Genomic DNA, 112,989 nt, shown 5'->3' with positions numbered 1-112,989 from the left:
GAGGACAAGCCGCGCTACCTGATGGGCGTGGGCAAGCCCGCCGACATCGTGGGCGCGGTGGCGCGCGGCATCGACATGTTCGATTGCGTGCTGCCGACGCGGTCCGGGCGCACGGCCCAGGCCTTCACCCGGCGCGGCACGGTGAACCTGCGCAACGCCCGCCACGCCGAGGACCCGCGCCCGCTGGACGCCGACTGCGCCTGCGCGGCCTGCCGCCAGTATTCCCGCGCCTACCTGCACCACCTGATCCGCTGCGACGAGATCCTGGGGCTCATGCTGCTGACGGGCCACAACCTGCAATACTACCAGGACCTCATGCGGTCCTTGAGGGGCGCCATCGGCGACGGGCGCCTGGGCGACTTCATCGCCCGGTTCGAGGAAGACCAGGCACGTGGCGACATCGCGCCGCTGGAAGACTAGGGCCGCAAGCCCCACCTGAGTCGTGGACGACAACGGACCCGCTTCATGGACGCCCGCCAGGCCATCACCCACAAGGCCCACGAGTTGGGCTTCGACGCGGTGCGCTTCACGCGCGCCGCGCTGCCGGCGCGCGTCCGCGACCACCTGAACCGTTTCGTCGCGGAAGGCCGCCATGCCGACATGGGCTGGATGGCCGACACCGCCGAGCGCCGGGGCGATCCGCAAAGCCTCTGGCCCCAGGCGGTGACGGCCGTCAGCCTGGGCGTCAACTACGGCCCCGGCCATGATCCTCGGGTGCTGCAGGACCATCCGGGCCGCGGGCATATCTCGGTCTACGCCCGCAACCGCGACTATCACGACTGGGTCAAGGGCCGCATGAAGACGCTGGGCCAGTGGATGGCCTCGCGCTTCGGCGGCGATCTGAAGGTGTTCGTCGACACCGCGCCCGTCATGGAAAAGCCCCTGGCCGAGCAGGCGGGGCTCGGCTGGCAGGGCAAGCACACCAACCTGGTGTCGCGCGACTTCGGGTCGTGGCTGTTCCTGGGAGAAATCCTGACGACCCTGGAAGTCGAGCCCGACGCTGCGGAAAGCGACCATTGCGGCAGTTGCACCCGCTGCATCACCGCCTGCCCCACCGACGCCATCACGGCCGCCGGCGAGATCGATGCGCGGTTGTGCATCAGCTACCTGACCATCGAGAACAAGGGTCCGATCCCGCGCCGCCTGCGTCCGATGATGGGCAACCGCATCTACGGCTGCGACGACTGCCTGGCCGTATGCCCCTGGAATCGTTTCTCTCTCCCGACACGCCACGACGCCTTCAAGCCGCGGGCCGAACTGGCCGCGCCACGCCTGGGCGACCTGGCGGAACTGGATGATGCGGCGTTCCGCACCCTGTTCAGTGCTTCGCCAATAAAGCGCATTGGCCGCGACCGATTTATGCGGAATGTGTTCATCGCCATCGGGAACAGTCAGGATGAAAAACTGATTCCGCGCGTCAGGAAGGCGGCAACCGACGATCCTTCGCCTTTAGTACGCGGGACGGCCGTGTGGGCTCTCTCTAGACTTGAGGGGCCGGAAGGATATATTTCTATCTATACGGATCATCGTGATCGGGAGAATGATCCGATCGTTCAGGAGGAATGGGATGCTGGCTATCCCTCAGCACAGGCCCCGGAACCGCCGGGCCATGGCATTCTGACGACGGCACATCATTCGCAGGAGACCGAGGGGAGAGGCTGAAGCATGCCCGACGACAAGGTGCCCGAAACCACGGACGAGGCCCCCGAGGCCGCGGAGGCGCAGACCTCCCGGCGGGGCCGGCGCCGCAAGGTGACGGTGGTCGGCATCGCGGCCTCGGCCGGCGGGCTGGAGGCGCTGGGTCATCTGGTGACCCACCTGCCGGCGGACAGCACCATGGCCTATGTGGTGGTTCAGCACATGGCGCCGCAGCACCCCAGCATGCTCGCCCAGCTTCTGGCGCGGCAGACCGACCTGAAGGTGGTGGAAATCACCGACGGGATGCGGGTCGAGCCCAACGTCATCCACATCACCCCGCCCAATACCGACCTCGACATCGAGGACGGCACGCTGTCCCTGCGCGAGCCGCACGCCGCCATCGGCCCCAAGCCGTCGGCCGACTATTTCTTCGCCAGCCTCGCCGAGGACCAGGGCGAAAACGCCATCGGCATCATCCTGTCGGGCACCGGCTCGGACGGGGCGCATGGCGTGCGCGCGGTGAAGGCCGCCGGCGGCATCACCATGGCCCAGGACGAGGACAGCGCCCGCTACGCCGGGATGCCGCGCGCGGCGGTGGAGACCGGCTGCGTCGACTTCATCATGACGCCCGAGCGCATGGGCGAGGAACTGGTGGAACTGCTGGTCAACCCCAAGCGCGCGCAACTGGTGGCAGAGGACGAAAACTCCGATGCCGTCCAGAAGCTGCTGCTGATGGTCAAGAACCGCCTGGGCGTGGACTTCACCGGCTACAAGAAGACCACCATTCTGCGCCGCATCAAGCGCCGCATGGCCGCCTGCCGGTCCGAGACGCTGGACGACTACCTGGCCTACATCAACGAGGTGCCCCAGGAACTGGAGGCCCTGCGCAACGACATCCTGATTTCGGTCACCAGCTTCTTCCGCGACCAGGAGGCCTACGACGCGCTGGAGAAGGTGATCCCCGATCTGGTGCGCGACAAGAAGCCGGGCGACACCATCCGCGTCTGGGTGCCCGCCTGCGCCAGCGGCGAGGAGGCCTATTCGCTGGCCATTCTGCTGGCCGAGGAACTGGGCGACCAGCTCGCCAACTACCAGGTGCAGATCTTCGCCACCGACGTGGACGCCGACGCCCTGGCGCGCGCCCGCAAGGCGCTCTATCCCGACGCGGCGCTCAAGACCATGAGCCGCGAGATGCTGTCGCGCTACTTCCTGGCGCGCGGCGGCTATTATCAGGTGGTCAAGTCGGTGCGCGACATGATCGTCTTCGCCAAGCACGACCTGATCCAGGACCCGCCGTTCCTGCGCATCGACCTGATCAGCTGCCGCAACCTGCTGATCTACTTCAACGCCGCCCTTCAGCAGAAGGTCATCAACATCTTCCACTACGCCCTGAATCCGGGGAAGTACCTGCTGCTGGGCAAGTCGGAGACCGTGGGGTCGGCCACCAGCCGGTTCCACACGGTCAACAAGAAGTGGAAGCTGTTCCGCCGCCTGGGCGAAGGCCGCACGCAGCCGCGCGAGCAGGTGACCAGCTTCCAGCCCCGCGGCACCGGAACCGAAATGGGCGGCCCGTCGCGTCAGCGGCGCGAAAAGGACGTGTCGCTCAACGACATCGCCATGGCGGCGCTGATCTCCACCTATGCCCCGCCGACGGCGCTGGTCGATCGCGACGGCCGCATCCTGCACGTTCACGGCGACATGCAGGGGTTCCTGCAGCTCGGCCAGGGCGCCCCGGACCTGAACATCTTTTCCATGGTGCGCAAGGAGTTGCGGGCCGATGCGCGGTCGCTGTTCTCCCGCGCGCAGCAGAAGCGCACCGAACTGTCGGGCCCGACCTCCAGCTTCATGCGCGACGGCGAGGAGAACCACGTCCGCCTCTCGGTGCGGCCGCTGGCCCTGTCCATGGACGAGCTTTACATGATCTCGTTCGAGCCGGTGCAGCCGGCCGTGACCGCCCCGCCGGGCGACAGCGCCGGCACGGGCGACGGCGATCCGCGCATGCAGGAGCTGGAGCAGGAACTGGTCGCCACGCGCGAGAACCTGCAGACGGTGGTGGAGGAACTGGAGACCGCCAACGAGGAACTCCAGTCCCTGAACGAGGAACTGCAGGCCTCCAACGAGGAACTGCAAAGCTCCAACGAGGAACTGGAGACCTCCAACGAGGAGCTGCAGTCCACCAACGAGGAACTGACCACCGTCAACGAGGAACTCCAGATCAAGTCCGCCGAACTGGCCTCGGCCAACGCCGACCTGGAGAACATCCTGCGTTCCGTCGGCTTTCCGCTGATCGCCATCGACCGCAGCATGCGGGTGACCCGTTTCAATCAGCCGGCGAAGCGGATTTTCGACCTGCACCCGACGGACATCGGCCAGACCATCACCTCGGTGACCTGCAAGGTGGACCTGCCCGGCCTGCGCGACATGCTGGCCGACGTGGTCGAGAAGGGCGAGACCCGCCACGACACGGTGCGGTCGGGCGACGTGAGCTACGAGGCGCAGTTCCGGCCCTTCCACGACGACATGGGCTCGCCCACCGGCGCCGTCCTCACCTTTGTGGAGGGCACCGCGGTAAAACAGCCGACGGATGCCTCGTGACGCGGCTGTGGCTTGCCGTAATCGCAGTGCTGACGGCCGGGGCGTCCGCCGCCCTGGCCGCCGAGCCCTTCCGCGACTGCCCCGCCTGCCCGGAGATGATCGCGCTGCCCGGCGGCAGCTTTTCCGCCGGCGACGACCGCGTGCGCAACGGGGCGCCGCCGCCGGGCGATGCCGTGCGCCACGTCGGTCCCTTCGCCATCGCCCGCACGGAAACCACCTTCGACCAGTGGCAGGCCTGCGTCGATTCCGGCGCTTGCGAGGGCGGCCAGGACGATCACGGCTGGGGGCGCGGTGACCGGCCGGTCATCAACGTGACGGCGGACGACGCCCGCGCCTATGCCGCCTGGCTCTCGCGCCGCACCGGCCACGCCTACCGCCTGCCGACGGAAGCGGAGTGGGAATATGCCGCCCGTGCCGGATCACGCACGCTCTACCCGTGGGGCGACGCCATGCGCGAGGGCCGGGCCAATTGCCGGGGCTGCGACGGTCCGGTGGTGGAGCACGCCGGCACCACGCCCGTCGCCAGCTATCCGCCCAACGCCTTCGGGCTGCACGACATGAACGGCAACCTGTGGGAGTTGACGGCCGACTGCTGGACGCCCGGTGCCATGCCCGCGACGGCGTCCGCGCCCGGCGGACCGGCTGAATGCAAGGCGCATGTGATGCGCGGCGGCGCCTGGTATTACCATCCCAAGGTGGCGGCCTCGGCCTCGCGCGGGCGCAATGCCGCCGGCGTGTGGTCCTATGTGGTGGGCTTCCGGGTGGCGCGCGACCTTGCGGACGGCGGCGGAGAGGCGGCGCGATGAGCTGGCTGTTGCGCAAGCTCGACAGCCTGGGCGGCGCCGTGGTGGCCGGGGCGCTGGCCGGCGCCGCGTCGCAGGGGCAGGCGTTCACCAATGCCTACCTGCAGCGCCTCGGCGGCCGGCTGGACGAGGCGCAGGAGATGCTCGCGCGGGCGCGGACCGGCGACCTTCTGCCCGAGGCCGCACCGGACGTGCGGGCCGACCTGGTGGCCGACCTGGAGGGGCGGGTGGCGGCCCTGACCGCGCGGATCGACTCGCTGACCGCCGCCGACCCGCTGTGGCGCCCCTTCCGGCTGGCGACCGACTTCGATCCGGCGGTGGCGGCGGCGACGCTGGACGCCTTCGTTCCCGCCCTGCCGCTGACGGTCGCGACAGGCGTGCACGTGGCCGTCGGACTTCTGCTCGGGCTTCTGGTGTGGGAGGGCTGCAAGTCGCCCGCCATTCCCGTCCGCCTGTGGCGCCGCCGGCGGCTGCGCCGGCGCAGGGCGGCTGCCCGTCAGGCCCAGGCGGCGCGGCGGCGGACATCGCCCCGGCGGGAGCCGACGCTCGGCCCCGAAGAGGCGCCGCCGGGGCGCGCGGACGCGAATCCCAGGCCCCGCTGACGACTATCGCGCGACCGCAACGGCATCCCCACTGTTGCGGGGCAGCACGCCTTTGCCTATATACGTCGCGTTCCGCCCCCGCGTGATCGAGGGCGGGACGCTTATGTTGGACCCCATGGGGGCTTCGCCGGCGCCAAAGGAACGAGGGCCGCGAAGACCTGCCGCAGAAAGAGGTGACACAATGAGCAAGGTGATCGGCATCGACCTTGGCACCACGAACTCGTGCATTGCCGTGATGGAGGGCAAGGACCCCCGCGTTATCGAGAACGCGGAAGGCGCCCGCACCACCCCGTCGATGGTTGCCTTTACCGAATCGGGCGAACGTCTTGTCGGCCAGCCTGCCAAGCGCCAGGCCGTGACGAACCCGGAAAACACGCTGTTCGCCATCAAGCGCCTGATCGGCCGTCGCTACAGCGACCCGACCGCGCAGAAGGACAAGGACCTCGTCCCCTACAAGATCGTCGAGGGCGACAACGGCGATGCGTGGGTCGAGGCCCAGGGCGAGAAGTACGCCCCCAGCCAGGTGTCGGCCTTCATCCTGCAGAAGATGAAGGAGACCGCCGAGTCCTTCACCGGCGAGACCATCACTCAGGCCGTGATCACGGTTCCGGCCTACTTCAACGATTCCCAGCGCCAGGCCACCAAGGACGCCGGCAAGATCGCCGGCCTGGAAGTGCTGCGCATCATCAACGAGCCGACGGCCGCGGCGCTCGCCTACGGCCTGGACAAGAAGCAGTCGGGCACCATCGCCGTCTACGACCTGGGCGGCGGCACCTTCGACGTGTCCATCCTGGAAATCGGCGACGGCGTCTTCGAGGTGAAGGCCACCAACGGCGACACCTTCCTGGGCGGCGAGGACTTCGACCAGAAGATCATCGATTACCTGGCCGACGAGTTCAAGAAGGAGCAGGGCATCGACCTGCGCGGCGACCGCCTGGCCCTTCAGCGCCTGAAGGAAGCCGCCGAGAAGGCCAAGATCGAGCTGTCCAGCACCATGCAGACCGAGGTGAACCTGCCGTTCATCACGGCCGACCAGTCGGGTCCGAAGCACCTCAACATCAAGCTGACCCGCGCCAAGCTGGAAGCCCTGGTCGAGGACCTCATCAAGCGCACCGTCGGCCCCTGCGACAAGGCGCTCAAGGACGCCGGCATGAAGGCCAGCGAGATCGACGAGGTGATCCTGGTCGGCGGCATGACCCGCATGCCCAAGGTCAAGGAGTCGGTGAAAAACTTCTTCGGCCGCGACCCGCACACCGGCGTCAACCCCGACGAGGTGGTCGCCATGGGCGCCGCCATCCAGGGCGGTGTGCTGAAGGGCGACGTCAAGGACGTGCTGCTGCTCGACGTCACCCCGCTGAGCCTCGGCATCGAGACGCTGGGCGGCGTGTTCACGCGCCTGATCGACCGCAACACCACCATCCCGACCCGCAAGTCGCAGACCTTCTCCACCGCCGAGGACGGCCAGACGGCGGTGACCATCCGCGTCTTCCAGGGCGAGCGCGAGATGGCGGCCGACAACAAGCTGCTGGGTCAGTTCGACCTGGTGGGCATTCCGGCCGCCCCGCGCGGCGTGCCGCAGATCGAGGTCACCTTCGACATCGACGCCAACGGCATCGTCAACGTCTCGGCCAAGGACAAGGCCACCGGCAAGGAGCAGGCCATCCGCATCCAGGCGTCCGGCGGTCTGAACGACGAAGACATCGAGCGCATGGTCAAGGAAGGCGAGGCCAACGCCGAGGCCGACAAGAAGCGTCGCGAGGCGGTCGAGGCTCGCAACCAGGCCGACACCCTGATCCACCAGACCGAGAAGAACCTGTCGGAATACGGCGACAAGATCTCGGCCTCCGACAAGGACGCGGTGGAGAAGGACGTGCAGGCGCTCAAGGACGTCCTGGACAGTGGCGACGCCGAGGCCATCAAGGAAAAGACCAACACCCTGATGCAGTCGTCCATGAAGCTGGGCGAGGCCGTCTACAAGGCGCAGCAGGGCGCCGAGGGCGAGGCCGGCGGTGCCGAGGGCGCCGAGGGTCAGGCGGGTGGCGGTTCCTCCTCCGACGAGACGGTGGTCGACGCCGACTTCGAGGAGGTCGACGACAAGAAGGACCAGAAGTAATCCTTCGCGTCACCACGGACGGGCCGACCTCCTCCCGAGGCGGCCCGTTCGTCCTTTCGCCTCAGACAGAAATGATTGACGAACGGCGATGAGCAAGCGGGATTACTACGAGGTTCTTGGCGTCTCCAAGGGCGCCGGTGCCGACGAGTTGAAGAAGGCCTACCGCAAGCAGGCCATGAAGTATCACCCGGACCGCAATCCGGGCGATGCCGAGGCGGAAGCCCGCTTCAAGGAACTCAACGAGGCCTACGACGTCCTCAAGGACGACCAGAAGCGCGCGGCCTACGACCGCTTCGGCCATGGCGCCTTCGAGGGCGGCATGGGCGGCGCGGGCGCGGGCGCCGGCGGGTTCTCCGACTTCTCCTCGGCCTTTGGCGGCGGCTTCGCCGACATCTTCGACGAGATGTTCGGCGGCGGCATGCGCGGCGGCGGTCGCGGACGCGGCGGCCCGGCGCGCGGCCACGACCTGCGCTACAACATGGACATCACGCTGGAGGAAGCCTTCCACGGCAAGAAGGCCACCATCCAGGTGCCGACCGGCGTGCAGTGCGAGGCCTGCGACGGCTCGGGCGCCAAGAGCGGCTCGGGGGTGAGCAACTGCGGCACCTGCGGCGGCATCGGCCGCGTGCGGGCGCAGCAGGGCTTCTTCACCATCGAGCGCACCTGCCCCACCTGCGGGGGCGAGGGCCAGGTCATCAAGGACCCCTGCGGCGAATGCGGCGGCACCGGGCGCCAGCACAAGGAAAAGACGCTGGAGGTCACGGTGCCGGCGGGTGTCGAGGACGGCACCCGCATCCGGCTCGCCGGCGAGGGCGAGGCGGGAATGCGCGGGGCGCCGCCGGGCGACCTGTACATCTTCCTGACCATCAAGCCGCACCGCATCTTCCAGCGCGACGGCGCCAACATCATGTGCCGCGTGCCCATTCCCATGACCACGGCGGCGCTGGGCGGCTCCATCGAGGTGCCGGCGATCGACGGCACCAAGGCGCGCGTGACCATCCCGGCCGGCACCCAGACCGGCCAGCAGTTCCGCCTGAAGGGCAAGGGCATGAGCGTCCTGCGCAGCCCGCTGCGCGGCGACATGTTCATCGAAGCGGCCGTCGAGACGCCGGTGAACCTGACCAAGCGCCAGAAGGAGCTGCTGGAGGAATTTGCCGAGGCCGGCGGGGAGAAGGACCAGAGCCCCGAAAGCTCCGGCTTCTTCAAGCGGGTCAAGGAACTGTGGGACGACCTGACCGACTGACGGTCAGGTCCGCCCCGCCGGGGAACCATCCGCCGAATACGCCGGGCTGGCCGCCGCGCCAGCCCGGCGTTTTTTTCATCCCTGCGGCACCGCCGCATCCTCGGGCGGAACGTCGGGCAGGTGGACCGTGAAGGTGGTGCCCACACCCACCTCCGACTCCACGTCAATGGCGCCGCCGTGGCGCTCCGCCACCCGCTGGCAGATGGCCAGCCCGACGCCGGTGCCGGGATACTCGCGCTGGCTGTGCAGGCGCTGGAACAGCTGGAAGATGCGGTCGAAGAAGCGCGCCTCGATTCCGATACCGTTGTCGGCCACCGCGATGGCCCAACCCGCCGTCTCCCGCCGCGCCGCCAGGACCACCCGCGGCGTGTGCCCCTCGGCCTGCGGCTGGTAGCGCAAGGCGTTGGATACCAGGTTCTGGAACAGCTGCACCATCTGCGCGGCATCGGCGGTGACCGTCGGCAGCGGCGTCTCGCACACCACCTCGGCGCCGCATTCGTGAATGACGCGGGCCAGGTTGTTGCGGACCGTCGCCATCACGCCGTCCAGGTCCACCGGCTCGAAGGGTGCGGCGCGGCTTTGCAGGCGGGAATAGGCCAGCAGGTCGTCGACCACCGCCGACATGCGGTGCGCTCCGGTCTCCAGGTAGTCGAACAGTTCCGCCATGTCGCCCGTCAACTGGCCGGCGGTCGTCAGCCGCCGGCGCAGAAGCTGGGCGTAGCTGGTCACCGTGCGGATGGGCTCGCGCAGGTCGTGGGCGGCGATGTAGGCGTAGCGCTCCAACTCGGCGTTGGAGCGCGTCAGTTCGTCGACGCTGCGGCGCAATTCCTCCTGCGCGCGCACCGTCGGCGTCAGGTCGGTCAGCACCGAGATGGCGGTGGGCGGGGCGTCCGGCTCGACGGGCGGCTGGATGCTCCAGTCCACGCGCACGCGGATGATCGAGCCGTCCTTGCGCGTCATGTCCGCCTCGTACCCGCCGGCGCGGGGGCCTGTGGCGGGGTCGAAGGTGTCGATCATCTGCTGAAGCTCGGCGGCCTTATCGCGGTCGGCCAGCAGGTCGAGCGTCCGACGCCCCACCAGGTCGCCCGGCGCGTAGCCGAACAGGTCGGCGTGCGCCGGGTTCTCCAGCAGGATGACGCCGCGCATGTCGATCTCGCGGATGCCGTGGGGAATGTGGGCCAGAAGGGTCCGCAGCCGCGTCTCGCTCGCCTCGGCGCGCTGGCGGGCCTGGATGATGTCTTCCACATCCTGGGTGACGGCGAAGATGTGCGGCTCGCCGTTGGCCTGAAACAGGCTGCCCGACATGTGGCCGTGGAACACCTCGCCGGAGCGGCGGCGGAAGCGGCAGAGCATGTTGCGCACCCGCCCCTCGCGCTGTAGCGCCCGGACGAAACGCTCCCGCTCGGCGGCGTCGTACCAGATGTCTTGCTCGAAGGCGGTGTGGCCCAGGACCTCGTCGACGGCCCAGCCCGACATCTCGGCGAAGCCCTGGTTGACCTCCAGGTACAGCCCGTCGCGCAGGCGGCTGATGGTGATGGCGCCCGAGCTTGTCGCGAAGGCAAGCGACAGAAGCTCGGCGTTGGCGGCGCCCGGCAGGGACATCGGGAAAGCAACTCCAGCAGGTCACTGGCGAAAAGCTTACGCCAGCCGCCGCCGAACACAAGGGAGTAGAAGTACAGGGCGGCGCTACGCCCAAGGAAGCACACGACTTGTGTGACTCGGTCACAGACCCCGCGACGGGACCGGCGCATGATCGCACCATCACCTGACACCATTGGGGCTGGAGGTTACCAACATGACCAAGAACATGGGCACCATCGACCGCGGCCTGCGCGCCGTCCTCGGCATCGTGCTGATCGCGCTGGCCGCCACCGGCACCGTCGGCTGGTGGGGCTACATCGGCGTCGTGCCGCTGCTGACCGCCTTCGTCGGCATCTGCCCGGCCTACCTGCCGTTCGGCATCAAGACCTGCAAGAGCGGCGGCGCCAAGCACGCCTGATCGCGCTGCTTCGCCGGACAGAAAAAGGCCCGCGCCGGACACTCCGGTGCGGGCCTTTCGCTGTTCAGACTGCCGGGATCACTCGGCGGTCATGGTCACCGGGAAGGGGGTTTCCGCCGTGCGGTCGGGCAGCTGCGGCACCTCGACCTCGGGGAATTCGCCGGTGGTGGCTTCCAGGAACGCGACGATGTCGTCGACCTGGGCGTCGGTCAGTTCCGCACCAAGCTGCGACACGCCCATGATGGCCACCGCCTGGCGCAGATCCCAGACCTGGCCGGAGTGGAAGTAGGGCGCCGTCAGCGCGACGTTGCGCAGCGGCACGGCGCGGAAGACGTATTCGTCCGTCGCCGTCTGGGTCACGGCGAAGCGGCCCTTGTCGTCCGGCGGCAGGACGTCGGCACCCGGCTTCTCGACGACGCCGAACGGATAGTAGTCCTGGCCGCCCAGGTTGACGCCGGCGTGGCACGAGGCGCAGCCCGTGTCGATGAAGGTCTGCAGGCCGCGCTTCTCCTGCTCGGTCAGCGCGTTCGGGTTGCCTTCGATATACTGGTCGAAAGGCGACGCCGGGGTGATGAGCGTGGCCTCGAACGCCTCGATCGCGCGGGCAACGTTGTCGAAGGTGACGGGGTCGTCGATGTTGGGGAAGGCACGCTCGAAGTGCGCCACGTACTCGGGCATGGACTTCAGCGTCTCGACCACCACGTTGGGCTTGTTGTTCATCTCCACGCCCGCCTGGATCGGCCCCTTGGCCTGCTCCTTCAGGTCGGCGGCGCGGCCGTCCCAGAACTGGGCGGCGTTCAGCACGGCGTTGTAGACCGTCGGCGAGTTGCGCGGACCGGCCTGCCAGCCGTGGCCGATGGAGGTCTCCAGGTTGTCGTCGCCGCCCATGGCGAGGTTGTGACAGGTGTTGCACGACAGCACCTGGCTGGCCGACAGGCGCGGATCGTGGAACAGCATGCGGCCCAGGTCGATCTTTTCGCCGGTCACCGCGTTGTCGCGCACGGCGGGAATGGTGCGCGGGATGGGCTCGAACAGGCCGTTGGCCTGCTCCATCAGCGCCTTGTCGTCAATCTCCTGCGCCTGCGCGCCGGTGGTAGCGACCGCAAGAAGCGGCAGCGCCGCGGCGGCGGCGAGCATGGACGTCTTGAACATTCGGGGCCCTCCTGTCTTATGGCCGAACGGCGCCCCTTCGCGCCGGCCCGGCTGGGTCTCGCGAAGGTCGGTGCGGGCGAACCCGCCGCCCCTCACGGCTGGCTCAAGGATAACCACATAAAATTCATGGATGTCCAGTACCCTGGAATTTTTCCAGTGAGAAACCAAGCCTGACGGGAAAACGCTCTCACAGCAAGTTCAGTTGTGCGCCGGGCCGCAGATGACAAGGGATTGGCGCGCCGACCGCGTGGATTGCAGCGGCGACGATGCTCCGATGGCACATGTCGGGATTGCGTTCCATGCATAACAGCGCGATATCGCGATGCGCGCATTCTTCGGCAATACGCGCGACGGAAGCAACGCCGGTGGCCGAGGCCAGGCGTGCGGCCATGATCGCCCGATAGGCTTGCATGTCGCCGGCCTTGGCGGCCTCGCGCCCGGCCTTTGGGTTGCCGAGCGCCTTGTCGTGACGATAGGCGACGCCGCGTGCCGCCAGCGCCTCTTCCAGGCGTCGACGGCAGAACTCGGGCCGGCGGGACCAGGGGTGGTCGCGCACGTCGACCACCAGCGTCACGCCGGCGCGCCCCAGTTCATCCAGAAATGCATCCAGGGAAGCCCCCTCGTAGCCGATTGTGAACAGCCCGGCCACGCGGCGCCCTCCCCTTGCGCCCCTACTCCCCCGCCGGCACGCCGGTGGTGGTGGAGTGCTCGAAGTGCAGGGCCTCGCCGGGGTGGACGTAGCCGAAGGCGGCATGGGCGGCCTGGGCGGCTTCCGCGAAGCCGGTCAGGATCAGCTTCAGCTTGTGCGGATAGCTGGCGATGTCGCCCACCGCGAAAATGCCCTTCTGGTTGGTTTCCGAAGTGGTCTGGTCGATGGCGATGGTGTTCTTCGCCCCCATCTCCAAGCCCCATTCGGCGATGGGCCCCAGGTTGGTGGACAGACCGAAGAAGGGCAACAGCGTGTCGGCCTCAAGCCGGCGCTCATTGCCGTCCAGGTCGCGGACGATGACGGCCGACAGCGTCGTGCCGTCACCCTCCAGCCGGTCGAGCTGGTAGGGCGTCACCAGTTCCACCTCGCCGGCTCCGTCCAGCGCCTTCAGCTTGTCGAAGCTGTCCGGCGCGCAGCGGAACTTGGCCCGCCGGTGAACCACCTTCACGCTCGCCGCCACTTCGGACAGCGAGATCGCCCAGTCCACCGCGCTGTCGCCGCCGCCGGCGATGACGATGTGCCTGTCGCGGAAGCTCTCGCGCCTGCCGACCATATAGAAGACGGACGTGCCCTCGTACTGCTCCAGGCCCTCCATGGGCGGGCGGTTCGGGCCGAAGGCGCCGACGCCGGCGGCGATGATGACCACCGGCGCGTCGATGACGGTGCCCTTGGACGTGGTCGCGCGCCACTTGCCCTCGGCCTCCAGGCGCTCCAGCCCCACGACCTGCTGGCCCAGGTGGAAGACGGGCTTGAAGGGCTCGGCCTGCTCGTGCAGCAGCTCGATCAGCTTGCCGGCGTCGACGCGCGGGAAGCCGGGGACGTCGTAGATGGGCTTTTCCGGGTAGAGCGCGGTGCACTGTCCGCCGATCTCGTCGAGCACGTCCACCACGTGACAGCCGATGCGGACCATGCCGCACTGGAACACGGTGAACAGGCCCACGGGCCCGGCGCCGATCACGATCGCATCGGTCTCGAAGGTCGTCTGCATGAGCGGGATGCCTGAAGCAATTCTGTAAGGGATACGGTCGCGCCCGACAATGGCCGCTGCGGGGCGGAATATCAAGCCCCGGCGGCGCAGGATCGGCCGTTGCACCCCGCCGCGGCCGGGACTAAAACGGGGGACCATGACTGATGACGCCGGCCCCGCCCTGTCCCTGATCTTGCCCGACGAGGCCGCCACCGCGCGCCTGGCCGAAGCGCTGGCCGCCGCGGCGCAGCCCGGCGACGTCATCGCCCTGCGTGGCGACCTGGGTGCCGGCAAGACCGCGCTGGCCCGCGCCTTCGTCCGCGCGCGCCTCCAGGACCTGACGGAAGAGGTGCCGTCACCCACCTTCACCCTGGTGCAGACCTACGAGGACCCGGAGACCGACGCGCTGGTCTGGCACTTCGATCTCTACCGCCTGGACAAGCCGGACGACGCCCTGGAACTGGACCTGGAAGACGCCTTCGCGGACGGCATCTGCCTGATCGAGTGGCCGGACCGCCTGGGCGGCTACCTGCCGCGCGGGCGCCTGGACCTGACGCTGACCATTTCCTCCGAGGCCGGCGGGCGCACCGCCGTGCTTTCCGGCCCGCCGCACCTGCTGGACGCCGCCAAGAATGCCTGACACGCTGCCCCCCGACCGCGCGCCCCTGGTGGCGGAGTTCCTGAACCGCCTGGGACGGGGAGACGCCGCCATCACGCTGCTGGCGGGCGATGCGTCCTTCCGCAAGTACTACCGCGTCGCCACGCCCGCGCACGGGGTGGAGGTGCTGATGGACGCGCCGCCGCCGCAGGAGGATATCCGCCCCTTCGTCCGCATCGCCCGGTTCCTGGAAGGCCACGGCTTTTCGGCCCCGCGCATCCTGGGGGAGGACGCGGAAAACGGCCTGCTGCTGCTGGAAGACCTGGGCGACGACACCTACACCCGCCTTCTGGCCAAGGGCGACCCGGCGGAGGAAGACCTGTATGCGCTCGCCGTCGATGCGCTGGCGGCCCTGCACAAGGTCGCCCCGCCCGCCGACGTGCCGCGCTACGACCTGGACAAGCTGCTGACGGAAGCCTCGCTGCTGACCGACTGGTTCATGCCGGCGGTGGGGCTGGAGCCGGACTTCACCGCCCGCGCCGCCTACCTGGCCGCCTGGCGGGATGCGCTTCAGGGCGCGTTCGCCGCTCCGCAGGACCTGGTGCTGGTGCTGCGCGACTACCACGTGGACAACCTGTTGCTGCTGCCCGAGCGCGAGGGTGCCGCCGCCTGCGGGCTGCTGGACTTCCAGGATGCCGTCATCGGACCGGCCGCCTACGACGTCGTGTCGCTGGTGGAGGACGCCCGGCGCGACATTGATGAAGACATGGCCGGGCGCATGGTGGCGCGCTACCTGTCCGCCTTCCCGCATGTGGACGAGGCCGCCTTCCGCACTGCCTTCACGGTGCTGGGCGCGCAGCGGCACGCCAAGGTGATCGGCATCTTCACCCGCCTGTGCGTGCGCGACGGCAAGCCGCAGTACCTTCGCCACATCCCCCGCGTCTGGGGCCTGCTGCACCGTGCGCTCGACCGCGAACCGGCGCTCGCCCCCGTGCGGGCCTGGCTCGACACCCACCTGCCGCCGGAAAAGAGGATCGCGCCCGCATGTCCGTGACCGTCCCCGCCCCCGCCGTTCCCGCCAAGGCCATGGTTCTCGCGGCGGGGCTCGGCACCCGCATGCGGCCCATCACCAACAGCATTCCCAAATGCCTGGTGAGCGTCGGCGGCCGGACGCTGCTCGACCGTGCGCTGGACCGGGTGGCCGAGGCCGGCGTGCCGACGGCCGTCGTCAACGTTCACCACCTTGCCGACCAGGTCCGGGCGCACCTGGAAAGCCGCAGCGAGCCGGCCATCAGCCTTTCCGACGAAAGCGGCGAATTGCTGGAAACGGGCGGCGGCATCGTCAAGGCGCTGCCGCTGCTGGGCGATGATCCGTTCTTCGTGCTGAACTCCGACTGCATTGTCCTGAACGGCGTGCGGCCGGCCCTTCTGAACCTTGCCGACGCCTGGAATGCAGAGCGCATGGACGCCCTGCTGCTGCTGGCGCGCTCCGTCACCGCCCACGGCTACGACGGGCTCGGCGACTTCTTCATGGACATCGAGGGCCGCATCCGCCGCCGCGAGGAAAACGAGGTCGCGCCCTACATCTACTCCGGCGTCATGCTGGTGCACCCCCGGCTGTTCCAGGATGCGCCGGAGGGCGCCTTCTCGCTGAACGTCCTGTTCAACCGCGCCATCGAGGCCGGGCGCCTGTTCGGCCTCTCCCACGACGGCGAGTGGTACCACGTCGGCACGCCCCAGGCGATCGAGGACACCGAGCGGCAACTGTTGCTGGGGGAAGACAGCACGGCCAGCGATCAGTAAGCTGTTCCCATCATTTCGGTTTTCGGGGGAACCTCGGTGACGTCCGTCCTGACCATCAGCCCGCACCGCCCCTTCCTGGACGTGCTGGCCGCCGGCATCCTGGAGGAGACGGGCGGCGACCCGCTGGCGCTGTCGGAGGGCATCATCCTGCTGCCGACGCGCCGCGCCTGCCGGTCCTTGCGCGAGTCCTTCCTGCGCCGGGCCGAGGGGCGGCCGATGCTGCTGCCGCGCCTCATGGCCTTCGGCGACCTGGACGAGGACGAAACCCTGTTCGCCGGCTTCCAGGGCGACGGGCTGGCCGCCGAACTGGACCTGCCCCCGGCCATCGAGCCCATGCACCGGCTGCTGGCGCTCACCCGCCTCGTCATGGCCATGCCGCTGGCGGGGACGGAGGAAAAGACCCCGCCGGAACAGGCCGCGCGGCTGGCGGTGGAGCTGGGCCGGCTGCTCGATCAGGTGCAGACCGAACAGGTCAGCTTCGACGGCCTGAAGGACCTCGTGCCCGAGGACTACGCCGAGCACTGGCAGATCACCCTGCGCTTCCTGACCATCCTGACGGAAGCCTGGCCCGCTTACCTTCAGGACCAGGGCCGGCTGGACGTGGTGGAGCACCGCAACCGGCTGCTGCAGGCGCAGACCGCCGCCTGGGCCGCCGCGCCGCCGAAAGGCTGGGTGATCGCGGCCGGCTCCACCGGCTCCGTCCCCGCTGCCGCCGGGCTGCTGAAGGCGGTGGCCGAGATGCCGCGCGGACGCGTGGTGCTGCCGGGGCTGGACACGCTGATCGATGACGGCGCCTGGGCGGAGCTGGAGCAGAGCCACCCGCAATACGGCATGAAGGGCCTGCTGGAGACCTTCGGCCTGACCCGCGCCGACGTGCCCGAGTGGTTCCCCGGCATCGGCGCCTCCGCCACCGCACGCTCCGACGGCCGCCCGGCCATTCATGCGGACCGCATGAGATTGATCTCGGAGGCCATGCGCCCCGCCCGCACCACCGATGCCTGGCGCGCCATGCCGCCCCTCGACCCCGCCGCGCTGGAGGGGGTGGAGCGGCTCGACTGCCCGACCCAGCGGGAAGAGGCCACCGCCATCGCGCTCATGATGCGCGACGCATTGGAAAGCCCCGGCCGCACGGTCATGCTGGTCACGCCCGACCGCGACATCGGCCGCCGCGTCGCCGCCGAACTGAAGCGCTGGGGCGTGGAGATGGACGACTCCGCCGGCCAGCCGCTCTCGGGCACGCCGCCGGGGGTGTTCCTGCGGCTGCTGGGCGATGCCGTCGCCGCCGATCTGGCGCCGCTGCCGCTGCTGGCGCTGCTCAAGCATCCGCTGGCCGGCGGCGGCGAGGCGCTGCGCACCTTCCGCGACAAGGTCCGCTGGCTGGAACGCCTCGCCCTGCGCGGCCCGCGGCCCGATCGCGGCATCGCGGGCCTGCAGGACGCACTCCGCCGCCACGCGAAGGAGCAGCGCAACGGCCGCACGAAGGAACAGGCGCTGGCGCTGATCCCCTGGCTGGACCGCGTCGGGGCGATGCTGGAGCCGCTGATGGCGGTGATGGCGCGCGAGGAGGCCACCGTGCCCGACCTCGCCGACGCCCACATGCGCGCGGCCGAGGCGCTGGCCGCCACCGACGAGCACGCCGGCCCGTCCCGCCTGTGGCTCGGCCCCGCCGGCGAGGCGGCGGCGAACCTGGCCGTGGACCTGGCAAACCACGGCGCCATCCTGCCCGCCCTCAGCCCCCGCACCTGGCCGGCGCTGCTGGATGCGCTGATGTCCGGCAAGCAGGTGCGGCCCGACTACAACCTGCACCCGCGCCTGTCCATCCTCGGCCCCATCGAGGCCCGCCTGATCCAGGCCGACCTTGTCATCCTGGCCGGGCTGAACGAGGGCACATGGCCGCAGGACCCCGGCCACGACCCGTGGATGAGCCGCCCCATGCGCGATGCGTTCGGCCTGCCCCGACCAGAGCGGCGCATCGGCCTGTCCTCCCACGATTTCGCCCAGGCCTTCTGCGCGCCGGAGGTGGTCGTCACCCGCGCCGACCGGGTGGAGGGCGCGCCGACGGTGCCCTCGCGCTGGCTGTTGCGCATCGAGACGGTGCTGCGCGCCGGCGGCCTGCACGCCGGCGACGGCCCGAGCCCCTGGCGCATGGCGCCGCTGCACTGGCTCGACTGGGCGGAGACGCTGGACCGCCCCGACGCCATCGCCGCCGCGCCGCGCCCGGCGCCGAAACCGCCGGTCGACGCCCGCCCGCGCCGCCTGTCGGTGACGGAAATCGAGACCTGGATGCGCGACCCCTACGGCATCTACGCCAAGCACGTGCTGCGCCTTCGCGCGCTGGACCCGCTGGACGCCGACCCCGGCGCGGCGGACTACGGGTCGCTGGTACACGACGCCCTGGAGCAGTTCATCCGCGCCCACCCCGACGACCTGCCGGCGGACCCTTACAGCCGCCTCATCGAGATCGGGCAGGAGGTGTTCAAGGAGCATCTGGCCCAGCCCGGAGTCTGGGCCTTCTGGTGGCCGCGCTTCCAACGCATCGCCGCGTGGTTCGTCAAGCAGGAGGCCGCCCGCCGCCCGCGCGTGCAGGAAATGCACGTGGAGGTGTCGGGCCAGACGGAACTGTCCGGCCCCGGCGGGCCGTTCGTCCTGCGCGCCAAGGCGGACCGCATCGACCTTCTGCGCGACGGCTCCCTCGCCATCCTGGACTACAAGACCGGCGCCCCGCCGACCGCCAAGGAGGTCGCCGCCGGCTACGCCCCGCAGCTTCCGCTAGAGGCCGTCATCGCGCAACGCGGCGGCTTTCCCGGCATCGCCGCCGGCAAGGCGGTGTCGGAGCTTCTGTACTGGCGCCTGAAGGGTGGCGACGCGGGCGGCGAGGAACGGGCGGCGCACAAGGACTCCGCCCCCGACCAGCTCGCCGCCGAGGCCCTGGAGGGGCTGGAGGGCCTGATCCGCGTGTTCGACAATCCCGAAACGCCCTACGAGGCGCGCCCGCACCCCGAGCACGCGCCCAAATATTCCGACTACCTGCATCTCGCCCGCGTGAAGGAATGGAGCGCGGGCGGGGAGGACGGCGCATGACCCACCACGACGCCAATCCCCCGGCCTTCAACCCGGAAGTTCCCCAGCGCCGCGCCGCCCGCGCCGACGCCAGCGTGTGGGTGGGCGCCTCCGCCGGCACGGGCAAGACCAAGGTGCTCACCGACCGGGTGCTGACGCTCTTGCTGGCGGGCACGCCGCCGGAAAAGATCCTCTGCCTGACGTTCACCAAGGCGGCGGCGGCGGAAATGTCCAACCGGCTGGCCGACAAGCTGGCGGTGTGGTCGACCATGCCCGACGCGGACCTGTTCAAGACGCTGGAAAAGCTGCTGGGCGAGGCCCCGCGCGACGATCAGGTGGCGCTCGCCCGCCGGCTGTTTGCCCGCGTGCTGGACGTGCCCGGCGGCATGAAGATCCAGACCATCCACAGCTTCTGCCAGGCGCTTCTGCGCCGCTTCCCCCTGGAAGCCGGAATCGCGCCGCACTTCGAGGTCATGGACGACCGCGACGCCGCCGAGGCCATGGCGGAGGCCCGCGACGACGTGCTGTCCCGCGCGCGATCGGGCACCGACCCGGAGCTGGCGGATGCCCTGTCGACGATCACCGCCATGGTGCACGAGGTGAAGTTTCCCGAGTTGCTGGTGGCCCTGTCCTCCCAGCGCGGGCGCATCCGCCGGATGCTCGACGCCCACGGCGGACTGGATGGCGCCGTCGCCGCCATCTGCGGTCTGCTGGAGGTGCCCGTGGGCGCACGGCCGTCGGACCTGCTGGCCGCCGCCTGTGCCGACGCCGCGCTGGACAGCGACGGCCTGCGCCTGTGCTGCACCGCCCTCGCCGGCGGCAGCGCCAAGGATGTGGAGAAGGGCGACGCGGTGGCGGCCTTCCTCAACGCCGCCGAGGGGCCGGCGCGGCTGGCGCTGTTCGATGCCTACAAGGCCGCCTTCCTGACTGCCAAGGACGAGCCGCGCAAGACGCTGGCGACCAAGAAGGTGCTGACGGCCCAGCCTCTGGCCGGCGACATTCTGCTGAAGGAGGCCGAGCGCCTGTGCGCCCTGTGCGCGCAGCTGAAGTCCGCCACCGTCGCCGCCGCCACCACCGCCCTTCTGCGCATCGCCGACGGTGTCCTCGGCAGGTACGAGGGCTGGAAGCGGGCGCGGGCGCGCATGGACTACGACGACCTGATCCAGACCGCCCGCCGCCTGCTGGAGACCGACGGACAGGCCGCCTGGGTGCTGTTCAAGCTGGACGCCGGCCTCGACCACCTTCTGATCGACGAGGCGCAGGACACCAACCCCGACCAGTGGGCCGTCGTGCGCGGCATCACCAAGGAGTTCTTCGCCGGGGCCGGCGCGCGGGACGAAACGACGCGCACCGTCTTCGCGGTCGGCGATCGCAAGCAGTCCATCTACAGCTTCCAGGGTGCCGACCCCGACGCCTTCGAGGCCATGCGCGGCCTGTTCGCCGACCATGTGCCGGCCTCCGGCGCCACCTGGGACGAAGTGCCGCTGGAGTTCTCCTTCCGCTCCACGCCGGCGGTGCTGGAGGCGGTCGACGCGGTGTTCAGCACCACGGGCTCGGCGGCGCAGGATGGTGTCGTGCTGCCCGGCGAGAACGTCCGCCACATCCCCTTCCGCCGGGGCCAGGCGGGGCTGGTGGAGGTGTGGCCGCCGGTCGTGCCCGCCGCCGCCGAGGAACCGGACCCCTGGAAGCCGCCCATCGAGCGCCTGCGCGCCGACTCCGCGCAGACCCGCCTCGCCCGGCTGGTGGCGAAGCGCATCCACCGCATGGTGACGGACAAGGAGCGGCTGGAGAGCGCCAACCGCCCCATCCGCCCCGGCGACATCATGGTGCTGGTGCGCCGGCGCGGGCCGTTCGTCGAAGACCTCGTCCGTGCGCTGAAGGAACTGGACGTGGAGGTGGCCGGCGTCGACCGCATGGTGCTGACCGAGCAGATGGCCGTCATGGACCTGATGGCGCTGGGCCAGTTCCTGCTGCTGCCGGAAGACGACCTGACGCTCGCCTGCGTGCTGAAAAGCCCGCTCATCGGGTTGAACGAGGACCAACTGTTCGACCTGGCCCACAACCGTGGCCCCTTGAGCCTGTGGGACGCCCTTGCCAAGCGCCAGGGCCGGGCGGATGCGTTCGGCGAGGCCTATGCGGTGCTGTCGGACCTGCTGGGCCGGGCCGACTTCCTGCGCCCGCATGAGCTGTACGCGCATGTGCTGTCCGGGCCGCTCCAGGGCCGCCGCCGGCTGCTGTCGCGCCTGGGATGGGAGGCCGAGGACCCCATCGACGAGTTCCTGTCCATGACGCTCGCCTACGAGCGCGGCCATGCCCCCAGCCTGCAAGGCTTCCTGCACTGGTTCGAGACCGGGGCCACCGAGATCAAGCGCGACCTGGAAAGCGGCGACCGCGATGCCGTGCGGGTGATGACCGTCCACGGCTCCAAGGGCTTGCAGGCGCCGGTGGTCTTCCTGCCCGACACCATGCAGGTGCCCACCGCGGGCCCGACGCTGCTGTGGCACGGAACAGACGATGCCGACCGGCTCATGCTCTGGCCGCCGGGCGCCGACCACACCGACGCCGTCTGCCAGGAGTTGAAGGACGCCGCCAAGGCCGCGCGCGAGCGGGAATACCGCCGCCTCCTCTACGTCGCCATGACGCGGGCCGAGGACCGGCTGATCGTCTGCGGCTGGGAAACCCGCAAGAGCCGCCCCGACGGCTGCTGGTACGACCTGATCCGCAGCGCCCTGGACCCGCTGGCCGCCACCGCCGACGACCCGTTCCTGGCCGCCGAAGGCGAGACCGAGGGGGCCGAGGTGCTGCGCCTGACCTCCGACCAGACCGCCGAGCCCGACCGCGCCCGCGAGGCCCGCGCGGAAACCGACCACCGCCGCGCCCCGCCGGACTGGCTGCGCCGGGCGCCCGACGCCGAGCCCCGGCCGCCGCGCCCGCTCACCCCCTCTGCCCCGACCGTGGAGGACCCGCCGGTGCGCTCGCCGGTCGGGCAGGACGCGACGGCGGAGCGCGTGCGCTTCCAGCGCGGCCGCCTGATCCACCGCCTGCTGCAAAGCCTGCCGGACATCCCCGACGGGGCGGCGCGGGCCGAGGCGGCGCGGCGCTACCTGGCGCGGCCCGCATGGCAGCTTCCCACTGCGGAGCAGGAGCAGATCGCCGCCGAGACGCTGGCCGTCATCGCCGAACCCGCCTTCGCCGCCCTGTTCGGACCGGGCAGCCGGGCGGAGGTGCCGGTGGTCGGGCTGGTGGGCCGGCATGTGGTCTCGGGCCAGGTGGACCGGCTGGTGGTAACGGACGACGAGGTGCTGGTGGTCGACTACAAGACCAACCGTCCGCCGCCGGAAAAGGTCGACGACGTCTCGGAAGGTTACCTGCGGCAGATGGCCGCCTACCGCGGCGCGTTAGCGGACCTGTACCCGGGCCGCCCCGTGCGCTGTGCTCTGTTGTGGACGGATGGACCGCGCCTCATGGAGTTGCCACCCGGCCGCCTGGATGACCTGATCGAGGACATGGCGAGATGACCCGCCGCGCCACCGCTTCCGCCTCTCCCTCGGCCGTCCGGCCGGAGCCGCTGATCCAGGTCCGCGATGCCGAGCCCTTCGACGAACCGGGATGGCGGGCGTTGTGGCGCGACTACGTGCGGTTCTACGAGGCCGACGTGCCCGAGCGCATCACCGCCCACACCTGGGCGCGCATTCTGGACCCCGCCTCTCCGGTGGACTGCCTTGTGGCGGTCGCGCCGGGCGGGGAGCGGGTGGTGGGCTTCGCCGTCACCATCCTGCACGAGGGCACCTGGACGGATCGGCCGGTGTGCTACCTTGAAGACCTCTATGTCGTCCCCGACATGCGGGGAAAGGGCGTCGGCCGCCGCCTGATCGAGACGCTGGCCTGCCGCGGGCGGTCGCGGGGCTGGCACAGGCTGTACTGGCAGACGCACCACGACAACACCGAGGCCCGGGCGCTGTACGACCAGTTGGCACGCCTGACGCGCTTCGTTCGTTACGACCTTGATCTTTAGAGTTCGGACCGGCCGCTATCGCCCCCGGGTTGACGCGGGTGTGGCGGCTTTCTAGAGTCCATGCGAGAATTGAGCGGTTCACGGTCCGCTTCACGGATTGCGAAAGGAACGGTTTACATGAAGCAAGTCACCGACGATTCGTTCGACGCCGACGTCCTGCAGTCGACGACTCCCGTCCTTGTCGACTTCTGGGCGGAATGGTGCGGTCCGTGTCGCCAGATCGCCCCGGCGCTGGAGGAAATCTCCACCGAGATGGCGGACCGCCTGACCGTCGCCAAGGTCAACATCGACAACAACCCCATGACTCCCAGCAAGTACGGCGTGCGCGGCATTCCCACGCTGATGCTGTTCAAGGACGGACAGGTCGCCGCCACCAAGATCGGCGCCCTGCCCAAGAGCAAGCTGGTGGAATGGGTGGAGCAGTCGCTCTAACCCACTCAGGCCAAAGGCGGAAATTCCTCCGCCGGGCTATATCTTAAGGCAGCCCGTCGCCCCCGCGCGACGGGCTTTCTTTTGCTCACGGAACGGAATAAGATCGCTCACACCGTTGTCACAGAACATCTGTTTCCCTGGGAAAAGGCACCAGTCACGGCGAGTCACAGCCGCTTGTGCGCAGTGCTCCCAACGCAACCGACCGCAGTAATCGGCGTTCGGCTAGCGTCGGGACCGTCGGGTCGAATGGCTCGCGTGGCTCGGTATCTTGCACTGTTCTGTAATCACGTCGACAACGGACATGACCACATACATCCCGCGTCTTCTCGGCGGCATCAGCCGCCGTGCCCTTCTGTCTGGCCTGGCCGCGACCGCCCTGGCGCCGTCGGCGCTTGCCGCCGCGACCCCCGCCCCGCGCATGGACGCCGCCGCGGCGCCGTCCGCCAAGGTGACGCCGCCCGCGCCGCCGGCCGGTCCGTTCTCCTATGACTGGCTGGTGGGCGAGGCCCGGCGCCTGGCCGCCGCGGCCCACCAGCCCCACGACGGCGACATCCCCGACGTGCTGGCGGACCTTGGGTACGACCAGCACCGCGACATCCGCTACCGCCCCGACCGGGCCCTGTGGCGCGGCGCCAGCCCCTACGAGGTGCAGTTCTTCCACCTGGGGTCCTATTTCGACCGGCCGGTGCACGTCTACGACGTGACCGCGGGCACGGCGGAGCCGGTGGCCTACGACTCGGGCGCGTTCGACCTGGGCCGCAACCGCTTCGACAAGCCCCTGCCCGAGGGCCTGGGCTTTGCCGGCCTGCGGGTGCACTACCCGCTCAACGATCCCGAGGTGCTCGACGAGCTGCTGACCTTCCTCGGCGCCAGCTATTTCCGGGCGCTGGGCCGCGGCAACCGATACGGCCTGTCGGCGCGCGGCGTGGCGATCGACACCGCCCTGCCCGAGGGCGAGGAATTCCCCGCCTTCACGCGCTTCTACGTCGCCCGCCCGACCGAGCGCGGCAAGCCCCTGATGATCCACGCGCTGCTGGACGGGCCGAGCCTCACCGGCGCCTTCCGCTTCGAGGTGCGACCGGGCACGGCGACCACCATGGAGGTCACCGCCCGCCTGTTCCTGCGCGAGGACATCAAGCGCCTGGGCCTGGCGCCCCTGACCAGCATGTTCGAGCACGGCCCGGGCGACCCCAAGGATGGCACCGACTACCGTCCGCGCGTGCACGACAGCCAGGGGCTGCTCATGCACACCGGCAGCGGGGAATGGGTCTGGCGCCCCCTGCGCAACCCCAGCACGCTGGCGCTGTCGGCCTTCCAGGACGGGACGCCCAAGGGCTTCGGCCTGATGCAGCGCGTGCGCCGATTCGACGACTACGAGGACCTGGAGGCGCGCTACGACCTGCGTCCGTCGCTGTGGGTGGAGCCCAAGGGGGACTGGGGCAAGGGCGCCGTGACGCTCATCGAGATTCCCACGCCCGACGAGACGCACGACAACATCGTCGCCTTCTGGACGCCGGAGAAACCCGCCAGGGCCGGCGAGGAAGTCACGCTGCGCTACGTCCTGCACTGGGGGCTGGAGGGGCCCAACCCGCCACTGGCCACCGTGCGCGAGACCCGCGTCGGCGCCGGCGGCGTGCCGGGCCAGCGGGGCGAAGCCGACAGCCGAAAGATCGTGCTGGATTTCGTCGACGGTCCGCTCGCCGAACTTCCGCCAGAATCTCAGGTGACTGTGGTGCTCGAGGCATCGGGGGTGGAAACCACCCGGCCCGTCATCCAGCACAATCCGGTGACCGGGGGACGCCGCGTGTTCTTCGATCTTCCCGCCGCCGGCGACAGGCCGGCGGAACTGCGCTGCCGGCTGACCGACGCCGACGGCACGGTCCTTAGCGAAACATGGAGTTTCCAATGGTCCCGGCTCTGACATCGGCTCCCGGTGAGCCGCATCCGCACGAACAGGTGGATCGGTTCTGGCGCGGCATTGCCGAAGGCACCGCCGCCTACCTGCGCACCGGCCACGCGCTGTCGGCCCTGGAGGCCGGCAGCCGCGCCGCCGCCGCCGTCACCGCCATCCGCGCGGGCTGCGGCGGCCTGCCCGACCGCGAGCACGCCATGGCCGAAGCGCTGGAACTGGCCCTCGACGACCTGACGGGGCCGGAAGCGCCGCTGTCGACAGGAGCGGGACCGCGCCACCGGCCGCGCCCGCCCGCCCTGCCTGCCCGCGGACTCACCATGGAAAAGCAGCCGCTGCGCCCGGTCATCCTGGCGCCCTCGCCGCGCGACCAGGCGATGCGGCTGTGGAGCATGGTCGCCGTCACGCTGCTGGTCCCCGGGCTGGCGGCGGCGCTTGCGCTCATCTGACCGTCGCGCACCTCGGAACAAGGCGCACACGCCATGACCCGCCGCACTATTCTCGTGCTGGGCATCCTGGGTACGGCCGCCGCGCTGGTGGCGGCCTACGCCCGCATCCTCTACGTCGACGGCCTGAGCTGGCTGGACCTGGCCCTGATCGCCGTGTTCATCCCGCTGGCGTTGTGGCTGGCGCAGTCCTTCTGGACCCTGGCCGCCGGCTTCGGCGTGCTCTGGTGGCGCGGCCCGGCGCCCGCCGAGCCGCCGCTGCCGCGCCCCGAGCCCAGGGGTCCGACGGCCGTTCTGGTGCCCGTCTACAACGAGGACGTGACCCGCGTCTTCGCCGGGATCGAGGCCATGCGCCGCGACCTGGCCGCCAAGGACCTGGGGCACCTGTTTCACATCCATGTGCTGTCGGACAGCACCCGCCCCGGCGCCTGGCTGGCCGAGGTCGACGCCTGGCGCCGCCTGTGCGACGAGGGCGACGCCGCGGGAACCGGCCTGCCGCCCGTCTACTACCGCCGCCGGCTGCAGAACCGCGAGCGCAAGTCGGGCAACATCGCCGACTTCATCGGCCGCCACGGGGCCCTCTACGACTACATGATCGTCCTGGACGCCGACAGCATCCTGACGGCCTCCAGCATGGCGCGCCTGCTGGACCGCATGGAGGCCGACCCCGACGCCGGGCTGATCCAGGCGCCGCCGCGCCTGACCAAGGGCGAGACCCTGTTCGCCCGCGTGCTGCAGTTCGCCGGCGCCGTCTACGGGCCGCTGTCGGCCAGCGGCATCGCCTTCTGGGCCGCCGGTGAAGGCAACTACTGGGGCCACAACGCCATCATCCGCGTGCGCGCCTTTTCGGACTGCTGCGGCCTGCCGGAACTTCCCGGCAAGGCGCCGCTGGGCGGCGAGATCCTCAGCCACGACTTCGTCGAGGCGGCGCTGCTGCGGCGCGGCGGCTGGCGGGTGCTGATCGCCGACGACATCACCGACACCTACGAGGAACCGCCCCCGACGGTGGGCGACTTCGCCACCCGCGACCGCCGCTGGTGCCAGGGGAACCTGCAGCACGGCCGCCTGCTGGCCGCCCGCGGCCTGCACTGGGTCAGCCGCCTGCACTTCAGCATCGGGCTCATGTCCTATGTCTCGTCGGCGCTGTGGCTGGTGTTCCTGGTGCTGTCGGCGTTGCAGGCCTTCACGCTCACGCGCACCCCGGTGCGCTACTTCGCGGAAGGCAAGCCCTTTCCCCAGTGGCCGCTGGACGTCCAGGGCGCGGCGCTGACGCTGCTGGCGGTGGCGCTGGGGCTGCTGCTGGTGCCCAAGCTGTTCGGCCTGGCGCTGGCCCTGCGCGACCGGAACCTTCGCCGCGCCCAGGGCGGCGCGCTGCGGCTGACGGCCGGGGTGCTGATCGAGACGGTCTACACGGCCCTGCTCGCGCCCATCATGATGCTGCTGCACGCGCTGGCGGTGTTTTCCACCATGCTCGGCAAGGCCGTCACATGGTCGCCGCAGAACCGCAAGGCCGCCCACGGCGCCTTCGCCGAGGCGCTGGAGCGCTGGCTGCCGTTCACCGCCGTCGGTCTGCTGGCCACGGTCGGCGCTTATGTCGCCTCGCCGTCGCTGGCGCTGTGGCTGGCGCCGGTGGAAGCGGGGCTGGTTCTGGCGCCGCTGGTGGTGTGGATCGGCGACAGCGTCAACGCCGGCCAGGCGCTGAAGCGCTGGGGCCTGCTGCTGACGCCGGAGGAAACGCGGCCGCCGGCGGTGCTGACCGAACTGGACGCGGTGATGGAAGAGACCACCGCCGCCCGTCCCGCACCCGAGGACCTGCTCGCCCGGACGGTCCTGGAACCCGACCGCCTGCGCGACCACCTCGCCCTTTTGCCGCTCGCCGGCCAGGAGAGCCGGGCGACGCCGCAGGAGGCCGCGCTCGCCGCCCGCAAGCTGCGCTTCCTCGGCCCCAAGGCGCTGACGGACAAGGAGGTGCTGGCCGTGCTGGAAAGCGAGACGGAGATGGAGGCGGCCCACGTCGCCTGCTGGACCCGGTGGCTTGCCGGCGACTGGCCCGACGCACCGCCCCTGCCCGAGGGCGTGATTTCGACGATGCCGCCGAGGGCCGTGGCGGAGTGACAGGATGCGAGGGGACCGACGCGGTCCCCTCGCGCTCCCCGCGATCCGTCAGCTTGCCGTGGCCGTCTCGGCGAGCTTACGGCGGAAGGCTCTGTCCCGCTTGAGGTGCCATTCGCGGCTCATGGCCTGGGGGCGGGTCTGGAATTCCTCCACATGCACAACACGCCACCGCCGGCCCTTGGTGAACTTGGCCCCGGTGCCGCCGTTGTGCGCGGCCAGCCGCGCGTCGACATCCGTCGTCCAGCCCACATAGGTGCGCGGGCGGGTGCCGGGTGGGGTCTCTTCGAGGAGGACGTAGACGTAGGTGGCGGAGGGCATGGGGAGGATTGAGCGAGATCCGAAAATGAGGCGTCATGTATGCCTCGATCCGCACGCGGGATAAAGGAGGGACCGTCATGGTGGAGCCGTACGCCGCAGACGATGCGCGGAAGAATGACTCGAAGCCGGGCCCGTGGGATGACTTCTTCGACGCCCCACGCTGTCCCGACTTTCCCGATCGCGAACAGCCGCCGCCAGAGAAGCGGGAGCCCTTGTGAGAGCCCTGGCCGGCAAGCGGCCGGGCAGCGGACACCGGAGGTATCGCAAGGGCGGCTGGCGGAACGTGTGGGTCCCTGCTTTCGCAGGGACGACGTTTTTTAAATTCTTGTTTTAGAATACGAAATTATCCGTCATTCCTGCGAAAGCAGGAATCCACCGCCGGCACCGATTACCCTACCGCGCGCCCTCGGGGGGGGGGACATTCGGTTTCGTCCGCCCCCACGCCAGCCAGACCGTCAGCGCGTTTACTCGTAACTCCGCTCGTCGCTGATGACCTTGCCGTCGTTGGGCAGGCTGGCGGGATCGACAAGCTCCACCGCGCCCTTCAGCTTCAACACCTCGCGCACCGTTTCGGCGACCTTGTCGGCGAAGGCCGGTTCCGTGGTGCTGCTTTCGGCCTTCAGCGTCATCTGGTCGACGTTGTCGGCGCTGGTGACCACGAGGCGGGCCTTGGTGATCTCGGGGTGGCGCTTGACGACGTCGGCCACCTGCTCGGGGTGGACGAACATGCCCTTGACCTTGGTGGTCTGGTCGGCGCGGCCCATCCAGCCCTTGATGCGCATGTTGGTGCGCCCGCAGGGCGAAACGCCCGGCAGCACCGCGCTCATGTCGCCGGTGGCGAAGCGGATGAGGGGGTATTCGCGGGTGAACACCGTCACCACCACCTCGCCGACCTCACCCTCGGGCACCGGGTCGCCGGTGCCGGGGCGGACGATCTCCACGATCGCGTCCTCGGAGCAGATCATGCCCTCCAGCGCCTCGGACTCATAGGCGATGACGCCCAGGTCGGCGGTGGCGTAGCACTGGTAGGTGGTCACGCCCAGCTCGTCCTGAATCTGCTTGCGCAGCGACGGCGGCAGGGCCTCGCCCGAGACCAGCGCCTTCTTCATGCTGGACGTCTCCAGCCCCAGCTCGCGCGCCTTCTCCAGGATGATGCGCAGGAAGGACGGCGTGCCGGTGTAGCCATTGGGTTTCATGGCCGCGACCGCCTGGGCCTGAAGCTCCGTCTGGCCGACGCCGGCGGGGAAGACCCGGCAGCCCAGCGCACGCGCGCCGTTGTCGAGAATCCAGCCGCCCGGCGTGAAGTGGTAGCTGAAGGTGTTGTGCACCAGATCGCCGTCGCGGAAGCCGGCGGCGAACAGGGCGCGGGCGGCGCGGAAGTAGTCGGCGCCGACGCCCTCGACCTCGTGGATGGGGCCGGGGCTCTGGAAGACGCGGCCGACGGGCATGCTCTCGGCCACGAGACCGCCGAAGGGCGGGTTTTTCTTCTGCAGCTCGATCAGGTCGTGCTTGCGGGTCACCGGCAATTTGGCGAGCGCCGCCCGGTCGGTCACAGAGGCCGGGTCCACGTCCTTGAGCAGGTCCGCGAAGTACGGCGCATTGGCCTTGGCGTGCGCGATGGTGTCGCGCAGGGCCGCCATGAGGTCGCGCTCGCGCACCTCCGGCTCGCGGGTCTCCAGGGCGTCGAAATGCTCGGACATGGGACGGCTCCCCTAACGGTCTGATTCGTCTGCGGAAAAGACTACTCAAGAAACAGGGCCGCGCAACAGTCACGCGGCCCTGCAAAAACGGACTGACGGCTTACAGCCAGCGCTTGCGGCGGCGGTAGTGCTTGACGTCGCGGAAGCTCTTGCGGTCGCCGCCGGCGATGCCGAGGTAGAACTCCTGCACGTCGTCGTTCTCGCGCAGCTTCGCGGCGTCGCCTTCCATCACCACGCGGCCGTTCTCCAGGATGTAGCCGAACTTGGCGTAGCGCAGCGCCACGTTGGTGTTCTGCTCGGCCAGGATGAACGACACGTTTTCCTGTTCGTTCAGCTGCCGGACGATCTCGAAGATCTCCTCGACCAGCTGCGGCGCCAGACCCATGGACGGCTCGTCCAGCAGGATGACCTTGGGGCGCGCCAGCATGGCGCGGCCGATGGCGACCATCTGCTGCTCGCCGCCCGAGGTGTAGCCGGCCTGGCTGCCGCGGCGCTCCTTCAGGCGCGGAAAGTAGTGGTAGACGCGCTCCAGGTCTTCCTTGATCTTGGCGCTGCCGTCGCGGCGGGTGTAGGCGCCGGTCAGCAGGTTTTCCTCGACGGTCAGGTGCTCGAAGCAGTGGCGGCCTTCCATGACCTGGATGACGCCGCGCTTGACGAGATCCGACGGCGTCATGCTGTCGACCTGCTCGCCCATGTATTCGATGCTGCCCTTGGTCACCTCGCCGCGCTCGGCGCGCAGCAGGTTGGAGATGGCCTTGAGCGTGGTCGTCTTGCCGGCGCCGTTGGCGCCCAGGAGGGCGGTGATGCCGCCTTCATGCAACTGGAGCGACACGCCCTTCAGCACCAGGATGACGTGGTCGTAGATGACCTCGATGTTGTTGACGGAGAGGATCGGCGTCGCGGCCTGCGCCTCCGGCGCCTCGCCCACGACCTTGACGGCGGGTTCGCTCACGGCATGACCTCGTGGCTATAGGGAACTGGGTCCTTCGGGGGAATGGAGGCCGGCGCGGCGGCCGGCCTCCGTCCCGGGGTATGCGGCCTTACGACTCCTTGGAGCAGTCGCGCGGCTCGATGCCCTTTTCCGCGGCGTAGTCCGCGGCGGACTTTTCGTACATGTCGCGCAGGTACTCGTCGCGGGCCGGCGAAATCCAGTCGGAGACCGGCTTCCAGTTCTCGCCGTCCCACTGCTGGATGATGACCGAGCCGCCGCCCTCGTGGTCGGCGCAGGACAGCTTCACCGGGTCCAGCAGGCCGGTCAGGCCCAGCTCTTCCAGGCGGGCTTCATCGAGGTTGATGTTCTCGATGCCCCAGCGGATCTGCTCGCCGGTCAGCGGCTTCTGGCCGTACTTCTCCTGCGCCTTGGCGATGCCCTCGGCGGTGAAGACGGCGGAGATCAGGCCGCGGTTGTAGAGGATGTCACCGACTTCCTCGTCCGGACCCGCGTTCAGGTCCTTCTCGACCAGGTGCTTCTTGACGTCGTCCAGGACCTTGAAGTCCTCGCCGGCGCCGTGGAACTGGGCCGACAGGTAACCCTTGGAGACACCGCCGGCGGCCTTGACGTCCACCTCGGACCCGGCCCACCAGTTGCCGATGAAGCGGTCCATGGGGTAGCCCACGGCGGCGGCTTCCTTGATGGCGGTCGAGTTCATGACGCCCCAGCCCCACATGATGGTCCAGTCCGGGCGGATCTGGCGGCCGATCTTCAGCCAGGTGGCCTTCTGCTCAAGACCCGGGTGGGCCACCGGGAACAGCTCCAGCTTGAAGCCGTGCTTTTCCGCCAGGTACTCCAGGGTGTTGATCGGCTCCTTGCCGTAGGCGCTGTCGTGGTAGACCAGGGCGATGGTCTTGCCGTCCAGGCTGCCTTCTTCCTGCTGGTCGATGTACTGCACGATGGCGTCGGCACCGGCCCAGTAGGTCACGGGCAGGGTGAAGACCCAGGGGAACACCGTGCCGTCGGAGGCGTCGGCGCGGCCCAGGCCCGAGGTGATCATCGGGATCTCGTCAGCCTTGACGCGGTCGATGAGGGCGTAGGTGATGCCCGTCGACAGCGGCTGGAAGACCGAGGCGCCCGTCGGGCCCTGGTTCTTCATCTTTTCATAGCACTCCACGCCCTTGTCGTTGCTGTAGGCCGTGTCGCACTCTTCGTAGATGATGGGCACGCCGCCGATGCCGCCGTCGCGCTCGTTCAGCAGCTTGAAGTAGTCGGCGTAGCCGTTCGCCCAGGGAATGCCGCCCGGAGCATAGGGGCCGGAGCGGTAGACGGTGCCCGGCACGTACTGGCCGGCGTCCTGCGCCTTGGCCTGCTCGGCGAGAAGGGTGCCCGAAACGCCGACGGCCAGGGCGATGGCGGCGGCGGAAATCTTCATGTTGAAGGTCATGTCCAGAAGTCCTCCCTTGGACCTTTCCGAGTGTTTCTTTTGTGTTGCGGCTGCCCGGTTCGCGGACGGGCCGGAGCCCGGGCTCTTCGCGGGGGTGCGGCTTCTGACGGCGCTTGATCCCCGCGAAGGAATGGGTGCGGCGTGCCCGTCAGTGCGGGAAGGGCCACAGGCGCAGCTTTTCCTTCAGGATCTGCCACAGACGGGCCAGCCCGTGCGGCTCCACGATCAGGAAGAAGATGATCAGCGCGCCGAAGATCATGTACTCAACGTGCGAGATCACGTCGACCGGAATGTTCAGGCCCAGCAGGTGCGGCGCGTTGGTCAGCAGGATCGGAAGGGCGATGATGAACCCGGCCCCCAGGAACGACCCCAGGATGGACCCCAGGCCGCCGATGATGATCATGAACAGCACCTGGAAGGAGCGGTTGATGTCGAACGCCAGCGGTTCCACCGACCCGGTGTAGAGGAACGCCCACATGGCGCCGGCGACGCCGCAGTAGAAGGAGCTGATGGCAAAGGCCGACAGCTTGGTCTGCAGCGGCTTGATGCCGATGATCTCGGCCGCGATGTCCATGTCGCGGATGGCCATCCAGCGCCGGCCGATGGAGCTGCGCACCAGGTTCTTGGCCGCCAGCGCCAGGATCGCCACCAGGGTCAGGGCGAACAGGTACTTGGCCGTCACCGAGGCCTCGGGGCCCGTCACGTAGATGTCGGTGAACAGGATGGTGCGCGGCGGGGCCGAGATGACGCCCGAGGTCGAGTAGTTGGTGAACCAGCCCACCTTGTTGAACAGCCACAGCAGGAAGAACTGCGCGGCCAGCGTCGCCACGGCAAGGTAGAAGCCCTTGATTCGCAGGGACGGGATGCCGAACAGGATGCCGACGAAGGCCGCCACCACGCCCGACAAAAGGAACACGGCCTCGATCGGCATGCCGGGGAACATGGTCGACAGCTTGTAGGCGGCAAACGCGCCGGTGGCCATGAAGCCGCCCGTACCCAGCGAGAGCTGGCCGGCGTAGCCCGTCAGAAGGTTGAGGCCGATGGCCGCCATGCTCATGACCAGGAACGGCATGAGGATGGTCGCCAGGAAATACTCGCTCGACAACACCGGAATGGCGATGAAGGCGATTGCCAGGAACCCGAGGACCACGATGCGGTCCTGCGCGATGGGGAAGATGGCCCAGTCCTTGGCGTAACTGGTCTTGAACTGTCCTGCCTCGCGGTAAAGCATCTTTCTCTATCTCCCCGGGCTCACACGCGTTCGATGATCTTTTCGCCGAACAGGCCCTGGGGCCGGAACAGCAGGAAGACGAGCGCCAGCATGTAGGCGAACCAGTCCTCGATGGCGCCGCCGAACGCGCCGCCCCAGAACACTTCGGCCACCTTTTCGCCGACGCCGATGATCAGGCCGCCGACAATGGCGCCCGGGATGGAAGTGAAACCGCCGAGGATCAGCACCGGCAGGGCCTTCAGGGCGACCAGGGCAAGGCTGAACTGCACGCCCAGCTTCGCGCCCCACATGGCGCCGGCGACCAGGCCGACCAGGCCGGCGACGGTCCACACGATGGCCCAGATGGTCTTCAGCGGAATGCCCACCGACAGCGCGGCCTGGTGATCGTCGGCCACGGCGCGGAGCGCACGGCCGATGCGGGTCTTCTGGAAGAAGATCGCCAGCACCAGCACCAGGCCACCGGCCACGGCGGCGGCGAACAGGTCGAACTGGTTGATGAAGATGCCGCCGACATCGATGGGCGTCTGCGGAATGCCCAGGTCCAGCACCTTGACGTCCGAGCCCCAGAGGGTCTGCCCGAAGCCGTCCAGGAAGTAGGTGATGCCGATGGTCGCCATGAACAGAATGATGGCCGGCTGGTTGACCAGCGATCGCAGCACCACCCGTTCGATGGCGATGGCAACGCCCGCCATGACGATGCCCGCCAGGATGAAGGCGAAGATGGGATGCACGCCCATCTCGATGAACCCGGCGAAGGACAGGGCGGCGAACAGCACCATGGCGCCCTGGGCGAAGTTGAACACGCCCGAGGCCTTGAAGATCAGCACGAAGCCGAGCGCCACCAGCGAGTACATGACACCCGAGAGCAGGCCGCCGATCACGACCTCGATGAAGAACAGCGGATAATCGGCGATCTGCACGAAGGGATCGACGAAGAAGGCGTTGAGGAAGCTCATCGGTCGGCCCTCTCGGTCAGCATGTCACGGATGGGGGCGGAAACGGGGCGCGCAGGGCGCGGGAACAGGGAATCACGCGGCGTCGTCATGGGAGACCCCCAGGTACGCGTCGATGACCTCCTGGTTGGCGCGCACGGCGTCCGGCGTGTCCTCCGCCAGCTTGCGGCCGTAGTCCAGCACCACCACGCGGTCGGAAATGTCCATGACCACGCCCATGTCATGCTCGATGAGCACAATGGTGGTGCCGAATTCGTCGTTCACGTCCAGGATGAAGCGGCACATGTCCTCCTTCTCCTCGACGTTCATGCCCGCCATGGGCTCGTCGAGCAGCAGGAGTTCCGGCTGGGCGGCCAGGGCCCGGCCCAGCTCGACCCGCTTCTGCAGGCCGTAGGGCAGGCGGCCGACCGGCGTCTTGCGGATGCTCTCGATCTCCAGGAAATCGACGATGCGCTCGACGAAGGCGCGGTGGTCCAGCTCCTCCTTCTGGCCCAGCCCCCAGTACAGGGCCTGGCTGATGAAGTTCGACTTCATCAGGGTGTTGCGGCCGGTCATGATGTTGTCCAGCGCGCTCATGCCCTTGAACAGGGCGATGTTCTGGAAGGTCCGCGCGATGCCCTGGCGGGCGGCGGCGTGCGGCTTCATGCGCGACCGGGCCTGGCCCTTGTAGGTGATCGTGCCTTCCTGCGGGTGGTAGAACCCGTTGATCACGTTGAGCATGGAGCTCTTGCCGGCGCCGTTGGGGCCGATGATCGACAGGATCTCGTGCTCGCGGACCGTGAAGCTGATGTCGGTCAGCGCGCGGACGCCGCCGAAGGACAACGAGATGTTGTCAACCTTCAGCACCGTGTCGCCGATACGCCGGCCGGTGTCCTGATCCGTGGCGGACATGCAGTTCCTCCCTGGAATGTCCTCGCGGGATGGCCGCTCTTGCGGCGGCCTTGTCCCGAATTCAAAAGTCGTGGAGCGCGGTGTCGTCGCGCGCCGGCGCGTGGCCTCAGGCCGTCTTGCGCAGACCCGTGTCGGCCGGCTGCATGGCTTCAAAGCCCGAAACGTCGCGGATCTGCAGGTCCGCCTTCAGCGTGCCCTTGCGGCCGTCCTCGAAGGTGACCTCGGTTTCCGCGCGGACCTCCTTGACCCCGCTGTAGAGCGCCTCGATCTCGTTGCCGTAGCGCTCGGCGATGAACCGGCGGCGCACCTTGCGGGTGCGGGTCAGTTCGCCGTCGTCGGCGTCCAGTTCCTTGTGCAGGTTCAGGAACCGGCGGATCTGGCAGTGCGACATCATCGGGTCGGTCTTCAGGCTTTCGTTGACCTTCTGCACGCACTCCTCGATCAGGTCATAGACCTCGGGGCGCGCGGCCAGGTCCTGGAAGCCCGAGTACGGCAGGCCCTTGCGCTCGGCCCAGTTGCCCACGGCTTCCAGGTCGATGTTGATGAAGGCCGTGACGTAATCGCGCTCGTGGCCGAAGGCGACGGCTTCCTTGATGTAGGGGAAGAACTTGAGCTTGTTCTCGATGTACTTGGGCGGGAACATGCCGCCGTTGTTCATCTTGCCCACATCCTTGGCGCGGTCGATGATCTTGAGCTGGCCCTCGTCGTCGAAGTAGCCGGCGTCGCCGGTGGCCACCCAGTCGTTCTCGTCCTTGGTGCCGCGCGTGCCTTCGTCGTTCTTGTAATAGCCGACGAAAACGCCCGGACCGCGGTAGTGCACCTCGCCGTTGTCGTCGATCTTCAGCTCCACCTCGGGCGCGGGCAGGCCGACGGTGTCGGACTTGATGGCGCCGTTGGGCTGGATGCAGACGAACACGCTGCCTTCGGTCTGGCCGTAAAGCTGCTTGGTGTTGATGCCCAGCGACCGGTAGAAGTCGAAGATTTCCGGCCCGATGGCCTCGCCGGCCGTGTAGGCCAGCTTCAGGCGCGACAGGCCGAGAACGTTCTTCAGCGGGCCGTAGACCAGGATGTTGCCCAGCCAGTACTGGAACTTGTCACCGGCCGAGACCGGCTTGCCGTCCAGGATCTTGGTGCCGACCCGCTGCGCCACATCCATGAAGTGGTGGAACATCTTGCGCTTGAAGGGCGCGGCGTCCTCCATGCGGATCATGACGCTGGTCAGCAGGTTTTCGTAGATGCGCGGCGGCGCGAAGTAGTAGGTCGGGCCGATCTCGCGCATGTCGGTCATCACCGTCTCGCCGCTTTCCGGGCAGTTGACGGTGTAGCCGCACACGTAGGCCTGAGCCAGCGAGAAGATGTGGTCGCCGACCCACGCCATGGGCAGGTAGGCCACCGTTTCCTCGCTGTCGTCCAGCCCTTCCAGGGCAGACGCGTTGCGGGCCGTGATCAGCACGTTGTCGTTGGACAGCATCACGCCCTTGGGCTTGCCGGTGGTGCCCGACGTATAGAGCATGATGCCGATGTCGGCGCCCTTGCCGACCGCGATTTCCTTGTCCAGGAAGCCCGGGTTCTGCGTGTTGAATTCCCGGCCCTTGTCCTGGACGGACGCGAAGGCGTGCAGGTGCGGCGCCTGGTAGTGGCGCATGCCCTTTTCATCCTCGTAGACGATGGTCTCGAGATTGGGGCAGCGGTCCATGATTTCCTGGAGCTTGTCGACCTGCTCCTGGTCCTCGACGACCGCGATGCGCGCCTCGGCGTGGTCGAGGACGTACTGCATCTCCTCGGCGACCGAGTCCTGGTACATGGGCACCGGGGTCGCGCCCAGGCACTGGGCGGCCACCATCGTCCAGTACATCTGCGGACGGTTGTCGCCGACGATCGCCAGCGTGTCCCCGCGCTTCAGCCCCATGGCGGCCAGGCCGCCGGCCAGCGCGAAGATCTCCTCCTTCATCTCGGCCCAGGTCCAGGACTGCCAGATGCCGAGATCCTTCTCGCGCATGGCGGTCTTCTGCGGCCGCGCCTGCACATGGTGCAGCAGGAGCTTGGGGAACGTGTCCATGTCGCGGGTAGAGGTGATGCCGCTCATCGGACGGCCCTCCCGCACAGGACAACGGACGGAATTCGGGTATACTGGGCCCGCAGCGCGGGCTGAACCTCGGACATCGAACAACCTCCCTGAGCCGTCGAGGTGCCGTTGTTTTTCCGGCCTTGCCTCGGGGGACCCCGGCCGCGACCGTTTTTCGGTCGGCTATGCCTGATGGGCCTTCATTGCATACACACGGCTAGCTTTTTGTATCTAGTAACCCGATTCAGCGGTGGGGGTCAAGCGACTCCAGGAGACAATTTTCGTGCGTTTTTGCCGGTGCGTCGGGCAAGACCATGCCTTGAAATCGGCCGCACGCGCAAGGACCTGACTCACGCGGGCACGGGAGACCGGCCCCCTGCCCCGCCCGAGCGGGTAGGTCCACAATGGCCCCGCCGCCCTACACCTACCCGGATGCACTGGACAAAGCCGGTGAAGTATGGTGTAAGGCGTTCGCCCGACCCCCGGGGCGGACTCTGCGTACCCACCCACTTGAGCCGAGGAGCGATCCATGCCCCTGTGTGGCCATGACACCCTCAAGACGCGTCGTACCCTGACCGTCGCCGGTAAGGAATACGACTACTTCAGCCTGAGCGCCGCCGCGGACGCGGGCCTGGGCGACGTTTCCCGCCTGCCCTACTCGCTGAAGGTGCTGCTGGAGAACCTGCTGCGCTACGAGGACGGTCGCAGCGTCACCACCGACGACGTCAAGGCCTGCGCCGAGTGGCTGAAGTCCAAGTCGTCCACCCGCGAGATCGCCTACCGGCCCGCGCGCGTGCTGATGCAGGACTTCACCGGCGTTCCCGCCGTGGTGGACTTGGCCGCCATGCGCGACGCCATGGTTTCCATGGGCGGCAAAGCCGACAAGATCAACCCGCTGTCGCCGGTTGACCTGGTCATCGACCACTCCGTCATGATCGACTTCTTCGGCTCGCCCGACGCGCTGCAGAAGAACATGGACCTGGAGTTCGAGCGCAACGGCGAGCGCTATGCGTTCCTGCGCTGGGGCCAGAAGGCGTTCGACAACTTCCGAGTCGTGCCCCCGGGTGCCGGCATCTGCCACCAGGTGAACCTTGAGCACCTGGCCCAGGTGGCCTGGACCGGCGAGCAGGATGGTCGCACCCTGGTCTACCCCGACACCCTGGTCGGCACCGACAGCCACACCACCATGGTCAACGGCCTGGGCGTGCTGGGCTGGGGCGTGGGCGGCATCGAGGCCGAGGCCGCCATGCTGGGCCAGCCCATCTCCATGCTCATCCCCGAGGTCATCGGCTTCAAGCTGACCGGCAAGATGAAGGAAGGCGTGACGGCCACCGACCTGGTGCTGACCGTCGTGCAGATGCTGCGCGCCAAGGGCGTCGTGGGCAAGTTCGTCGAGTTCTACGGCGAGGGCCTGGACAACCTGCCCCTGGCCGACCGTGCCACCATCGGCAACATGGGCCCGGAATACGGCGCGACCTGCGGCATCTTCCCGGTGGACGCCGAGACGCTCCGCTACATGAAGACCACCGGCCGCACCGACGACCAGATCGCGCTGACCGAAGCCTATGCCAAGGCCCAGGGCATGTGGCGCGAGGCCGGTACGCCGGACCCCGTGTTCTCCGACACGCTGGAGCTGGACATGGGCGAGGTCGTGCCCTCGCTGGCCGGTCCGAAGCGTCCGCAGGACCGCATCACGCTGGGCGACGTGCCCGCCAGCTTCAAGAAGACCGCCGAGGCCGACAACGTGCCGGCCGACCGCAAGGTCAAGGTCGAGGGCGAGGACTTCACGCTGACCGACGGTGACGTGGTCATCGCCGCCATCACGTCGTGCACCAACACCTCCAACCCGTCCGTGCTGATGGCCGCCGGCCTGGTCGCCAAGAAGGCCGCCGAGAAGGGCCTGACCCGCAAGCCGTGGGTCAAGACCTCGCTGGCGCCAGGGTCCCAGGTCGTCCAGGACTACCTGGAGAAGGCCGGCCTGCAGACCTACCTGGACCAGCTTGGCTTCAACATCGCCGGCTTCGGTTGCACCACCTGCATCGGCAACTCCGGCCCGCTGGACGAGCACATCGGCAACGCGGTCGACGCCGAGAACATGACGGTCTCCGCCGTCCTGTCCGGCAACCGCAACTTCGAGGGCCGCATCAGCCCGCACGTGAAGGCCAACTACCTGGCCTCGCCGCCGCTGGTCGTCGCCTACGCGCTGGCCGGTTCGGTGAAGGTCGACCTGTACAACGACGCCATCGGCCAGGATAAGGACGGCAACGACGTCTTCCTGAAGGACATCTGGCCGACCAACCACGAGATCGCCGAGCTGATCGAGCAGAACGTCAACTCGGAGATGTTCAAGAACCGCTACGGCAACGTCTTCGCGGGACCGCAGATGTGGCAGAACATCGCGGTCACCGGCGGCGAGACCTACGACTGGGACGACAAGTCGACCTACGTCAAGAACCCGCCGTACTTCCAGACCATGGACAAGACGCCGAAGGGCTTCAGCGACTTCAAGGGCGCGCGTCCGCTGGCGATCCTGGGCGACTCGGTGACCACCGACCACATCTCGCCGGCCGGCTCCATCAAGGCCGACAGCCCGGCGGGCAAGTACCTGATCGACAACGGCGTCGACAAGAAGGACTTCAACAGCTACGGCGCCCGCCGCGGCAACCACGAAGTCATGATGCGCGGCACCTTCGCCAACATCCGCATCCGCAACGAGATGGCGCCCGGTACCGAGGGCGGCGTGACCAAGTACCAGCCCTCGGGCGACGTCATGCCGATCTACGATGCCGCCATGAAGTACGCCGAGCAGGACACGCCGCTGGTGGTCGTGGCCGGCAAGGAATACGGCACGGGCTCCTCGCGTGACTGGGCGGCCAAGGGCACCAACCTGCTGGGTGTGAAGGCCGTCATCGTGGAAAGCTTCGAGCGTATCCACCGCTCCAACCTGGTCGGCATGGGCGTTCTGCCCCTGCAGTTCAAGGACGGCGTGGACCGCAAGACGCTGAAGCTGGACGGCACCGAGACCTTCGACATCGCCGGCATCGCCGACGGCATCAAGCCGCGCCAGGACGTCGACGTGACCATCCACCGCGCCGATGGCTCGTCCGAGACCATCCAGGTGATGTGCCGCATCGACACCCTGGACGAGGTCGAGTACTACCGCCACGGCGGCATCCTGCAGTACGTCCTGCGCAACCTGGCCGAGGTCGCGTAAGCGACGAACGCCAGCCGCACAGGCTGAAACGGGAAAGCCCCCGGTCCTGCAAAGGGCCGGGGGCTTTTCCGTGGACGGGGCGCGGGCGGCGGGCTTGAGGCGGTGCCGAGGTGTGCTATCTTAAGGGGACCGCTTCACCGGGACACCCGAGCCATGCCCCGCTTCATCCAACGCGAGATCGACTGGATCAAATCAGGCCCGACGCGCGAGGTGCGCATCGCGCGGTGGATTTTGATGGGTTCGATTCCCTTCGGGATCGCCATGCTCGTGCTGGCAACGATCACCGCATACTGATCACCTTCAGGAGCGTGCGATCAAGGCGGAAGACCACGCCACGATCAGGCCCAGGAAGACGTAACCGAGCAGAGCTTCCATCGCCGCCAGAAGCTCAAGGCCGGGAGGTGGCGCGATATCCCCGTAGCCAAGCGTCGTCCACGTCACGATCGTGAAATAGAGCGCACGGCTCCACGCCCCGTCGAAGTGGGCAGGGTCGTAGACATAGTAGGTGCCGAAGTAGACGGCGATCAGCAGAACCGTCTGGCTCAACAACGAGAGCCCAAGGCTGTGGCGGCTGAAGTCGTGCACCGTCAGCCCGACCAGCGCCATCAGCGAAAAGAGCGTCCCAGAGAGCGCGATGGCAACCGCGCTGATGGCAGATATCCCCTCCGGCGCCAACGGGCCGGACCCGGCGAACAGTATCCACGGGTATACCGCGACGGCGATATTCATCACCAGCGGCACGACCACCCAATGCCAGCGCCGCCGCACGCCTCCCTCTTCCTTTGCCATCCACAATCTCCCGCCCCGGTTGAGCGCGAGAATGCCACTGCTAAAGGACCGGCACAAGAGAATGGCCCGGCACCACATTGGCGCCGGGCCATTCACAGAAAACTGAGGGGTTCGGGGAGCTGTGCTCCCCGAGCGGGGTGTCGGGGCGGCAGCCCCGACAAGCTCCGTCAGCCCTTCGCCAGCGCGTCCATTTCCTTCAGCACGGCGTCGCCCATCTCGACGGTGCCGACCTTGGTGGCACCCTCCTGCATGATGTCGCCGGTGCGGATGCCGGCATTCAGGACGGTCTGGATGGCCTGCTCGATCAGGTCGGCCTCGGCCATCATGTCGAAGCTGTAGCGCAGCATCATGGTGAACGACAGGATCGTCGCCAGCGGGTTCGCCAGGTTCTGGCCGGCGATGTCCGGCGCGGAGCCGTGCACCGGCTCATAGAGCGCATAGCGCTTGCCATTGGCGTCGGCATCCCCCAGCGAGGCCGAGGGCAGCATGCCGAGCGAGCCGGTCAGCATGGCAGCGGTGTCGGACAGGATGTCGCCGAACATGTTGGTCGTGACCATCACGTCGAACTGCTTGGGGTTGCGCACCAGCTGCATGGAGGCGTTGTCGACGTACATGTGCGACAACTCGATTTCCGGGTACTGCTCCTGCTGCAGCTTGATCATTTCCTCGCGCCACAGGACCGTGCACTCCAGCACGTTGGCCTTGTCGACGGAGCACACCTTCTTGCCGCGCTTCATGGCCAGGTCCATGGCGACCTTGCCGATGCGGGTGATCTCGGGCGTGGTGTAGACGAGGCTGTTCAGGCCCTTGCGGGTGCCGTCCGGCAGGGTCTCGATGCCGCGCGGCTGGCCGAAGTAGATGCCGCCCGTCAGCTCGCGGACGATCATGATGTCCAGGCCCTTGACCACGTCCAGCTTCAACGTGGAGGCCTCGGCCAGGGCGTCGAAGACCACGGCGGGGCGCAGGTTGGCGAACAGGCCCAGCTCCTTGCGGATGCCCAGCAGGCCGCGCTCCGGCTTGATGTCGAAGGGCAGGTCGTCCCACTTGGGCCCGCCGACGGCGCCCAGCAGCACGGCGTCCGAGGCCTTGGCGGCCGTCAGGGTCTCGTCCGGCATGGGGCCGCCGGTGGCGTCGATGGCGGCGCCGCCCAGCAGGCCCTCGGTTACCTCGAACTTGACCTTCCCGGCGTCTTCCAGCCAGCCCATGATGCGGCGCACCTGGGTCATGACCTCGGGCCCGATGCCGTCGCCGGGCAGGACGAGAACCTTCTTCACATCAGCCATCGTCTACTCATCCTTATGTGTAGGAGCCGCGCCAGAGGCCGGATCATCCGGTCGGGCGGCGGATCGTCTGGTTCACCACCAAGAAAAAGGGGCCCACGGCGGGGCCCCTTCGTCGAATGCGTCGCGGTCGAAGGGGAGGATACGTCCCCGCCCCGCTCACGCGGCCGGCGCGTTGCCGGCGGGGGTCGCCCACGGCTGCTCGCGGCCCAGCTTCTGCTCGAAGCTGGCGATCTTGTCGTCCTTCTGGAGCGTCAGGCCGATGTCGTCCAGGCCCTCCATCAGGCAGTGCTTGCGGAACGGGTCGATCTCGAAGGAAATGGAGCCGCCGTCCGGGCCGGTGATGACCTGGTTTTCCAGGTCGACGGTCACGGTGGCGTTGGCGCCGCGCTCGGCGTCTTCCATCAGCGCATCGACCTGCTCCTGCGGCAGGCGGATGGGCAGGATGCCGTTCTTGAAGCAGTTGTTGTAGAAGATGTCGGCGAAGCTGGGCGCGATGATCGCCCGGATGCCGAAGTCCAGCAGCGCCCAGGGCGCGTGCTCGCGCGAGGAGCCGCAGCCGAAGTTCTCGCCCGTCACCAGGATCTGCGCGTTGCGGTAGGCCGGCTTGTTCAGGACGAAATCCGGCACCTCGTTGCCGTTGTCGTCATAGCGCATCTCGTCGAACAGGTTCTTGCCCAGGCCGGTGCGCTTGATGGTCTTGAGAAACTGCTTGGGGATGATCATGTCGGTGTCGACGTTGATCATGGGCAGCGGCGCCGCCACGCCGGTGAGTTTGGTGAACTTTTCCATCGTCCTTGCTCATCCCTTTTTGCGACGGGGCGACCACTGCAGCAGGTTGGCGAGGAACCCGTCCTCGTCCTCGTCCGCCTCGAACTCGATTTCGAACTCGTCGCCGTCGAAATCGCCGGCGTCGGCCATCATCTCGCACTCGTCCTGGATCAGCAGGTCGGCCGAGAAGCGCGGCCAGATGCGGTCCAGCAGGCTGTTTGACACCTCGATCTCCGAGGTGATCAGCGAATTGACGAAGCGCGTCGTCGGGTCCACGTACAGGGACTCCATCGCACCCTTGGCCATGCCTTGATCCTCTTCTCTCTCGCGGTTCAGGCCGGCGGGGCGGCGGTCTTGTCGCCCCCGTCCCCAGCGTCGGCCCGCGTCTGCGTCTGCGTCTGCGTCTGCGTCAGTCGTTGCGACCGGCGCTCCCGGTCAGCCCGCCGGGGCCGGCTCCACCGCCGGCAGCTTGCGCACATCAGTCAGGCGCCCGGTGATGGCCGCCGCCGCCGCCATGCCGGGGCTGACCAGGTGAGTGCGGCCGCCGCGGCCCTGACGGCCCTCGAAATTGCGGTTGGACGTGGAGGCGCTGCGCTGGCCCGGGGTCAGCTTGTCGGCGTTCATGGCCAGGCACATGGAGCAGCCGGGCTCGCGCCATTCGAAGCCGGCCTCGAGGAAGATCTGGTCCAGGCCCTCTTCCTCGGCCATTTCCTTTACCAGGCCCGAGCCCGGCACGACCATGGCCTGGACGCCCTCCGCCACCTTGCGGCCCTTGGCGACCGCGGCGGCGGCGCGCAGGTCCTCGATACGGCCGTTGGTGCAGCTGCCGATGAAGACCACGTCGACCGGAACCTCCTCCAGCGGCGTGCCGGCGGTCAGGCCCATGTATTCCAGCGCGCGGGCAACGGCCTTCTGCTTGCTCTCGTCCTTGAAGTCGGACGGCGCCGGCACCTTGGCGGAGATCGGCAGCACGTCCTCGGGGCTGGTGCCCCAGGTCACGCGCGGCTCGATGGTGGCGGCGTCGAGCACGATCTCCTTGTCGAAGTGCGCGCCCTCGTCGGACTTGAGCGTCTTCCAGTAGTTGACGGCCGCTTCCCAGGCCGCGCCCTTGGGCGCCAGCGGACGGCCCTTGACGTAGTTGAACGTCGTCTCGTCCGGCGCGATCAGGCCGGCGCGGGCGCCCGCCTCGATGGTCATGTTGCAGACCGTCATACGGCCTTCCATGGACAGGCTGGTGATGGCCTCGCCGGCGTATTCGATGACGTAGCCCGTGCCGCCGGCGGTGCCCAGCTCGCCGATGATGGCCAGCACGATGTCCTTGGCGGTCACGCCCGGGCCGGGCTGGCCCTTGACGGTGACGCGCATGTTCTTGGCCGGCGACTGCAGCAGCGTCTGGGTCGCCAGAACGTGCTCCACCTCGGACGTGCCGATGCCGAACGCCAGCGCGCCGAAGGCGCCGTGCGTGGCGGTGTGGGAATCACCGCACACGATGGTCATGCCCGGCAGGGTGAAGCCCTGCTCCGGCCCGACGATATGCACGATGCCCTGGCGGATGTCGTCCATGGCGTAGTAGGGCACGCCGAACTCGGCGGCGTTCTTTTCCAGGGTTTCCACCTGGATGCGGCTTTCCGGGTCGGTGATGCCGGCGGAGCGGTCGGTGGTCGGCACGTTGTGGTCGGCGACGGCCAGGGTGTTGGCCGGGCGGCGGACCTGGCGGCCGGCGTTGCGCAGTCCCTCGAAGGCCTGCGGGCTGGTGACCTCGTGCACCATGTGGCGGTCGATGTAGATCAGGCAGGTGCCGTCGTCCTGAACGTCCACCAGGTGCGACTGCCAGATCTTGTCGAAAAGAGTGCGAGGCTCGGCCATCTTCCGGTCCACTCCGTATAGCATCATTCCGGTGCCCGCGCGGCGGCGCAGGGCTGTCGCCCGCATCCCGATCGGCGCGGGCGGCGGGCAGCATATGAAAAACCGGGCGCGGCGTCCAACAGAGTCGGAACCGAAACGCCCGGTAAAACGTGTCGGCAGCCCCATCGCCTTGAAAACGATGGAGCCGCCGATGCCAGACCTTACTTCTTGCCGGGCTTCACCGCGGGCTGCTCGCCCTTCTCGGCGGCCTTGGCGCGCAGCTCCTGGTCGACGTTGCGCTCGTGGGCCTTCGCCTTGATGGTGGCCTGCGTGTCCTCGACGATGCGGGCCGAACGGCCACGGCGATCGCGCAGGTAGTACAGCTTCGCGCGGCGGACCTTACCGCGACGCACCACCTCGATGCGCTCCAGCGCCGGGGAGTACAGCGGGAACACGCGCTCGACGCCTTCGCCGAAGGAGATCTTGCGGACCGTGAAGCTGCCGTTGATGCCGGCGTTGCGGCGGGCGATGCACACGCCCTCGTAGGCCTGCACGCGCTCGCGGTTGCCTTCGACCACCTTCACGTGGACGCGCACCGTGTCGCCCGGCTTGAACTCGGGGATGCCGTGCTCCGGGGTGAGCTTCTCGACCTGCTCTTTCTCGAGCTGCTGAATGATGTTCATAACCTATTGACCCTCTTGCTCTTGCTTCTGGGCGGCGACGTAGCCCGACCACAGGTCGGGGCGGCGCTGCCGGGTGATGTCTTCCGCCTGTTGCCGGCGCCACTTGTCGATGTTGGCGTGATGGCCGCTCATCAACACATCGGGCACCGGAACGTCGTTCCAGACCTGCGGCCGCGTATACAGCGGGTATTCCAGCAGGCCGGTTTCGAAACTCTCGTCTTCCAGCGACTCCGTCTTGCCGACGACGCCGGGGACCATGCGCACCACCGCGTCCAGCAGGGTGATGGCCGCCGCCTCGCCGCCCGACAGCACGAAGTCGCCGATGCTGATCTCCAGGGCGTTGTGCTTGTCCAGCACACGCTGGTCGACGCCTTCGTACCGCCCGCAGAGGATCGTCACCGCCGGCTCCTTCGCCAGGGCCTTGACCCGCGGCTGCCGCAGCACCTCGCCCCGCGGGGTGAGGTAGATCAACGGCCCCTCGCCGGGATGGGCGGCGGTGATCGCCGCGTCCACCACGTCGGGACGCATGACCATGCCGGCACCCCCGCCGAAGGGCGTGTCGTCGACGGTGCGGTGTTTATCGCGCGCGTGGGCACGGATGTCCACCGTTTCCAACGACCACAGGCCGTCCTTCAACGCCTTTCCCGCCAGACTGTGGCCCAGCGGACCCGGAAACATCTCGGGAAAGAGCGTCAGAACGGTCGCCTTGAACGCCGGCGCCGTCATTCCGTCTCCCCGGCCGCTTCGGAGTCGGCTTGCGCGGCAGCCGCCTCCTCGGCCTGTTCGCCGGGTTTCGGCGCGTCGATCAGCCCCGGCGGCGGGTCCACGACCAGCCGCCGTTTCTTGACGTCCACGATGGGGCAGACGTCGCGGGTGAAGGGCACCATGACCGGCTTGGGCGACACGCCGCCGGCCACCGGCTTCAGTTCCAGCACGTCGCCGGCGCCGAAGTCGTAGACGGCGACCACCTCGCCCACCGGGCCGGAGCCGTCGGCCATTTCGGCCGTCAGCCCGACTAGGTCGGCGTGATAGAACTCGTCGTCCTCGGCCTCGGCTGGCAGGCTCTCGCGCGGCAGGTAGAGCCGCGTGCCCTTCAGCGCCTCGGCAGCGTTGCGGTCGGCGACGCCCTTGACGAAGCAGGTCACCGTGCCCTTGCCCTCGCCCTTCACGCGCAAGGCAAGCCGCTTCCCGCCGTCCTCCGTCATGACCGGCCCGTAGGCGGCCACGTCGGACGGATCGGCGGTGAAGCTTTTCACCTTCACGTCGCCACGGATGCCGTGGGCGCCGACGATGACGCCCACAAGCACCCGATGGTCGCGATCATCGCGCGCGCTGCTCATGGCAAGGCCCCGATGCACCAGGAGATCGCCCTGGGAAGAGACACGATCCGCCGATTACTCGGCGGACGCACCCTCGCCCTCGCCCTCGGCCGGAGCGGCGGCGGCTTCCTCGGCGGCGGCGGCGGCGGCCGCGGCCTTCTCCTGCTGCTCGCGCAGGCGCTCCTGCGCCTTGGCCTTGGGCTGGTTCTTCTTGGTCTGGGTCGGCGGGGTCGGCATCTCGACGATGCCGGCGATGCCCAGCAGCTTGCGCACGCGGTCGGTCGGCTGCGCGCCCTGGCCCAGCCAATGCTTGATGCGCTCGTCCTTCAGGATCACGCGGTCGGCGTGGTCCTGCGGCACCATCGGGTTGTAGGACCCCAGGCGCTCCAGGAAGCGGCCGTCGCGCGGGCTGCGGCTGTCGGCGAGAACGATGCGGTAGAACGGACGCTTCTTGGCACCGCCGCGGGACAGACGAATCTTCAGGGCCATCGATACTACTCCAGGTCTTCTTGATTGCGTTTGGTTGGTTCGAGAGGGTCCGCCGTGGCCGGGGACCGTCTGGTTACTTCTTCTTGCCCTTGTTCAGGGCCTTCAGAACATCGGGGGGCAGGCCGCCGGGACCGGCGCCGCCGCCTTTCATGAGGGCCGACATGTCGGGCATGGCCTCGTCACCGCCGCCCTGGCCCTTCTTGCCCTTCTTGCCGCCGCCCATGCCGGCCAGCATGTCGGGCGTCATTCCGGGAGGCATCCCGCCGGGCATGCCGGCCGGGGGCGTGGCGCCGCCGAACATCTTGGACATGGCGCCCATGAGGCCCTTCTTGCCGCCCATCTTCTTCATTTTCTTCATGACGTCGGCCATCTGCTGATGCTGTTTCAGCAGCTTGTTGATCTCCTGCACCGTGGTGCCGGAGCCGGCGGCGACGCGCTTCTTGCGGCTGGCCTTCATGAGCGCGGGGTTGGCGCGCTCCTTCGCCGTCATGGACAGGATGATCGCTTCCTGATGCTTGATCATCTTGTCGTCGATGTTGGCGTTCTCGATCTGCTTTTGCATCTTGCCGATGCCGGGCATCATGCCGAGGATGCCCTTGATGTCGCCCATCTTCTGGATCTGGCGCAACTGGGAGAGCATGTCGTTCATGTCGAACTTGCCCTCCATCAGCTTGGCGGCCATCTTCTCGGCCTCTTCGGCCTCGATGGACTCGGCGGCCTTCTCCACCAGGCTGACGACGTCGCCCATGCCCAGGATGCGGCTGGCGATGCGGTCGGCGTGGAAGCCTTCCAGCTGATCGAGCTTCTCGCCCATGCCCAGCAGCTTGATGGGCTTGCCGGTGACCGCGCGCATGGACAGCGCCGCACCGCCGCGCGCGTCACCGTCGACGCGGGTCAGCACGATACCGGAAATGCCGATCTTCTCGTTGAACTCGCGCGCCAGGTTGACGGCGTCCTGGCCGATCATGGCGTCGGTGACCAGCAGAGTTTCCGCCGGCTTCACCGCGTCGCGCACCTGCGCGACCTCGTCCATCAGCTCCTGGTCGATGTGCAGGCGCCCGGCGGTGTCCAGGATCACCACGTCGTAGCCGCCCTTGCGGCCTTCGGACATGGCGCGCTTGGCGATGGCGACCGGCATTTCGCCCATGACGATGGGCAGGCTGTCGACCTCGGCCTGACCGGCGACGACCTCCAGCTGCTTCTGCGCAGCCGGGCGGTAGACGTCCAGCGAGGCGACCATGACCTTCTTGCGCTCGCGCGTGCGCAGCCGCAGCGCCAGCTTGCCCGAGGTGGTGGTCTTGCCCGAACCCTGCAGGCCGACCATGAGGATCGGCACCGGCGCCTCGGCGCGCAGGTTGATCTGGCTTTCCTCGTCGTCGGCGCCCAGCGTTTCCACCAGGACGTCGTTGACGATCTTCACGACCATCTGGCCGGGGGTGACGGACTTGATCACCTCCTGCCCGACGGCGCGTTCCTTGACCTTCTTGACGAAGTCCTTGACCACCGGCAGGGCGACGTCGGCCTCCAGGAGGGCGACGCGCACCTCGCGCATGGCCTCCGAGACATCGTCCTCCGACAGGGCGCCGCGCTTGCGCAGCTTGTCGAAGACGCCGCCTAGACGATTGGACAGACTTTCGAACATGCAGGGTCCACCGTGCCGGTCGTTCGTTTGGTCGCTCGATTACGTGCTGTCATGCGGCTCGGCGCAAACGCCGACGGCGCCAGTGCGCGAACCCTCGCGGACTGACGGACCCCCTCGGGAGCACAATGGCCCGAAGCAGCATGATGAACACACTCCGCCCCTCCCTTCGAAGACGCGAAGGAGGACGGTATAGGCCCGCGCGGCGCTTGAGTCAAGGCCGGGAAAGCCGGCAACGGGAAGCGCGGCCTCGCCGTTCCGCCGACAGAAACGAATGCCGAACAGCGACGGAGGCGAACCTGCCATGACCAATCCCAAGGTGCCCCACGACGACAATGCGCCCAGCAACCTGCAGAAGGACCCCGAGGACTGGGTCACCAAGGACGAGCCCATGACGGACGCCCAGAAAAGCTACCTCAAGACCCTGACGGAAGAGGCGGGCGAGCCCTTCGACGACACGCTGACCAAGGCCGAGGCCGCCGAACGGATCGAGGCGCTGCAGGCGAAGACCGGGCGCGGCCAGTAGGACCAGACGCCCCTCTTGCGCGGCGGCGGCGTTGGGCGGAGACTGCGGCGCCATGATGCCGGACACCGACCACGCCGCCACCCAGCTCTCGCCCCGCCTCCGCGCCCTCGCCGAGCGCCTGGCCGACCACGGACTGTTGCTGCGCGGCGCCTTTCATCCCGATCCCGAAGACGGTCTCGCCGCCGATGTGCGCACGGTGGCGCTGGTGGGCAACGCCGGGCCGGCGATGTGGGCACACTTCTCCGCTGCTCGAAACGCTGGCGACGCGCCGCACGAACTGGACGCCTGGACCCGCAGCGTTCTCGCGCCGCTGGCCGAGGACCTGGGCGCAGGCGTCGTCTACCCCTTCGGCGGGCCGCCGTTCCACCCGTTCCAGCGCTGGGCCATGAAGGCGGAGGGCCTGCGCCCTTCGCCCATCGGTGTGCTGCTGCACCCGGACTACGGGCCGTGGCACGCCTATCGCGGGGCGGTCCTGTTTGCGGAAACGCTGGACCTGCCGCCCCGGCCGGCGCGCCCGCACCCATGCGACTCCTGCGTCGACACGCCCTGCCTCGGCGGCTGCCCCGTCTCCGCCTTCAGCGAGGCGGGCTACGACTGGCAGGCCTGCAAGGCCCATGTGGCGACGACCGGCGCCGCCTGCCGCGAGACCGGCTGCCAGGCCCGCCACGCCTGCCCCGTCGGCGCCCCTTACGCGCCCGATCAGGCGGCGTTTCACATGGCGGCGTTCCTCGGGGCCTGAGGAGGCCGCCCTAGCTCCGCGCCATGCGGTTTTGCAGCACGTCCGCCGCGCAGGCCTTGGGCGCGACGGCGTTGGCGGCCACGACGGGGCGCAGTTCCACATGCGCGACCGTCAGCGGCGCCCCCTCGGCCTCGTCGGGATAGAGCACCACGTCCAGCACGCAGGTCCGCCCGCGGTACTGCCAGACCTGCGCCGGCGGCTCGCGGCGCAGCAGGCTTGCCGGTCCCAGCGCCGCGCGGACCGCATCGGCGGCCTCGCCCTTCAGGGTAAGGGGATCGGGCGCGGCGGCGATCTCCTCGGCCGTCGGCAGGGGACGCGGCGGCAGGGCCGCGACGTCTTCCGATCCGGTGCCCGCGTGGGGCGAGGCCGTGCCGAGGGCATCGCCGTCGCCCAGCACCCGCACCTCGTGCCGGGAGCCGCAGGCCGCCAGCGTCAGCGCCAATGCAGCCGCAAGGACGAGGCGCAGCGGGCTCATTGGGCGGGCTCCGCCGTCGGCACCGGCTTGTCGAGCAGCTTGTGGCGGCGCATCAGGCCGGTCGCGACGTGGGTCATCGCCGCGGTGCCGACCACGGGGGCCAGCATGTTCACGAAGGGCACCGTCGCCAGGAAGGTGATGGCCGCACCAACGAGCCACAGCCGCCCGGTGTGCTGGCGGCGCAGGCTCTTGACGGTCGCGGCGTCGGCCCGGCGCAGCGCCACGGCCTCGAAATACTCGCGCGACAGAAGGTAGCCGTTCAGGGCGTAGAACAGCACCAGGCTGGACCCCGGAATGAACAGCAGCAGAAGGTAGAGCGGCAGCGCCAGGATGTTCAGGCCGATGGCGACGGCGGCGAACTTGGCGGTGGAGCCGATGATCTCCCACACCGGCTGCTCGCGGTTGGGCGGCAGGCCGGGGTAGTGGCGGGCTTCCACGGCGTCGGCCACCTGTTCCAGGAAGAAGCCGATGATCATGGTGACCACCGCCGGGAAGAACAGCAGCGACAGCACGAAGACGGCAACGCCCCCCAGCACGTCCAGCAGGGCCTCCACCCACGGCAGGCTGACGAGCACGGTGTCGGTCAGCGCCCACCACAGGGCGCCCGCCAGCGCCAGGTAGATCGCCAGCGCGCCGAGCAGGCTGACGATCACCACGCCGCGGATGCGCTTGTCGGGGAGCTGGGCGAAGGCTTTGACGAAGGCGTCGATCACGGATGTGTCCTTGTTTCTCTGGGCGCGCCAAAGGTCGGGCGCGGGCCGGCGCCTGTCAAGCGCGCGGTTGATGCCCCCGACCCGTTCGCCACCGCAACGGGAAGAAGCGGTCCTTGTTAACTCGTTGCCAGACGGTATACTGCCGCGCAACCGCGAACACCTGACGACGCAACTAAGGGATTGGACACATGGCCGACACTCGGTTCGACGTGATGGGCATCGGCAATGCCATCGTGGACGTGCTCGCGCACGCCGAGGACGACTTCCTCGCCTCGCACGACATGCCCAAGGGCGGCATGACGCTCATCGATGCCGAGAAGGCCGAGGCCATCTACGGCGCCATGGGCTCGAGCATCGAAAGCTCCGGCGGGTCGGCCGCCAACACGGTGGCGGGCATCGCCAGCCTGGGCGGCAATCCTGCCTTCATCGGCAAGGTGTGCGACGACCAGCTGGGGCAGATCTTCCGCCACGACATCAACGCCATCGGCGTCGGCTACGAAACCCCGGTCCTGGAGAAGGACGCCGGCGTTCCCACCGCGCGCTGCCTTATTCTGGTCACCCCCGATGCGCAGCGCACCATGAATACCTATCTGGGGGCCTGCACGAAGCTTGCGCCGTCGGACATCGACGAAAAGCTGATCGCCAGCGCCCAGGTCACCTATGTGGAAGGCTACCTGTGGGACGGCAAGGAAGCCAAGGACGCCATCGTCCAGGCCTGCCTCGCCGCCCGCGAAGCCGGCCGCAAGGTCGCCCTGTCGCTGTCGGACAGTTTCTGCGTCGACCGTCACCGCGAGGAATTCGTCGAGCTGATCGAAGGCCTGGTGGACATCCTGTTCGCCAACGAGGCCGAGATCACCTCGCTGTACCAGACCGACAGCTTCGATGAGGCCGTCGAGGAAGTCCGCAAGCACGCGCAGATCGCCTGCCTGACGCGCGGGGCCAAGGGCAGCGTCATCGTGCATGGGCAGGAGACCGTCGTGGTGGAGGCACATCCGCCGGCCCGCCTCGTCGACACGACGGGCGCCGGTGACCTCTATGCGGCGGGGTTCCTTTTCGGGTATACCCGCGGCAAGTCGCTGGCCGAGTGCGGCCATCTGGCCAGCCGGTGCGCCGCGGAAATCATCAGTCACATGGGTGCGCGGCCCGACGTCCCCTTGAAGTCGCTTCTCGCGGCGGAAGAAGCCTGAGGCAGATCGCCTCGGGCCCGTCGAGGGTCGCGCGCACGTAGAATCGGAAAGTCATGAATCTTCGCAATATCGCGATCATCGCGCACGTCGACCACGGCAAGACGACCCTCGTCGACAACCTGTTGAAGCAAAGCGGCACCTTCCGCGAGAACCAGAAGGTGGCCGACCGCGCCATGGACTCCAACGACCTGGAGCGCGAGCGCGGCATCACCATCCTGGCCAAGTGCACCTCGGTGGACTGGAAGGGCACGCGCATCAACATCGTCGACACGCCGGGCCACGCCGACTTCGGCGGCGAGGTGGAGCGCATCCTGTCCATGGTCGACGGCGTGGTTCTGCTGTGCGACTCGGCGGAAGGGCCGCTGCCGCAGACCAAGTTCGTGCTGTCCAAGGCGCTGGGCCTGGGCCTGCGCCCCATCGTGATCATCAACAAGGTCGACCGCGGCGACGCCCGTCCGCACGAAGTGCATGACGAGGTCTTCGACCTGTTCACCGCCCTGGACGCCGAGGACGAGCAGCTGGACTTCCCGACGCTGTTCGCTGTCGGCCGCGACGGCTGGGCCGTGCGCGACCTGGAGAACGACGAGCCGCGCGACCTGACGCCCCTGTTCGAGCTGATCGTCGACCACGTCCCGGCGCCCAAGCGCGACCTGGACAAGCCGTTCTCCATGCTGGCGACGACGCTGGAGTCCGACAACTTCCTGGGCCGCATCCTCACGGGCCGCATCGCCACCGGCAAGCTGACCGTCAACCAGCCCATCAAGGCGCTGAGCCGTGACGGCAAGCTGCTGGAGCAGGGCCGCGCGTCCAAGGTCCTGGCCTTCCGGGGCCTGCAGCGCATTCCGGTGGAAGAGGCCGAGGCCGGCGACATCGTCGCCATCGCGGGCCTGCAGAAGGCCACCGTCGCCGACACCCTGTGCGCCCTGGACGTGGACGCCGCCCTGCCGGCCACCCCCATCGACCCGCCGACGCTGGCCATGACCTTCTCGGTCAACGACAGCCCGCTGGCGGGCCTGGACGGCGACAAGGTGACCAGCCGCGTCATCGGCGCCCGCCTGATGGCCGAGGCCGAGGGCAACGTCGCCATCCGCATCCGCGAAACCGCCCAGAAGGACGCCTTCGAGGTCGCCGGCCGCGGCGAGCTGCAGTTGGGCGTTCTGATCGAGAACATGCGCCGCGAGGGCTTCGAGTTGTCCATCTCGCGCCCGCGCGTGCTGTTCAAGGAAGAGAACGGCCAGAAGCTGGAGCCCATCGAGGAAGTCGTCGTCGACGTCGACGAGGAGTTCTCGGGCACGGTCGTCGAGAAGATGAGCCTGCGCAAGGCCGAGATGACCGAGATGCGCCCCTCGGGCGGCGGCAAGACCCGCATCGTCTTCCATGCGCCCTCGCGCGGCCTGATCGGCTACCACGGCGAGTTCCTGACGGACACGCGCGGCACCGGCATCATGAACCGCCTGTTCTTCGGCTACGCTCCCTACAAGGGCCCGATCGAAGGCCGCCGTAACGGCGTGCTGATCGCCACCGATGCCGGCGATGCCGTGGCCTACGCCCTGTTCAACCTGCTCGACCGCGGCCCGCAGTTCATCGACCCGGGCGTCAAGGTCTACGGCGGCATGATCATCGGCGAGCATTCGAAGACGAACGACCTTGAGGTCAACGTCCAGAAGGCGAAGAAGCTGTCGAACGTGCGCGCCTCGGGCAAGGACGACGCCATCACCCTGCCGCCGCCGCGCCGCATGACGCTGGAAGACGCCCTGGCCTACATCCAGGACGACGAGCTGGTGGAGGTCACCCCCAAGGCGGTGCGCCTGCGCAAGAAGCACCTGGACCCGCACGAGCGCAAGCGCGCCTCCAAGCAGAGCGACGTGGCGTAAGCCAGGGCGTCGGTGCTGGAACGAGAAAAGGGGCCGCTCCCGGCGTGGGGGCGGCCCCTTTTGTTCGGTTTTGCTCGCTGGCAGGGGTACGCTATAAGCGTACAAGATTTGCGCTCTTGCACGGCGAACCCACGGGAGCAGAAACGGTATGGCCGACCTTCCTGACGATTGGGACGACGCCCCCGAGTTCGACGCGACAAACTCCGCCGACCCCGACGCCGCCGGAATGCTCAAGGTGTCGCGCGCCGTGCTGGGCCTGACTCAGCAGCGGCTCGCGGACCTCATGGACATCCCGCTTGCAACCCTGCGCAACTGGGAGCAGCGGCGGACCGTGCCTGACGATGCCGCGCGAACCCTCATCACCCTCCTGTTCCGCCACCCCCGGGAGGTCGCCGCCATGCTGGAGACGGATCGCGCCGCCTGACGCCGCACGGCACCCTTGATCCCCCCGCCAAACCCGCTAGCCTGTGGCGCGCATTGTATCGGCAGGGGCATCAACCACCGTGACATCCTGGTCCCACTCGCTCGCGGTCTATCTGGACCGGCGGGTGATCTCCATCCTGTTTCTCGGCTTTTCCTCGGGCCTGCCGCTGCTGCTGGTCTACGGCACCCTGTCGGCCTGGCTGACCGAGGAAGGGCTGTCGCTGACCGTCATCGGCCTGTTCTCCTGGGCATCCACCGCCTACGCTTTCAAGTGGCTGTGGTCGCCGCTGGTGGATAAGCTGCCCCTGCCGCCGCTGACCAACATGCTCGGCCAGCGGCGCGGCTGGATGATCGCCGCCCAGCTCCTCACCGCCGGCGCCATGCTCGGGCTCGGCTCCTCCGACCCCGCCGCCAACGTCTGGGTCACGGCCGGCTGGGCGGTGCTGCTGGCGTTCGCCTCGGCGACGCAGGACATCGTTATCGACGCCTACCGCGTGGAAATCCTGGAGGAAGAGAAGCTCGGCGCCGGCGCGGGCAACATCGTGCTGGGCTACCGCCTCGCCATGCTGGCCTCCGGCGGCGGCGCGCTGGTCATCGCCGACGCGGCAAGCTGGTTCTGGGCCTACGCGGCCATGGCCGCGCTCATGGGGGTGGGCATGCTTACCTGCCTGCTCAACCGCGAGCCCGCCCGCCCGCACCTGGAGCGCGCGAGCGTCGCCGAGCAGCGCGCCGTGGAGTGGATGGACCGCCAGGCCCACATGGGCCGCCGCACGCGCCAGACGCTCGGGTGGCTCTATGGCGCCGTCGTCCTGCCGCTGTCGGATTTCTTCACGCGGAAGCACTGGCTGACCATCATCCTGTTCATCGCCTTCTACAAGTACGGCGATGCGCTGCTGGGGGTGATGGCGAACCCCTTCTACATCGAAACCGGCTTCACCAAGACCGAGATCGGCGTGGTCTCCAAGAGCTACGGCGTGGTGATGACCATCGTCGGCGGCCTGCTGGGCGGGCTGCTGGTGGCGAAGATGGGCATCATGCGATCCCTGCTGGTCTGCGGCATCCTTCAGGCGCTGTCCAACCTGGTGTTCGTCGCCCAGGCCATGATCGGGCCGGACGTCAGCTTCCTGGTCGTCACCATCAGCGTGGAAAATCTGACCGGAGGGATGGGCACGGCGGCCTTCGTGGCCTATCTCTCCAGTCTCTGCAACCTGGCCTACACGGCGACGCAGTACGCCCTGGTCTCCAGCTTCATGGCCTTTGCCCGCACCTTCTTCGCCAGCGCCGGCGGGTGGGTGGCGGACAATGTGGACTGGGTGACGTACTTCCTGATCTCTACCGCCGCCGCCATTCCCGGACTGGCGCTGCTGCTGTGGATGATGCACCTGTTCCCGCGCGAGAACCGGCAGGTGACCGTCTCCGCCCTGGCCGACGACGACTGACGATACACGCACCGTGACCGATCACATTCAGGGCGACGAGGGCTTCGGGCTGTATGTCCACTGGCCCTTCTGCCTGTCCAAGTGCCCGTACTGCGACTTCAACAGCCACGTCGTCGACCGCGTCGACCACGGCCGCTTCCGTGCGGCCTTGCGGGTGGAACTGGCGCACTACGCCGCCATGGCGGGGCGCGAGGGACGGCGGCTGACCAGCGTCTTCTTCGGCGGCGGCACGCCGTCCCTCATGGAGCCAGGGACGGTGGCGGCGATCCTGGAGGACGCGCGGAGCCTGTTCACGCCCGCCAACGACCTGGAGGTGACGCTGGAAGCCAACCCCGGCGCCGTCGACCGGGCGAAGTTCGAGGACTTCCGCGACGCCGGCGTCAACCGGGTGTCCCTGGGCGTGCAGGCGCTGGACGACGCCGCACTCGCCTTCCTTGGCCGCCGCCATGACCGCGCCGAGGCCCTGGCGGCACTGGAGGCGGCGCAGAGCCTGTTCCCCCGCACCTCCATCGACCTCATCTACGCCCGCCCCGGCCATGATCCCGAGGCATGGCGGCAGGAGCTGCGGCAGGCGCTGGACATCCTGGCGGGACATGGGCACTTGTCGCTCTACCAACTGACCGTCGAGCAGGGCACGAAATTTTACCTAGACTGGCACCGGGGCGACTGGCGCCTGCCGGAGGAGGACGACGCGGTCAGCCTCTGGCACGTGACGCAGGAGGAAACCGCCCGCGCCGGACTGCCGTCCTACGAGGTCTCCAATCACGCGCGGCCCGGCGAGGAATGCCGCCACAACCTGGTGTACTGGCGCGGCGGCGACTACATCGGCGTCGGCCCCGGCGCCCATGGCCGCCTGACGGTCGGCGGCACGCCCCGCGCGACGCGGCAGCACCGCGCGCCGGAACGGTGGCTGTCGCAGGTGGAGGCGCACGGCCACGCCACCACGCGCGACGATCCGCTCGGGCAGGCGGAACGCGCCGAGGAACTGCTTCTCATGGGCCTGCGCCTGACCGAGGGCGTGGACAAGATGCGCTTCCACCGGCTGTCGGGACGCCCCCTGGACGGCTTCGTCGACGCCCGCGCACTGGCGGACCTGACGGAGATGGGGCTGCTGGAAGACACACCGGCAGCGCTGCGCGCCACCGCCGACGGGATGCTGGTGCTCAACGGGCTGATCGCGGCGCTGGTGCCGGTGGATGGCGATGCCGAAGACGGAAGTCCGCCGGGCCGCTGAACTGTGTAGCGGACAGCCTACAGGCCGCCGCTCGTCTGCGTGATGACGTAGGGCACCGGTTTGGACGTCTTGGTCTTTCCGTAACCGTATGCAGCCAGCTCAAGCCATAGCTTCCGACCGTCCCGCCGCATGTGGATCACGTGGGTGAACCACTGGCTGTCCGTGTTGAATCCATTGCCCTGAAGGACGACGACGAGCCGCGTCCCATCGTACCAGCCGCCAACGATGGCGTAGCGCGGCTCCCCCTCACCGCCTGCCCAACCCGAGATCACCTTCCCGTTTTGAATGAAAACCTGATAGGTGTCGTTTCCACCTTGCTCCTTGTACATGATGGAGCCCGTGGGGCCGCTGGCCGAAGCGGGCACGGCCCAGGCGAGGGAAAGCGCGACAAGAATGGCGGCAAAAAGCGTTCTCATGATCCCCCCGTGCGTGTTCAGTCACGTGCGGCAAGCTTCCCCCTGAAGATGCGCAGGGCCAGTTTGACCAGGATTGCCTTGTGAGGGCAATGCCGCGATCGCGTTTCGGGCGATACTAAAGAACCCACACGTTCAGCACGATCGCGACGGCCACCACGCCGGTGATGGCGGCGACCGTGCGTTTCTTGTGGCGGTTCCAAAGGTCCATGGCGCGGTCGCCGAACAGGTGGACCAGCAGCGCCAGGCCGAAGTAGCGGATACCCCTGGCGATGAGCGTCGCCGCAACGAAGAGGTACACCGGGTACTTCATCACGCCCGCCGCCAGCATGGCGACCTGGAAGGGCACCGGCGTGACGCCGATGGCCACAACCGCCCAGAAGCCGTTGGCCTCGAACCACGTCTTGGTGCTGTCGAACTGCTCCTGCCAGCCCGCCCACTCGACAAGCCGGATGCCCAGCGTGTCGAAGACGAAGTAGCCGACGCCGTAGCCCACCAGCGCCCCGATCACGCAGCCCAGCAGCACCACGGCCGCGATGCGCCACAGAATGTCGCGGCGGGCCATCATGTAGGGGATCAGCACCACCTCCAGCGGGATCGGCACGATGATGCTTTCCAGGAAGGACATCACGCCGATCAGCCACAGCCCCTTGCGGGAATGGGCCAGTCGGCGCGCCACCGCCCGCGGGTGGCGGTGGGCCTCGCGGGCTTCCGTCCACGGGTCGGCACACGGCTCTGTTTCGGCGGTCGCGCCGGACGGTCGATCATCCTGCATGCCGCCTCAACGCCCGTGCGACAGCGCGCGTTGAGGTGGAGGCGATCGACGGAAAGGCACGTGACCCATGGCCCCCGACCATCCTCCCTCTCCTGCCGAGACCTCCCGGCCGCTGAAGGACGGCACCGACGCGACGCCGCTGCTGGAACCCGGCGTCACCTGCTGGAAGACGGCGCACACGCCCCGGTTCGGCATGGTGGTGGACTGCGAGGACTATTTCGCCGCCTTCCGCGAGGCCTGCCTGAACGCGCGGTACCGCATCTTCCTGGTGGGCTGGGACTTCGACACCCGCGTCCACATGCTCATGGACCGGCCCCACGACGGCTGGCCGGTGAAGGTGGGGCCGTTCATCTCCAAACTGGTGGACGAGCGCCCGGATCTTCGGATTTACATCCTTAAGTGGGACATCGCCTTCTTCACCATGGTGCGGCAGAACCCCTGGCCCTGGCGCGCCCTGCGGTGGAAGATGTCCGACCGCATCCACTTCAAGCTTGATGGCGAGCATCCCTGGGGCTCGTGCCACCACCAGAAGGTGGTCTGCATCGACGACCGCTTCGCCATGATGGGCGGCATCGACATCACGCGGAACCGCTGGGACACCCGCGACCACATCGACCACGACCGCCGCCGCCGCAATCCCGCCGGCGGCCATTATCCACCGCACCACGACGCCTCCGTCGCGGTGGAGGGCGAGGCCGCCCGCGTGCTGGAGGAAATGTGTCGCATCCGCTGGGAGCGCGGCACCGGCGAGCGGCTCGACCCGCCGCCCCGCGCCGAGGAGGTCGAGGGCACGGCCGAAACCTGGCCGGACACCCTCTCGGTGGAGGCCGAGAACGTCTCCGTCGGCGTGGCCCGCACCATGCCCCCCTACAAGGACGAGCCCGGCGTCTTCGAAATCGAGGCCCTGACCCTGCGCGCCATCCGCGACGCCCGCCGGCTGATCTACCTGGAAAGTCAGTACTTCGCCAGCCGCACCGTGGCGCTTGCCGTCGCCGAGCGCCTGCGCGAGCAGAACCCGCCCGAGGTGGTGGTCATCAACCCCTACGCCGCCGACGGCTGGCTGGAGGAAAAGACCATGGACACCGCCCGTGCGCAGAACGTGGCGCTGTGCCGCAAGTCCGACCACGCCGGCCGGTTCCGCATCTACTATCCGGTCACCAAGCGCGGCAAGGGCATCTACGTCCACGCCAAGGTGACCATCATCGACGACCGCTTTCTGAAGGTGGGATCGGCGAACCTGAACAACCGGTCCATGGGCTTCGACACCGAATCCGACATCGCCCTGTTCTGCGAGGACGACGACGCGATCCGGCGCGACGCCATCCGCAGCCGCATGATCGACCTGCTGGCCGAGCACCTGGACCACGCACCTCCGAAAGTCGCCGGCGTGCTGCGCGACCTCGACGGTCGGCTGATCGACACCATCGAGACTCTGCGCCGGGACGAGGGCCGGTCGCTGCGCGTGCTCTGCCCCGAGGGCATGGAGGACCTGGACGACGCCGACGAACTGATGGTGGAAAGCCAGGTGGCCGATCCCGAACGGCCGGAAAAGCCGCTGCGGCGCCTGAAAAACAAGCTGAAGTGGGTGTTCGACTGGTAGTTGCCGCTGCTGCGCCGCAGCATTGATCATCGGTAACCGTCCACTGTCTCCGTCCGTTGAAAAAGAACAGCCTTCAACGGAGGGAGCCGCCCGGATGCGCGGGCGGGCCGTGGCCATGATCGATGTCCTGATCGTTCTCGCCTTCGTCGCCTACGCCATCGGCTCGGGCCTGCGCTCGCGGCGGATCGCCGGGCAGAACCTTCAGGAGTATTTCCTGGCCGGCAAGACCATCCGCGGCTGGAAGGCCGGCTGCTCCATGGCCGCCACCCAGTTCGCCGCCGACACGCCGCTGCTGGTCACCGGCCTTGTGGCGACGGCCGGCATATTCGCCCTGTGGCGGCTGTGGATCTACGGGCTCGCCTTCCTGCTCATGGCCTTCGTCTTCGCCGTCGGCTGGCGGCGCGGCGGCGTGCTGACCGACGCCGAGCTGACGGAAGTGCGCTATTCCGGCCGCGCCGTCGCGCCGCTGCGGCTGCTCAAGGCCATCTACTACGGCACCGTCATCAACTGCGTGGTGCTGGCGATGGTGATGGTCGCCGCCATCCGCATCGCCGAGGTCTTCCTGCCCTGGCATCAATGGCTGCCCGGCGCCCTCTACGCCCCCGTGGTCGCGCTGGTTCAGGGGATCGGCCTGCAATTGGGCGACAGCGTCACCGGCCTGGCGCCCGAGATCGCGACGACCAACAACCTGATATCCATCCTTCTGATCCTGGCGTTCACCGCCGCCTATTCCACCACCGGCGGGCTGCGCAGCGTGGTCAACACCGACGTGGTGCAGTTCGGCCTGGCGATGATCGGCACCGCCATCTATGCCTGGATCGTCGTCGACGCGGCCGGCGGCTTCGGCGGCCTGACCGACCGCGTGGTCGACGTCTACGGCGCGGCGGAGGCCGGACGCATGCTGTCGTTCGGGCCGGACATGGCGGCGGGGCTGCTTCTGCCCTTCCTGGTCATCATCGGGCTGCAATGGCTGTTCCAGATGAACTCCGACGGCACCGGCTACCTGGCCCAGCGCTCCATGGCCTGCCGCACCGACCAGGACGCCACCACGGCCGGCGTCCTCTTCGCCTGGGCGCAGATCTTCCTGCGCAGCCTGTTCTGGCTGGCCATCGCCGTGGGGCTGCTGGTCCTCTATCCCTTCACGCCCGAGGAGGCGGGAACGGAAGGCTTCGCCGCCTCGCGCGAAATCCTGTTCGTCACGGGCATCGACGAGTATTTGCCACCCGGCGTGCGCGGGCTGATGCTGACCGGCCTGCTGGCGGCGCTGGCCTCGACGGTGGACACGCACCTGAACTGGGGTGCCAGCTACTGGTCCAACGACGTCTACGACGGGCTGGTCTGCCGCCGCTGGCTCAGGCGCGCGCCGCGCGACCGCGAACTGGTGATCGTCGCGCGCCTGTCCAACGTGCTGATCCTTGTCATCGCGCTGGCGGTCATGGCGAACCTGGGCTCCATCCAGACGGCATGGTTCATCTCGCTGCTGTTCGGTGCGGGGATGGGGTCGGTTCTGGTGCTGCGCTGGCTGTGGAACCGCATCAACCTGTGGTCCGAGCTTGCCGCCATGGCGGCCTCGCTGGTGACGGCGCCGCTGCTGCTGATCTTCATGGGGACAACCGCCGAGAACGAGTGGATCCGGCTGGGCATCATGGCGGGCGTGACGACGGCGGCGGCCATCGGCGTCACCTTCATCACGCCGCGCACCAACCAGGACACCCTTCTGGCCTTCTATGAACGGGTCCGCCCCTTCGGATTCTGGGGGCGCGAGGCCGCCATGGCCGGCGACGACCCGCGCGAGCCGCGCCGCCTTCTGGGCCGGCAGGTGTGGGCGGTGGCGGCGACGGCGCTGTCGCTGTTCCTGCTGCTCATCGGCTTCGGGCGCCTCATGGTCCCGCCGCCCGGCGCGGCGGAGGCGGCGACCTGGATCTTCATCGCGGGCGGGCTGCTGCTCATCCCCGTGTGGTGGCGCTACCTGACCGGCACCGACGGCTATGCGCGCGGCGGCACGGCGCGGACCCACCGCGCGGTGGAGATCATGGAGGTGGAGCGCGCCCTCGCCGAGCGGCCCGAAGGCCTGCTGGACGCGCTGCGGGCCCTGGGGCGCGACATGACCGCCGTCCACGGCCTGCCGGTGACGGTGGCGGCGAGCGGCGCTGCTCCCGTGCGCGAGGAAGGCCAGCGCATCCTGCTGTTCCAGGCGGTGCGCGACCTGTTGCTGTTCCAGGCGCGTCACGCCGCCACGCAGGGCGCGCACGTGGTGCTGGACCGGGACCGCGTCTACCACCGGGTGACCATCCAGGTTTTGGGCGGACCAGTGGATTTCTCCGGCGAGGCCGGCGCGGCCACCCTGGAGCATGTGCGCGAAGGGCTCGACCGGGTGGAGGGGCAGTTGCGCGTCGCCCCCGCCCCCCAGGCCGCGAACCGCCTGACCCTGCGGGCGCACGGAGAGGCCTGGGCGCGCGGGGTGGCGCAGTAGCCGGGCCGCTCTGCCTGCTACATGATCCGCGCTCCCTCGCCGGGACCATGGACCCGCGACGGCGGCAGATCCACCGTGACCGTCGTGCCCTCGCCGACGGTGCTGTCGAGCGTCAGCCGGCCGCCGTGCAGTTCCGCCAACGTGGCGGCCAGCGGCAGGCCCAGGCCCGTGCTGTCCTCGGCCTGCCGGCGGCCGGCCGCGCTCTGCTCGAAGGGACGCATGACGGCCTCCAGGTCCTCGGGCGCGATGCCCACGCCCGTGTCCGCGACCGCAAGGCGGGGGCCGCCGTCGTCGCGCAGGCTGGTGCGGATGGTCACCGTGCCGCCGGCCGGCGTGAACTTGATGGCGTTGGACAGCAGGTTGATGAGCACCTGCTTCATCCGCCGCATGTCGGCCATGAGCACGAGGCCCGGCGCGCCGTCCTTCACCGTCAGCCGCACGCCCCGCTTTTCGGCGCGCTCGTGCAGCATGCGCACGCAGGTCGCAAGCAGATCCTCCAGCACCACGGGCTCGGGCTCCAGTTCGATGTGCCCGGCCTCCACCTTGGCGATGTCCAGAATGTCGTTGATCAGCGACAGCAGGTGCTTGCCTGACGTGGTGATGTCCGCCAGATAGCCCTGATAGCGGTCCGAGAGGGGGCCGAAGACGCCGGCCGCCATGATGTCGGAAAAGCCCAGGATGGCGTTGAGCGGCTGGCGCAGCTCGTGGCTCATACCCGCCAGGAACTCGCTCTTGGCGGCGTTGGCGCGGTCGGCCTCCTTGCGGGCGGCCTGGGCCTTGCGCTCAGCGGCGACCAGCGGCGTCAGGTTCTCCACTGCCGCCAGCAGCGTGCCGCGGCTGGTGCGGGTGACGGTGACGCCCAGCGTTCCCGCCGGGCCGTCCACGCGCACGCCCTGGCACAGCAGGCCCGCCCCGGCCCGGCCCTGGACACCGTCGCAGCGGGTGCGCACCTCCTCGCCGCCGTCGCCCAGGGCGTCGTACAGGTTGTCCATGGACCGCCCGGTCGCGTGCGGCAGCAGAAGCTGGATCGCCATGGCGTTCATCAGGTCCACCGTGCCGTCGGCGCGCATCTCCACCAGCCCCACGGGCGCCTGGTGGAGAAGCTGGTACATTTCCTCGGACGCTTCGGCGGTGCCGTTTTCGCGCGGTTCGGCCATGGCCCCTCACAAAGGCGTTGTCGGTTCCGACCGCCGTTCAGACGCGCCGGATCAGGATCCAGCGGGTGGGCGAGTCGGGATGCTGGAGCAGGCGCAGCGTCACGCGGGTCGGCTTCATGCGGAAGGTCAGCACGTAATCCACGAAGGCATCCAGCGTCGGTTCGTCCTCGAACCGTTGGGCCACCAGGAAGTTGTTCATGCACAGGCCGACTTCGTTGAAGAAATCCCGGCCCATGGCCCAGTCGCGGCTGATGCCGGCGGCCTCCACCTCCCAGGCGTTGTAGTGGCTCACGGCGCCGTCGGGGCCGATGCCGATGACGCCGAAATCCAGCGCGTCGAGGTCGGCCGCGCGGGCGGATTCCAGCCACCGGAGCATGTCGGGATCATCGAAAGTCATCGCAATTTGCCTAAAACCCACACCGGACTCCATAATCATCCGGAGTAACCCCTACTTCAATGGTAACGTTCCAAAAATGTCCGATACGTCGAACGGCCTGCCGAGTCCTTCAACCACTGGTGCGACTCCTGCGCCACCGCCGCCCGAGCACCTGGCGCCGGCCCTGCTCGATTTGCTGACGGCGGAACTGGCCGAGCAGCGCGGCAGCGACGGGCCGGAACTGGCGGCGGACCGCGCCCCGGCGGACCTCATGGCCCTGCCGCTCGGCGAGGGCGGGCTGGGCGCCGACAGCATCGAGCGCACCTGGCTGGCGCTCGCGGTGCACCGCTTCCTGACGCTCGACGGCACGGCCTGGGACGACAAGGTGCTGCCCGCCCGCACCCTCGGCACCCTGGCCGACATCGCCGCCGCCCGCCTGGCCGAGGGGCCGGACCCGGCGGTCTCCTTCGCCACCTCGGGCACCACGGGGACGCCCAGGATCTGCCGCCACACGATCGCGTCGCTTCGGCGCGAGGCCGCCTTCCTGGCCGAGGTGTTCGCGGGTCGCCGGCGCGTGGTGCGGCTGGTGCCGGCACATCACATCTACGGCTTTCTGTTCGGCGTACTGATGCCGCATGTCGCGGGCCTGCCCGTAGTGGACGCCCGCGCGGCGGGTATCGCAGGCCTGCCGGCGCGGCTCGAACCGGGCGACCTGGTGCTCGGCTTCCCCCTTGTGTGGAGCCAGGCGGCCCGGTTCTGGACGGCGCTCCTGCCGGCGGACGTCTGGTGCGCCACCTCCACCGGCCCCTGCCCGCCCGAGGATTGGGATGCCCTGACGGCCCTGGGTGCGGCGCGGGTGGTGGAGGTGTACGGTTCGTCGGAGACGGCGGGGCTGGGCTGGCGCGACCACCACGCCGCGCCCTACCGCCCCTTCCCCTGGCTCGCCCGCGACGCCGTCGATGACGGGCTGGCAGAGGCGGCGACCGGAATGGCGCTGCCGGTCCAGGATCGACTTGACTGGACGTCCGACGCCGCCGGGTTCCGTGTCGCCGGCCGACGCGACGGCGGCGTGAAGGTGGCCGGCCGACTGGTTCACGCCGAGGCGGTGGCGCGGCGGCTGGAGGCTCTGCCGGGCGTGGCCGAGGCGAAGGTGGCGCCGATCAAGACGCCGGGCGGCCAGCGGCTGGCGGCGACCGTGACGCTGACCGCCGACGCCGCCCCCGACGCCGAGGACCGCCTGCACGCCGCCATCGCGCAATGGCCGGCGGCGGAACGGCCGGTGGACGTGGTGGTGAGGATGGCGTGCTGAACCTGGGTCAGTGGTCCGAGCCGTGCAGGATCTGGTCGCGCAGGCCGGTCTCGTACTCGCGGCCCTCCTGCGTCAGCGTGATCGCCGTCGGGAAGAAGCTGCGCGCCAGGCCCTTGCGCTCCAGCGCGCGCCATACCGCCTCGTTGGACAGGCCGGTGGCGTCGGCGCCCGAGACCACATAGGGACCCAGGTGGAAGTGGTTGCCGTGGGCGTGGGGGAACTGGTTGATGGTGGCGTCGCCCGTCAACTCGTCGATCATCGCCGTCTGCGGATTGTTGCCCAGCTCCTGCAGGATGGTGAGCGTCTTGAGCTGCAGCGGGTTGAGCTTCTTGGGATTCTTCTTCGGCGGCATGGTCCGTCCTCCATGAAAAAGGGCTGCGTCCATCAATGACGCAGCCCCGTCCCGGGTGCAACGAAACTGACGCCGGTCAGGCCGCCGTGTCCGCCAGCAGCGGCGCCAGGCGCGCCTCCAGGCGGTCGAGGTCCGTGCGGACCGTCGCCGCCACGGCATCGTCCTGCGAGACGCCCGGCCCGTCCGGCGTGTCGTTGGCCACCGCCAGCGCCGTATTTCCGCTCAGCGCGTGCATGGCGCCGAAGCGCCGCCGCGCGCCCACCGCCTGGTATTGCGCCAGGGCCCGCACCGCCTGCGCCAGCCCGGCCCGCTCCGCCGGATCGGTGGCGGCGGCCAGCGCGAGGAGGCAGGCGTCCTCGATGCGGCGCTTGGTATAGGGCAGGTCGCTGACGTCGCGCACGTCCTCGCCCAGCGGGTTGGTCGCCAGGAAACGGCGCCACACCGACACCACCGTGCGCGTCGAGCCGGCGGCATAGGCGCGCATCACCTCGGCACGGGCGGCCTCGGCGGCGCGGACGACCGCGTCGTCGGCGACGGTCACGGAACGGCGGCCCAGCACATAGCCAAGGCCGAAAACGACAACGGCCGCCGCCACGCCGGCGACGGCAGTCCAGATCATCCAGTCCTGCACGGCACTCACTCCCAAACCGATCTGCGTCGGTTCATCACTCTCCGAAGCCGCACTTAACGCCGAAAGCGTCCCGGTTCAATAGGGAAATTGTACCAATTCAAAATCCGGCCGGTCGGCCGCGTCCGGACAAAGGGATTACCCCGCCGGCAAGGCGGCCTAAGGCCAAAGCACGCTGGCGGTCCAAGGGCGGGCGGACCTAGCCTTTCTGTATCGCCCGCCGCACAATGTTCCCCGAATGAGCGCCCTGCCCATGACCCAGCACGCCCATGTCCCGGTCCCAGCCTCCAACGTCGTGATCTTTCCCGGCCCGCGCCGCGCCGGCCTGTCGGCGGGGCTGCGGCCGATGGGGCTGGAAGCGGTGGAGCGGCGGATCGTCAGCGCCTTCACCGCCTGGCCGGCCACTGCGGTGGAGCGCCGCGTCATTGCCGCGCTGTCCGCCTGCCCCGGCGCAAAGACCGAGGAACTGTCGCGCCTGCTCGGCCACTCCGGCGCGGTGTTCGGGCTGTTCGTCAAGGGCATGATCGAGGCCCGCAGCCCCTGGCTGGACGACGGACGCGGCGGCGCCGGCGGGCTGCTGGCCCTCTACAACCCCTTCGTCGGCACCTGGCGGCTGCGCCCGGCGGCCCGCGGTGCCTTCGTGACCCTCGACTACCTCTGACCCCGGCTCTGACCCCGGCGGCGCGGGCCGATCAACGGTCTCCCGAACATCAAAAAGATTGCGGGCGGGCGCCCACGGCCCCACCCTCGCCCTCATGCTGCAATGCAGCAAATCCATACGCGGCATCGGGCCGTAGTGGATGGGGTTTGAGGGAGACCGCATCATGAACCTTTCCACCACCATCGCCGCGCCCGTGGCCGTCGTTGGGGCCGGCATCGCCGGCCTGGCCTGCGCCCACCGCCTTGCCGGCGCCGGCGTGCCCGTCCAGGTGTTCGACAAGGGGCGCGGGCCGGGCGGCCGGCTGGCCACCCGCCGGGCCGAGGACGGCGCGCTGACGTTCGATCATGGCGCGCAGTACGCCACCGCCCGCGACCCCGCCTTCCGGGCCGCCCTGGAGGCCGCCGCCGAGGCCGGCACCGCCGCCCCCTGGGACGGCCGCTGGGCCATGCTGGGGGAAGAGGGGTTCACGCGCGTCTCCGCGTCGGAAACCCGCTGGGTCGGGCGGCCGGGCATGAGCGGCCTCGTCAAGGCGCTGGCGGCGGACGTCGCCGTGACGCAGGGGGTTCGCATCACGGCCCTGGATCGCGACGCCGCCGGCCTGTGGCGCCTGACCGATGCCGACGGCCGCACCCACGGACCGTATCATGCCGTGGCGCTGACCGCGCCGGCCCCCCAGGCGCGCGAGATGCTCGGGGAGTGGGAGGCCGCGTTTCCGGCGCTCTCCCGCGTGCGGTACGCCCCCTGCTGGGCCGCCATGGCCGCCTGGGAGGCCCCCCTGCCCCTGCCCTTCGACATGGCGCGGCTGGAAGACCCGGTGCTCGGCCTGGCGGGGCGCAACGGCGGCAAGCCCGGCCGCGCGCCCGAGGCCGACTGCTGGACGCTGCACGGCGCCCCCGGCTGGTCGCGCGACCACCTGGAGGACGACGCCGCGACCGTGGCGCGGCGGCTGCTCGACCGCTTCGTGGCGCTGACGGGCGTGACCGAGGCGGTGCGTCACCTTTCCGCCCACCGCTGGCGCCATGCCCTGGTGGAGCGCCCGGCCGACGTTTCCTACCTGCTGGACGCCGCGGCCGGGCTGGGCCTGGCGGGGGACTGGTGCCGCGGCCCGCGGGTCGAGCTCGCTTTCCTGAGCGGCCACGATCTCGCCGGCGGCATGCTCGAGTCGCTGGCGGTGGCGGCGTGAAACGGTGGACGCAGGCGCCCCCCTGGTTCACACTGTTACGCATGCGGACCGCTTCGGGGGGCTTGATGGCGGGCCGCGACACGGACGAGGAGGGGACATCATGAGCGCGCAAGTCGTTTCGCTGGCCCGCGCGCGGGTGCAGCGCAACTGCCGCATGATCCAGGAATCCAACCAGCGCACGCTGGGCCATGTGCGGGACCTGCAGAAGGCGCAACAGTCGCTGGCGTCGTCACTGGACACGGTGCGCGACGGCCTGGTGGAGTTCTCCGACGCCCTGGACGGTTCCATCCAGCGCCTGCACGACTCGGGCGCCCGCCAGCAGCGCATCATGGACCGGATCGAACGCATCCAGGCCGCCTCCAAGGCCTTCCGCTGACGCACCCGTCTTGCGCGCCGCGCCGGGACGCACGACTTAGAGCGTATAACCCCGACGCGACACGCAGAACGAGGACACGATCCATGGCCGTCGCCACCTTCGCCGCCGGATGCTTCTGGGGCGTGGAGGAATCCTTCCGCCGCACCCCCGGTGTCGTCTCCACCATGGTCGGCTACACCGGCGGGAACAGGCCCGATCCCACCTACGAGCAGGTCTGCTCCGGCGAGACCGGCCACGCCGAGGCCGTGCGGGTGGACTACGATCCCGAAAAGATTTCCTACGAGGACCTGCTGGAGGTCTTCTGGAAGGCTCATGATCCGACTCAGAAGGACCGCCAGGGCTTCGACGTCGGCAGCCAGTACCGCTCGGCCGTATTCGTCCACGACGACATGCAGCGGGAAAAGGCCGAAGCCAGCCTGCGCCAGAACGACGACTCGGGCCGCTTCCCCCGCCCCATCATCACCGAGATCACCGAGGCCGGCGCCTTCTACCCGGCAGAGGACTACCACCAGCAGTACATGGCCAAGCGCGGACGGGGCACCGCCGTCTGCGGCATGCCCGGCCGCTGGTAGGCCGGTCGGGCCGAGCCTCCCTCTTTCGCACACGCACGCCGGCGTCCGCCGGGACGGGTGCGCCGTGTTACGGTTCATCAACCGCGACACGCCGCACTTGCCCGCGCGGACGCTTTGCGTATGCTTTATGCAGACAAAAATATACATCAGGGAGGATGACGTATGCCGTACAAGACGGTTCTGGTGCACATCGACTCGACCCCGCGCTGCGCCGCCCGCGTCGATCTGGCGCTGACCATCGCCAAGCAGCACGGCGGCCGGGTGCACGCCTGCATGGCGCAGCTCGACCCCGCCAAGTCCATGATCGACCCCGTGCACCGCGCCAGCGACCGCCTGAAGCAGGAGTTCGAGCGCGTCAAGGAAGACGTCACCGCCCGCGCCGAGGCAGAGGGCGTGGAGGTGCGCTTCTCCATGTCGCCGCTGGTGACCTCGGCCAACGTCATCCACTACCTGGTGCGTGCCGCCCGCCATGCCGACCTGGTGGTCGTGGGCCAGTACGACCGCGAGACCGACAAAGGCATCGTGCCCGAGGACATGACCGAGCAGGCCATTCTCAACGCCGGCCGCCCCGTCCTTGTGGTGCCCTACGCGGGCAACTTCCCCAAGCTGACCGACCACGTCATGGTCGCCTGGAACGCCGGCCGCGAGGCCGCCCGCGCCCTGTCGGACGGCATGCCGTTGCTGGCCGCCTCGCGCAAGGCCTCGGTGCTGGTGATCCGCGGCCCCAATGCCGAGGGCGAGGCCGCCGGCCCGGGCTACGACACCGACGAGGTGGCGCACTTCCTGGCCGGCCACGGCGTCACCTGCGACCTGCGCACGGCGACCGCCGAGCAGATCGGCATCGTCGACATGCTGCTGAGCCGTGCGGCGGATGAAAGCGTGACCCTTCTGCTGATGGGCGCGCACGGCCACTACGGCTTCCCGCACATCCTGCGCGGCGGCGTCACCCGCGACATGCTGCGCCAGATGACCGTGCCGGTGCTGTTCAGCCACTAGGTCGTCAAAGCGGTTCATCCAACAGCGGATGTGGATTCCTGCTTTCGCAGGAATGACGGGTAAATCTTGTTACATCAAAACAGCTTGAACCCCCGTCGCCCCTGCGGAAGCAGGGGCCCACACGCTCCGCTGGCCGCCTTTGCCATACATCTGGTGGAAGCCCGCCAAGTTCCAGGCACCCTCGCAGGCTGCGCTTCATCCCAACAGTCCGAGGCACGGCCCCTCCGCCGCCCTTGCGGGGGCGCGCGCTTCGCCTATACTGCGGCCTTCGCCGTACATTCCCTCATTTCTTGACCCAGAGGCGCTATCATCATGACGAAGGGCGACGTGAAGAAGGTCGTGCTGGCTTACTCCGGCGGCCTGGACACCTCCATCATCCTGCGCTGGCTGCAGGAGGAATACCGCTGCGAGGTGGTCACCTTCACCGCCGACATCGGCCAGGGCGAGGAGCTGGAACCCGCCCGCAAGAAGGCCGAGATGCTCGGCATCAAGGAAATCTACATCGAGGACCTGCGCGAGGAATTCGTCCGCGACTACGTGTTCCCCATGTTCCGGGCGAACACCACGTATGAAGGCGTCTACCTGCTGGGCACCTCCATCGCCCGCCCGCTCATCGGCAAGCGCCTGATCGAAATCGCCGAGGAAACCGGCGCCGACGCCATTTCCCACGGCGCCACCGGCAAGGGCAACGACCAGGTGCGCTTCGAGCTGACGGCCTATGCGCTCAAGCCCGACGTCAAGGTCATCGCCCCCTGGCGCGAGTGGGACCTCAACAGCCGCGCCAAGCTGATCGAATACGCCCAGAACCACCAGATTCCGGTGCCCAAGGACAAGCACGGCGAGTCGCCCTACTCCATGGACGCCAACCTCATGCACATCAGCTATGAGGGCAAGGCGCTGGAAGACCCCTGGGTCGAGCCCGACGAGGACATGTTCCGCCTGACCGTCAGCCCCGAGGCGGCGCCGGACAAGGCGGAATACATCGAGATCGAGTACAAGAACGGCGACCCGGTGGCGGTGAACGGCGAAAAGCTCTCGCCCGCCGCCATGCTGACCAGGCTGAACGAGCTGGCCGGCAAGCACGGCATCGGCCGCCTGGACCTGGTGGAAAACCGCTTCGTCGGCATGAAGTCGCGCGGCGTCTACGAAACGCCGGGCGGCACCATCATGCTGACCGCCCACCGCGCCATCGAGAGCATTACGCTCGACCGCGAGGAAGCGCACCTCAAGGACGAGCTGATGCCGCGCTACGCGGAGCTGATCTACAACGGCTTCTGGTTCTCGCCGGAGCGCGAGATGCTGCAGGCCGCCATCGACCACACGCAGAAGACCGTCAACGGCGTGGTCAAGCTGAAGCTCTACAAGGGCAACGTGATCGTGGTGGGCCGCCAGTCGCCCAACTCGCTGTACCGCATGGACTATGTGACGTTCGAGGAAGACACGGTCTACGACCAGTACGACGCCAACGGCTTCATCCGCCTGAACGCCCTGCGCCTGCGCCTGGGCAAGATGGCCCGCGGCTGAGCGTACGGCTGAACCGTTCCCGAAGACCAAAGGCCCTCGCGGAAACGCGGGGGCCTTTGTCGTTCGCCTGCGCCCAAGGTATTCGGTCTTTGGGGCCCGGCTTGCCCCTCGCCGGCGCCTTGGTACGCTTCAGGGCTGAATCACCTGTGGCACAAAGTCGTGGCACATCATCAGGGTCTTGTGCGGAAAGACCATATTTATTTTAAGTATTTGCTGCGGTATTCCACCTTGGCCGTCCCGCCGGACGGCGCTTAGAAACCGCAAGGGGAATACCATGACGTTTCGCCTGATCGCCGCGGGTTTGACCCTCGGCCTGCTGACCGCCTGCAACACGACGGGCGTTGAGGAACAGCCGGTTGCAGCAACCGAAGTGCCCGCCGCCGAGTACACGGCACCGGTCGAAGGCCACACCGTGTCCAGAACGCGCGGCAGCGTCGAGGACGCCGTGGTCGTGACGGTCACTGAAGTCACGCCGGAAACCTTCGCCTGGCGCGTCGACAACAGCTGCCATGGCCGCAGCCTGACCGACGCCGCCTACTTCGCTCCCAACCTGGAGTGGAACGACTGCGGCGACGGCGCCTGGGCCAGCGGTACGGGCGAGATCACGGGGTCTTCGGGCAGCCTGTGGCCGCTGTCGGTCGGCAAGACGGCGTCGTGGGACTACGTCCATACCAACAGCCGGGGCGACGCCGATCGGAACACCCGCCGCTGCGAGGTCGAGGACACCGCCCGCGTCACCGTGCCGGCGGGCACCTTCGACACCTTCAAAGTGGTCTGCAACGACCGCTGGCGCACCCGCACCTTCTACTACGCGCCGGAGGTGAACAACGTCGTGCGCGAGGTTCACTGGCACAAGCGCCGCAACGCGGTTGTCCGCGACCAGCAACTGGTCAAGGTCGGCGGAACCGGCGCCTGATCGGCGCCGCGGCTCGACCGGATGAACAGGCCCTCGCGGAAACGCGGGGGCCTTCGTCGCGTCAGGCCCGCCCCTGCGCCTCCATGCGCTCGAGGATGGCGTCGCGGACTCGCTCCATCTCGGCCACGTCGCCGCTATCCAGCGCCGCCAGGGTGGCGGCGCAGTCGGCGCGGGTGGGCTCCAGCCGGTTGCGGCTGCGGGCAAGCTGGGCACGGAACAGCGTCAGGGCGGAATGGATGCGGTCCAGCGAGGCCCGTGCCTCCGCCACCTGATCCAGCACCTCGCGGGCGTCGCGGGCGATCTTGCGGCGCAGGAAGACGGGGTGGCGGTGCAGGGGAATCACGGCGCCGGGCGCCCGGGCCTCGGCGATGGCGGCGGGAACCGCGCGGCGCGGCGTCGTCTCGGTCATGCGGCACTCCTCGGTCTGCGGGCCTTGTCCGACCCGTTCTTCCCCCTCAACCCCTCCGACCATGCCAAGCCGGCGCGCGCACCGCGACTGCGCGTCGGTATAGAAGATGGGGAAAAAGGAGACGCCGAAGCTGCGCCGGCAGCCTTACGCCGCCGGAACGATCACGCGGTCCGCCATCAGTCCTCGATGTCGGCGCGGGCCTCGAACCGGTAGGGATGCGCGCGGTAGACGCCGAGAATGGTCAACTCGCGGGTGAAGAACTTCAGTTCCTCGAAGGCCAGGCGCACGCCGCGTTCCTCGGGGTGCCCTTCCACTTCGCACAGGAACTGGGCGGCGACGAAGTGGCCGTCGACGATGTAGCTTTCCAGCTTGGTCATGTTGACGCCGTTGGTGGCGAACCCGCCCAGCGCCTTGTAGAGCGCCGCCGGCACGTTCCGCACGCGGAAGACGAAGCTGGTCACCACACCCTCCAGCGCGCCCGGCGGCGGCGTCAGGGGCTCGCGCGACATGATGACGAAGCGCGTGGTGTTGTGCGACTCGTCCTCGACGTTGGCCTGCAGGGACACCAGGCCATAGGTCTCCGCCGCCAGTTCCGAGGCGATGGCGGCGACGCTCTTGTCGCTCATGCGCGCCACCTCGGCCGCCGCCCCGGCGGTATCGGCGGCGACCACCGGCTTGATGCCGAGCCGCCGGATGATGTTGCGGCACTGGCCCAGGGCATGGACGTGGCTGCGCACCGTGGCGATGTCGTCCAGCGTCGCGCCCTTCACCCCCAGCAGGTGGTGGTTCACCGGCTGATAGTGCTCGCCGATGATGTGCAGGCCGGAATTGGGCAGCAGGTGGTGGATGTCGGCCACGCGCCCGGCCACCGAGTTGTCCACCGGGATCATGGCATAGCGCGCCTGGCCGTCCCGCACCGCCTGGAAGGCATCCTCGAAGGCCGCGCAGGGCAGCGCCGTGAAGTCCGGGTACACCGCCTTGCACGCCAGATGGCTGTAGGCGCCGGGGCTGCCCTGGAAGGCGATGGTGTGGGACGGATCGGACGAAGCGGCCATGGCGGGTCTGTCTCTGTGGAAGGGGTCAGGGCTTGGGGGTGAGGACGGCGCGCGCCGCCTGAAGGTCTTCCGGCGTGTCGACGCCCAGCGGCACGGTGTCGACCAGCACGGCGTCGATGCGCATGCCGTCCTCCAGCGCGCGCAGCTGCTCCAGCCGCTCGCGGGTTTCCAGCACGCCCGGCGGCAGGCCGACGAAGCGCTTCAGCGCCGCGCGGCGGTAGGCATAGAGGCCGATGTGGTGATACAGCGGCCCATCGCCGGTCGGCGCGGTGGCGCGCGTGAAATAGAGCGCCCGGCCGCGCCGCTGGTCGGGTTTCAGCCCCAGGATCGCCTTCACCACGTTGGGGTTGTCGCGCTCGGACGGTTTGGAGATCTCGGCCACCAGCGTGGCGATGTCCACCGCCGGGTCGTCGAGCGGCACCAGCGAATCCGCCACCAGCGCGGGGTCCAGCGTCGGCAGGTCGCCCTGTACGTTGACGATGGCGGAGAACCGCTCCTGCGGGTCGAACCGCTCCACCGCCTGCCAGACGCGGTCGGAGCCCGACGGCAGGTCGGGGTCGGTCAGCACCGCCTCACCGCCGTGGGCGCGCACGGCCTCGGCGATCTCGGGCTCGGCGCAGGCGACCAGAACGGGGCCGACGGCGGCCTCCATGGCGCGCTTCCAGACCTGCACGATCATGGGCACGCCGCCGATGTCGGCCAGCGGCTTGCCCGGCAGGCGAGTCGACGCCATGCGGGCGGGAATCACCACCAGCGCATGGCTCTGGGCGGGTCCTGGCGTGCTGGGGTCGGCGGGGGCGGTCATGGCGCGGGCATCGACTTGAAATGGGCGAAAGGAGCGTGAAGGTAGCCCCTGGAACGGCCTCGATAAAGATCAAAACGCGGCCGCCAAGCGTATAGCAGCGCGAAAGCCGTATGCTCCCCGTGGACAGACGGCATTCCACCCGCTACGCTCCGGCCGCGAATCGCTGCCCTGGCCCTGAACCGTTCGGAGAGGCGCATGTCCTTTATTGGTAAGTCCGTCGCCGCGCTTGCCGTCGCGATCGCCCTGGTTTTCATCGTGAACGCCGTGGGCGACATCTACAACCCGACCCGCACCCTGGACGAACCCGTCTACCGCGCGGGCCTGGACACGGGTGACGAAGGTGGCGCGACCGAGGTGGCCGCGGCCGAGGAAGAGCCCGAGGCCGACCTGTTCACCCTCATCAACCAGGCCGAGGCCTCGGCCGGTGAGAAGGCGTTCCGCCAGTGCGCGTCGTGCCACACCTATGAAATCGGCGGCCCCAATCGCGTCGGCCCCAACCTGGGCAACGTCATCGGTGCCGACATCGCCGCGCACGAGGGGTTCAACTACTCCGACGCCCTGGCGGGCCTCGAGGGTGAGTGGACCTACGAGAAGATGGACGCCTGGCTGGCGAACCCGAGCGACTTCGCACCGGGCAACAAGATGACCTTCGCCGGCGTGAAGGACATCGAAGACCGCGCCGCCATCATCAAGTTCCTGATGGCCCACACCGAGAACCCGCCGGCCGTGCCCGAGCCGCAGGAGGCCGCCGCCACCGAGGAGGCGCCCGCCGCCGAGGGCGAGGCCGAGGCCGCCGCCACGGAAGAGGCCCCGGCCGCCGAAGAGCAGCAGGCCGCCGAGGCCGCTCCGGCCGCCGACGGTGCCGCCGGTGGATTCACCGCCATGGTCGCCGCCGCCGATCCGGCTGCCGGTCAGAAGGTGTTCAACCAGTGCCGCGCCTGCCACACGTATGAGATCGGCGGTCCCAACCGCGTCGGTCCCAACCTGGGCAACATCGTCGGTGCCGACATCGCCGCGCACGAAGGCTTCCGCTATTCCGACGCCCTGGCCGGCATGGACGGCCAGTGGACGTATGAGAACCTGAACGCCTGGCTGGAGAACCCCAAGGACTTCGCGCCCGGCAACAAGATGACCTTCGCCGGCCTGAAGAGCGAGGAAGACCGCGCCGCCGTCGTCGCCTTCATGATGGAGCACACCGAAAACCCGCCGCCGCTGGACGCCGCGTCGCCGGGTCCGGCCGCTCCGGGCGTTGCCAGCGAGACGCTGCAGGAAGCGGTGCCCGAGCCTGAAGGCGCGGGCGAGCGCCCCGCGCCCGAGGAAGGCGCTGTGGCGGAGTAACGCCGCCGACACTATCGCGCCTCGGTGGACAACAAGCGCCCCGGTCGCACGGACCGGGGCGCTTTTCTTTTTTCCAATCCGCCATATGCCTTTGTATCGGTTGACCCCGGGAAGCGTCCCCTCCAGAATTGGGCTTAATCCTAAAGACGCAAGGAAGCCGCGGCGTTTCCCGCACCGAAAGGCGCACACCGATGAGGCTTCCTGGAACAACAAGAGCACGGGACTTTTTCATGACGGCGCATTCGGGCATACACGGCGACTCCACGGGCGCCGCGGCTGGCGGCGGTGCGCCGGTGGGGCGGGAGCGCCGGGTCGTCGGCCAGGCGCTGTCCTACTGGCACGCCGTGCGCGACCACCGGCCGCTGCCGCTGCTCGACGACCTGGACATGGAGGCCGAGCCGCTGCTGCGCGGCAAGCTGTTCCTGATGGACGTGACCGCGGGCCTGGGCACCGCCACCTTCACCTATTGCGGCGGCGCCCTGTCGCAGGCCTTCAAGGCCTCGGCCACGGGCAAGCGGCCCCACGACGTCCTGCCCAGCGACGTCGCCGAGCACATGCTCGACCTGGTGCGCGCGGTGGTGGACTTCCGCCGCCCGCTGGCCGACGCGGCCACCCTGCCCCGCGTGCGCGGCGGCGGCGTGCTCAAGCACCGCATGGCGATCATGCCCGTCTCGACCGACGGCAAGACGGTCACCCACATCCTGGGCGCCTTCAGCTACAAGGTGGACTGAGGAGCGACCCCGCCGGGTTGGCGGCCGCCGCCGTCAAAGCGGCCGCACCCGGTCATTCTCCCGGCTGAGCGGCACGGCGCGGGCGGATCATGCCCTTGATGTCCGACAGCGACGTCGCCCCCATGGCAAAGGCGGCGACCGTGAAGCTGCCGGCGCCGACGGCCAGCAGGGCCACCAGCGCGACGATGCTCGGCACGCCCGCGCCCAGGCCCTCCACCGGCAGTTCCGGCACCAGCCAGCGGTTGGCAGCCCAGACGGCGCCGGCCATCACCGCACTGGCCCCCATGATGCGCGGCAGGCGGCTCTTGAGGCGGGCGTCGGGGGCGAAGTGGCCGCGGCGGTGCAGGATCACGGCCAGCGCGCCGCCGTTGACCCAGGCCGCCAGGCCGGTCGCCAGCGCGATGCCCACGTGCCCCAGCACCTGCATCAGGATCAGGTTCAGCACCACGTTCACCACCATGCCGGCGCCGGCGCACCAGACCGGCGTCTTCGTGTCCTCGCGCGCGAAGAAGCCGGGCGACAGCACCTTGATCAGCACGAAGGCGGGCAGGCCGACGGCGAACGCCGCCAGCGCGCCGGACGTCGCCGCCGCCTCCAGCGGTCCGAAGGCGCCGCGCTGGAAAAGGGCGGTGACGATGGGGTGGGCGATGACGATCAGCCCGCTCATGGCCGGAATGGTGAACAGCAGCGACGCCTCGATGGCGCGGTTCTGGTTGTAGTGGGCGGCCTCGGTGTTGCCGGCGGCGATCTGGCGCGCCAGCAGCGGCAGCAGGGCCGTCCCGATGGCCGTGCCGACCACGCCCAGCGGCAGCTGATTGATGCGGTCGGCGTAGTAGAGGTAGCTGACGGCGCCGTCGCTCACCAGCGAGGCCAGGATGGTGTCCACCAACAGGCTGATCTGATAGAGCCCGGCGCCGAAGGCGACCGGCACCACGCGCCTGGCCAGCAGCTTGATGCGCGGGCTCAAGGTGGGGCGCACCAGATGGATGCGCACGCCTGCCCGGCGGCAGGCGACGATCAGCCACAGCAGCTGGATCACGCCGGCCGCCGCCACGGCGATGGCCAGCGCATGGCCGGGCGTGGCGGTGTACTGGTGCAGGGCCAGCAGGCCGCCCATCATCACCAGGTTCAGCAGCACCGGCGTCGCGGCGGCGGCGGCGAACCGGCCAAGGCTGTTCAGCACGCCCGACAGCAAAGCGCACAGCGAGATCAGCAGCAGGTAGGGAAAGGTGATGCGGGTCAGGTCCTCGGCCAGTTCCATCTTGCCGGGCACGGCGTCGAAGCCGGGTGCGAAGGCATAGATGGCCCAGGGCATGACCAGTTGCATCAAGCCGACGAACACCGCCAGCACCAGGCCCAGCACCGTGAAGGCGCGGCGGGCGAACAGGTGGGCCTCGGCCGCGCCCTCCTTCTCCAGCGTCTGCGAATACAGCGGCACGAAGGCCGCCGCCACCGCCCCTTCCGCAAACAGGCGGCGGAACAGGTTGGGGAACTTGAAGGCGACGAAGAAGGTGTCGGCCACGGTGCCCGCGCCCAGGAACCCGGCGATCAGGATGTCGCGCGCGAACCCGGTGATTCGGCTGAGAAGGGTAAACCCGCCGACGGTGGCGACGGCACGGAACAGGGACATGGGCCTCACCGGCTTGACCAGGACGCGCCCTTTTACACCATGCCGGCAAGGCGAAAAAGCGGCGCGGGCAGAGGACCGCAAAGCCACCCTCTGGGGTAGCCCGGCGACAGCCCTTTACGGCGGGCGCGATTCCAGTAATAAAGGGGCCGTCTTTTCGCGCCCGCACCCGCTGCCACAGGGGATGGCGGCGGCGCGGGCGCCCGAACAGTCACCGATCGCGGGTTTTCCGGAGGGAGGCCCGGTCATCGCGCCGCAGGGTTGGCGGCGCCGTCAAGCCGGAAGGAAGCATCATGGACATCAACAAGATTCCCGTCGGTAAGGACGCTCCGTGGGACGTGAACGTCATCATCGAGATCCCGCTGCGCAGTGATCCGGTGAAGTACGAGGTGGACAAGGATTCCGGCGCCATGTTCGTGGACCGCTTCCTGCACACCGCCATGCACTACCCCTGCAACTACGGCTTCATTCCCCACACCCTGTCCGACGACGGCGATCCGGTGGACGTGATGGTGATCGGCCGCATGCCGGTGGCCGTGGGCTCGGTCATGCGCACCCGCCCGATCGGCGTGCTGCACATGGAGGACGAGGCCGGCCGCGACGAAAAGATCCTGGGCGTGCCGCACTCCAAGCTGCACCCCTACCACGACAACGTGAACAGCTTCGGCGACATCCGCACGACCGAGCTGAAGCGCATCGAGCACTTCTTCGCCCACTACAAGGACCTGGAAGAGGGCAAGTGGGTCAAGATCCTGGGCTGGGGCGACGCCAAGGAAGCCGCCGAGATGATCGCCAAAGGCATCGAGGCCGGCAAGAAGGGCTGAGGCCCCTCGCCGCCGTCGCCTTGCCCGCGATGATGGAAACGCCCCGACCCCGAAAGGTGGTCGGGGCGTTTCCGTATCGGTGAAAGAATCACGCGAGAACAGGAGGGAGACCGCCATGAGCGCATCCGCGCGCGACCGCATCGAGGTGGTCGTCGGCGACATCACGCGGGAGTCCACCGACGCCATCGTCAACGCCGCCAACAACGAATTGGGCCCGGGCGGCGGCGTGGCCGGCGCCATCCAGCGCGCCGCCGGGCCGCGGCTGCTGGAAGCCTGCGAGCCGCTCGGCGGCTGCGAGACCGGCGACGCCAAGGCCACCGAGGGCTTCGACCTGCCGGCCCGCTGGGTCATCCATACCGTCGGGCCGGTCTGGCACGGCGGCGATGCCGACGAGGAATCGTTGCTGGCATCCTGCTACCGCCGCTCGCTCGAGGTGGCCGTCGAGATCGGCGCGGCGTCGGTGTCCTTCCCCGCCATCTCGACGGGCATTTTCGGCTTTCCCCCGAACCGCGCCGCCCCCATCGCCGTCGGCACGGTGGCCGAGGTTCTGCACGAGACCGACGCCATCGAGACCGTGCGCTTCGTGTGTTTCGACGAAGACAGCGCGGCTCTGCACCGCGACGCCCTGGACAAGCTGGCCTGACGGACCGGGGGCGCCTCAGCCGCCGTCGCTGGTGAGGCCGGCGAGCACCGACGTCACGTCGGCGGCGGCATCGGGCCAGCGCAGCAGGTGGGCCGGGCAGCGGCGGCAGTCGCTGGAGCCGAAGCCGGGAACGGGCGCGGCGGCTCCGGCCACCGTCAGCGCGCCGCGCAGGGCGCACTCGTCGCCGCCCGCCACGGGCCATACGGCGGTGTCGCCGGCGGCCGTGGTCAGCCAGTCCACGTGCCAGCGCCGCGGCTTGTCGACCGCCAGATGCCGGCCGCACCGCGCCCGCAGGCCCCCGCCGCCCCGTGCCGATCCGCAGTAAAGGTAGGTTCCGGGTTCCAGCGCCGCGCCGTGGGCCTCGGCGAATCGGGGCGGCAGCGGCACGGGGAAGCCGAACACCATGCGCAGCACATAGGCGCCCGGCGCGTCGGGAAGCTGATGCGGATCGCGTATCCACCCGGCCATGGTGTTTGACATCCTGTCGGCTTAGGCGGAAAGTGGTGGCCGAGGATCGCGCCACGCACACAACCGCCGCTCATGTTCAACTTTTCTGCCTTCCTGCCGGCCCGTTCCGCCGCCCGCCTTCTGGCAGCGGCCGTGACGCTGGGCGCGCTGCTCCCTCCCGGGCCGGCGGCGGCGCAGGGCGCCATCTACGCCTGGACCAACGACAGTTTCTGGCAAGTCGGGCGGCTCGACAAGGAGTTGTCGGCGCTGTGCCGCCGCAACGAATTCAACCAGGTGCGCAAGAACCGCCTGAAAATCTGGTACACCGGCAAGGACAACATCGGCCGGGGCACCACGGGCGTCGCCAAGTATGGCTGGAACCTGAGCGACCCCAACGGCAAGGCCGTGCCCGACATGACCTATCACTTCATCAACGACGGCTGGTCGGACTGCAAGGTGTTCGTCGCGCCCTGAGCCGACGCCGTGCCCATGCCGCGCGTCCTCACGCTCCGCCGCGCCGGCGGCCGCCGGCGGTGGTGGCCTTGCCGTAGCCGCAGTCGCAGGTCTGCGATCCCTTGACCAGCCGCGCCACCAGGGCGCCGCGCCCGCTGGCGGCGTCCGACCGCGTCCAGCGGAAGACGGCGCCGCACTTGTTGCACAGCTGCTCGCCGGGGCCGCGGGCGGTCTCCTCCGTCTGGCGGCTCTTGGCCTTCTTAACGGCAGCGACGGCGGCCTGGATGGTCGGGGGCAGGGGCTTGTTGCGGTCACTCATGGGGCGGTGTCGTCCGGGATGGGGTCTCAGCAGGGCCAGTGCAGGCAGCGCGGGGGGTCCTCGCGGTCGCGCCACGGCACCAGTTCGCGCGCGGCCCGCCATAGAAGCCTGTCGAGCGCCGGGTCGTCCAGCCCCGTCAGCGCCGGCCCCCGCAGCCGCGCCGCCCGCACCGCGCCCGTGCCGTTGCACAGCGCCGCCTCCAAAGTCGTGCGGTCGGACGGATTGGCCGCCGCGTCGGGCAGGTCTCCGCCGCGCAGCCGGCAGGCGATCCCGCCGTTCACGGCCTGGGGCACGCCGAACAGCAGCACCACGCGCGTCGAGGGATTGCCGGCCTGCGCCGGGTCGGTGGTGTAGCGGGTGGGAGCGCGGCCGGGCGGGGTGGGCATGCGCGCGGCGATGGCCGGCGCGACGTCCTCCGCCGGCGCGGCCACCGGACTTCCGACCACCTCCATCAGCACCGGGCCCGCCCCCGAGGCGGCGCGGAAGCTGGAAATCGCCAGCGCATCCCCCGTGGTCGGCGTGCTTCGGGTCACCACGACGCCGTTCCCGGCGGCGCAGGCGGAGAGAACGCCCGCCAGCAGGACGGGCACGAGGAGGCGAAACACGCGCATCATGCCGGGATCATACCACCCTCGCCGGTCTGCCGCGAGACGTCCGCCGCAAGGCCGGCGGAACGGGGCGGGGCGGGGCGCATCGGTGCGGGTTCAGCGCTCCCACACGGGCGTCGGCGAGGGCTCGCCCTCGGGGCCCGGCGGGCGGCCGGCGGCTTCGCGCTTTTTGGCGCGCATCAGGCCGAGCACCGCGTTGCCCGCCACGGCGCCGACCACGATGATCCCGCCGACGACCGCCAGGGTGCCCGGCACCTCACCGACGCCGATCCACGCCCACAGCGGCCCCAGGACCGTCTCGATCAGCGAGAACAGGGCCACCTCCGCCGCCGGGATGAACCGCGCGCCCGACATGAACAGCCCGATGGCCAGCGGCATCTGCAACAGGCCCTGGAACAGGATCACCGTCGCATCGTGCAGGGTGTAGACAAGGCTGCCGGCCAGCGGCAGGGAAATCAGCGCCGCCCCCAGGCCGCCGAAGGCGATCACCGGCGTGGTGTCGCGGTTGCCGATGCGGCGCAGCTGCACCAGGGCGAAGCCGTGGCAGACGGCGGTGAACAGGGCGATGGAATCACCCAGCAGCCTGCCGCCGCCGATGGAGCCGGAAAAGATGATGACGATGCCGATGATGGCGACAGCGATGCTCACCCAGGTGCGCACCGAGACGCGCTCGCGGATCAGCAGCCATCCGAACACGGCGGAAAACAGCGGCATGCAGGCCAGGATCACCAGCGTGTTGGCGACCGTTGTGTTCAGCATGGCCAGCACGAATCCGATGTTCGCCCCCATCAGCCCCAGCGACGCCCACACGCCCGGCCACCCGAGGCTGGTGACCACCTGGGCGGTGCGGCGGCGGTAGCGAAGGCTCACCAGCGCCATGACCGAGACGAAGATGCCCAGCGTGCGCAGGAAGACGATCTGCCAGTGGCCCGCGTCCTCCACCAGGCGCAGCAGCAGGCCGTCGGGGCTGATGACCAGCATGCCTCCGGCGGACAGGGCGACGCCCTTGAGGTAGGTGGCGCGGTCGGCGTGCAAGATCGACTCCTCTGGACGGCGGTGGGCGGAAAGACCGCCGACCGCGCCGGGCGCCCGGGGGCACGCGCGGGAACCGGCGGTCGGCGGCGGGTACGAAGAAGCGCCGCCGATCCTTTCAACGCCCCATCGCCCCGGCAAGGGCCATTCTGCCGCCGTCCCCCGCCGACGCGGACCGTCAGGCGCTGCGGCGCGCCTGCTGCAGGTCGGGGCGGTAGCCCATGCGGCGGCTGGCGTCCTCGCCGGCCAGGACGCAGGCCCGCGCGATGCGGCCCGTGGGGCTGGCATCGAATCCGGTGTCGGCACCCAGCACGGTGATGGCGCCGACGATCTGCCCCCGGTGGTCGAAGACGGGCGACGAGACCGCGCCGATGCCCTGCATCAGGGCATTGCGCTGCGTCGCCAGCCCGGTGGCGCGGATGTCCTCCACCATGGCCCGGTCGACGGCATGGCCGGCGGCTTCCTTGAGGAAGGCGGCGAACACCCGTCCGGTCGCCGACGTCTCCACCGGCAGGACCGAGCCCACGCGGACGTTCACGGCGATGGGCCGGGCGGCTTCCTCCCAGCGGACGATGGTGGGGCCGCGGTTGCCCCAGACGGCCAGGAACACCGTTTCCTCCAGGTGGTCGCGCAGGTCGGCGAGCACCCCGGCGGTATCGCGCACGATGTCCAGCCCCTGCAGCGCCACCAGCCCCAGCGTCAGGGCGAACTCGCCCAGGGCATAGCGGCCGGTTTCGGCGTCCTGTCGCACCATGCCCGATTCGATGAAGCTGACCAGGTAGCGGTGGGCCTTGGCCGGCGGCATGCCGGCCCGGTCCGCCAGCTCCTTGAGCATCAGGGGCCGCGCCGCCTCGCCCAGCGCCCGCAGGACGCCCATGGCGACCTCCAGCGACTGCACGCCGCGGCGCCGCGCCCCATCGGCCTCATGCCCGTTGGCGCCGCCGCCGGCGTCCTCTCCCACCGGGGCGCGCAAAGGCCGCGTCCGGCCACCGACACTACGCATATTCAAGAATCCCCACACTGCTCTGCATTTCCGACGCTTGACTCGCGTCGGCCCGTCAATTACACATGGCGACATCGATTACGCAATACGAAATGCGGACCCGTTCGAAGGCATCCCCGGGACCCCGCAGGACGTGTGAAATCGAGGCCTCGGCCGCCGGGAACGGCCGAAGCCGAACAAAGGGCAAAGACTTATAAAAGCACGGCCCTGTCTAGGTGAGGAAAGCGTCGGGTGACCGGACCCTGCATCCGGGCGAAGAGGCGGCCGCAAGGCCGCCTCTTCACATTTCGGGCTACCCCGCCGGGCGGCATTGCGCCGCCGCCGGCGCGCCGCGACATCAGGCCCCGGGACATGGTGAGGGACGCGCAGCCGGGAGCCGCCGCCCATGCCATCGCCCACGCCACGCCGTCGCAGCCCCCTGTCCCTCATAAGCCCTGCCCTGACCCTGCTCCTCATGACCGCCGCGCCCGCCCCCGCCGGCGCGGAGACGGAACCGCCGCTGCTGTACGAGCCGCGACTCTACACGCCGTCGGTGGAACGGATGCTGGTCCGCGCCAAGGCGGACCGCCTGGAGGCCCGCCTGCGCGCCGCGACGCCGCCGGCCCCGGTCGCGGCGGCGCCGCTGCTGCCCCGTCCGCAAGCATCGGCGTCGGCCTCGGCCACCGACCGTCGCATGGCCGCCCGCGCACAGGCGTCCATCGACCGTGCGACCGCCTCGGCCGAGGCCGAGCGGTGGCGCCTGGAGCGGCGGGCCGCCCTGACGGAGCTGAAAGAAACGGAAACGTGGGCCCTGCACGCCCTGCGCACCTTCCGCCCCGATCCGGCGGCGGGTCCCGAGGGGCGTTAGGCGGCGGCGGGAGTCGCGTTCAGCCGCCGTTGCCGCTGTCGTTGGGCGCGTTGGGGTCGGGCGCGTCCTCGGGCACGCGGCATTCGGCCGCGGCGTGGCAGATCAGCTCGCCGAACTCCCGCAGGAAGACCGAGCCCTTGACCGTGCGCTGGATGAGCACGCTGCGGCGGTCGGTTTCGTCCACCTTGCGCTTGACCAGGCCATAGTCGCTGAGGCGGTCGACGGCGCGCGTGACGGCCGGTTTGGAGACCTTGAGGGCGTCGGCCAGCCCGCGCACCGTGTGCGGCGGCTTGGTGATGTAGACGGTCAGGAGCAGCGCCATCTGGCGCGCCGACAGGTCCGGGCCGTCGCGGCGCACGCTTTCCACGATGGCGCCGCGCCACAGGTCCAGGGCCTCGACGGGTTTGATGTCCACGCTGGTCCTCTATCCGTTCCGTGACCGCTTGTTCCGTGAGCGGAACCTGTTTACCGGACCGGGCGGCCCGGAGCAACGGCAAAGGGTTGACCGTTTCGCGTCCGTTCAACCGAAGCGGTCGGCGACGAGGGCATAGAGCGCGCGCAAGGCGAAGGCCTCGCCGCCCGCCGGCCGGCCCGGCCGCCCCGCCGGGTTCCAGCCGTAGATGTCGAAGTGCGCCCACCGTGTCGAATCCGAAACGAACTCCTTGAGGTAGAGCGCGGCGGTGATCGCGCCGGCGAAACCGCCCTCGCCGGCGTTGTTGATGTCAGCAGTCTTGCTGTCGAGCATCTTGCGATAGGGCGCCCACAGCGGCAGGCGCCAGACGGGGTCGCGCCAGGCCCCGGCGTGGCATTCGATGTCGGCGGCCAGCGCGTCGTCGTTGGCGAAATAGACGGCGATCTCGGGCCCCAGAGCCACCCGCGCCGCGCCGGTCAGGGTGGCGCAGTCGACCAGCAGGTCCGGCTGTTCCGAATCGGCCTCGGCCAGGGCGTCGCACAGCACCACGCGGCCCTCGGCATCGGTGTTGCCGATCTCCACGGTCAGGCCCTTGCGCGTGCGCAGCACGTCCTGCGGCCGGTAGGCGGTGCCCGACACCATGTTCTCCACCGCCGGGATCAACAGGCGCAGACGCACGTCCAGCCCCGCCATCATGATCATGCGCGCCAGGCCCAGCGTGTTGGCCGCCCCGCCCATGTCCTTCTTCATCAGCTTCATGCCGGCCGAGGGCTTGAGGTCGTAGCCGCCCGAATCGAAGCACACTCCCTTGCCCACCAGCGTCACCCTGGGTGCGTCCTCTCGCCCCCAGCGGATGTCGATGAGGCGCGGCGGCCGGGCGCTGCCCTTGCCGACGGCGTAGATGGCGGGATAGTTGGCGCGCTCCAGGTCCTCGCCGACGATGACGTCCATGGTCGCACCGTGGGCGTCGGCCAGCACGCGGGCGGCGTCCTCCAGTTCCTCGGGGCCCATGTCGCTGGCCGGCGTGTTGATGAGGTCGCGGACAAGGGTGGTGCCGGCGACAGCGCGGGTCACGGCCTCGCGGTCGGCGGTGTCCGGCCACGCCAGGCGGGCCGGGCGCGACGGGCCTGAGGGCTCGCCGTCGCTCCCCACGCCGGCGGCGGCGGTGTTGGATTTGTAGCGGGTGAAGCTGTAGGCGCCCATCTCCCAGGCGAAGCACGCCCAGAAGGCCTGGTCGCCCTCGGGCGCGGGGTCCAGGCGGTAGTCGACGCGGGGCAGCGCCGTCGGCAGGGCGGCCAGCGCCCAGGGGTCGGACCCGTCGCCCAGCCCCGCCAGGACGCGCGCCGCGCCGCCCTCGGCGTCCGGCAGCATCAGGTGGGCGCCCGCCTCGGCCTTGAACCCGGCCGTCTCGACCCAGCGGCGCGTCGCCGGGTCCTGCGCCTCCAGCCATGACGTCAGCGCCTCGCGCGTCAGGGCGGTGACGGGAACGGCGGCATCGGCGTCGGCCCCGTCGATCAGGGCGGTGACCAGGGTTGTCTGCGCAGGCAAGGCGGACGTCTCCTTCTTCGCGGTAGTTTCCCCCAGTATAGAACCCTGCCGCGCGCCCGCACACCCGGAAAGGGCGCCGCCGCCACCAAAGGTGTCGAGGGACTACGGCCCGGCCACCGGCGCGGTTTCCTCGGCGGCGATCCTCGCCCGCTCGTCATAGAACCGCTTGGCCCCGGGGTGCAGGGGCACGCCCGTATCGTCGTCGGCGCGCGACGGGTCCAGCTTGCGCCCGCCGGGATGGCCGGAGCGGTACAGTTCCAGGCTGGTGGGATGCCACAGGGACTTGGTGATGGCGTAGGCCATCTCGTCGCTCATCTCGGCGGTGGTCAGCAGCACGGCACCGACGGCCAGCGTGGCGATGGCGCGCGTCTGGTTGGGGTAGGTGTCGGCCGGGATGACGTTGTGGGTCAGGTAGGGGAACACGCCCGCCAGCTTGTCGGCCGCCTGCCCGTCGATGGGCACCAGCGTGATCTCGTCGCGCTCCGCCAGGTCGGCGATGGCCTGGATGGGGGCGCCGCCGACGAAGAAGAAGGCGTCCAGTTCATCGTCCGCCAGCCGGTCGGCCGAGGGACCGGGCCGGATGTAGGCGGGTTTGACGTCGTTCAGCTTCAGGCCATGGGCGTTGAGGATCAGCCGCGCCTCCACCAGCGTGCCCGAGCCCTTCTCGCCCACCGACACGCGCTTGCCCTTCAGGTCCGCGACGCTTTCGATGCCGCTGCCGGTGCGGGCGACGAGGTGGATGCTTTCCGGGTACAGACGGGCCAGGGCGCGCAGGTTCTCCACGGCTTCGCCGCCACTGTAGATGCCTTCCGCCGACCACGCCCAGAAGCCGACGTCCGCCTGCACCAGCGCCATGTCGGCGGTGCCGGCCTTCAGGCTCTGGACATTGACCACCGATCCGCTGGTGGAAACGGCCGCGGCGATCAGGCCCGGCACGCCGCAACTGCCGCCCCGGTCGCAGGGGCGCGAGCCGGGCGGGTTGCTGATGGCGTTGGCGATCAGCCCGCCGATGGGAAAATAGGTGCCGCCGGTGGGGCCGGTGGCGATCCGCAGGACGGTCACGTCCTCGGGCGGCTGCTGCGCCCGCCCGTCGGGGCCAAGAACCACCAGGGCCGCCGCCACCGCCAGAACGGCCAGAACGGCCCGTCGGGCCAAGCCTATGCGGCGCGGCGCGTGGCGCGGTGGACGCGAATCGCGGTGCACGGCGTCTCTCCCCCTTGTGGCCTCGCGGGTGGTTCACCCACCTTGTCCTCGGACATATGGGTGTGACATTCCCGGGGGTCCAGCACAATGCCGGTATGGTCCAACGCTTTGATTTTTTCGTCGGGAGAAGAATGCGACGCCTGACCGCGCTGCCCGATCCGCAACTGCCGCCGTCCCAGTCCACGGCGGCCCGCGGCGATGCCGACGACGCAGCGATCGGCCCCTGCCCGCTGTGCGGCCGCCCCATGGTGCCGGGCCCCAGCCTCGACCGCCACCACTGGGTGCCCCGGTCCGAGGGCGGGCGCGAGCAGACGCTCATGCACCGCATCTGCCACCGCAAGATCCACAGCGTGCTGACCGAGCGCGACCTGGCCGCCGCCTACGACTCGCCCGACGCCCTGCGCACGCATCCCGAGATCGCACGGTTCCTGAGGTGGGTGCGCAAGAAACCGCCGGAATACATGGACCGCCACCGCCGGAAGCGGCGGTAGCGGCACCAACCCCCTACTCGTTGCGCAGAAGCGGCGCCGCCTTCACGCCCATGGCGCGCCAGGTGCCGGCGAACCCCGCCCCCAGCGTCACCACCACGCAGGCCAGCACCGTACCGGCGGCGATCCAGGGCAGCCAGGTCCAGGTGACCTCGCGCATGACGAAGGTCATCACCGCCCAGCCCACCACCGAGCCGATGGCAACGGCAATGACGCCCGTCGCCGCGCCCAGGATGCCGTATTCCACCAGGAAGGCGCGCAGCACGTCGCGCCGGGTCGCCCCCAGCACCTTGAGCACCACCGAGTCGTAGACCCGCCGCCGGTGCCCCGCCGCGATGGCGCCGGCCAGCACCAGCGCACCGGCCAGCAGCGTCACGGCGGCCACCGCCCGGACCGCGTTGCCCGCCGCCGCGATCACCTGGTTGACGGCATCCAGCGCATCCTTCACCCGCAGCGCGGAGACGTTGGACAGGCGGTCGGCCATCAGGCGTTCCAACTGGTCCGCCGCGGCGCCGTCGGCCTGCACGGTGGCGATCCAGGTGCGCGGCGCGCCGGCCAGCGTGTTGGGGCTGAACAGGAAGCTGAAGTTCATGCTCAACGAGCCCCAGTTCACGTTGCGCAGGTTGGCGATCTCGCCGGTGATGGCACGGCCCAGAACGTTGACCGTGACCGTGTCGCCAACGCCGACTCCCAGCCCCTCGGCAATGTTCTGGGCCAGGCTGATCTGCGGCGTGCCCTGCCAGTCGGCCGGCCACCATTCGCCGGCGACGATCTCGGCGTTGGACGGCGGTTCGGCGGCGGACGACAGGCCCCGGTCGCCGCGCACTGTCCAGCGGACCTCGGGGTCCACGTTCTCGATGACGACGGGGTCGCCCTTGAGGTGCGTGATGTTGCCGCGGATCATGTCGGCCATCTGGACAATGGACGCGCCCTCGACCTCCGCCACCGTGGTCTCGAACGTCTCCACCTGGTCGGGCTGGATGTCGATGAAGAAGAACGTCGGCGCCTGGTCCGGCAGGTTCTCGTTGATGGTGCGCGACAGGTTCCCCTCGATCTGCGCGACGGCCACCAGCACGGTCAGCCCCAGGCCCAGCGACAGCACCACCGAGGCCGTGGGCGCGCCCGGCCGGTGCAGGTTCGCCAGCGCCAGCCGCAGGCCGGGCCGGCCGCGCGCCGCCGTGGACTGGCGGGCGGCCAGCGCCTTCACCACCCAGGCCGCGCCCCGGAACAGCGCCAGCGACACCACCGAGCCGACGACGAACCACGCCGCCAGTACCGGGTTGTCGGCCGTGGCGATGGTCAGCGCCGCCAGCAGCCCGGCCAGCACCAGGATGCTCAGCAGGTCGCGCCCATGCGGCATCCCGCCCGGTGCCGCGACCACGCTGCGGAACAGGGCGGCGGCGCGGATGGCGCGGGTGCGCGACAGCGGCCACAGGGCGAAGACCAGCGCCGTCAGCACGCCGAAGCCCGCCGCCTTGACCAGCGGCCACGGGTACAGCGCCGCCTTGGCCTCCACCGGCAGAAGGCCCTTGAGCGCGCCCGACGCCGCGAAGGGCACCAACGCCCCCAGCACCAGCCCGAGCCCGATGCCCAGCGCCGCGATGAGCGTGATCTGGATGAGGTAGATGTGAAAGATGCGCCGGCTGGATGCGCCCAGGCACTTCAGCGTCGCGATGGTGTTCACCCGGCTGTCCAGGAAGGCCTTCACCGCATTGGCGACCCCGATGCCGCCCACCAGCAGCGCGGTCAGTCCCACCAGCGTCAGGAACAGGGTGATGTTGCCCAAAAACCGCTCGAACCCGGGGGCGGCACGGTCCAGGCCGCGCAACTGCCAGCCGGCGTCGGGGTACTCGCGCGTCAGGGCCGCACGCAGGTCCTCCACCCGATCGGTGGCGACGCGGGTTTCGTATTCGATCAGCGTGCCCGGCTGGACGAGGCCGGTCGCCTCCACCGCCGGATTCGCCAGCAGCACCGTCGGGCCGAAGCTGAAGACGCGGTTGGCGCGGTCGGGCTGGACGATGAGCGCCGCTCGCACCTCGACGTCCAGGTCGCCGAGGCGGATGGTGTCGCCGACGTCGATCCCCAGCCGCGCCAGAAGCGCGGGGTCCACCGCCGTGCCCCAGGTGCCGTCCCGCTGCGCCAGAGCCTCGGACAGCGGCATGGCGGGGTCCAGTTCGACCGCGCCGTAGAGCGGATAGGCGTCGTCGACGCCCTTCATCTGCACCAGGGTGCTGTCGCCGCCGCCGCGCGCCATGGTGCGGAGTTCGCTGGTCAGCGAGGTGCGGCCGAAGCTGTCCATCAGCGCCATCTGATCGGGCGTCGGCGGGCGGTAGGTCAGCTCCACCTCCAGGTCGCCACCCAGGATCACGCGGGCGTCGGCCTCAAGCCCGCGCTGCACGGCCTCGTTGGTCGACCCGGCGGCGGCGATGGCGGCCACCCCCAGCGCCAGGCAGGCCAGGAAGATGCGGAAACCGCTCAGGCCCCCGCGCAGCTCCCGCAGGGCGAAGCGCCAGGCGACCGGAAGATTGGCGAAGCGCGCCGCGGCCATGGTGTCAGTCCTCTTTGCGCCAGGCGATGAAGCCGCCGAACAGGAAGGCCTGGAAGAAATGCTCGGGCGCGGTGAAGCCGGCCTCGTCCAGCAGCGCCGTCAGGCGCGACAGAGGCACGAAGTGGACGTCGCGTTCCACATGGCGGCGGCCCTTTTCCACCTCCACCGGGTCGATGCCGTTGCCCAGCTGCCAGTGCATCCAGGCGTCCATGATGAGCTGGTGGCGCGGACTGCCGGGCGTCTCGTGCATGTCCGCCAGGATCAGCGGCGCGCCGGGCTTCAGGCGCTCGGCGATGCTTTTCAGGAGCGTGAGTTTGGTGCCGTCGTCGGGCAGGAAGTGCATGACCAGAAGGCAGGTGGCCGCGTCGAAGGCCGTTTCCTCGGCCGGCAGGTCGGCGCAGAGGCACGGATGCAGGCCGCAGCGCTCCGCCACCGGATGGCCCTTGATGCGGTCCTCGGCGATGGCGAGCATGCCCGCCGCCGGATCGCAGGCGGTGAACGACCAGCCGGGCGCGGCCTGCCCCAGCGCCAGAAGCTCCGCGCCCGTGCCGGCGCCGACCACCAGCACGCGGCCGTCTGCGGGCACGGCGTCCTTGAGCATGACGCCGGTCATGGAGTGCAGGGCGTCGTAGCCCGGGATGACCCGGCGGATCGTGTCGTCGTAGCGCTTGGCCCGGTTGGCGTGGAAGGTGTCGCGGTCGCGGTCGGATGTCCTGGTGTCGGCGGTCATGCCGCGCGGGCCTCCTTGATCTCCCCGTCGCGCAAGGACACGACGCGGTCGCAGCGCCCGGCCAGGCGGGGATCGTGGGTGATGAGCAGAAGCGTCGCGCCCTTCTTCTTCGCCATGTCGAACAGAAGATCCATGACGTGGGCGCCGGTGTCCTGGTCCAGGTTGCCGGTGGGCTCGTCGGCCAGCAGCACCTTGGGCTCCACCACGAAGGCGCGGGCCAGCGCCACGCGCTGCTGCTCCCCGCCCGAAAGCTGGCCGGGGTAGTGGTCCAGGCGGTGGCCCAGGCCGACGGCCTCCAGGTGTTCGGCGGCACGCTCGAAGGCGTCGCGCCGGCCGGCGAACTCCAGCGGCACGGCGACGTTCTCCAGCGCCGTCATGGTGGGCACCAGGTGGAAGCCCTGAAACACCACGCCCAGCGTGTCGCGGCGGAACAGCGCCAGGTCGTCCTCGTCCATGGCGGTCAGGTCGTGTCCGGCCACGGTGACCACGCCGTCGGTGGCGCGCTCCAGGCCGGCGATGACCATCATCATGGTGGACTTGCCGCTGCCGGACGGCCCGACGACGCCCACGGCCTCGCCGCCGTGAACGGTCAGGTCCAGGCCGCGCAGGATGTTGACGGGGCCGGCCGGCCCCTCCAAGGTCACGCGGACCGACCTTAAGTCAATGGTCGGAGCGGCGGTTGCGGCGCGGGTTTGCGTCGTCGTCGAGGAAGCGGGAGTAAAGCTCGTCATGCGATTTCCAGGTCTGAAAGCCCTCTGCACATTTGGCCTTGCGCTGTGGCTTGTCAACGGCAACGGCCCTGCGGTCCTGGCGGCGGAGGGTGATCCGGTCACCCTGCTGGCGCTGGGCGACAGCCTGACCGCCGGATACGACCTGCCCCAGGACGCCGCCTTCCCTGTACGGCTGGAAGAGGCCCTGCGGACCAGGGGCCACGACGTGACCGTCATCAACGCCGGCGTGTCCGGCGACACCACCGCCGGCGGGCTGGCGCGGCTGGACTGGCTGATCTCGGGCCAGGACATCGACGCCGCCATCGTGGAACTGGGCGCCAACGACGCCCTGCGCGGCCTGCCGCCGGAAGACGCCAAGAAAAACCTCGACGCCATCCTCTCGACGCTGAAGGATCGGGGCATCAACGTCCTGCTGGCGGGCATGATGGCCCCGCGCAACATGGGCCCGGAGTATGTGAAGGCTTTCGACGCCATGTATCCGGCCCTGGCGGAAAAGCACGACGTTTTGCTATATCCTTTCTTTCTCGAGGGTGTGGCGCTGCAAGAGGACCTGCTGCTCCCCGACGGCATGCATCCCAACGAACGGGGGGTCGACGTGATGGTCGAGACCATTCTGCCCAAGGTCGAGGCGCTGCTGAAGCGCACCACCGCGGCAGGCGGCTGACGACGCGGCGCCCGTCCCTGCCCTTGCTCCCACGGCCATCATCATGACGCACCCGGGTTTCCGTGACGCCATCGCCACCGGCCGCGACTGGGCCGAGGCCGCCGGCGCCTGTGCCGCCGCGCTGGGTCCGTGCGGCGGGCCGGGACGCCTGGGGTTCCTGTATGTCACAGAGCGCCTGGCCCCGGACCTGGGCGGCATCCTGTCGCTGCTGCGCGAGGCGACGGGCGTGGAAACCTGGGTGGGGGGCGCCGGCACCGGCATCTGCGGCCGCCGGCGCGAGGTCCACGGCGAGACGCCGGCGGTCTCCGCCATGGTCGCCGACCTGCCGCCCGACAGCTACCGCCTTCTGGGGTCGCTGGTGCGCGGCGGCGACATGCCCGAGCCCGACGTGCTGGACTGGGTGGGGCCGGTCTCGCCGGTTCTGGGCATCGTCCACGGCGACGCCGACAACAGCCAGTTGGGCTGGATCGTGGAAGACCTGACCGACATCACCGAGGGCTATCTGGTCGGCGGCCTGACGGGCGGCGGCGGCCCGGGCGCGGCGGTGCCGACCCAGCTTGCCGGGCTGCCGACGCGCGGCGGGCTGTCGGGCGTCCTGATCAGCGGCCATGTGCCGGTGGCCGTGGCCGGCACCCAGGGGTGCGTGCCCGTCGGCGACTACCACACGGTCACCGAAACCAGCCGCGCCGCCATCGCCCGCCTGGACGGCCGCCGGCCGCTGGACATCCTGTGCGAGGAAACCGGCGCCCACAGCCGCGAGGACCTCCGCGCCCTGGCCGGCGTGGTGCACGTCGGCCTGCCCGTCGGCGCCTCCGACGTCGGCGCCTTCACCGTCCGGCCGCTCATGGCGGTGGACCCGCGCACCGGCTGGATCGCCGCCGGCGCGCGGCTGGAGCCCGGCGACCGCCTGTGCTTCGTCCGCCGCACCCAGGAGGCGGCGGAGACCGACATGCGCGCCATGCTGAAACGCCTGCGCGCCCGGCTCGACGGCCGGCCGCCGCGCGGCGGGATCTACGTCAGCTGCCACGGCCGCGGTCCGGAACTGTTCGGCGGCCGTGACAGGGAAATGACGTTGATCGCTGAAGAACTTGGAGATTTTCCGCTCACGGGGTTTTTCGGCGGGGGCGAAATACGCCACAATCAGCTTTACACCCATTCGGGCGTGCTGACGGTCTTCCGCTAGCGCTTACGTCCCGCCCCGCCCGACCCGCCGCCAGACCAGGAAAGGGCCCGCGCCATGATCCGCCTCTTCGTCGGTCTCGACCTGCCCGAGGACCTGCGCGAGCAGCTTCACCGCCTGGGCGGCGGCATTCCCAACGCCCGCTGGCTGCCGCCCGAAAACTTGCACGTCACGGTGCGCTTCATCGGCGAGATCGACGAGGACCGCTGCGACGACGTCCACAATGCCCTGTCCGACATCCGCAGCCCCGCCTTCGACCTGGAGGTCGCCGGCATCGGCGCCTTCGAGAACGGCCACCGCGCCCACAGCCTGTGGGCGGGCGTGGAGAAGGTGCCCGAGCTGATGCACCTGCACGACAAGGTGGACCGCGCCCTGGTGGGCATCGGCGAGGCGCCGGAGCGGCGCAAGTACACCCCCCACGTCACCATCGCCCGGCTGAAGGGGGCGCCGGTCCACAAGGTCCAGGACTTCATCGCCCACAACAACCTGTTCCGCTGGGGACCGTGGCGGGTGGAGCACTTCACCCTGTTCTCCAGCGAACTGGGCCGCTCCGGCGCTACCTACACGGCGGAAGCCGACTACCCGCTGGTGCTGGGATAGCGGCCCGTCCCGCGGCACATGCCCTCATGCATGGATGGCTTGCGCGTTCGGGGCGATGACCGCGAAGCGGTCGCCCAGGGCGGCCAGGGACGCACGGTGCAGCGTCCCCGCGTCCATCACTCCGCCCGCCGGGTCGGGCAGGTCGCGTGTGGCGCAGGCCGCGGCGACGACGGTGGAGCGGTATCCCAGGTCCAGCGCCGCTCGCACCGTGGAACTGACGCACATGTGCGTCATGAAGCCGCAGACGATCAGGTCGGTGCGGCCGGTGGCCTTCACCCTGTCGTTCAACTCGGTTCCCGCGAAGGCGTTGGGCAGGCGCTTGCGGATGACCGCCTCGCCGGCGTGGGGCGCGACCGCCTCAGCGATGGCCCCGCCGGGTCCATCGGGATCGAACGGTCCGCCCGCGCCGCCCTGGTGGGCGATGTGGAACACCGGCGTGCCCGCCGCGCGCGCCCGCTCCAGCAGCGCCGCCGCCTCGGCCAGCGCCGGCTCCACACCCGGCAGGGCCAGGCGACCGTCGACGTATTCGTTCTGGCAGTCGATGAGCACGAGCACGCCCTCGGCCAGACGCGCGGGCGTCAGGTCGGCCTTGGCGAGGGACAGCAAAGTCTGGGGGGCTTCGGTCATGGCGGGGGCTCCATGGCTGGGCTGCGGAACAGGACCGCGGATCGGACCGGATCGGGGCGGGCCGGGGACTGAGGCGGGGCCGGGGCCCTAGCCGGCCTCCAGCACCGAGGCCGGATCGCGCAGGAAGTAGATGAGATCGATGGACGGCGGTTCCGCGCCGCTCTCGCTCAGCATCTGGTGGACCTGGCCCCGGTGGTGCGCCTGGTGGTTGAAGACATGGGTCAGCACCGGGTGCAGGGGCTGCTCGAAGGTCTCCCCCGCCATGTTGGCATAGCGGAAGGTGCCGGCAAGGCGCGCGTCGTCCCAGCCGTCGACGGTGCGGATGATGTGGGCGTCGAAATCCTCCCGCGCGCCGTACAGCGCCTGCGGATCGGCATAGAGCACCTCGTCCAGGCGGCTGACGCCGGCGTCGGTGCCCGCGATGCGGGAGAACCAGATACGGTCGCCCACCAGCACGTGGTTCAGCGTCTTGACGATGGAGCCGAAGAAACTCGGCCGCTCGCGCACCGCCTCGCCCGGCGGCAGGGCGACCACCGCATCATAAAGGCGCGTGTTGGCCCAGGCGTTGTAGCGGGCCATGGTGCGGACGTGGCGGACGGTCTGGGACATGCTCACGACAGGCCTCCCCCTGGTGGTGGGCGGGAATGGTCCCTCGAGCCTAGCGGGAAGGCCCGCCATCGCCAGGGCCACTTCCATGCGCCTGGAAAGGTCCGCCGGTGCCGGGAGTGCCGTGCCGGCGCCCCCGCGGCGCCCCGCTCAGGTGCGGACGTCGCACTCCGCCATTTTCATGTCGACGCGGTGCTGGCGGCAGCAGGCGATCAGGGTGTTGCGCAGAAGCATCGCGATGCCCAGCGGCCCCACGGCCTCGAACCGGTCGGCAAAGGCGCCGGCGACCGCGATGACCTCGTCGCGCTTCACGTCGCCCACCATGCGGGATTCACCCGGCCCGGCGTGAATGGTGTGGCGGCCGGTATCGATGACCGTCGCCCCCGGGGAAATCCAGTCGCCGCGCACCATCTCCGGCCGGTTCAGGGCCGCGACGACGATTTCGCAGTCGCGCGAGATGGCCTTCACGTCGGTCAGGCTGGTGCGGGAATGGGCCTGCGTGACCGTGCAGTCGGCGTCCGTCAGAAGCTTTGCCAGCGGCCGCCCGACGCCCAGGCAGCGGCCGAGCACCACCGCCCGCCGGCCGCTCATGTCGCCCAGGTGGCGGCGCAGCAGGTCCACCACCGCCAGCGGCAGGCTGGGCACCAGCCCGGCGGCTCCCAGCGCCAGTTCGCCGATGTTCAGCGGATGCTGGCCGTCGACGTCCTTGGCCGGGTCCACGGCACGGCGCACCTTGCCGATGTCGATGCCGGGCGGCACCGGCTCCAGGATCACGACGCCGTTGATGTCGCTGTCGTCGTTGATGCCCTCGACCACCAGCATCAGTTCGCGCGTGGTGCTTTCCCTGGGCATGTCGTGGCGGTTGACACGGAAGCCGGCGTCCAGCGCCCACTGCTCCCGGTGGTCGAGCATGGACTTGGTCTCGCCCTTGTCGCCGACGCGGATGAGGGCGAGGCCGGGGCGCACCCGCTCGTAGTCGCGCAGGGCGCGGACCCGGGCGGCGACGGCGTCGCGCAGGTCCTCGGCGTCCTCGCGGCCTTCCAGGATGACGGCTTTAGCCATGATCGCGCATCCGTTCCCAAAGGTGGTCGGCAAGGGCCTGCGGGTCGTCGCTTTCGATCAGCAGGGTCTTGCGGCGGTCGGTGGCGCCGGCGGTGATGGAGACGGCCGACTTCGGCAGCTTCCAAACCTTCGCCAACAGCTTCACCAACGCCTGATTGGCCTTGCCGTTCTCGGGCACGGCGGTGACCGCCACCTTGAGCACCCGCCCGCCGTCGGCATCGGCCGCCAGTCCCTGGAGGGCATTGCGCGATGCCTTGGGCGTCAGGCGCACGAACAGCCGAACGCCCCGCGCGCAGGGTTCCAGCGGCGGGGCGTCGGCGATGTCTGGATCGGCGGCGGCCATGGCGTCCTTAGAACGCGCCGGCCTGCATGGCGAGGCGGCCGAGCACACCTTCCAGGAAGATGATCAGCAGGATCAGCACCATGGGCGACAGGTCGACACCGCCCATCACCGGCACCACCGACCGGATGGGGCGCAGCGCCGGCTCGGTGATGCGATGCAGGAAATCGCCCACAAGGTAGACGAAGCGATTGCTCGTGTTGATCACATTGAAGGCGACCAGCCAGCTCAGCACGGCCGAGATGATGATGGCCCACAGGTAGAGGTTGAGCGCAATCAGCGCGACCTGGATCAGGGGACCGAGAACAACATCCATGGGGGACAACCGCTCCGCGTTGAAAAGCTCTGCAAAACGTAAGGCTTGGCCGGCACCGGCGCAAGAGCGCCCGTGCCCGCGCAAGGCCGTCGAAAAACCGCAGAGGATTTGCTTGACATCCCCCTCGGTCCTCACCATTATCCGCGTCCGCCGGGGCTGTAGCTCAGATGGGAGAGCGCTGCAATCGCACTGCAGAGGTCAGGGGTTCGATTCCCCTCAGCTCCACCAGAATTCCGGTGAACCCGCCGCTGGCGATAGCGGCGGGTTTTCTGCGTGGCGGCCGGCGATCGCCCCCCTGCCCTCCGGTTGGCGCCCCTCTGGGGCGACGGTTCGATTCCCCTCAGCTCCGCCAGAATTCCGGTGAACCCGCCGCTGGCGATAGCGGCGGGTTTTCTGCGTGGCGGCCGGCGATCGAACCCCTGCCCTCCGGTTGGCGCCCCTCTGGGGCGACGGAGTTTGCAAATCCTTATCAGATAGCAAAAAAGACCCTTCATTCCTGCGAAAGCAGGAATCCATATGCGGTGCCAACCGCCCTGCCGCACGCGCCGCCCCTCCCCCGCCCCGCACCAGCGGGGTACCGCATCCCCCTTCCGGGGCCGGGTCTGCCGCTTTTCTTGGCGGAACCCCGGCGCGCGCGGTAGCCTTCTCCTTCTGCCGTCTTCCACGGGATCGGAGGCTTGAGGGCCCATGCGCATCGCCCTGTTCCAGACCCAAGGCACCCCCGGCGACGTCGAGGCCAACATCACCGCCGCCGAGGAGGCCGCCGCGCGGGCCAAGGCCGGTGGCGCCGACCTGCTGATCCTGCCCGAGATGTTCCTGTCGGGCTATGCCATCGGGGAACTGGCGTTCGAACTGGCGGAATCCGCCGACGGCGACTCCGCCCGCCGCATGGCCGAGGCCGCCCGGCGCCACGCCATCGCCATCCTCTACGGCCACGGCGAGAACGGCGAGGGCGGGCACTGCTACGACGCCGCCACCCTGGTGGACGGGCGCGGGCGGCACCGCACCACCTATCGCAAGACCCACCTGTTCGGCGACGACGAGCGCACGGTCTATTCGCCCGGCAACGACCTGGGCCGGCCGCACGGGCTGAACGGCCTGCGCGTCGGCGTGCTGGTGTCCTACGATGCCGAGTTCCCCGAGGCCGTCCGCGCACTGGCCGCTCATGGCGCCGACCTGATTTGCGTGCCCGCCGCCCTGCCCGAGTCCCGGCGCAAGGTGGCGGATCTGCTGGTTCCCGCCCGCGCGGCGGAAAACGGCTGCTTCATCGCCTACGCCAACCGCTGCTGGCGCGAGCACGAAACGGCCTATGCGGGCATGAGCACCGTCGCCGCGCCCGACGGCTCGGTGCTGGCGCGGGCGGGGCGGGACGAGGAGATGCTGTTCGCCAACATCGACGTGCCGGCCTATCACCGAACGCGGGACGCCAGCCCCTATCTGGACGACCGCCGGCCGGAGCTTTACGCCGCGGCGGAATAGCCGGCGGCGCGGCGATCGCGGGTTGGTCGGGCGCGGGCTTGGTGGTACACCAAGGGCCTTCCAGACCCGCAGAGAAGTCGCAAGGATGACCCAGAAGCACCCGCTCCGCCTGTTCAACAGCCTGGGCCGCGAGGTTCAGGACTTCCAGCCCATCGATCCGCGGAACGTGCGCGTCTACTCCTGCGGCCCGACGGTCTACAACTACGCCCACATCGGCAACCTGCGCGCCTACGTCTTCGCCGACACCCTGCGCCGGGTGCTGACCTTCAAGGGCTACAACGTCACGCACGTCATCAACATCACCGATGTCGGCCACCTCACCTCCGACGCCGACGAGGGCGAGGACAAGATGGAGGTGGCCGCCAGCCGCGAGAAGAAATCCATCTGGGACATCGCGGCCCACTACACGGCGGTGTTCAAGGACGACGTGCGGCGCCTGAACATCCTGGAGCCCAGCCACTGGACCCCGGCCACCGCCCACATCCAGGAAATGATCGCCTTCGCCCGCGATCTGGACCAGGGCGGGTACCTCTACGAGCTTGAGGACGGCGCCTACTTCGACACCGCGCGCGTGCCCGACTACGGCAAGCTGGGCCTTCTGGACCTGGAAGGCCAGGAAGCCGGCGCCCGCGTGGCCGGCCCCGGCGACAAGCGCAACCCCGCCGACTTCGCGGTGTGGCGCAAGAGCCCCGAGAACAGCCGCCGCCAGATGGAATGGCACAGCCCCTGGGGCGTGGGCGCGCCGGGCTGGCACCTGGAATGCTCCGTCATGTCCATGAAGTACCTGGGGGAGCGGTTCGACATCCACACCGGCGGCATCGACCACCGCCAGGTCCACCATTGCAACGAGATCGCCCAGAACCAGGGCTACACCCGCAGCGAAAAGACGGGTGCCAACTGGTGGATGCACAACGAGTTCCTCATCATGCGCGACGGCAAGATGAGCAAGTCGTCGGGCAAGTTCCTGACGCTGGGCTCGCTCATCGACCAGGGCATCCATCCGGCCGTCTACCGCCTGTTCCTGCTGGGCGCGTCCTACCGCTCGTCGCTGGAGTTCACCTGGGACGCGCTGGTCGGCGTGCGGGCAAGCCTGCGGCGGATGCTCTTGCGGGTGGAAGACCTGAAGGCGCGGGCCGGTGACACGTCGCAGTGGATCAAGCTGGCGACGGAGGATCATTATTCCTCCGGCGGGTCGCTGTCCTATCTGGTGGAGCGCCTGACCGACGGCCTGACGGGCAAGCCGGCGGACTACATCGACAAGCTCGACGCCGCGGTCTCCAACGACCTGGGCACGCCGGTGGCGCTGGCGCACCTGAACGAGCTGCTGTTCGCCAAGAAGACCGATCCGGCCGACGTGCTGCGGGCGGCGGCGGTCTACGACCTGGTGCTGGGGCTGAACCTGCTGACCATGTCCCCGCGCGACCTGGTCATCCGCCCCGCCGGCCAGACCATCGACGAGGCCGAGATCGAGGCCCGCCTGGCCGAGCGCACCGAGGCCCGCAAGGCCAAGGACTTCGCCCGGTCGGATGCCATCCGGGACGAGCTGGAGGCCATGGGGGTCGGCATCATGGACACGCCCCAGGGCACCCTGTTCGAGTGGCTGCCGCTGGCGGCGACGGACATCAAGCCGGAGTAATCCCGCGCGCCGGTCCGGGCGTAGAGGGAGCATCCCCGACCCCGGACCGGAGGCCACCGCCATGCGCCTGACCCAAGCCCTCCTGACGCTGCTGCTCCTGCCCCTGTTCACGGTCCCTGCCCTTGCGGCGGAGGATGCCCTGTGGTCGGCCCTGAAGGAGGGCGGCCATGTGGTGCTCGTGCGCCATGCACTGGCGCCGGGAACGGGCGACCCGTCCAACTTCGCGCTGGACGACTGTTCCACCCAGCGGAACCTCAACGACACCGGCCGCCGGCAGGCCCGCGACACCGGCGATGCCTTCCGCGCGCACGACGTGCCGGTCTCCCGCGTCCTGACCAGCCAGTGGTGCCGCTGCGTCGAGACGGCGGAGCTTCTGGATTTGGCGCCGGTGGAGGAGGAACCGCTGCTCAACAGCTTCTTCCGCGACCGGTCGCGCGGCCCCGCCCAGATCGCCGGGCTGGAGGACCTGATCGCCGGCCTGCCGCGCGACGGCGGCACGGTGGTGATGGTGACCCATCAGGTGGTCATCACCGGCCTGACGGATGTGTTCCCCGCCAGCGGCGAAATGGTCGTCCTCCGCCTAGACCCCGGCGGCGGCTGGACCCAGGCGGGACGGATGGCGGCGCGGTGAGGGCGGGCGCCTAGCGCCCCACGTAGCGGTCGCCGGAGCGGTGGGCCTGGGAGAGGCTGACGAGGGTGTCCAGCACCTCCGCCACGCTGTCGACACGCTCCTTCTTGGCGCTGGCGAACAGCCTGTTCACCTCGGCCGCCGTCAGGGGCTTCATCTGGTCGGACAGCAGGGCGCGGACGAGGCGGGCCTTTTCCGGCAGGGTGCGGGGCCAGCGGGGCTTTTCCGTCGGCTCCACCACCGGCAGGTCGATCTTCTTCTGCGACGGTTTGGGGGGCGCGATGCCGGCGCGCGGCTTCTGGTAGTCGGGCCGCAGCCAGTGCACGCGGTTCTCCATGCGCTCGGCCATGGCGCGCCGGCGGTTGAGCGCCACCAGACTGGCGAGCATGTCCTCGTCGGAGATATGCGCCTCCCAGCCGTAGGCGGCGATGACCTCGCGGTCGATCCTGGCGTGCAGGACCTCCAGCGTCGCCAGTTGCGCCCGCTGGCGGATGTCGCGGTCCTTGGGGGTGAGCGTATCGCCGGCGCGCATCTTCTCCAGCACGTTGTGCATGGCGGTGATGGTCAGGTCCGGATGGGCGGCCTGACGCTCCTTGCGGTGCGCGTCCAACTCCTCCCCCAGCGCCGCGAGCGTGGCGCGGCGGGTGTCGGAGAGGCGGGGGAAGGGGAATTTGTCGAAGCAGTTGGACTTGGTGTAGCGGGGATCGTTGCCCTTGCCCATACGTCCGCCGGCAGCCAGAGCCCACGCGACATGAACGCGGCTCGACAAGACCGCCAGATGATGGGCCTCGTCCAGCCCAAAGCAGACGAGCATGTTGTCGGGGATGGTCGTCCCGGTCATGAACTGGAACGTCCGGTGCTTGCTGGTTTCGACGGTTGCCACGAAGCGGTCCAGTCCGCGCAGCGCGGCGCGGAGGTCCCGCCTGGGCTCGCCGAACAGCCACCAGTGATCCCGGTATGCCGGCCGGTTGTTGTGCTCCCGCTCCGGCCGCACCGTGTCCCAGACGTGCTGGTGCACGTCCCCGAACCGTTGCCGGACCTGATCTTCGTCCAGGCCGAACAGGTCGATGACCATGACGCCGCGCGGGCGCTGGGTGAGGTCCTTGCCGTTGCGGTAGGGTCGGATGTGCCTCTCAAGCCCCGGCACCCGCCCCAGCCCCAACTCTTCGGCCTTCTCTGGCGTCACGATGAAGCCCTTGCCGTGCAGCTTCATGCCCGGCGAGCACAGCCAGTCATTGGCCTTGAGCGGCAACGCCTTGGTCAAGTCCGCCCCGATCGTCAGGTCCGCGTTGATGCGTCCCACGCGCTCCACCAACTCCACCCCCCGGCCCTCGGCGTCGTCGCCGTCCTCGTGGGTGACGCGGTTCAGGCGGCCGTCGGTCTTGCCGGCCACGCCCACCGTCATGGCAATGCGCACCGCCGCGCCGTCCTCGGCGTCCACCCATGGATGGTCGGGAATGGCGAACAGCAGGGACAGCGGCTTTCCGGCCTCCAGGTGGTGCGCGACGATGCGGCGGTTGAAGGTCTGGGGCAGGCTGTTGGTCGTGATGAAGCCGAAGCGCCTCACCCTGCCCGCCCGCACCAGATTGGCGGCCTTGTGCCACCAGTACATGACGTAGTCGGTGGAGCGCGGCAGTTCGGAGTAGACGCTCCACAGCGCCTCGGTATAGCCGTCGCCCAGCACGTCGCGCAGGTCCTTGCCGCCCAGGAAGGGCGGGTTGCCGACGATGTAGTCGGCCTCGGGCCACTCCACCCCGCGGGGCTCGCGGTAGGTTTCCAGGGGCACGCGGGCGGTTTCGTCGGGGACGCTTTCGCCGGTCACGGGATCGATCCGCCGCGTCTCGCCGTCCCAGCGGGTGAGCGGCCGCCCCCGTCCGTCGCGACGAGGCTCGACGGCGCGCCAGGACAGCACGGCGTCGGCCTGGCGGATGTTGCCGAACTTGCGCAGCACCGGCTGGGTGGGCATCGCCTTGCCCTGGGTGCGGAAGTGCCATTGCAGATAGCCGATCCACAGCACCATCTCGGCCGCCGACGCGGCCCACGGGTTCTTTTCCAGGCCCAGGAACTGGTGCGGGTCCACCGTGTGGCGGTCCATCTCGAAGGTGTATTGCGCGTCGCCCAGGTCCTGCAGCAGGTCCAGCACCTCGCCTTCCAGCCGCTTCATGTGCTCCATGGTCACGTACAGGAAGTTGCCCGACCCGCAGGCCGGGTCCAGCACGCGGGTCTCGCACAGGCGCTGGTGGAAGCTGCGGACGGCGGCGACGGCCTTGGGGTCCTCGCCGTTTTCGTGGTGCAGGTAGGCGGCGGCCTTCACGGCGTCCCACTCGGCGCGCAGCGGCTCGATGACGGTGGGCAGCACCAGCCGCTCAACATAGGACCGCGGCGTGTAGTGCGCGCCCAGCTTGCGCCGCTCGCGCGGGTTCAGCGCACGCTCCAGAAGGGTGCCGAAGATGGCCGGCTCCACGTCCTTCCAGTCCTTGCGCGCCGCCCCCAGCAGGCATTCGATCTGGCGGCGGGTCAGGTCGAAGGCCACGGGGTCGGCGAACAGCCCGCCGTTGAAGCGCAGAAGCTTCGCCTCGGCGCGGGCGTAATAGCCGCCCTTGTTCATGGTCTTCCACAGGTCCTCCAGCTCGTCCCGCGCGATGGAGGGCTTGGCGTGGATGCGCTTGAGCAGCGTCGTGAACACCTCGCGCGGGCGAAGCAGGCCCACGTCCTCGGCGAACATGGTGAACAGGCAGCGCATGAGGAACCGCGCCACCGCCTCGGCATCGTGCCCCTTCTCGGTCAGGGATCGCCCCAGGTGGGCCAGCAGGCGGGAAACGGCGCGGGTGACCTTCTCGGAATGGCGGCTGGGGTCGAGCGCGGCCGGGTCGCGCCAGACGGCGCGCAGGCGGCGGCGGACCTCGGGACGCCGCAGGTCGGCAAGGGCGATGCGGAAGCTCTTGCCGTCGGGGAACTGGGTGAAGTGGGTGCCGGTCTTCGAAAAATCGGCATAGACCTCGATGCTGTGGCCCACGTCCACCACCAGCAGGAAGGGCACCCAGTCGCCGCGCTCCGCCGCGATGGCGCGGGCGTAGGACAGCGCCTGCTCGCGCGCCCGGGCCATCAGGCGGTCGTAGCCCGACGTGCCGCGCTCCCGCCCGGTGGCGGCCTTGCGGCGCTTTCGCCTGGGTCCGAGGATGGCGGGATCGGGGTCCTGCCCGGCCTCCTGCTTTTCCACGCCCTGCTTGGCCTCCAGCACGAAGTGGCCGGCCTTGTAGAGGTCGATCCACCCGTGGGAGGTCTCGCCGAAATCCTGGAAGGTGACCTTGCGCTCGAACACGTAGTCGTTCAGCGCGGTGTCCGCACCCTGCGGGTCGGGCCGGTCGAGGCCGAGCAGGGCGCACAGCTCCACCAGGAACAACTGGTAATTGCCCCGCTCCGCGCCTTCGGCGGCCGACCAGCGGTCGATGAAATCCTCAACGGCAGCGGGGGACGTGGGGTCGGCGGGGGGCGTGGTGTCGGGCATGGCATCGCGTCCTGAACTTGAACGCGATGCCGTTTAACCTCTTTAGGTGCAGGAGTCGAATCTTTCGTGCTACGGGAGCAATACCGACGCCCTCAATACCCGATCTCCTCCGCCGCCTGCTTCAGCACCTGCGCCGAGCGTTTCAGCGCCGCGTGCTCGGCGTCGGCCAGGTCGGGCATGATGGTGCCCAGGATGCCGCCGCGACCGATGATGCGGGGCAGGCTGGCGGCGACGTGCGGGATGCCCTCGATGGAGTCGTTGACCACCGACAGCGTCAGCACCGCGTGCTCGTCGTTGGCGATGGCCTGGCAGATGCGCATCAGCCCGCCGCCGATGCCGTACCACGTGGCACCCTTGCCCTCGATGATGTGATAGGCCGCGCGGCGCACCTGTTCGTCGATGTGCGCCTTGGCCGCGTCGTCCAGCGGGCGGCCCATCTGCTCGGCCAGGTCCTCCACCCGGACCGACCCGGCGATGGAGGAGGACCAGCACAGCACCTCCGAGTCGCCATGCTCCCCCAGCACGTAGCCGTGCACCGACTTGGACGACAGCCCCAGGTGCCAGGCCAGAAGGCCCCGGAAGCGGGCGGTGTCCAGCACCGTGCCGGACCCGATCACGCGCCCCGGCGCCAGCCCCGAAAGACGGGTCGCAACCTGCGTCATCACGTCCACAGGGTTGGTCGCCACCAGCAGGATCGTGCCGGGCGCCGCCCCCAGCACGCGCGGGATGATCTGCGCGAAGACGTCGGCGTTGCGCCCCAGTAGCTCCATGCGGCTTTCGCCCGGCTTCTGGTTGGCGCCGGCGGCCAGGATGACCGCGGCGGCATTCTCCAGGTCATCGTAGCCGCCCGCCCGCACCTTCACCGGATAGGCGAACGGCGTGGCGTGGCGAATGTCCTGCGCCTGCGCCTCGGCCATGCGGTGGTTGAGGTCCACCAGCACCACCTCCGACGCCGCCCCCCGCATCACCAGCGCATAGGCCGCCGCCGAGCCCACCATGCCGCATCCCACAACACCCACCTTCATGGCCGCATCCTCCCTCGGTCGTTCTCCGGTCTTGCCAACCATCAACGTCGGGCCCTAGTGTGCGGTCATAAAGAGGAACGAGCCATGAACGGAAATCTCTCTCCCCGCGCCATCGCCACCACGCGCGGTGTCTGCCGGCATCTGGCGGACCGCGGCATGGCCCCGGTCACGGAAGTGACGCTCGCCACCGGCCGGCGGGTGGACGTGCTGGCGCTGGGCGGCGACGGCTCTTTGCTGGTCGTCGAGGTGAAAAGCTGCGCCGCCGACTTCCACAGCGACGGCAAGTGGGAGGAATACCTGGCGTTCTGCGACGCCTTCACCTTCGCCGTGCCACCGGACTTTCCCACGGAAATCCTGCCCGCCGACCAGGGGCTGATCGTCGCCGACGACTACGAGGCCGCCATCCTGCGCCCGCCGGCGGCACGGCCGCGCCTGCACGCCAGCCGGCGCAAAGCGGTGACGCACCTGTTCGCCACCACCGCGGCGCGGCGCCTGCGGGGGCTCCAGGACCCCGCCGTGGCCGATCGCCTGGAACGTTCCGCCTGAGGCCGGGCGTTTGCCTCCCAGAGCAGGGAGGTGGACCGCCCATGATTCGCTTTACCGATTTCGTCGCGGTGGCCCGGGCAACGCCGGCCGATGCGCGCGCCCTGGGCCTGGCCGCCACGGCGGCGGTGGCGGCGCAGGCGCGCGGCGCCTCGGCCAGCCTGGTTCTGGTGGTCGAGGCCGCCGCCTTCGCCCTGCCCGGCTCGCTGGAAGACGTCGATCCCGGCCCGCCCTTCCGTCCCCTGCCGGAGCTTTTGGACGAACTGCGCGCGTCCGGCGGTCAGGTCTGCGTGTCCGCCGTCTGCCTGGTGAAGGAGGACATCGCCCCCGACCGCGTGGCCGAGGGCGTGACCATCATCACGGTCGATGAAATGGTGGACCTGCTGATGCGCGCGAAGGGCACCCTGCAACTGACGTGAGGGCGCCCCTCGCAGCCTGCCCGCTCAGCTTTTCAGCGCATCGATGTCGCCGAACAGCTCCAGCGCCTCGGGGTTGGCGAGCGCCTCCTTGTTCTTGACCGCGCGGCCGTGGACCACGTCGCGCACCGCCAGTTCGACGATCTTGCCCGACTTGGTGCGCGGAATGTCGTCCACCTGAACCACCTTGGCCGGCACGTGGCGGGGGGTCGCACCCTCCTTCACCGTCTGCTTGATGCGCTTGATCAGGTCCTCGGTCAGTTCCACGCCCTCGCGCAGGCGGACGAACAGCACGACGCGCACGTCGTTGTCCCAGTCCTGGCCGATGACGAGCGCCTCGATCACCTCTTCCAGCTTTTCCACCTGGCGGTAGATTTCCGCGGTGCCGATGCGCACGCCGCCGGGGTTGAGGGTCGCGTCGGAGCGGCCGTAGACGATGATGCCGCCGGTCGCGGTCAGTTCCACCCAGTCCCCGTGGGTCCAGGTGTTCTCGTACTTGTCGAAGTAGGCGTTATGGAAGCGCTCGCCGGTCGGGTCGTTCCAGAAGCCCACCGGCACCGACGGGAAGGCCTTGGTGCAGACCAGTTCGCCCTTCTGGCCGACCACCGGCTTGCCGTCGTCGTCGAAGACGTGGACGTCCATGGCCAGACCCCGGCACTGGATCTCGCCGCGGTAGACGGGGCCGATGGGGTTGCTCAGCATGAAGCACGAGAGAATATCCGTGCCGCCCGAGATGGAGGCGAGCTGGATGTCGTCCTTGATGCCCTCGTAGACGAAGTCGAAGCTTTCCGGGGCGAGCGGGGAGCCGGTGGAGGCCATGACGCGCACGGTGGAAAGATCGTGGCTGTCCTTGGGCACCAGGCCGGCCTTCTTCACCGCGTCGATCCACTTGGCCGAGGTGCCGAAGAAGGTCATCTTCTCCTCGTCGGCGTAGTCGAACAGCACGTTGCCCGAGGGATAGAACGGCGAGCCGTCGAACAGCAGCAGGGTCGAACCCGCCGCCAGCGCGGCGACCAGCCAGTTCCACATCATCCAGCCGCAGGTGGTGAAGTAGAAGACCCGGTCGCCCGGCTTCTCGTCACAGTGCAGCACATGCTCCTTCACCTGCTGAAGCAGCGTGCCGCCGTGTCCATGCACGATGCATTTCGGCGCGCCCGTGGTGCCCGAGCTGAACATGATGAACAGCGGATGGTCGAAGGGCAGCGGCTCGAAGGTTACCTCGGCGGGCATCTTCCCGGCGCAGAAGTCGCCCCAGGTGACGGCCCCCGTCACGCCCGAGACGTCGGGGGTGTCGGTGGTGTAGGGCACCACCACCACCTTTTCCAGCGAGGGCATGCGCTCGGCGATGGTCGCCAGCTTTTCCAGGCTGTCGTGGGTCTTGCCGTTGTAGAAGTAGCCGTTGCAGGCCACCAGCACCTTGGGCTCGATCTGGCCGAAGCGGTCCAGCACGCCCTGCACGCCGAAGTCCGGCGAGGCCGACGACCAGATGGCGCCCAGCCCCGTGGTCGCCAGCATGGCGATGACGGTTTCCGGCATGTTGGGCAGATAGCCGGCCACCCGGTCGCCCTTGCCGACACCCAGGTCCTTCAGCGCCTGCTGGAAGCGCGAGACCTCGGCCTTCAGGCCGCCGTAGGTGAGGCGGCGCTTCACCTTGTCCTCGCCGCGGAAGACGATGACCTCCTCGTCCTCGGGGCGCGGGCGCATGAGGTTTTCGGCATAATTGACGTGGCCCTCGGGGAACCACTTGGCGCCGGGCAGCTTGTGAACGTCGTCGACCACCACCGGGCCGGGCTCGCCGATGATGCCCAGCTCGTCCCAGGCCAGCCGCCAGAAGGCTTCCGGCTCCTCCACCGACCACTTGCGCAGGGACTCGTAGTCGGTGAACGAGCGGCCGGCGACAGGCTCGGCCTTGCGCATGAAGGCGGTCATGTTGGCGCGGGCGATGCGCTCGGCGGACGGTTCCCACAGCTTGGTGGCCACGGTGGCGTTCTCCCTTGTTCGTCGTTTTCGCGGTCGCGAATTGAGGGGGATCATGCCCCAATCCGGGGGCAATCGCCAAGTGGCGCGTGGGGTTAAGCGGGGCGGCGAAGCCGCCATAGGGTCGCGGAGCCGAAGGCGTGCGCGAAGCACACACCGCAGCCCTGCGCGACAGCGCAGGGAGCAGACGGAGATGCTGCCCCCTCTACCGCGCCTTGTTCAGTTCGTTGACCAGCAGCGGCCCGCGCGGGCCGGTGGCCCAGCCGAAGGCGTCGCGGCCGGTGTAGTCGGCGATGCGCGGGTCGGCGCCGGCGGCGATCAGGGCGCGCACCACGTCCATGTTGCCCTTGCGCACGGCGGCCATGAGCGGCGTCAGGCCCTGGTCGTTCTGCATGTCCAGGCGGGCACCGGCGTCGACCAGGGTGCGGACGATGCCGTCCGCCCCGCCGTCGGCCGCCCAGTAGAGGGCCGTGTTGCCCATGTCGTCGATCTTGTCGGGGCGGGCGTCGTGGCGCAGCAGCAGGTCCACCATGTCCGGCCGGTTCTGGCGCGTGGCGATGACCAGCAGGGGCTCGCCCTCGTTGTTGGTGGCGTCCGGCTCGCCCTTGCTCAGCAGGTAGGCCCGCACGGCCTCGGCGTCGCCGCGCCGCAGGTCCTCCACCACCTTCTTTTCCAGGCGGATGGACATTTCGGCCTGCGCCGGGGCCGGTGCCAGAGCGGCGAGCCCGGCGGCGCAGAAGGTTCCCAGAAGGACGGTGGCGGTGAAGCGACGAAGCATGGGCGGCGGGTCCCGGTGCAGCGGGTTTACGGATGGTTGCGCCCGCGCAGTGTCCGACGCCCCGTCCGGTCGGTCAAGACCCGCGATAGCGCGGCCCGCGCAGGCGGTTGAGCGGCGCGACGATGCGCGCCAGCCAGCCGGGCAGCACCCAGCTTGCCGGCTTCTGCGGCTCCAGCCCCAGGCCGAGGGAGGCCAGCCGGCCCTCGTCGTCCACCTCGCGCACGATGATCTCGGCATAGCCGATAGGGATGCGGTCGCCCGGCGCAGCGCGGCCCTCGAACACGCGCTCGAAGGTTTCCGCCAGGGTGCGCGTGGTGTCCAGCCCCGGCGGCGTCGGCAGGCCGTAGGTGGTGGCGACGTCGATGATGGTGGCGCTGGGCGCCAGCGGGAAATCGCCGAAAAAGGCGGTGTCGCTCAGGTCCGGTCCCTCCGGCTTGGCGAACAGGCGGTCGAGCAGCGGCACGTAGCGCGGATTGATGAAGATGTAGACGTAGTCCTTCGCGCGCAGCTTGCCGGCCTGGCGCCACGTCATGGACCGCCCCTCGCGCACCACCAGCGACGGCCGCGCCCAGCGCGGCACGCGGTGGCCGGTGGCGACGGCAGCGTCGGCGGAGACACGGTAGACCACCAGTTCGTGCCGTGCCTCGTCGGGCAGTTCCAGCTCGAAGCGCTCCACCAGACCGGACCGCGACGGCACCATCATGCCCAGCTTGCGGGCGACGGGACGGATGGACCAGCCCTGCACCACCAGCGACACAAGAACGATGATGAAGGCGATGTTGAACAGGTCCTGGCCGCCTTCCATCCCCGCCACCATGGGCACGATGGCCAGCAGGATGGACACCGCGCCGCGCAGGCCCACCCAGGCGGCGAACAGGGTCTCGCGCCCGGTGAACTTGAACGGCAGCAGCACCAGCCACACCGCCAGCGGCCGCGCCACCAGGATCAGCACCACCGCCAGCACGATGGCCGGCACGGCCACGGCGCCGAACTGCGAGGGCGTCGCCAGCAGGCCCAGCGTCAGGAACATGACGATCTGCGCCAGCCAGGTGACGCCCGCCTGGAAGCGTTTCAGCGTCGGGGCGTTGGGCATGTCGGCATTGCCCGCCACCACGCCGGCCACGTAGACCGCCAGAAAGCCGGACCCGCCGACCACGCTGACGGCCCCGAACAGGGTCAGCGCCAGGCTGATGACGGTCAGCGGGAACAGCATGGGCTCCAGCCGCACCCGGCGCATGAGCATCAGCATGGCGCGCCCGCCCAGGAAGCCGCCGACAAGCCCGATGCCCAATTGCTGGGCGACGGTCAGCGCCAGCGTCCAGTCCAGGCTGGCGAATCCCTGGCCGCTCAGCGCGACCTCGGCCAGCAGGATGGTCAGGAAGACGGCCATGGGGTCGTTGGAGCCGGATTCGATCTCCAGCAGGGACTTCACCCGGTCGCGCAGCTTCATGCCGCCGACACGCAGCAGGAAGAACACGGCGGCGGCGTCGGTGGACGACACGATGGCGCCCAGCAGGAAGGCCTGCGGCCACGGCAGGTCCATGACGAAATGCGCCGCCACGCCCAGCAAGCAGGCGGTCAGCATCACCCCCACCGTCGCCAGCGTCAGCGCCGGCCCGGCGGCCAGGCGGAAGCTCTTGATGGGCGTGCCGAAGCCGCTGTCGAACAGGATGACGGCCAGCGCCAGGCTGCCGATGAAATAGGCCAGCGGGGCGTTGTCGAAGTTCACGCCCACCAGCCCGTCCTCGCCGGCCACCAGCCCCATCAGCAGGAACACCAGCAACAGCGGCGCGCCGACGCGCATGGACAGCAGGCTCGTGAAGATGCTCACCGCCACGAGACCCGCGCCGAACAGGATCGCGACGTGGACGGTTTCGAGCACGGGCGGGTGTCCTTCTGCGGCGGCGGGGGAAACGGGCGGGCCAGGTCAGGTACTGTAACACGAACGGCCCGCCCCCGGATGCCGGGGACGGGCCGCCGCGTTTCAAGCCGGTATCAGCGGCCGGCCTGCGAGCCGGTGCCGAACTCGGGGTAGGCTTCCAGGCCAAGCTCGTGCTTGTCCATGCCGTCCATTTCCTCCTCGTCGGAGACCCGCAGGCCGACGGTGGCCTTGAGGAT

Annotated in this window: 106 protein-coding genes, 1 tRNA gene and 1 pseudogene (1 of these 108 only partly in view); 53 read left to right on the top strand and 55 right to left on the bottom strand. The window is 69.3% G+C overall.

Features of this window, described 5'->3' with window-relative positions:
* The 7 genes from tgt to dnaJ form a co-directional block, all read left to right on the top strand.
* A protein-coding gene (gene tgt, locus C882_RS10165; protein ID WP_009540509.1) for a tRNA guanosine(34) transglycosylase Tgt crosses the window boundary here: on the top strand, window positions 1-420 show its 3' end. Its footprint begins 717 nt before the window's first position; the window shows 420 of its 1,137 coding nt (coding positions 718-1,137); the start codon falls outside the window, past its left edge; the stop codon is at window positions 418-420.
* A gap of 45 nt (window positions 421-465) precedes the next feature.
* On the top strand, window positions 466-1,662 hold the full coding sequence (queG, locus tag C882_RS10160) for a tRNA epoxyqueuosine(34) reductase QueG (RefSeq protein ID WP_009540508.1): 1,197 nt from the start codon (window positions 466-468) through the stop codon (window positions 1,660-1,662).
* Window positions 1,663-1,665: 3 nt separating this feature from the next.
* Window positions 1,666-4,233: a chemotaxis protein CheB gene (locus C882_RS10155; RefSeq protein ID WP_009540507.1), complete on the top strand. Its 2,568-nt coding sequence runs from the start codon at window positions 1,666-1,668 to the stop codon at window positions 4,231-4,233.
* The gene (locus C882_RS10150) at window positions 4,230-5,039 is read left to right on the top strand and encodes a formylglycine-generating enzyme family protein (RefSeq protein WP_236262595.1); all 810 of its coding nucleotides are present in this window, start codon (window positions 4,230-4,232) and stop codon (window positions 5,037-5,039) included. Before C882_RS10155 ends, C882_RS10150 begins: the two co-directional genes overlap by 4 nt.
* Window positions 5,036-5,638: a DUF2937 family protein gene (locus tag C882_RS10145; RefSeq protein WP_009540505.1), complete on the top strand. Its 603-nt coding sequence runs from the start codon at window positions 5,036-5,038 to the stop codon at window positions 5,636-5,638. Before C882_RS10150 ends, C882_RS10145 begins: the two co-directional genes overlap by 4 nt.
* A 181-nt stretch (window positions 5,639-5,819) precedes the next feature.
* Window positions 5,820-7,751, top strand: coding sequence for a molecular chaperone DnaK (gene dnaK, locus C882_RS10140; RefSeq protein ID WP_009540504.1), 1,932 nt, complete (start codon window positions 5,820-5,822; stop codon window positions 7,749-7,751).
* Between the two features lie 88 nt (window positions 7,752-7,839).
* Window positions 7,840-8,994: a molecular chaperone DnaJ gene (gene dnaJ / locus C882_RS10135; protein WP_009540503.1), complete on the top strand. Its 1,155-nt coding sequence runs from the start codon at window positions 7,840-7,842 to the stop codon at window positions 8,992-8,994.
* A 75-nt stretch (window positions 8,995-9,069) separates the two neighbouring features.
* Here the strand turns inward: dnaJ and C882_RS10130 are convergent, their stop codons facing one another.
* The gene (locus C882_RS10130) at window positions 9,070-10,596 is read right to left on the bottom strand and encodes a sensor histidine kinase (RefSeq protein WP_009540502.1); all 1,527 of its coding nucleotides are present in this window, start codon (window positions 10,594-10,596) and stop codon (window positions 9,070-9,072) included.
* A 193-nt stretch (window positions 10,597-10,789) separates the two neighbouring features.
* Here C882_RS10130 and C882_RS10125 point away from each other — a divergent pair, with 193 nt between their 5' ends.
* Window positions 10,790-10,993 (top strand): YgaP family membrane protein, encoded by a 204-nt coding sequence (locus tag C882_RS10125; protein WP_009540501.1) that lies wholly within the window; start codon window positions 10,790-10,792, stop codon window positions 10,991-10,993.
* 78 nt (window positions 10,994-11,071) lie between these two features.
* Here C882_RS10125 and C882_RS10120 read toward each other — a convergent pair whose 3' ends face one another.
* From C882_RS10120 to C882_RS10110, 3 genes are all read right to left on the bottom strand, one after another.
* Complete coding sequence (locus C882_RS10120; RefSeq protein WP_009540500.1) at window positions 11,072-12,145, bottom strand: cytochrome-c peroxidase; 1,074 nt, start codon at window positions 12,143-12,145, stop codon at window positions 11,072-11,074.
* 187 nt (window positions 12,146-12,332) lie between these two features.
* Window positions 12,333-12,794, bottom strand: a complete 462-nt coding sequence (locus C882_RS10115) for a DUF488 domain-containing protein (RefSeq protein WP_009540499.1) — start codon at window positions 12,792-12,794, stop codon at window positions 12,333-12,335.
* A 22-nt stretch (window positions 12,795-12,816) separates the two neighbouring features.
* On the bottom strand, window positions 12,817-13,842 hold the full coding sequence (locus C882_RS10110) for an NAD(P)/FAD-dependent oxidoreductase (RefSeq protein ID WP_043644766.1): 1,026 nt from the start codon (window positions 13,840-13,842) through the stop codon (window positions 12,817-12,819).
* Between the two features lie 136 nt (window positions 13,843-13,978).
* Between C882_RS10110 and tsaE the strand changes: the two genes are divergently transcribed.
* The 10 genes and pseudogenes from tsaE to mdoH all read left to right on the top strand — a co-directional run.
* A complete protein-coding gene (tsaE, locus tag C882_RS10105) occupies window positions 13,979-14,461 on the top strand; it encodes a tRNA (adenosine(37)-N6)-threonylcarbamoyltransferase complex ATPase subunit type 1 TsaE (protein ID WP_009540497.1) in 483 nt (160 codons plus the stop codon).
* Window positions 14,454-15,473, top strand: a complete 1,020-nt coding sequence (locus C882_RS10100) for an aminoglycoside phosphotransferase family protein (RefSeq protein ID WP_009540496.1) — start codon at window positions 14,454-14,456, stop codon at window positions 15,471-15,473. The genes tsaE and C882_RS10100 overlap by 8 nt, the downstream gene beginning before the upstream one ends.
* The gene (locus tag C882_RS10095; RefSeq protein WP_009540495.1) at window positions 15,464-16,222 is read left to right on the top strand and encodes a nucleotidyltransferase family protein; all 759 of its coding nucleotides are present in this window, start codon (window positions 15,464-15,466) and stop codon (window positions 16,220-16,222) included. The genes C882_RS10100 and C882_RS10095 overlap by 10 nt, the downstream gene beginning before the upstream one ends.
* A 36-nt stretch (window positions 16,223-16,258) precedes the next feature.
* Window positions 16,259-19,303 (top strand): double-strand break repair protein AddB, encoded by a 3,045-nt coding sequence (gene addB, locus C882_RS10090; RefSeq protein ID WP_009540494.1) that lies wholly within the window; start codon window positions 16,259-16,261, stop codon window positions 19,301-19,303.
* Window positions 19,300-22,800, top strand: a complete 3,501-nt coding sequence (gene addA, locus C882_RS10085; RefSeq protein WP_009540493.1) for a double-strand break repair helicase AddA — start codon at window positions 19,300-19,302, stop codon at window positions 22,798-22,800. Before addB ends, addA begins: the two co-directional genes overlap by 4 nt.
* Window positions 22,797-23,297 carry a GNAT family N-acetyltransferase gene (locus tag C882_RS10080; RefSeq protein ID WP_009540492.1) on the top strand — a complete coding sequence of 167 codons (501 nt, stop codon included), beginning with the start codon at window positions 22,797-22,799 and terminating at the stop codon, window positions 23,295-23,297. Before addA ends, C882_RS10080 begins: the two co-directional genes overlap by 4 nt.
* A 117-nt stretch (window positions 23,298-23,414) precedes the next feature.
* Window positions 23,415-23,729 carry a thioredoxin TrxA gene (gene trxA, locus C882_RS10075; protein ID WP_009540491.1) on the top strand — a complete coding sequence of 105 codons (315 nt, stop codon included), beginning with the start codon at window positions 23,415-23,417 and terminating at the stop codon, window positions 23,727-23,729.
* Window positions 23,730-24,030: 301 nt separating this feature from the next.
* Window positions 24,031-25,650 (top strand): glucan biosynthesis protein, encoded by a 1,620-nt coding sequence (locus C882_RS10070; RefSeq protein WP_009540489.1) that lies wholly within the window; start codon window positions 24,031-24,033, stop codon window positions 25,648-25,650.
* Window positions 25,635-26,087, top strand: coding sequence for a hypothetical protein (locus C882_RS10065; protein ID WP_009540488.1), 453 nt, complete (start codon window positions 25,635-25,637; stop codon window positions 26,085-26,087). Before C882_RS10070 ends, C882_RS10065 begins: the two co-directional genes overlap by 16 nt.
* 24 nt (window positions 26,088-26,111) lie before the next feature.
* Window positions 26,112-28,199: pseudogene (gene mdoH / locus C882_RS10060) on the top strand (glucans biosynthesis glucosyltransferase MdoH); the annotation flags it as partial.
* Window positions 28,200-28,247: 48 nt separating this feature from the next.
* Here mdoH and C882_RS10055 read toward each other — a convergent pair.
* The 8 genes from C882_RS10055 to C882_RS10020 all read right to left on the bottom strand — a co-directional run bounded on the left by C882_RS10055 (window position 28,248) and on the right by C882_RS10020 (window position 37,756).
* Window positions 28,248-28,517 carry a GIY-YIG nuclease family protein gene (locus tag C882_RS10055; protein ID WP_009540486.1) on the bottom strand — a complete coding sequence of 90 codons (270 nt, stop codon included), beginning with the start codon at window positions 28,515-28,517 and terminating at the stop codon, window positions 28,248-28,250.
* A gap of 464 nt (window positions 28,518-28,981) precedes the next feature.
* On the bottom strand, window positions 28,982-30,217 hold the full coding sequence (locus C882_RS10050) for a phenylacetate--CoA ligase family protein (protein ID WP_009540485.1): 1,236 nt from the start codon (window positions 30,215-30,217) through the stop codon (window positions 28,982-28,984).
* 100 nt (window positions 30,218-30,317) lie between these two features.
* Complete coding sequence (locus C882_RS10045) at window positions 30,318-31,169, bottom strand: ABC transporter ATP-binding protein (protein ID WP_009540484.1); 852 nt, start codon at window positions 31,167-31,169, stop codon at window positions 30,318-30,320.
* An 88-nt stretch (window positions 31,170-31,257) separates the two neighbouring features.
* Window positions 31,258-32,595 carry an ABC transporter substrate-binding protein gene (locus C882_RS10040; RefSeq protein WP_009540483.1) on the bottom strand — a complete coding sequence of 446 codons (1,338 nt, stop codon included), beginning with the start codon at window positions 32,593-32,595 and terminating at the stop codon, window positions 31,258-31,260.
* Between the two features lie 148 nt (window positions 32,596-32,743).
* Window positions 32,744-33,826, bottom strand: a complete 1,083-nt coding sequence (locus tag C882_RS10035) for a branched-chain amino acid ABC transporter permease (protein ID WP_009540482.1) — start codon at window positions 33,824-33,826, stop codon at window positions 32,744-32,746.
* Between the two features lie 20 nt (window positions 33,827-33,846).
* Window positions 33,847-34,782: a branched-chain amino acid ABC transporter permease gene (locus C882_RS10030; RefSeq protein ID WP_009540481.1), complete on the bottom strand. Its 936-nt coding sequence runs from the start codon at window positions 34,780-34,782 to the stop codon at window positions 33,847-33,849.
* Window positions 34,783-34,854: 72 nt separating this feature from the next.
* Window positions 34,855-35,670, bottom strand: a complete 816-nt coding sequence (locus C882_RS10025) for an ABC transporter ATP-binding protein (protein ID WP_009540480.1) — start codon at window positions 35,668-35,670, stop codon at window positions 34,855-34,857.
* Between the two features lie 106 nt (window positions 35,671-35,776).
* Entirely contained in the window at window positions 35,777-37,756 is a 1,980-nt protein-coding gene (locus C882_RS10020; RefSeq protein ID WP_009540479.1) for an AMP-binding protein, read from the bottom strand.
* Window positions 37,757-38,264: 508 nt separating this feature from the next.
* Between C882_RS10020 and acnA the strand changes: the two genes are divergently transcribed.
* Together acnA and C882_RS25010 are read left to right on the top strand one after the other, a co-directional pair.
* Window positions 38,265-40,949 (top strand): aconitate hydratase AcnA, encoded by a 2,685-nt coding sequence (acnA, locus tag C882_RS10015; RefSeq protein WP_009540477.1) that lies wholly within the window; start codon window positions 38,265-38,267, stop codon window positions 40,947-40,949.
* Window positions 40,950-41,102: 153 nt separating this feature from the next.
* Window positions 41,103-41,243 carry a hypothetical protein gene (locus C882_RS25010; RefSeq protein ID WP_009540476.1) on the top strand — a complete coding sequence of 47 codons (141 nt, stop codon included), beginning with the start codon at window positions 41,103-41,105 and terminating at the stop codon, window positions 41,241-41,243.
* A gap of 6 nt (window positions 41,244-41,249) precedes the next feature.
* Here the strand turns inward: C882_RS25010 and C882_RS24600 are convergent, their stop codons facing one another.
* From C882_RS24600 to ffh, 10 genes are all read right to left on the bottom strand, one after another.
* Window positions 41,250-41,738, bottom strand: coding sequence for an ion channel (locus tag C882_RS24600; RefSeq protein ID WP_160166782.1), 489 nt, complete (start codon window positions 41,736-41,738; stop codon window positions 41,250-41,252).
* 167 nt (window positions 41,739-41,905) lie between these two features.
* Window positions 41,906-43,021, bottom strand: coding sequence for a 3-isopropylmalate dehydrogenase (leuB, locus tag C882_RS10005; RefSeq protein WP_009540474.1), 1,116 nt, complete (start codon window positions 43,019-43,021; stop codon window positions 41,906-41,908).
* A 156-nt stretch (window positions 43,022-43,177) separates the two neighbouring features.
* Window positions 43,178-43,810: a 3-isopropylmalate dehydratase small subunit gene (gene leuD, locus C882_RS10000; RefSeq protein WP_009540473.1), complete on the bottom strand. Its 633-nt coding sequence runs from the start codon at window positions 43,808-43,810 to the stop codon at window positions 43,178-43,180.
* A 9-nt stretch (window positions 43,811-43,819) separates the two neighbouring features.
* Window positions 43,820-44,095 (bottom strand): hypothetical protein, encoded by a 276-nt coding sequence (locus tag C882_RS09995; protein ID WP_009540472.1) that lies wholly within the window; start codon window positions 44,093-44,095, stop codon window positions 43,820-43,822.
* A 129-nt stretch (window positions 44,096-44,224) separates the two neighbouring features.
* Complete coding sequence (leuC, locus tag C882_RS09990) at window positions 44,225-45,655, bottom strand: 3-isopropylmalate dehydratase large subunit (protein WP_043644757.1); 1,431 nt, start codon at window positions 45,653-45,655, stop codon at window positions 44,225-44,227.
* A gap of 200 nt (window positions 45,656-45,855) precedes the next feature.
* Complete coding sequence (rplS, locus tag C882_RS09985; protein WP_009540470.1) at window positions 45,856-46,317, bottom strand: 50S ribosomal protein L19; 462 nt, start codon at window positions 46,315-46,317, stop codon at window positions 45,856-45,858.
* Between the two features lie 3 nt (window positions 46,318-46,320).
* Entirely contained in the window at window positions 46,321-47,043 is a 723-nt protein-coding gene (gene trmD, locus C882_RS09980) for a tRNA (guanosine(37)-N1)-methyltransferase TrmD (RefSeq protein ID WP_009540469.1), read from the bottom strand.
* Entirely contained in the window at window positions 47,040-47,657 is a 618-nt protein-coding gene (gene rimM, locus C882_RS09975) for a ribosome maturation factor RimM (RefSeq protein WP_043644753.1), read from the bottom strand. The genes trmD and rimM overlap by 4 nt, the downstream gene beginning before the upstream one ends.
* A gap of 54 nt (window positions 47,658-47,711) precedes the next feature.
* Window positions 47,712-48,125, bottom strand: coding sequence for a 30S ribosomal protein S16 (rpsP, locus tag C882_RS09970; protein WP_009540467.1), 414 nt, complete (start codon window positions 48,123-48,125; stop codon window positions 47,712-47,714).
* 73 nt (window positions 48,126-48,198) lie between these two features.
* Entirely contained in the window at window positions 48,199-49,767 is a 1,569-nt protein-coding gene (ffh, locus tag C882_RS09965) for a signal recognition particle protein (RefSeq protein ID WP_009540466.1), read from the bottom strand.
* A 301-nt stretch (window positions 49,768-50,068) separates the two neighbouring features.
* Between ffh and C882_RS09960 the strand changes: the two genes are divergently transcribed.
* Both C882_RS09960 and C882_RS25665 read left to right on the top strand, forming a co-directional pair.
* Window positions 50,069-50,290: a DUF3072 domain-containing protein gene (locus C882_RS09960; protein WP_009540465.1), complete on the top strand. Its 222-nt coding sequence runs from the start codon at window positions 50,069-50,071 to the stop codon at window positions 50,288-50,290.
* A 52-nt stretch (window positions 50,291-50,342) separates the two neighbouring features.
* Window positions 50,343-51,029, top strand: coding sequence for a ferredoxin (locus C882_RS25665; RefSeq protein WP_009540464.1), 687 nt, complete (start codon window positions 50,343-50,345; stop codon window positions 51,027-51,029).
* Between the two features lie 10 nt (window positions 51,030-51,039).
* Here C882_RS25665 and C882_RS09950 read toward each other — a convergent pair whose 3' ends face one another.
* A complete protein-coding gene (locus tag C882_RS09950; RefSeq protein WP_009540463.1) occupies window positions 51,040-51,504 on the bottom strand; it encodes a hypothetical protein in 465 nt (154 codons plus the stop codon).
* On the bottom strand, window positions 51,501-52,217 hold the full coding sequence (locus C882_RS09945) for an EI24 domain-containing protein (protein WP_009540462.1): 717 nt from the start codon (window positions 52,215-52,217) through the stop codon (window positions 51,501-51,503). The genes C882_RS09950 and C882_RS09945 overlap by 4 nt, the downstream gene beginning before the upstream one ends.
* 188 nt (window positions 52,218-52,405) lie before the next feature.
* Between C882_RS09945 and C882_RS09940 the strand changes: the two genes are divergently transcribed.
* From C882_RS09940 to hemW, 5 genes are all read left to right on the top strand, one after another.
* Window positions 52,406-53,404 carry an adenosine kinase gene (locus C882_RS09940; RefSeq protein WP_009540461.1) on the top strand — a complete coding sequence of 333 codons (999 nt, stop codon included), beginning with the start codon at window positions 52,406-52,408 and terminating at the stop codon, window positions 53,402-53,404.
* A gap of 53 nt (window positions 53,405-53,457) precedes the next feature.
* On the top strand, window positions 53,458-55,278 hold the full coding sequence (gene typA, locus C882_RS09935; protein ID WP_009540460.1) for a translational GTPase TypA: 1,821 nt from the start codon (window positions 53,458-53,460) through the stop codon (window positions 55,276-55,278).
* Window positions 55,279-55,426: 148 nt separating this feature from the next.
* The gene (locus C882_RS09930) at window positions 55,427-55,702 is read left to right on the top strand and encodes a helix-turn-helix domain-containing protein (RefSeq protein WP_009540459.1); all 276 of its coding nucleotides are present in this window, start codon (window positions 55,427-55,429) and stop codon (window positions 55,700-55,702) included.
* Window positions 55,703-55,781: 79 nt separating this feature from the next.
* A complete protein-coding gene (locus C882_RS09925; protein WP_043644748.1) occupies window positions 55,782-57,140 on the top strand; it encodes an AmpG family muropeptide MFS transporter in 1,359 nt (452 codons plus the stop codon).
* A 13-nt stretch (window positions 57,141-57,153) separates the two neighbouring features.
* Entirely contained in the window at window positions 57,154-58,374 is a 1,221-nt protein-coding gene (gene hemW / locus C882_RS09920) for a radical SAM family heme chaperone HemW (RefSeq protein WP_009540457.1), read from the top strand.
* A gap of 17 nt (window positions 58,375-58,391) precedes the next feature.
* On the opposite strand, the gene C882_RS09915 is transcribed toward hemW, so the two are convergent.
* On the bottom strand, window positions 58,392-58,790 hold the full coding sequence (locus tag C882_RS09915) for a hypothetical protein (RefSeq protein WP_009540456.1): 399 nt from the start codon (window positions 58,788-58,790) through the stop codon (window positions 58,392-58,394).
* A 115-nt stretch (window positions 58,791-58,905) separates the two neighbouring features.
* The gene (locus C882_RS09910; RefSeq protein WP_009540455.1) at window positions 58,906-59,562 is read right to left on the bottom strand and encodes a YqaA family protein; all 657 of its coding nucleotides are present in this window, start codon (window positions 59,560-59,562) and stop codon (window positions 58,906-58,908) included.
* Window positions 59,563-59,629: 67 nt separating this feature from the next.
* Between C882_RS09910 and C882_RS09905 the strand changes: the two genes are divergently transcribed.
* A complete protein-coding gene (locus tag C882_RS09905; protein WP_009540454.1) occupies window positions 59,630-61,162 on the top strand; it encodes a phospholipase D-like domain-containing protein in 1,533 nt (510 codons plus the stop codon).
* A 115-nt stretch (window positions 61,163-61,277) separates the two neighbouring features.
* Window positions 61,278-63,635: a sodium:solute symporter family protein gene (locus C882_RS09900; RefSeq protein WP_083875785.1), complete on the top strand. Its 2,358-nt coding sequence runs from the start codon at window positions 61,278-61,280 to the stop codon at window positions 63,633-63,635.
* Between the two features lie 17 nt (window positions 63,636-63,652).
* On the opposite strand, the gene C882_RS09895 is transcribed toward C882_RS09900, so the two are convergent.
* Together C882_RS09895 and C882_RS09890 are read right to left on the bottom strand one after the other, a co-directional pair.
* Window positions 63,653-64,792, bottom strand: coding sequence for a sensor histidine kinase (locus tag C882_RS09895; RefSeq protein ID WP_009540452.1), 1,140 nt, complete (start codon window positions 64,790-64,792; stop codon window positions 63,653-63,655).
* 37 nt (window positions 64,793-64,829) lie between these two features.
* Window positions 64,830-65,189: a photoactive yellow protein gene (locus C882_RS09890; RefSeq protein WP_009540451.1), complete on the bottom strand. Its 360-nt coding sequence runs from the start codon at window positions 65,187-65,189 to the stop codon at window positions 64,830-64,832.
* Window positions 65,190-65,265: 76 nt separating this feature from the next.
* Between C882_RS09890 and C882_RS23150 the strand changes: the two genes are divergently transcribed.
* Window positions 65,266-66,477, top strand: coding sequence for an AMP-binding protein (locus C882_RS23150; protein WP_009540450.1), 1,212 nt, complete (start codon window positions 65,266-65,268; stop codon window positions 66,475-66,477).
* 7 nt (window positions 66,478-66,484) lie between these two features.
* Here the strand turns inward: C882_RS23150 and C882_RS09880 are convergent, their stop codons facing one another.
* A complete protein-coding gene (locus C882_RS09880) occupies window positions 66,485-66,829 on the bottom strand; it encodes a hypothetical protein (protein WP_009540449.1) in 345 nt (114 codons plus the stop codon).
* A gap of 76 nt (window positions 66,830-66,905) precedes the next feature.
* A complete protein-coding gene (locus C882_RS09875; RefSeq protein ID WP_009540448.1) occupies window positions 66,906-67,460 on the bottom strand; it encodes a hypothetical protein in 555 nt (184 codons plus the stop codon).
* Between the two features lie 250 nt (window positions 67,461-67,710).
* Here C882_RS09875 and C882_RS09870 point away from each other — a divergent pair, with 250 nt between their 5' ends.
* From C882_RS09870 to C882_RS09840, 7 genes are all read left to right on the top strand, one after another.
* Window positions 67,711-68,118, top strand: a complete 408-nt coding sequence (locus C882_RS09870; protein WP_043644736.1) for a hypothetical protein — start codon at window positions 67,711-67,713, stop codon at window positions 68,116-68,118.
* 163 nt (window positions 68,119-68,281) lie between these two features.
* Window positions 68,282-69,301 carry an NAD(P)/FAD-dependent oxidoreductase gene (locus C882_RS09865; protein ID WP_009540446.1) on the top strand — a complete coding sequence of 340 codons (1,020 nt, stop codon included), beginning with the start codon at window positions 68,282-68,284 and terminating at the stop codon, window positions 69,299-69,301.
* Window positions 69,302-69,401: 100 nt separating this feature from the next.
* A complete protein-coding gene (locus C882_RS09860) occupies window positions 69,402-69,677 on the top strand; it encodes a hypothetical protein (protein WP_009540445.1) in 276 nt (91 codons plus the stop codon).
* A gap of 83 nt (window positions 69,678-69,760) precedes the next feature.
* A complete protein-coding gene (gene msrA / locus C882_RS09855; protein WP_009540444.1) occupies window positions 69,761-70,249 on the top strand; it encodes a peptide-methionine (S)-S-oxide reductase MsrA in 489 nt (162 codons plus the stop codon).
* Window positions 70,250-70,411: 162 nt separating this feature from the next.
* The gene (locus C882_RS09850) at window positions 70,412-71,245 is read left to right on the top strand and encodes a universal stress protein (protein ID WP_009540443.1); all 834 of its coding nucleotides are present in this window, start codon (window positions 70,412-70,414) and stop codon (window positions 71,243-71,245) included.
* A 312-nt stretch (window positions 71,246-71,557) separates the two neighbouring features.
* Entirely contained in the window at window positions 71,558-72,769 is a 1,212-nt protein-coding gene (locus C882_RS09845; RefSeq protein WP_009540442.1) for an argininosuccinate synthase, read from the top strand.
* A 274-nt stretch (window positions 72,770-73,043) separates the two neighbouring features.
* The gene (locus C882_RS09840; RefSeq protein ID WP_009540441.1) at window positions 73,044-73,685 is read left to right on the top strand and encodes a hypothetical protein; all 642 of its coding nucleotides are present in this window, start codon (window positions 73,044-73,046) and stop codon (window positions 73,683-73,685) included.
* A 61-nt stretch (window positions 73,686-73,746) separates the two neighbouring features.
* Here C882_RS09840 and C882_RS09835 read toward each other — a convergent pair whose 3' ends face one another.
* From C882_RS09835 to C882_RS09825, 3 genes are all read right to left on the bottom strand, one after another.
* Window positions 73,747-74,094 carry a hypothetical protein gene (locus tag C882_RS09835; RefSeq protein ID WP_009540440.1) on the bottom strand — a complete coding sequence of 116 codons (348 nt, stop codon included), beginning with the start codon at window positions 74,092-74,094 and terminating at the stop codon, window positions 73,747-73,749.
* A gap of 176 nt (window positions 74,095-74,270) precedes the next feature.
* Complete coding sequence (locus C882_RS09830; RefSeq protein WP_009540439.1) at window positions 74,271-75,149, bottom strand: prephenate dehydratase; 879 nt, start codon at window positions 75,147-75,149, stop codon at window positions 74,271-74,273.
* Between the two features lie 25 nt (window positions 75,150-75,174).
* Window positions 75,175-75,954, bottom strand: coding sequence for a 3-deoxy-manno-octulosonate cytidylyltransferase (locus C882_RS09825; protein ID WP_009540438.1), 780 nt, complete (start codon window positions 75,952-75,954; stop codon window positions 75,175-75,177).
* Window positions 75,955-76,149: 195 nt separating this feature from the next.
* On the opposite strand from C882_RS09825, the gene C882_RS09820 reads away from it, so the two are divergent.
* The gene (locus C882_RS09820) at window positions 76,150-77,292 is read left to right on the top strand and encodes a c-type cytochrome (protein ID WP_009540437.1); all 1,143 of its coding nucleotides are present in this window, start codon (window positions 76,150-76,152) and stop codon (window positions 77,290-77,292) included.
* 230 nt (window positions 77,293-77,522) lie between these two features.
* On the top strand, window positions 77,523-78,023 hold the full coding sequence (locus C882_RS09815) for a PAS domain-containing protein (protein ID WP_009540436.1): 501 nt from the start codon (window positions 77,523-77,525) through the stop codon (window positions 78,021-78,023).
* 52 nt (window positions 78,024-78,075) lie between these two features.
* Here C882_RS09815 and murJ read toward each other — a convergent pair whose 3' ends face one another.
* Complete coding sequence (gene murJ / locus C882_RS09810) at window positions 78,076-79,653, bottom strand: murein biosynthesis integral membrane protein MurJ (protein WP_009540435.1); 1,578 nt, start codon at window positions 79,651-79,653, stop codon at window positions 78,076-78,078.
* A gap of 290 nt (window positions 79,654-79,943) precedes the next feature.
* Here murJ and ppa point away from each other — a divergent pair, with 290 nt between their 5' ends.
* Together ppa and C882_RS09800 are read left to right on the top strand one after the other, a co-directional pair.
* On the top strand, window positions 79,944-80,474 hold the full coding sequence (gene ppa, locus C882_RS09805) for an inorganic diphosphatase (protein WP_009540434.1): 531 nt from the start codon (window positions 79,944-79,946) through the stop codon (window positions 80,472-80,474).
* Between the two features lie 115 nt (window positions 80,475-80,589).
* The gene (locus C882_RS09800; protein ID WP_009540433.1) at window positions 80,590-81,117 is read left to right on the top strand and encodes an O-acetyl-ADP-ribose deacetylase; all 528 of its coding nucleotides are present in this window, start codon (window positions 80,590-80,592) and stop codon (window positions 81,115-81,117) included.
* Window positions 81,118-81,132: 15 nt separating this feature from the next.
* Here C882_RS09800 and C882_RS09795 read toward each other — a convergent pair whose 3' ends face one another.
* On the bottom strand, window positions 81,133-81,585 hold the full coding sequence (locus C882_RS09795; protein ID WP_009540432.1) for a GIY-YIG nuclease family protein: 453 nt from the start codon (window positions 81,583-81,585) through the stop codon (window positions 81,133-81,135).
* Window positions 81,586-81,657: 72 nt separating this feature from the next.
* On the opposite strand from C882_RS09795, the gene C882_RS23145 reads away from it, so the two are divergent.
* Window positions 81,658-82,038, top strand: coding sequence for a hypothetical protein (locus tag C882_RS23145; RefSeq protein WP_009540431.1), 381 nt, complete (start codon window positions 81,658-81,660; stop codon window positions 82,036-82,038).
* A gap of 28 nt (window positions 82,039-82,066) precedes the next feature.
* Here C882_RS23145 and C882_RS09785 read toward each other — a convergent pair whose 3' ends face one another.
* The 4 genes from C882_RS09785 to C882_RS09770 form a co-directional block, all read right to left on the bottom strand.
* Window positions 82,067-82,336 (bottom strand): hypothetical protein, encoded by a 270-nt coding sequence (locus C882_RS09785; RefSeq protein WP_009540430.1) that lies wholly within the window; start codon window positions 82,334-82,336, stop codon window positions 82,067-82,069.
* 26 nt (window positions 82,337-82,362) lie between these two features.
* Complete coding sequence (locus C882_RS09780) at window positions 82,363-82,950, bottom strand: hypothetical protein (RefSeq protein ID WP_009540429.1); 588 nt, start codon at window positions 82,948-82,950, stop codon at window positions 82,363-82,365.
* A gap of 90 nt (window positions 82,951-83,040) precedes the next feature.
* On the bottom strand, window positions 83,041-83,979 hold the full coding sequence (locus C882_RS09775) for a DMT family transporter (protein WP_009540428.1): 939 nt from the start codon (window positions 83,977-83,979) through the stop codon (window positions 83,041-83,043).
* 175 nt (window positions 83,980-84,154) lie between these two features.
* Window positions 84,155-84,979, bottom strand: a complete 825-nt coding sequence (locus C882_RS09770; RefSeq protein WP_083875761.1) for an IclR family transcriptional regulator — start codon at window positions 84,977-84,979, stop codon at window positions 84,155-84,157.
* Between the two features lie 385 nt (window positions 84,980-85,364).
* Between C882_RS09770 and C882_RS09765 the strand changes: the two genes are divergently transcribed.
* Window positions 85,365-85,826, top strand: coding sequence for a hypothetical protein (locus C882_RS09765; RefSeq protein ID WP_152415274.1), 462 nt, complete (start codon window positions 85,365-85,367; stop codon window positions 85,824-85,826).
* 19 nt (window positions 85,827-85,845) lie between these two features.
* Here C882_RS09765 and C882_RS09760 read toward each other — a convergent pair whose 3' ends face one another.
* The 3 genes from C882_RS09760 to C882_RS09750 form a co-directional block, all read right to left on the bottom strand.
* Entirely contained in the window at window positions 85,846-86,241 is a 396-nt protein-coding gene (locus tag C882_RS09760) for a MarR family transcriptional regulator (RefSeq protein WP_009540425.1), read from the bottom strand.
* Window positions 86,242-86,346: 105 nt separating this feature from the next.
* Window positions 86,347-87,786, bottom strand: coding sequence for a leucyl aminopeptidase family protein (locus C882_RS09755; RefSeq protein WP_009540424.1), 1,440 nt, complete (start codon window positions 87,784-87,786; stop codon window positions 86,347-86,349).
* Between the two features lie 102 nt (window positions 87,787-87,888).
* Window positions 87,889-88,989 (bottom strand): TAXI family TRAP transporter solute-binding subunit, encoded by a 1,101-nt coding sequence (locus C882_RS09750; RefSeq protein WP_009540423.1) that lies wholly within the window; start codon window positions 88,987-88,989, stop codon window positions 87,889-87,891.
* 131 nt (window positions 88,990-89,120) lie between these two features.
* On the opposite strand from C882_RS09750, the gene C882_RS09745 reads away from it, so the two are divergent.
* Window positions 89,121-89,480 carry an HNH endonuclease gene (locus tag C882_RS09745; protein ID WP_009540422.1) on the top strand — a complete coding sequence of 120 codons (360 nt, stop codon included), beginning with the start codon at window positions 89,121-89,123 and terminating at the stop codon, window positions 89,478-89,480.
* Between the two features lie 13 nt (window positions 89,481-89,493).
* Here the strand turns inward: C882_RS09745 and C882_RS09740 are convergent, their stop codons facing one another.
* From C882_RS09740 to C882_RS09730, 3 genes are read right to left on the bottom strand one after another with little or no spacing between them, the layout of a single operon-like run.
* Window positions 89,494-92,025, bottom strand: a complete 2,532-nt coding sequence (locus tag C882_RS09740; protein ID WP_009540421.1) for an ABC transporter permease — start codon at window positions 92,023-92,025, stop codon at window positions 89,494-89,496.
* Between the two features lie 4 nt (window positions 92,026-92,029).
* A complete protein-coding gene (locus C882_RS09735; protein ID WP_009540420.1) occupies window positions 92,030-92,755 on the bottom strand; it encodes a methyltransferase in 726 nt (241 codons plus the stop codon).
* The gene (locus tag C882_RS09730; RefSeq protein WP_009540419.1) at window positions 92,752-93,399 is read right to left on the bottom strand and encodes an ABC transporter ATP-binding protein; all 648 of its coding nucleotides are present in this window, start codon (window positions 93,397-93,399) and stop codon (window positions 92,752-92,754) included. The genes C882_RS09735 and C882_RS09730 overlap by 4 nt, the downstream gene beginning before the upstream one ends.
* An 85-nt stretch (window positions 93,400-93,484) precedes the next feature.
* Here C882_RS09730 and C882_RS09725 point away from each other — a divergent pair, with 85 nt between their 5' ends.
* Genes C882_RS09725 through thpR form a run of 3 tightly spaced genes read left to right on the top strand, consistent with a single transcriptional unit; the run spans window position 93,485 to window position 95,930 of the window.
* Window positions 93,485-94,150 carry an arylesterase gene (locus C882_RS09725; protein WP_009540418.1) on the top strand — a complete coding sequence of 222 codons (666 nt, stop codon included), beginning with the start codon at window positions 93,485-93,487 and terminating at the stop codon, window positions 94,148-94,150.
* 43 nt (window positions 94,151-94,193) lie between these two features.
* On the top strand, window positions 94,194-95,333 hold the full coding sequence (locus C882_RS09720) for an FIST signal transduction protein (RefSeq protein ID WP_009540417.1): 1,140 nt from the start codon (window positions 94,194-94,196) through the stop codon (window positions 95,331-95,333).
* A 54-nt stretch (window positions 95,334-95,387) separates the two neighbouring features.
* Window positions 95,388-95,930 carry an RNA 2',3'-cyclic phosphodiesterase gene (gene thpR, locus C882_RS09715; RefSeq protein WP_009540416.1) on the top strand — a complete coding sequence of 181 codons (543 nt, stop codon included), beginning with the start codon at window positions 95,388-95,390 and terminating at the stop codon, window positions 95,928-95,930.
* A 24-nt stretch (window positions 95,931-95,954) separates the two neighbouring features.
* Here the strand turns inward: thpR and C882_RS09710 are convergent, their stop codons facing one another.
* The 5 genes from C882_RS09710 to C882_RS09690 form a co-directional block, all read right to left on the bottom strand.
* Complete coding sequence (locus tag C882_RS09710; protein ID WP_009540415.1) at window positions 95,955-96,557, bottom strand: cysteine hydrolase family protein; 603 nt, start codon at window positions 96,555-96,557, stop codon at window positions 95,955-95,957.
* Window positions 96,558-96,644: 87 nt separating this feature from the next.
* A complete protein-coding gene (locus C882_RS09705) occupies window positions 96,645-97,166 on the bottom strand; it encodes a DinB family protein (protein ID WP_043644814.1) in 522 nt (173 codons plus the stop codon).
* A 147-nt stretch (window positions 97,167-97,313) separates the two neighbouring features.
* A complete protein-coding gene (locus tag C882_RS09700) occupies window positions 97,314-98,225 on the bottom strand; it encodes a tetrahydrofolate dehydrogenase/cyclohydrolase catalytic domain-containing protein (protein ID WP_009540413.1) in 912 nt (303 codons plus the stop codon).
* Complete coding sequence (locus C882_RS09695) at window positions 98,218-98,568, bottom strand: DUF167 domain-containing protein (RefSeq protein WP_009540412.1); 351 nt, start codon at window positions 98,566-98,568, stop codon at window positions 98,218-98,220. Before C882_RS09695 ends, C882_RS09700 begins: the two co-directional genes overlap by 8 nt.
* 7 nt (window positions 98,569-98,575) lie before the next feature.
* A complete protein-coding gene (locus tag C882_RS09690) occupies window positions 98,576-98,881 on the bottom strand; it encodes a YggT family protein (protein ID WP_009540411.1) in 306 nt (101 codons plus the stop codon).
* 152 nt (window positions 98,882-99,033) lie between these two features.
* Between C882_RS09690 and C882_RS09685 the strand changes: the two genes are divergently transcribed.
* The 4 genes from C882_RS09685 to C882_RS09670 all read left to right on the top strand — a co-directional run bounded on the left by C882_RS09685 (window position 99,034) and on the right by C882_RS09670 (window position 102,627).
* A tRNA-Ala gene (locus tag C882_RS09685) sits at window positions 99,034-99,109 on the top strand.
* 459 nt (window positions 99,110-99,568) lie between these two features.
* Window positions 99,569-100,360, top strand: coding sequence for a nitrilase-related carbon-nitrogen hydrolase (locus C882_RS09680; RefSeq protein WP_009540410.1), 792 nt, complete (start codon window positions 99,569-99,571; stop codon window positions 100,358-100,360).
* A gap of 85 nt (window positions 100,361-100,445) precedes the next feature.
* Window positions 100,446-101,996: a cysteine--tRNA ligase gene (cysS, locus tag C882_RS09675; RefSeq protein WP_009540409.1), complete on the top strand. Its 1,551-nt coding sequence runs from the start codon at window positions 100,446-100,448 to the stop codon at window positions 101,994-101,996.
* Window positions 101,997-102,057: 61 nt separating this feature from the next.
* A complete protein-coding gene (locus C882_RS09670) occupies window positions 102,058-102,627 on the top strand; it encodes a histidine phosphatase family protein (protein WP_009540408.1) in 570 nt (189 codons plus the stop codon).
* Between the two features lie 10 nt (window positions 102,628-102,637).
* Here the strand turns inward: C882_RS09670 and C882_RS09665 are convergent, their stop codons facing one another.
* Both C882_RS09665 and C882_RS09660 read right to left on the bottom strand, forming a co-directional pair.
* Window positions 102,638-106,132, bottom strand: coding sequence for a class I SAM-dependent DNA methyltransferase (locus tag C882_RS09665; RefSeq protein ID WP_009540407.1), 3,495 nt, complete (start codon window positions 106,130-106,132; stop codon window positions 102,638-102,640).
* A 92-nt stretch (window positions 106,133-106,224) separates the two neighbouring features.
* Window positions 106,225-107,157 (bottom strand): L-lactate dehydrogenase, encoded by a 933-nt coding sequence (locus tag C882_RS09660; RefSeq protein WP_009540406.1) that lies wholly within the window; start codon window positions 107,155-107,157, stop codon window positions 106,225-106,227.
* A gap of 84 nt (window positions 107,158-107,241) precedes the next feature.
* Between C882_RS09660 and C882_RS09655 the strand changes: the two genes are divergently transcribed.
* Together C882_RS09655 and C882_RS23140 are read left to right on the top strand one after the other, a co-directional pair.
* Window positions 107,242-107,703, top strand: coding sequence for an MmcB family DNA repair protein (locus C882_RS09655; RefSeq protein ID WP_009540405.1), 462 nt, complete (start codon window positions 107,242-107,244; stop codon window positions 107,701-107,703).
* Window positions 107,704-107,744: 41 nt separating this feature from the next.
* Window positions 107,745-108,119: a DsrE family protein gene (locus C882_RS23140; RefSeq protein WP_009540404.1), complete on the top strand. Its 375-nt coding sequence runs from the start codon at window positions 107,745-107,747 to the stop codon at window positions 108,117-108,119.
* 24 nt (window positions 108,120-108,143) lie between these two features.
* Here the strand turns inward: C882_RS23140 and C882_RS09645 are convergent, their stop codons facing one another.
* The 3 genes from C882_RS09645 to C882_RS09635 all read right to left on the bottom strand — a co-directional run bounded on the left by C882_RS09645 (window position 108,144) and on the right by C882_RS09635 (window position 112,753).
* Entirely contained in the window at window positions 108,144-110,096 is a 1,953-nt protein-coding gene (locus tag C882_RS09645; RefSeq protein ID WP_009540403.1) for an acetoacetate--CoA ligase, read from the bottom strand.
* Window positions 110,097-110,298: 202 nt separating this feature from the next.
* On the bottom strand, window positions 110,299-110,871 hold the full coding sequence (locus C882_RS23135; protein ID WP_009540402.1) for an ankyrin repeat domain-containing protein: 573 nt from the start codon (window positions 110,869-110,871) through the stop codon (window positions 110,299-110,301).
* A 73-nt stretch (window positions 110,872-110,944) separates the two neighbouring features.
* Entirely contained in the window at window positions 110,945-112,753 is a 1,809-nt protein-coding gene (locus C882_RS09635; RefSeq protein ID WP_009540401.1) for a potassium/proton antiporter, read from the bottom strand.
* Window positions 112,754-112,989: the final 236 nt, after the last annotated feature.

It is taken from the genome of Caenispirillum salinarum AK4 (assembly GCF_000315795.1).
In the GTDB taxonomy this organism is placed as follows: Bacteria; Pseudomonadota; Alphaproteobacteria; order Rhodospirillales; family Rhodospirillaceae; genus Caenispirillum; species Caenispirillum salinarum.
This window is presented reverse-complemented; position numbering and strand designations above follow the sequence as displayed.

Excerpts from the sequence above, each read along its gene's own strand:
- queG (WP_009540508.1), top strand. The coding sequence starts at position 466 with ATGGACGCCCGCCAGGCCATCACCCACAAGGCCCACGAGTTGGGCTTC.
- C882_RS10155 (WP_009540507.1), top strand. The coding sequence starts at position 1,666 with ATGCCCGACGACAAGGTGCCCGAAACCACGGACGAGGCCCCCGAGGCC.
- C882_RS10145 (WP_009540505.1), top strand. The coding sequence starts at position 5,036 with ATGAGCTGGCTGTTGCGCAAGCTCGACAGCCTGGGCGGCGCCGTGGTG.
- dnaK (WP_009540504.1), top strand. The coding sequence starts at position 5,820 with ATGAGCAAGGTGATCGGCATCGACCTTGGCACCACGAACTCGTGCATT.
- dnaJ (WP_009540503.1), top strand. The coding sequence starts at position 7,840 with ATGAGCAAGCGGGATTACTACGAGGTTCTTGGCGTCTCCAAGGGCGCC.
- C882_RS10130 (WP_009540502.1), bottom strand. The coding sequence starts at position 10,596 with ATGTCCCTGCCGGGCGCCGCCAACGCCGAGCTTCTGTCGCTTGCCTTC.
- C882_RS10125 (WP_009540501.1), top strand. The coding sequence starts at position 10,790 with ATGACCAAGAACATGGGCACCATCGACCGCGGCCTGCGCGCCGTCCTC.
- C882_RS10120 (WP_009540500.1), bottom strand. The coding sequence starts at position 12,145 with ATGTTCAAGACGTCCATGCTCGCCGCCGCCGCGGCGCTGCCGCTTCTT.
- C882_RS10110 (WP_043644766.1), bottom strand. The coding sequence starts at position 13,842 with ATGCAGACGACCTTCGAGACCGATGCGATCGTGATCGGCGCCGGGCCC.
- tsaE (WP_009540497.1), top strand. The coding sequence starts at position 13,979 with ATGACTGATGACGCCGGCCCCGCCCTGTCCCTGATCTTGCCCGACGAG.
- C882_RS10100 (WP_009540496.1), top strand. The coding sequence starts at position 14,454 with ATGCCTGACACGCTGCCCCCCGACCGCGCGCCCCTGGTGGCGGAGTTC.
- C882_RS10095 (WP_009540495.1), top strand. The coding sequence starts at position 15,464 with ATGTCCGTGACCGTCCCCGCCCCCGCCGTTCCCGCCAAGGCCATGGTT.
- addA (WP_009540493.1), top strand. The coding sequence starts at position 19,300 with ATGACCCACCACGACGCCAATCCCCCGGCCTTCAACCCGGAAGTTCCC.
- C882_RS10080 (WP_009540492.1), top strand. The coding sequence starts at position 22,797 with ATGACCCGCCGCGCCACCGCTTCCGCCTCTCCCTCGGCCGTCCGGCCG.
- trxA (WP_009540491.1), top strand. The coding sequence starts at position 23,415 with ATGAAGCAAGTCACCGACGATTCGTTCGACGCCGACGTCCTGCAGTCG.
- C882_RS10070 (WP_009540489.1), top strand. The coding sequence starts at position 24,031 with ATGACCACATACATCCCGCGTCTTCTCGGCGGCATCAGCCGCCGTGCC.
- C882_RS10065 (WP_009540488.1), top strand. The coding sequence starts at position 25,635 with ATGGTCCCGGCTCTGACATCGGCTCCCGGTGAGCCGCATCCGCACGAA.
- C882_RS10055 (WP_009540486.1), bottom strand. The coding sequence starts at position 28,517 with ATGCCCTCCGCCACCTACGTCTACGTCCTCCTCGAAGAGACCCCACCC.
- C882_RS10050 (WP_009540485.1), bottom strand. The coding sequence starts at position 30,217 with ATGTCCGAGCATTTCGACGCCCTGGAGACCCGCGAGCCGGAGGTGCGC.
- C882_RS10040 (WP_009540483.1), bottom strand. The coding sequence starts at position 32,595 with ATGACCTTCAACATGAAGATTTCCGCCGCCGCCATCGCCCTGGCCGTC.
- C882_RS10035 (WP_009540482.1), bottom strand. The coding sequence starts at position 33,826 with ATGCTTTACCGCGAGGCAGGACAGTTCAAGACCAGTTACGCCAAGGAC.
- C882_RS10030 (WP_009540481.1), bottom strand. The coding sequence starts at position 34,782 with ATGAGCTTCCTCAACGCCTTCTTCGTCGATCCCTTCGTGCAGATCGCC.
- C882_RS10025 (WP_009540480.1), bottom strand. The coding sequence starts at position 35,670 with ATGTCCGCCACGGATCAGGACACCGGCCGGCGTATCGGCGACACGGTG.
- C882_RS10020 (WP_009540479.1), bottom strand. The coding sequence starts at position 37,756 with ATGAGCGGCATCACCTCTACCCGCGACATGGACACGTTCCCCAAGCTC.
- acnA (WP_009540477.1), top strand. The coding sequence starts at position 38,265 with ATGCCCCTGTGTGGCCATGACACCCTCAAGACGCGTCGTACCCTGACC.
- C882_RS25010 (WP_009540476.1), top strand. The coding sequence starts at position 41,103 with ATGCCCCGCTTCATCCAACGCGAGATCGACTGGATCAAATCAGGCCCG.
- C882_RS24600 (WP_160166782.1), bottom strand. The coding sequence starts at position 41,738 with ATGGCAAAGGAAGAGGGAGGCGTGCGGCGGCGCTGGCATTGGGTGGTC.
- leuB (WP_009540474.1), bottom strand. The coding sequence starts at position 43,021 with ATGGCTGATGTGAAGAAGGTTCTCGTCCTGCCCGGCGACGGCATCGGG.
- leuD (WP_009540473.1), bottom strand. The coding sequence starts at position 43,810 with ATGGAAAAGTTCACCAAACTCACCGGCGTGGCGGCGCCGCTGCCCATG.
- C882_RS09995 (WP_009540472.1), bottom strand. The coding sequence starts at position 44,095 with ATGGCCAAGGGTGCGATGGAGTCCCTGTACGTGGACCCGACGACGCGC.
- leuC (WP_043644757.1), bottom strand. The coding sequence starts at position 45,655 with ATGGCCGAGCCTCGCACTCTTTTCGACAAGATCTGGCAGTCGCACCTG.
- rplS (WP_009540470.1), bottom strand. The coding sequence starts at position 46,317 with ATGAACATCATTCAGCAGCTCGAGAAAGAGCAGGTCGAGAAGCTCACC.
- trmD (WP_009540469.1), bottom strand. The coding sequence starts at position 47,043 with ATGACGGCGCCGGCGTTCAAGGCGACCGTTCTGACGCTCTTTCCCGAG.
- rimM (WP_043644753.1), bottom strand. The coding sequence starts at position 47,657 with ATGAGCAGCGCGCGCGATGATCGCGACCATCGGGTGCTTGTGGGCGTC.
- rpsP (WP_009540467.1), bottom strand. The coding sequence starts at position 48,125 with ATGGCCCTGAAGATTCGTCTGTCCCGCGGCGGTGCCAAGAAGCGTCCG.
- ffh (WP_009540466.1), bottom strand. The coding sequence starts at position 49,767 with ATGTTCGAAAGTCTGTCCAATCGTCTAGGCGGCGTCTTCGACAAGCTG.
- C882_RS09960 (WP_009540465.1), top strand. The coding sequence starts at position 50,069 with ATGACCAATCCCAAGGTGCCCCACGACGACAATGCGCCCAGCAACCTG.
- C882_RS25665 (WP_009540464.1), top strand. The coding sequence starts at position 50,343 with ATGATGCCGGACACCGACCACGCCGCCACCCAGCTCTCGCCCCGCCTC.
- C882_RS09950 (WP_009540463.1), bottom strand. The coding sequence starts at position 51,504 with ATGAGCCCGCTGCGCCTCGTCCTTGCGGCTGCATTGGCGCTGACGCTG.
- C882_RS09940 (WP_009540461.1), top strand. The coding sequence starts at position 52,406 with ATGGCCGACACTCGGTTCGACGTGATGGGCATCGGCAATGCCATCGTG.
- typA (WP_009540460.1), top strand. The coding sequence starts at position 53,458 with ATGAATCTTCGCAATATCGCGATCATCGCGCACGTCGACCACGGCAAG.
- C882_RS09930 (WP_009540459.1), top strand. The coding sequence starts at position 55,427 with ATGGCCGACCTTCCTGACGATTGGGACGACGCCCCCGAGTTCGACGCG.
- C882_RS09915 (WP_009540456.1), bottom strand. The coding sequence starts at position 58,790 with ATGAGAACGCTTTTTGCCGCCATTCTTGTCGCGCTTTCCCTCGCCTGG.
- C882_RS09910 (WP_009540455.1), bottom strand. The coding sequence starts at position 59,562 with ATGCAGGATGATCGACCGTCCGGCGCGACCGCCGAAACAGAGCCGTGT.
- C882_RS09905 (WP_009540454.1), top strand. The coding sequence starts at position 59,630 with ATGGCCCCCGACCATCCTCCCTCTCCTGCCGAGACCTCCCGGCCGCTG.
- C882_RS09900 (WP_083875785.1), top strand. The coding sequence starts at position 61,278 with ATGATCGATGTCCTGATCGTTCTCGCCTTCGTCGCCTACGCCATCGGC.
- C882_RS09895 (WP_009540452.1), bottom strand. The coding sequence starts at position 64,792 with ATGGCCGAACCGCGCGAAAACGGCACCGCCGAAGCGTCCGAGGAAATG.
- C882_RS09890 (WP_009540451.1), bottom strand. The coding sequence starts at position 65,189 with ATGACTTTCGATGATCCCGACATGCTCCGGTGGCTGGAATCCGCCCGC.
- C882_RS23150 (WP_009540450.1), top strand. The coding sequence starts at position 65,266 with ATGTCCGATACGTCGAACGGCCTGCCGAGTCCTTCAACCACTGGTGCG.
- C882_RS09880 (WP_009540449.1), bottom strand. The coding sequence starts at position 66,829 with ATGCCGCCGAAGAAGAATCCCAAGAAGCTCAACCCGCTGCAGCTCAAG.
- C882_RS09870 (WP_043644736.1), top strand. The coding sequence starts at position 67,711 with ATGACCCAGCACGCCCATGTCCCGGTCCCAGCCTCCAACGTCGTGATC.
- C882_RS09865 (WP_009540446.1), top strand. The coding sequence starts at position 68,282 with ATGAACCTTTCCACCACCATCGCCGCGCCCGTGGCCGTCGTTGGGGCC.
- C882_RS09860 (WP_009540445.1), top strand. The coding sequence starts at position 69,402 with ATGAGCGCGCAAGTCGTTTCGCTGGCCCGCGCGCGGGTGCAGCGCAAC.
- msrA (WP_009540444.1), top strand. The coding sequence starts at position 69,761 with ATGGCCGTCGCCACCTTCGCCGCCGGATGCTTCTGGGGCGTGGAGGAA.
- C882_RS09850 (WP_009540443.1), top strand. The coding sequence starts at position 70,412 with ATGCCGTACAAGACGGTTCTGGTGCACATCGACTCGACCCCGCGCTGC.
- C882_RS09845 (WP_009540442.1), top strand. The coding sequence starts at position 71,558 with ATGACGAAGGGCGACGTGAAGAAGGTCGTGCTGGCTTACTCCGGCGGC.
- C882_RS09840 (WP_009540441.1), top strand. The coding sequence starts at position 73,044 with ATGACGTTTCGCCTGATCGCCGCGGGTTTGACCCTCGGCCTGCTGACC.
- C882_RS09835 (WP_009540440.1), bottom strand. The coding sequence starts at position 74,094 with ATGACCGAGACGACGCCGCGCCGCGCGGTTCCCGCCGCCATCGCCGAG.
- C882_RS09830 (WP_009540439.1), bottom strand. The coding sequence starts at position 75,149 with ATGGCCGCTTCGTCCGATCCGTCCCACACCATCGCCTTCCAGGGCAGC.
- C882_RS09825 (WP_009540438.1), bottom strand. The coding sequence starts at position 75,954 with ATGACCGCCCCCGCCGACCCCAGCACGCCAGGACCCGCCCAGAGCCAT.
- C882_RS09820 (WP_009540437.1), top strand. The coding sequence starts at position 76,150 with ATGTCCTTTATTGGTAAGTCCGTCGCCGCGCTTGCCGTCGCGATCGCC.
- C882_RS09815 (WP_009540436.1), top strand. The coding sequence starts at position 77,523 with ATGACGGCGCATTCGGGCATACACGGCGACTCCACGGGCGCCGCGGCT.
- murJ (WP_009540435.1), bottom strand. The coding sequence starts at position 79,653 with ATGTCCCTGTTCCGTGCCGTCGCCACCGTCGGCGGGTTTACCCTTCTC.
- ppa (WP_009540434.1), top strand. The coding sequence starts at position 79,944 with ATGGACATCAACAAGATTCCCGTCGGTAAGGACGCTCCGTGGGACGTG.
- C882_RS09800 (WP_009540433.1), top strand. The coding sequence starts at position 80,590 with ATGAGCGCATCCGCGCGCGACCGCATCGAGGTGGTCGTCGGCGACATC.
- C882_RS09795 (WP_009540432.1), bottom strand. The coding sequence starts at position 81,585 with ATGGCCGGGTGGATACGCGATCCGCATCAGCTTCCCGACGCGCCGGGC.
- C882_RS23145 (WP_009540431.1), top strand. The coding sequence starts at position 81,658 with ATGTTCAACTTTTCTGCCTTCCTGCCGGCCCGTTCCGCCGCCCGCCTT.
- C882_RS09785 (WP_009540430.1), bottom strand. The coding sequence starts at position 82,336 with ATGAGTGACCGCAACAAGCCCCTGCCCCCGACCATCCAGGCCGCCGTC.
- C882_RS09780 (WP_009540429.1), bottom strand. The coding sequence starts at position 82,950 with ATGATGCGCGTGTTTCGCCTCCTCGTGCCCGTCCTGCTGGCGGGCGTT.
- C882_RS09770 (WP_083875761.1), bottom strand. The coding sequence starts at position 84,979 with ATGCGTAGTGTCGGTGGCCGGACGCGGCCTTTGCGCGCCCCGGTGGGA.
- C882_RS09765 (WP_152415274.1), top strand. The coding sequence starts at position 85,365 with ATGCCATCGCCCACGCCACGCCGTCGCAGCCCCCTGTCCCTCATAAGC.
- C882_RS09745 (WP_009540422.1), top strand. The coding sequence starts at position 89,121 with ATGCGACGCCTGACCGCGCTGCCCGATCCGCAACTGCCGCCGTCCCAG.
- C882_RS09740 (WP_009540421.1), bottom strand. The coding sequence starts at position 92,025 with ATGGCCGCGGCGCGCTTCGCCAATCTTCCGGTCGCCTGGCGCTTCGCC.
- C882_RS09735 (WP_009540420.1), bottom strand. The coding sequence starts at position 92,755 with ATGACCGCCGACACCAGGACATCCGACCGCGACCGCGACACCTTCCAC.
- C882_RS09725 (WP_009540418.1), top strand. The coding sequence starts at position 93,485 with ATGCGATTTCCAGGTCTGAAAGCCCTCTGCACATTTGGCCTTGCGCTG.
- C882_RS09720 (WP_009540417.1), top strand. The coding sequence starts at position 94,194 with ATGACGCACCCGGGTTTCCGTGACGCCATCGCCACCGGCCGCGACTGG.
- thpR (WP_009540416.1), top strand. The coding sequence starts at position 95,388 with ATGATCCGCCTCTTCGTCGGTCTCGACCTGCCCGAGGACCTGCGCGAG.
- C882_RS09710 (WP_009540415.1), bottom strand. The coding sequence starts at position 96,557 with ATGACCGAAGCCCCCCAGACTTTGCTGTCCCTCGCCAAGGCCGACCTG.
- C882_RS09705 (WP_043644814.1), bottom strand. The coding sequence starts at position 97,166 with ATGTCCCAGACCGTCCGCCACGTCCGCACCATGGCCCGCTACAACGCC.
- C882_RS09700 (WP_009540413.1), bottom strand. The coding sequence starts at position 98,225 with ATGGCTAAAGCCGTCATCCTGGAAGGCCGCGAGGACGCCGAGGACCTG.
- C882_RS09695 (WP_009540412.1), bottom strand. The coding sequence starts at position 98,568 with ATGGCCGCCGCCGATCCAGACATCGCCGACGCCCCGCCGCTGGAACCC.
- C882_RS09690 (WP_009540411.1), bottom strand. The coding sequence starts at position 98,881 with ATGGATGTTGTTCTCGGTCCCCTGATCCAGGTCGCGCTGATTGCGCTC.
- C882_RS09680 (WP_009540410.1), top strand. The coding sequence starts at position 99,569 with ATGCGCATCGCCCTGTTCCAGACCCAAGGCACCCCCGGCGACGTCGAG.
- cysS (WP_009540409.1), top strand. The coding sequence starts at position 100,446 with ATGACCCAGAAGCACCCGCTCCGCCTGTTCAACAGCCTGGGCCGCGAG.
- C882_RS09670 (WP_009540408.1), top strand. The coding sequence starts at position 102,058 with ATGCGCCTGACCCAAGCCCTCCTGACGCTGCTGCTCCTGCCCCTGTTC.
- C882_RS09665 (WP_009540407.1), bottom strand. The coding sequence starts at position 106,132 with ATGCCCGACACCACGCCCCCCGCCGACCCCACGTCCCCCGCTGCCGTT.
- C882_RS09660 (WP_009540406.1), bottom strand. The coding sequence starts at position 107,157 with ATGAAGGTGGGTGTTGTGGGATGCGGCATGGTGGGCTCGGCGGCGGCC.
- C882_RS09655 (WP_009540405.1), top strand. The coding sequence starts at position 107,242 with ATGAACGGAAATCTCTCTCCCCGCGCCATCGCCACCACGCGCGGTGTC.
- C882_RS23140 (WP_009540404.1), top strand. The coding sequence starts at position 107,745 with ATGATTCGCTTTACCGATTTCGTCGCGGTGGCCCGGGCAACGCCGGCC.
- C882_RS23135 (WP_009540402.1), bottom strand. The coding sequence starts at position 110,871 with ATGCTTCGTCGCTTCACCGCCACCGTCCTTCTGGGAACCTTCTGCGCC.